At 33.2% G+C, this 108,680-nt stretch carries 88 protein-coding genes, 2 pseudogenes, 1 riboswitch and 1 other annotated feature; of the genes and pseudogenes, 36 read left to right on the top strand and 54 right to left on the bottom strand.

Features of this window, described 5'->3' with window-relative positions:
- The first annotated feature begins 315 nt into the window (after positions 1-315).
- The 6 genes from BM319_RS12535 (at position 316) to opp4A (ending at position 6,948) form a co-directional block, all read left to right on the top strand.
- Entirely contained in the window at positions 316-753 is a 438-nt protein-coding gene (locus BM319_RS12535) for a Dps family protein (RefSeq protein WP_025568566.1), read from the top strand.
- A 558-nt stretch (positions 754-1,311) separates the two neighbouring features.
- A complete protein-coding gene (locus BM319_RS12530) occupies positions 1,312-2,337 on the top strand; it encodes an ABC transporter ATP-binding protein (RefSeq protein ID WP_025568565.1) in 1,026 nt (341 codons plus the stop codon).
- Positions 2,318-3,244 (top strand): ABC transporter ATP-binding protein, encoded by a 927-nt coding sequence (locus BM319_RS12525; RefSeq protein WP_091022929.1) that lies wholly within the window; start codon positions 2,318-2,320, stop codon positions 3,242-3,244. Before BM319_RS12530 ends, BM319_RS12525 begins: the two co-directional genes overlap by 20 nt.
- A 15-nt stretch (positions 3,245-3,259) precedes the next feature.
- Positions 3,260-4,225, top strand: a complete 966-nt coding sequence (gene opp4B / locus BM319_RS12520) for an oligopeptide ABC transporter permease (RefSeq protein ID WP_069032749.1) — start codon at positions 3,260-3,262, stop codon at positions 4,223-4,225.
- 14 nt (positions 4,226-4,239) lie between these two features.
- Entirely contained in the window at positions 4,240-5,145 is a 906-nt protein-coding gene (locus BM319_RS12515) for an ABC transporter permease (protein WP_069032748.1), read from the top strand.
- A 24-nt stretch (positions 5,146-5,169) separates the two neighbouring features.
- Entirely contained in the window at positions 5,170-6,948 is a 1,779-nt protein-coding gene (gene opp4A / locus BM319_RS12510) for an oligopeptide ABC transporter substrate-binding protein (protein WP_069032747.1), read from the top strand.
- 895 nt (positions 6,949-7,843) lie between these two features.
- Here opp4A and BM319_RS12495 read toward each other — a convergent pair.
- The 3 genes from BM319_RS12495 to BM319_RS12485 form a co-directional block, all read right to left on the bottom strand.
- Positions 7,844-9,250 carry an amino acid permease gene (locus BM319_RS12495; RefSeq protein WP_025569072.1) on the bottom strand — a complete coding sequence of 469 codons (1,407 nt, stop codon included), beginning with the start codon at positions 9,248-9,250 and terminating at the stop codon, positions 7,844-7,846.
- Positions 9,251-9,517: 267 nt separating this feature from the next.
- On the bottom strand, positions 9,518-10,804 hold the full coding sequence (locus BM319_RS12490; protein WP_025569073.1) for a Glu/Leu/Phe/Val family dehydrogenase: 1,287 nt from the start codon (positions 10,802-10,804) through the stop codon (positions 9,518-9,520).
- 14 nt (positions 10,805-10,818) lie between these two features.
- Complete coding sequence (locus tag BM319_RS12485; protein WP_025569075.1) at positions 10,819-12,030, bottom strand: ornithine--oxo-acid transaminase; 1,212 nt, start codon at positions 12,028-12,030, stop codon at positions 10,819-10,821.
- Between the two features lie 332 nt (positions 12,031-12,362).
- On the opposite strand from BM319_RS12485, the gene BM319_RS12480 reads away from it, so the two are divergent.
- Together BM319_RS12480 and BM319_RS12475 are read left to right on the top strand one after the other, a co-directional pair.
- Entirely contained in the window at positions 12,363-13,781 is a 1,419-nt protein-coding gene (locus tag BM319_RS12480) for a sigma-54 interaction domain-containing protein (protein WP_091022920.1), read from the top strand.
- Positions 13,782-13,918: 137 nt separating this feature from the next.
- Positions 13,919-14,209 (top strand): hypothetical protein, encoded by a 291-nt coding sequence (locus tag BM319_RS12475; protein ID WP_025569077.1) that lies wholly within the window; start codon positions 13,919-13,921, stop codon positions 14,207-14,209.
- A gap of 49 nt (positions 14,210-14,258) precedes the next feature.
- Here BM319_RS12475 and pheA read toward each other — a convergent pair whose 3' ends face one another.
- The 3 genes from pheA to BM319_RS12460 all read right to left on the bottom strand — a co-directional run bounded on the left by pheA (position 14,259) and on the right by BM319_RS12460 (position 16,892).
- A complete protein-coding gene (gene pheA, locus BM319_RS12470) occupies positions 14,259-15,107 on the bottom strand; it encodes a prephenate dehydratase (protein ID WP_091022918.1) in 849 nt (282 codons plus the stop codon).
- Positions 15,108-15,210: 103 nt separating this feature from the next.
- The gene (locus BM319_RS12465; RefSeq protein WP_069032743.1) at positions 15,211-16,197 is read right to left on the bottom strand and encodes a LacI family DNA-binding transcriptional regulator; all 987 of its coding nucleotides are present in this window, start codon (positions 16,195-16,197) and stop codon (positions 15,211-15,213) included.
- A 257-nt stretch (positions 16,198-16,454) separates the two neighbouring features.
- Complete coding sequence (locus BM319_RS12460; RefSeq protein ID WP_025569141.1) at positions 16,455-16,892, bottom strand: galactokinase; 438 nt, start codon at positions 16,890-16,892, stop codon at positions 16,455-16,457.
- A 655-nt stretch (positions 16,893-17,547) separates the two neighbouring features.
- Here BM319_RS12460 and BM319_RS12455 point away from each other — a divergent pair.
- Together BM319_RS12455 and BM319_RS12450 are read left to right on the top strand one after the other, a co-directional pair.
- Positions 17,548-17,919 carry a DUF2500 domain-containing protein gene (locus tag BM319_RS12455; protein WP_025569142.1) on the top strand — a complete coding sequence of 124 codons (372 nt, stop codon included), beginning with the start codon at positions 17,548-17,550 and terminating at the stop codon, positions 17,917-17,919.
- A gap of 20 nt (positions 17,920-17,939) precedes the next feature.
- Entirely contained in the window at positions 17,940-18,935 is a 996-nt protein-coding gene (locus BM319_RS12450; RefSeq protein WP_091022916.1) for an NAD-dependent epimerase/dehydratase family protein, read from the top strand.
- A gap of 312 nt (positions 18,936-19,247) precedes the next feature.
- On the opposite strand, the gene BM319_RS12445 is transcribed toward BM319_RS12450, so the two are convergent.
- Positions 19,248-19,925 carry a Dph6-related ATP pyrophosphatase gene (locus BM319_RS12445; RefSeq protein WP_025569145.1) on the bottom strand — a complete coding sequence of 226 codons (678 nt, stop codon included), beginning with the start codon at positions 19,923-19,925 and terminating at the stop codon, positions 19,248-19,250.
- 82 nt (positions 19,926-20,007) lie between these two features.
- Positions 20,008-20,328: a hypothetical protein gene (locus BM319_RS12440; RefSeq protein WP_025569146.1), complete on the bottom strand. Its 321-nt coding sequence runs from the start codon at positions 20,326-20,328 to the stop codon at positions 20,008-20,010.
- Positions 20,329-20,470: 142 nt separating this feature from the next.
- Here BM319_RS12440 and BM319_RS12435 point away from each other — a divergent pair, with 142 nt between their 5' ends.
- Positions 20,471-21,247, top strand: a complete 777-nt coding sequence (locus tag BM319_RS12435; RefSeq protein ID WP_091022914.1) for a class I SAM-dependent methyltransferase — start codon at positions 20,471-20,473, stop codon at positions 21,245-21,247.
- A 120-nt stretch (positions 21,248-21,367) separates the two neighbouring features.
- Here the strand turns inward: BM319_RS12435 and BM319_RS12430 are convergent, their stop codons facing one another.
- Entirely contained in the window at positions 21,368-22,621 is a 1,254-nt protein-coding gene (locus BM319_RS12430; protein WP_091022912.1) for an ATP-binding protein, read from the bottom strand.
- 222 nt (positions 22,622-22,843) lie between these two features.
- On the opposite strand from BM319_RS12430, the gene BM319_RS12425 reads away from it, so the two are divergent.
- Together BM319_RS12425 and BM319_RS12420 are read left to right on the top strand one after the other, a co-directional pair.
- Positions 22,844-23,989 carry a metallophosphoesterase gene (locus BM319_RS12425; RefSeq protein ID WP_175495608.1) on the top strand — a complete coding sequence of 382 codons (1,146 nt, stop codon included), beginning with the start codon at positions 22,844-22,846 and terminating at the stop codon, positions 23,987-23,989.
- Positions 23,990-24,121: 132 nt separating this feature from the next.
- Positions 24,122-25,348 (top strand): ATP-binding protein, encoded by a 1,227-nt coding sequence (locus BM319_RS12420; protein ID WP_091022908.1) that lies wholly within the window; start codon positions 24,122-24,124, stop codon positions 25,346-25,348.
- A 173-nt stretch (positions 25,349-25,521) separates the two neighbouring features.
- On the opposite strand, the gene BM319_RS12415 is transcribed toward BM319_RS12420, so the two are convergent.
- A complete protein-coding gene (locus BM319_RS12415) occupies positions 25,522-26,157 on the bottom strand; it encodes an FMN-dependent NADH-azoreductase (RefSeq protein ID WP_069032735.1) in 636 nt (211 codons plus the stop codon).
- A gap of 472 nt (positions 26,158-26,629) precedes the next feature.
- Here BM319_RS12415 and BM319_RS24370 point away from each other — a divergent pair, with 472 nt between their 5' ends.
- The gene (locus BM319_RS24370; RefSeq protein WP_286143751.1) at positions 26,630-26,788 is read left to right on the top strand and encodes a hypothetical protein; all 159 of its coding nucleotides are present in this window, start codon (positions 26,630-26,632) and stop codon (positions 26,786-26,788) included.
- Between the two features lie 73 nt (positions 26,789-26,861).
- Here the strand turns inward: BM319_RS24370 and BM319_RS12410 are convergent, their stop codons facing one another.
- Both BM319_RS12410 and BM319_RS12405 read right to left on the bottom strand, forming a co-directional pair.
- Positions 26,862-27,473: an acetate uptake transporter gene (locus tag BM319_RS12410; protein ID WP_069032734.1), complete on the bottom strand. Its 612-nt coding sequence runs from the start codon at positions 27,471-27,473 to the stop codon at positions 26,862-26,864.
- 133 nt (positions 27,474-27,606) lie between these two features.
- On the bottom strand, positions 27,607-28,488 hold the full coding sequence (locus BM319_RS12405; protein WP_091022907.1) for a radical SAM/SPASM domain-containing protein: 882 nt from the start codon (positions 28,486-28,488) through the stop codon (positions 27,607-27,609).
- 291 nt (positions 28,489-28,779) lie between these two features.
- Between BM319_RS12405 and BM319_RS25325 the strand changes: the two genes are divergently transcribed.
- The 5 genes from BM319_RS25325 to BM319_RS25095 all read left to right on the top strand — a co-directional run bounded on the left by BM319_RS25325 (position 28,780) and on the right by BM319_RS25095 (position 32,202).
- The gene (locus BM319_RS25325) at positions 28,780-28,884 is read left to right on the top strand and encodes a putative holin-like toxin (RefSeq protein WP_483295410.1); all 105 of its coding nucleotides are present in this window, start codon (positions 28,780-28,782) and stop codon (positions 28,882-28,884) included.
- Between the two features lie 638 nt (positions 28,885-29,522).
- Positions 29,523-29,782, top strand: a binding site (T-box leader).
- Positions 29,783-29,847: 65 nt separating this feature from the next.
- Positions 29,848-30,624: an amino acid ABC transporter substrate-binding protein gene (locus BM319_RS12400; protein ID WP_091022904.1), complete on the top strand. Its 777-nt coding sequence runs from the start codon at positions 29,848-29,850 to the stop codon at positions 30,622-30,624.
- 16 nt (positions 30,625-30,640) lie between these two features.
- Positions 30,641-31,282 carry an amino acid ABC transporter permease gene (locus BM319_RS12395; protein WP_069032731.1) on the top strand — a complete coding sequence of 214 codons (642 nt, stop codon included), beginning with the start codon at positions 30,641-30,643 and terminating at the stop codon, positions 31,280-31,282.
- 13 nt (positions 31,283-31,295) lie between these two features.
- Positions 31,296-31,949 carry an amino acid ABC transporter ATP-binding protein gene (locus tag BM319_RS12390; protein WP_025569212.1) on the top strand — a complete coding sequence of 218 codons (654 nt, stop codon included), beginning with the start codon at positions 31,296-31,298 and terminating at the stop codon, positions 31,947-31,949.
- A gap of 121 nt (positions 31,950-32,070) precedes the next feature.
- Complete coding sequence (locus BM319_RS25095; RefSeq protein ID WP_286143748.1) at positions 32,071-32,202, top strand: hypothetical protein; 132 nt, start codon at positions 32,071-32,073, stop codon at positions 32,200-32,202.
- Positions 32,203-32,444: 242 nt separating this feature from the next.
- Here BM319_RS25095 and BM319_RS12385 read toward each other — a convergent pair whose 3' ends face one another.
- From BM319_RS12385 to BM319_RS12365, 5 genes are all read right to left on the bottom strand, one after another.
- Positions 32,445-33,461, bottom strand: a complete 1,017-nt coding sequence (locus BM319_RS12385) for a cytochrome d ubiquinol oxidase subunit II (RefSeq protein WP_025569211.1) — start codon at positions 33,459-33,461, stop codon at positions 32,445-32,447.
- 112 nt (positions 33,462-33,573) lie between these two features.
- Positions 33,574-34,905: a cytochrome ubiquinol oxidase subunit I gene (locus BM319_RS12380; RefSeq protein WP_069032729.1), complete on the bottom strand. Its 1,332-nt coding sequence runs from the start codon at positions 34,903-34,905 to the stop codon at positions 33,574-33,576.
- 400 nt (positions 34,906-35,305) lie between these two features.
- On the bottom strand, positions 35,306-36,634 hold the full coding sequence (locus tag BM319_RS12375) for an MATE family efflux transporter (RefSeq protein WP_084006785.1): 1,329 nt from the start codon (positions 36,632-36,634) through the stop codon (positions 35,306-35,308).
- 59 nt (positions 36,635-36,693) lie between these two features.
- Positions 36,694-37,062, bottom strand: a complete 369-nt coding sequence (locus BM319_RS12370) for a GIY-YIG nuclease family protein (RefSeq protein ID WP_091023218.1) — start codon at positions 37,060-37,062, stop codon at positions 36,694-36,696.
- Between the two features lie 20 nt (positions 37,063-37,082).
- Positions 37,083-37,838, bottom strand: coding sequence for a DUF2087 domain-containing protein (locus tag BM319_RS12365; RefSeq protein ID WP_069032728.1), 756 nt, complete (start codon positions 37,836-37,838; stop codon positions 37,083-37,085).
- A gap of 576 nt (positions 37,839-38,414) precedes the next feature.
- Between BM319_RS12365 and BM319_RS12360 the strand changes: the two genes are divergently transcribed.
- Positions 38,415-39,710, top strand: a complete 1,296-nt coding sequence (locus BM319_RS12360; protein WP_175495607.1) for a polysaccharide deacetylase family protein — start codon at positions 38,415-38,417, stop codon at positions 39,708-39,710.
- An 84-nt stretch (positions 39,711-39,794) separates the two neighbouring features.
- On the opposite strand, the gene BM319_RS12355 is transcribed toward BM319_RS12360, so the two are convergent.
- Positions 39,795-40,361 carry a GNAT family N-acetyltransferase gene (locus tag BM319_RS12355; protein ID WP_025569232.1) on the bottom strand — a complete coding sequence of 189 codons (567 nt, stop codon included), beginning with the start codon at positions 40,359-40,361 and terminating at the stop codon, positions 39,795-39,797.
- 452 nt (positions 40,362-40,813) lie between these two features.
- On the opposite strand from BM319_RS12355, the gene sigV reads away from it, so the two are divergent.
- The 3 genes from sigV to BM319_RS12340 all read left to right on the top strand — a co-directional run bounded on the left by sigV (position 40,814) and on the right by BM319_RS12340 (position 44,483).
- Positions 40,814-41,299 (top strand): RNA polymerase sigma factor SigV, encoded by a 486-nt coding sequence (gene sigV / locus BM319_RS12350; RefSeq protein ID WP_029715399.1) that lies wholly within the window; start codon positions 40,814-40,816, stop codon positions 41,297-41,299.
- A gap of 24 nt (positions 41,300-41,323) precedes the next feature.
- The gene (gene rsiV, locus BM319_RS12345) at positions 41,324-42,196 is read left to right on the top strand and encodes an anti-sigma-V factor RsiV (RefSeq protein WP_025569242.1); all 873 of its coding nucleotides are present in this window, start codon (positions 41,324-41,326) and stop codon (positions 42,194-42,196) included.
- 241 nt (positions 42,197-42,437) lie between these two features.
- Complete coding sequence (locus tag BM319_RS12340) at positions 42,438-44,483, top strand: acyltransferase family protein (RefSeq protein WP_091022900.1); 2,046 nt, start codon at positions 42,438-42,440, stop codon at positions 44,481-44,483.
- 715 nt (positions 44,484-45,198) lie between these two features.
- On the opposite strand, the gene BM319_RS12335 is transcribed toward BM319_RS12340, so the two are convergent.
- Entirely contained in the window at positions 45,199-49,353 is a 4,155-nt protein-coding gene (locus BM319_RS12335; protein ID WP_091022898.1) for a S8 family serine peptidase, read from the bottom strand.
- A 374-nt stretch (positions 49,354-49,727) separates the two neighbouring features.
- Between BM319_RS12335 and BM319_RS12330 the strand changes: the two genes are divergently transcribed.
- A complete protein-coding gene (locus tag BM319_RS12330; RefSeq protein ID WP_091022896.1) occupies positions 49,728-50,948 on the top strand; it encodes a helix-turn-helix domain-containing protein in 1,221 nt (406 codons plus the stop codon).
- 52 nt (positions 50,949-51,000) lie between these two features.
- Here the strand turns inward: BM319_RS12330 and BM319_RS12325 are convergent, their stop codons facing one another.
- From BM319_RS12325 to BM319_RS12300, 6 genes are all read right to left on the bottom strand, one after another.
- Positions 51,001-51,792, bottom strand: a complete 792-nt coding sequence (locus BM319_RS12325; RefSeq protein ID WP_286143744.1) for a M15 family metallopeptidase — start codon at positions 51,790-51,792, stop codon at positions 51,001-51,003.
- A gap of 659 nt (positions 51,793-52,451) precedes the next feature.
- The gene (locus BM319_RS12320; protein WP_091022894.1) at positions 52,452-54,026 is read right to left on the bottom strand and encodes a SagB family peptide dehydrogenase; all 1,575 of its coding nucleotides are present in this window, start codon (positions 54,024-54,026) and stop codon (positions 52,452-52,454) included.
- 23 nt (positions 54,027-54,049) lie between these two features.
- Positions 54,050-55,993: a TOMM precursor leader peptide-binding protein gene (locus BM319_RS12315; RefSeq protein WP_091022892.1), complete on the bottom strand. Its 1,944-nt coding sequence runs from the start codon at positions 55,991-55,993 to the stop codon at positions 54,050-54,052.
- Positions 55,990-57,936 carry a putative thiazole-containing bacteriocin maturation protein gene (locus BM319_RS12310; RefSeq protein ID WP_025568687.1) on the bottom strand — a complete coding sequence of 649 codons (1,947 nt, stop codon included), beginning with the start codon at positions 57,934-57,936 and terminating at the stop codon, positions 55,990-55,992. Before BM319_RS12310 ends, BM319_RS12315 begins: the two co-directional genes overlap by 4 nt.
- 175 nt (positions 57,937-58,111) lie before the next feature.
- Complete coding sequence (locus BM319_RS12305) at positions 58,112-58,339, bottom strand: heterocycloanthracin/sonorensin family bacteriocin (RefSeq protein ID WP_025568686.1); 228 nt, start codon at positions 58,337-58,339, stop codon at positions 58,112-58,114.
- A 280-nt stretch (positions 58,340-58,619) separates the two neighbouring features.
- On the bottom strand, positions 58,620-59,102 hold the full coding sequence (locus BM319_RS12300; RefSeq protein WP_025568685.1) for a hypothetical protein: 483 nt from the start codon (positions 59,100-59,102) through the stop codon (positions 58,620-58,622).
- Positions 59,103-59,488: 386 nt separating this feature from the next.
- Here BM319_RS12300 and BM319_RS12295 point away from each other — a divergent pair, with 386 nt between their 5' ends.
- The 3 genes from BM319_RS12295 to BM319_RS12285 all read left to right on the top strand — a co-directional run bounded on the left by BM319_RS12295 (position 59,489) and on the right by BM319_RS12285 (position 62,388).
- Complete coding sequence (locus BM319_RS12295; protein WP_091022889.1) at positions 59,489-60,922, top strand: BglG family transcription antiterminator; 1,434 nt, start codon at positions 59,489-59,491, stop codon at positions 60,920-60,922.
- A 34-nt stretch (positions 60,923-60,956) separates the two neighbouring features.
- Entirely contained in the window at positions 60,957-61,523 is a 567-nt protein-coding gene (locus tag BM319_RS12290; protein ID WP_025568683.1) for an HD-GYP domain-containing protein, read from the top strand.
- Positions 61,524-61,596: 73 nt separating this feature from the next.
- A riboswitch (purine riboswitch) is annotated at positions 61,597-61,698 on the top strand.
- A 102-nt stretch (positions 61,699-61,800) separates the two neighbouring features.
- Positions 61,801-62,388, top strand: coding sequence for a xanthine phosphoribosyltransferase (locus tag BM319_RS12285; RefSeq protein ID WP_091022887.1), 588 nt, complete (start codon positions 61,801-61,803; stop codon positions 62,386-62,388).
- Between the two features lie 58 nt (positions 62,389-62,446).
- Here the strand turns inward: BM319_RS12285 and BM319_RS12280 are convergent.
- Positions 62,447-62,803, bottom strand: a pseudogene (locus tag BM319_RS12280) (iron chelate uptake ABC transporter family permease subunit); the annotation flags it as partial.
- A pseudogene (locus BM319_RS12275) lies at positions 62,794-63,051 on the bottom strand (ATP-binding cassette domain-containing protein); the annotation flags it as partial. The pseudogenes BM319_RS12280 and BM319_RS12275, both read right to left, overlap by 10 nt.
- A gap of 202 nt (positions 63,052-63,253) precedes the next feature.
- Here BM319_RS12275 and BM319_RS12270 point away from each other — a divergent pair.
- Together BM319_RS12270 and BM319_RS12265 are read left to right on the top strand one after the other, a co-directional pair.
- A complete protein-coding gene (locus BM319_RS12270) occupies positions 63,254-64,303 on the top strand; it encodes an NAD(P)/FAD-dependent oxidoreductase (protein WP_069032720.1) in 1,050 nt (349 codons plus the stop codon).
- Positions 64,304-64,371: 68 nt separating this feature from the next.
- On the top strand, positions 64,372-65,034 hold the full coding sequence (locus tag BM319_RS12265; protein WP_091022885.1) for an HAD family hydrolase: 663 nt from the start codon (positions 64,372-64,374) through the stop codon (positions 65,032-65,034).
- Positions 65,035-65,173: 139 nt separating this feature from the next.
- Here BM319_RS12265 and BM319_RS12260 read toward each other — a convergent pair whose 3' ends face one another.
- From BM319_RS12260 to BM319_RS12250, 3 genes are all read right to left on the bottom strand, one after another.
- Positions 65,174-66,568 carry an amino acid permease gene (locus BM319_RS12260; RefSeq protein ID WP_069032718.1) on the bottom strand — a complete coding sequence of 465 codons (1,395 nt, stop codon included), beginning with the start codon at positions 66,566-66,568 and terminating at the stop codon, positions 65,174-65,176.
- 153 nt (positions 66,569-66,721) lie between these two features.
- Positions 66,722-68,026 carry a 4-aminobutyrate--2-oxoglutarate transaminase gene (gene gabT / locus BM319_RS12255; RefSeq protein ID WP_069032717.1) on the bottom strand — a complete coding sequence of 435 codons (1,305 nt, stop codon included), beginning with the start codon at positions 68,024-68,026 and terminating at the stop codon, positions 66,722-66,724.
- Between the two features lie 225 nt (positions 68,027-68,251).
- Positions 68,252-69,673, bottom strand: a complete 1,422-nt coding sequence (locus BM319_RS12250; protein ID WP_091022884.1) for an aldehyde dehydrogenase family protein — start codon at positions 69,671-69,673, stop codon at positions 68,252-68,254.
- Positions 69,674-70,121: 448 nt separating this feature from the next.
- Here BM319_RS12250 and BM319_RS12245 point away from each other — a divergent pair, with 448 nt between their 5' ends.
- The gene (locus tag BM319_RS12245; protein ID WP_139226532.1) at positions 70,122-71,132 is read left to right on the top strand and encodes a LacI family DNA-binding transcriptional regulator; all 1,011 of its coding nucleotides are present in this window, start codon (positions 70,122-70,124) and stop codon (positions 71,130-71,132) included.
- A gap of 275 nt (positions 71,133-71,407) precedes the next feature.
- Here BM319_RS12245 and BM319_RS12240 read toward each other — a convergent pair whose 3' ends face one another.
- Complete coding sequence (locus BM319_RS12240; protein ID WP_091022880.1) at positions 71,408-71,953, bottom strand: hypothetical protein; 546 nt, start codon at positions 71,951-71,953, stop codon at positions 71,408-71,410.
- A 312-nt stretch (positions 71,954-72,265) separates the two neighbouring features.
- Between BM319_RS12240 and BM319_RS12235 the strand changes: the two genes are divergently transcribed.
- Positions 72,266-72,616 carry a hypothetical protein gene (locus BM319_RS12235; RefSeq protein ID WP_069032713.1) on the top strand — a complete coding sequence of 117 codons (351 nt, stop codon included), beginning with the start codon at positions 72,266-72,268 and terminating at the stop codon, positions 72,614-72,616.
- A 615-nt stretch (positions 72,617-73,231) separates the two neighbouring features.
- Here the strand turns inward: BM319_RS12235 and BM319_RS12230 are convergent.
- From BM319_RS12230 to BM319_RS12205, 6 genes are all read right to left on the bottom strand, one after another.
- Positions 73,232-74,449: an acyl-CoA dehydrogenase family protein gene (locus BM319_RS12230; RefSeq protein WP_091022878.1), complete on the bottom strand. Its 1,218-nt coding sequence runs from the start codon at positions 74,447-74,449 to the stop codon at positions 73,232-73,234.
- A 13-nt stretch (positions 74,450-74,462) separates the two neighbouring features.
- A complete protein-coding gene (locus BM319_RS12225) occupies positions 74,463-75,647 on the bottom strand; it encodes a CaiB/BaiF CoA transferase family protein (RefSeq protein ID WP_069032711.1) in 1,185 nt (394 codons plus the stop codon).
- A 111-nt stretch (positions 75,648-75,758) separates the two neighbouring features.
- Positions 75,759-77,180, bottom strand: coding sequence for an NAD-dependent succinate-semialdehyde dehydrogenase (locus BM319_RS12220; protein ID WP_091023216.1), 1,422 nt, complete (start codon positions 77,178-77,180; stop codon positions 75,759-75,761).
- Between the two features lie 32 nt (positions 77,181-77,212).
- Positions 77,213-78,583 (bottom strand): 4-aminobutyrate--2-oxoglutarate transaminase, encoded by a 1,371-nt coding sequence (gene gabT / locus BM319_RS12215; protein WP_091022876.1) that lies wholly within the window; start codon positions 78,581-78,583, stop codon positions 77,213-77,215.
- Positions 78,584-78,665: 82 nt separating this feature from the next.
- Entirely contained in the window at positions 78,666-80,036 is a 1,371-nt protein-coding gene (locus BM319_RS12210; protein WP_069032708.1) for a putrescine aminotransferase, read from the bottom strand.
- A 71-nt stretch (positions 80,037-80,107) separates the two neighbouring features.
- A complete protein-coding gene (locus tag BM319_RS12205; protein WP_069032707.1) occupies positions 80,108-81,601 on the bottom strand; it encodes an aldehyde dehydrogenase family protein in 1,494 nt (497 codons plus the stop codon).
- Positions 81,602-81,864: 263 nt separating this feature from the next.
- On the opposite strand from BM319_RS12205, the gene BM319_RS25090 reads away from it, so the two are divergent.
- A complete protein-coding gene (locus BM319_RS25090) occupies positions 81,865-81,999 on the top strand; it encodes a hypothetical protein (RefSeq protein ID WP_286143741.1) in 135 nt (44 codons plus the stop codon).
- Positions 82,000-82,022: 23 nt separating this feature from the next.
- Here BM319_RS25090 and BM319_RS12200 read toward each other — a convergent pair whose 3' ends face one another.
- The 5 genes from BM319_RS12200 to BM319_RS12180 form a co-directional block, all read right to left on the bottom strand.
- Positions 82,023-84,155, bottom strand: coding sequence for a sigma 54-interacting transcriptional regulator (locus tag BM319_RS12200; RefSeq protein WP_069032706.1), 2,133 nt, complete (start codon positions 84,153-84,155; stop codon positions 82,023-82,025).
- Positions 84,156-84,389: 234 nt separating this feature from the next.
- Complete coding sequence (locus BM319_RS12195) at positions 84,390-84,638, bottom strand: biotin/lipoyl attachment domain-containing protein (protein WP_069032705.1); 249 nt, start codon at positions 84,636-84,638, stop codon at positions 84,390-84,392.
- Positions 84,639-84,803: 165 nt separating this feature from the next.
- Positions 84,804-85,088, bottom strand: coding sequence for an SAV0927 family protein (locus BM319_RS12190; protein ID WP_069032704.1), 285 nt, complete (start codon positions 85,086-85,088; stop codon positions 84,804-84,806).
- Between the two features lie 20 nt (positions 85,089-85,108).
- A complete protein-coding gene (locus BM319_RS12185) occupies positions 85,109-86,407 on the bottom strand; it encodes a Glu/Leu/Phe/Val family dehydrogenase (RefSeq protein WP_069032703.1) in 1,299 nt (432 codons plus the stop codon).
- Positions 86,408-86,769: 362 nt separating this feature from the next.
- Positions 86,770-88,107 (bottom strand): APC family permease, encoded by a 1,338-nt coding sequence (locus BM319_RS12180; protein ID WP_069032702.1) that lies wholly within the window; start codon positions 88,105-88,107, stop codon positions 86,770-86,772.
- A gap of 528 nt (positions 88,108-88,635) precedes the next feature.
- Here BM319_RS12180 and BM319_RS12175 point away from each other — a divergent pair.
- Positions 88,636-90,069, top strand: coding sequence for an APC family permease (locus tag BM319_RS12175; protein WP_069032701.1), 1,434 nt, complete (start codon positions 88,636-88,638; stop codon positions 90,067-90,069).
- An 88-nt stretch (positions 90,070-90,157) separates the two neighbouring features.
- Here BM319_RS12175 and BM319_RS12170 read toward each other — a convergent pair whose 3' ends face one another.
- The 12 genes from BM319_RS12170 to BM319_RS12115 form a co-directional block, all read right to left on the bottom strand.
- Positions 90,158-91,600 (bottom strand): glycoside hydrolase family 1 protein, encoded by a 1,443-nt coding sequence (locus BM319_RS12170; RefSeq protein WP_091022874.1) that lies wholly within the window; start codon positions 91,598-91,600, stop codon positions 90,158-90,160.
- 77 nt (positions 91,601-91,677) lie between these two features.
- A complete protein-coding gene (locus BM319_RS12165) occupies positions 91,678-93,540 on the bottom strand; it encodes a beta-glucoside-specific PTS transporter subunit IIABC (protein WP_091022872.1) in 1,863 nt (620 codons plus the stop codon).
- Between the two features lie 409 nt (positions 93,541-93,949).
- Entirely contained in the window at positions 93,950-94,783 is an 834-nt protein-coding gene (gene licT, locus BM319_RS12160; RefSeq protein ID WP_069032698.1) for a BglG family transcription antiterminator LicT, read from the bottom strand.
- Between the two features lie 509 nt (positions 94,784-95,292).
- Entirely contained in the window at positions 95,293-96,720 is a 1,428-nt protein-coding gene (locus BM319_RS12155) for an amino acid permease (RefSeq protein ID WP_069032791.1), read from the bottom strand.
- Between the two features lie 184 nt (positions 96,721-96,904).
- Positions 96,905-97,183 carry a YokU family protein gene (locus BM319_RS12150; protein WP_069032790.1) on the bottom strand — a complete coding sequence of 93 codons (279 nt, stop codon included), beginning with the start codon at positions 97,181-97,183 and terminating at the stop codon, positions 96,905-96,907.
- Positions 97,183-98,613, bottom strand: a complete 1,431-nt coding sequence (kamA, locus tag BM319_RS12145) for a lysine 2,3-aminomutase (protein ID WP_069032697.1) — start codon at positions 98,611-98,613, stop codon at positions 97,183-97,185. The genes BM319_RS12150 and kamA overlap by 1 nt, the downstream gene beginning before the upstream one ends.
- 254 nt (positions 98,614-98,867) lie before the next feature.
- Positions 98,868-100,256 carry a sigma-54 interaction domain-containing protein gene (locus BM319_RS12140; RefSeq protein ID WP_069032696.1) on the bottom strand — a complete coding sequence of 463 codons (1,389 nt, stop codon included), beginning with the start codon at positions 100,254-100,256 and terminating at the stop codon, positions 98,868-98,870.
- A gap of 65 nt (positions 100,257-100,321) precedes the next feature.
- Positions 100,322-101,185, bottom strand: coding sequence for a putative beta-lysine N-acetyltransferase (ablB, locus tag BM319_RS12135; RefSeq protein ID WP_069032695.1), 864 nt, complete (start codon positions 101,183-101,185; stop codon positions 100,322-100,324).
- Positions 101,163-102,476: a peptidase gene (locus tag BM319_RS12130; RefSeq protein ID WP_091022870.1), complete on the bottom strand. Its 1,314-nt coding sequence runs from the start codon at positions 102,474-102,476 to the stop codon at positions 101,163-101,165. Before BM319_RS12130 ends, ablB begins: the two co-directional genes overlap by 23 nt.
- A gap of 15 nt (positions 102,477-102,491) precedes the next feature.
- Entirely contained in the window at positions 102,492-103,154 is a 663-nt protein-coding gene (locus BM319_RS12125) for a 3-oxoacid CoA-transferase subunit B (RefSeq protein ID WP_069032693.1), read from the bottom strand.
- Positions 103,139-103,837 (bottom strand): CoA transferase subunit A, encoded by a 699-nt coding sequence (locus BM319_RS12120; protein WP_091022868.1) that lies wholly within the window; start codon positions 103,835-103,837, stop codon positions 103,139-103,141. The genes BM319_RS12125 and BM319_RS12120 overlap by 16 nt, the downstream gene beginning before the upstream one ends.
- Positions 103,834-105,168, bottom strand: a complete 1,335-nt coding sequence (locus BM319_RS12115; protein WP_139226531.1) for an aspartate aminotransferase family protein — start codon at positions 105,166-105,168, stop codon at positions 103,834-103,836. The genes BM319_RS12120 and BM319_RS12115 overlap by 4 nt, the downstream gene beginning before the upstream one ends.
- A gap of 398 nt (positions 105,169-105,566) precedes the next feature.
- On the opposite strand from BM319_RS12115, the gene BM319_RS12110 reads away from it, so the two are divergent.
- The 3 genes from BM319_RS12110 to BM319_RS12100 all read left to right on the top strand — a co-directional run bounded on the left by BM319_RS12110 (position 105,567) and on the right by BM319_RS12100 (position 108,458).
- Positions 105,567-107,408 (top strand): terpene cyclase/mutase family protein, encoded by a 1,842-nt coding sequence (locus BM319_RS12110; RefSeq protein ID WP_091022866.1) that lies wholly within the window; start codon positions 105,567-105,569, stop codon positions 107,406-107,408.
- A gap of 122 nt (positions 107,409-107,530) precedes the next feature.
- Positions 107,531-107,830: a hypothetical protein gene (locus BM319_RS12105; protein WP_069032690.1), complete on the top strand. Its 300-nt coding sequence runs from the start codon at positions 107,531-107,533 to the stop codon at positions 107,828-107,830.
- Positions 107,831-108,191: 361 nt separating this feature from the next.
- Complete coding sequence (locus BM319_RS12100) at positions 108,192-108,458, top strand: zinc ribbon domain-containing protein (RefSeq protein WP_069032788.1); 267 nt, start codon at positions 108,192-108,194, stop codon at positions 108,456-108,458.
- Positions 108,459-108,680 lie beyond the last annotated feature (222 nt).

Here is a 108,680-nt window from a genome sequence, read left to right as displayed (position 1 = left end):
TTTATGAGTAAGTACTTTTCATCATTTTGCTATTTTACTTACTCATGAGCCCTTTATGAGTAAATATTTTTCAACTTCTTACTATTTTAATTATGAATCCTTTATGCTTAAAAATCATTTAAATCCAAGTTACAAGGACGGAGATTTTTATTTCAATATAAAGCTATTTACAATTTAACGTTAATTTTACTAATTGTTGTCTTAGCTATCAAATATTACCATGACTATTTTTACTCAATATCAGTTAAGATGGTTTATATGGTTTTTTAATCTTTTACATCATTTAGAGGAGGGATTTTAATGGATACATCATCCATCTCAAAAACGACTGTTGATGTGCTAAATAAGCAAATAGCAGACTGGAATATCCTATTTGTAAAGTTACATAACTATCATTGGTATGTAAAAGGTCCAAATTTTTTCACTCTACACACTAAATTTGAGGAATTTTACAATGAGGCAAGTTTACATATTGATGAGCTAGCAGAGCGAGTGTTAATAATTGGTGGAAAACCACTAGCTACAATGAGAGAGTATCTTGATACTTCAAGCCTTAAAGAAGCAAATAAGAATATTACTTCTGATGAAATGGTCCAGGAAATTACTAAGGACTATCATTATTTAATTGAAGAATTAAAAGATGGTATGGAAATTGCAGAGTCTGAAAATGATTCAGTTACTCATGATTTACTATTAGCCATTCGAGAGCAACTTGCAAAGCATGTTTGGATGTTAACAGCCTACTTAAATTGAGTTAAAACTTAAGATTAAATTAAGAAAAGCAGTGTAAAATAAAATGGATTATTCATCCTTTTATCTTTATACTGCTTTTTTCTTTCATGATTTATCTAAAATTAAAGTTTAGTAGACATATATTTTTTAATCTATTTCTTATTTTTTAGTGTAAAAACAGGCAATTTGAACTAGGAATTTAAAACTACAAATTGTACATCGAAAATATATTTTCCACTAAATTAATTCAATTTCCGACAAAAACCTCTTTTTTTCTTCTTTATTTTCAAACACATCTTTTTATCTACGCTATTTACCATTTTGTAAACGTTTTCATTCCGTGTTTTCCTTACTCTCCCTTATTTTATTTAATCTATCAACCTTTCTATCGAATCGTAATGACATTTTTTCCCTATTAATTTACTAGTTAATCCGAATTTCGAATTAATTTTAGTCAAAAAGGACTATATATTACAGAAAATGTTTTCATATTGAAACATTCGCGTAATAATATTATACTTATGAAAATTCAAAATATATCAACAATTTTGCTCATGAAATCTCGAAAGGAGACACGAAATGTCAAAACCTCTTTTGGAAATCGAACATTTAACGACATCGTTTCGTATAAACAACCAATACTATCCTGCTGTGGATGATGTATCACTGACTGTCCATGAAAATGAAGTTCTTGCAATTGTGGGTGAATCAGGCTGCGGTAAAAGTGCTCTAGCCCTATCAATCTTAGGACTACATTCAAATAATCGTACAAAAATGAATGGATCGATCTCTTACAAGGGTACAAATTTACTAACGCTAAATGATAGTAAGTTGAATAAAATTCGAGGCAAGGAAATCGGAATGATTTTCCAAGAACCTCTTACCGCTCTAAATCCGTTAATGACGATCGGTAAACAAATTGAAGAAAATTTAGATTTTCATACTGATCTATCACGCTCACAAAAAAAGGAGCGTGCATTAGAGTTACTAGATCAAGTTGGAATTCCAAAGCCAGAGGTTACTTATAAACAGTACCCGCATGAATTATCTGGTGGTATGAGACAACGTGCTATGATTTCAATTGCCATCGCATGTAACCCTTCGTTTATTATTGCAGATGAGCCAACTACTGCTTTAGATGTAACGATACAGGCTCAAATATTAGATTTATTAAAAGAAATACAAAAGAAAACGAAGCTAGGCATCATTTTAATTACGCATGACTTAAGTGTTGTTGCAGAAGTAGCAGACCGTGTTGCAGTTATGTATGCTGGACAAATTATTGAGACTGGTTCAGTAGAAGAAATACTAAATAATCCATTACACCCATATACGCGCTCATTATTAAACTCTATTCCTACTACTCATTCAAAAAATCAACGACTTCATATTATTGAAGGTACAGTTCCACCATTAGACAAACTACCTAGAACAGGCTGCCGATTCAGCCACCGTATTCCTTGGATTCAAAATTATGCACATGAAAATCAACCTATCTTGCACGAAGTTACACCAAATCATTATGTACGTTGTTCTTGTTATAAGCATTTCCATTTCAAGAACGAGAAAGGAGCACCGATCATAAATGTCTCTATTAAAGGTTGATAACTTAAAAGTACATTACCCTATTCGTGGTGGTATTTTTCGAACAATTGTAGATCATGTTCGGGCTGTTGATGGAATTTCATTTGAACTAAACGAAGGCGAAACATATGGCCTTATTGGAGAATCAGGTAGTGGAAAATCTACTGCAGGTAAGGCAATACTTCAATTGACACAGGCTACTAATGGAAGTATTAAGTTTTTAGACAATGACTTAATAACACTAAATAAAAAGCAAATGCGAGCATTTCGCCAAGAGATTCAAATGATATTTCAAGACCCATACTCTTCTTTAAATCCTAAAAAGAGAATTATCGATTTAGTTGCAGAACCGCTAAGAAACTATGAAACGTTAACTGCTGAAGAAGAACGTGAAAGAGTACTTTACTACCTTGATAAAGTTGGATTATCTCCAGAATCACTATATAAGTATCCACATGAATTTTCTGGTGGGCAACGTCAACGAATTGGGATTGCTAGAGCTTTAACTTTACAACCTAAGTTAATAGTTGCAGATGAGCCTGTTTCTGCTTTGGATGTTTCAGTACAAGCACAAGTACTTAATTTCTTACAAGATTTACAAGAAGAGTTCAAACTAACTTATTTATTTATCGGTCATGACTTAGGCGTTATACGCCATTTATGTAATCGAATTGGTGTTATGTATAGAGGGAGACTTGTTGAGGAAGGCACTACTGAAGATATTTTAAATAACCCACAACATATATACACTAAACGCTTAATTGCAGCAATACCAGATATTCGTCCAGAAGTTAGAGAAGAAAAAATTAAAGAAAGACAAGAAGTTAGAAAAGAATATCAACAAAATGCTTCTTCTTACTTTGATGAAAATGGTCGACCATTTGATTTAAAACCAATCTCTGATACTCATCGAGTAGCATTACCTTAGAAAGGAGTAACGAATATGTTAAAATTTGTCATTCGCCGTATACTCATCATGATTCCTCAGCTACTTATCTTGAGTATACTAATCTTTGCACTAGCTAAAGCAATGCCAGGTGATGCACTAACTGGACGTTCGATTAACCCAAAAGCTAATCCACAAGAAATTGAAAAAATTCGTGAAGAAATGGGTTTAAATGATCCAGCTTATGTTCAGTATTATCATTGGATTAAAAATGTTGCAAAAGGAGATTTTGGTGTTTCCTATACACACAAAATCAATGTAGTCGATGTAATCGGCGATCGTATTGGAAATACTGTATTACTTGCTCTCTGCGTGTTTCTTGTAACTTATTTACTGGCAATTCCACTTGGTATTATTAGTGGACGCTATAGCGACACGTGGGCAGATAAGCTGATAACCGGATATAACTATTTAGGATTTGCTACCCCTCTATTTATTTTTGGAATTGTTATGTTGTTTGTTTTTGGATTTTATTTTGATCTTTTCCCTACGGGCGGTAGCGTAGACCCTCAAATTGCTGACGGAACTTTTGCTTATTATGTAAGCAAGTTAGATCATCTTGTTTTACCAACTTTATCAGGTGCACTTATTTCAACTGTTGGAATTTCACAATATTTACGCAGTGAAATTATTGATACAAAAGTAAAAGATTTTGTAAGAACAGCTAGATCAAAAGGTGTTCCTGAATCTAAAGTTTATTCTAGACATATTTTACGTAATTCATTTTTACCAATCGCTGCATTTTTAGGTTATGAGATTACTGGTTTAATTGCTGGTTCTGTATTTTTAGAATCAATTTTTGGCTATCCAGGAATTGGGCAACTGTTCGTCAAATCCGTTATGTTACGTGATTTTACTGTTGTAAATGCGCTTGTTTTAATGACATGTCTTGCAACACTTTTTGGGACATTAATCTCAGATATTATTCTAAGCATCGTAGATCCACGTATACGGATTGAATAGGGTAGGTGAAATTTATGGAATTAAAAATCGAAAATCAAACTCATATTACTGAGCAACGAAAAAGTCCATCAGGATTTAGTGTCATTTGGGCTGAATTTAGACGAGATAAGTTAGCTTTAGGTTCTCTTATCGTGCTTGGTCTAATAATAATAAGTGTGTATGGTACTTCGCTTATTCTAGATCAAGATCAAATTGTTAAAGTAGACTTTCTATCAATCTATCAACCTCCTTCCTCTACTCATTGGTTAGGTACTGACTACGGGGGACGCGATATATTTGGACAACTAATAATTGGGACAAGAAATTCCTTTACTATTGGATTTTTCATCACAATTATTACAAATCTACTAGGCCTAGCATTAGGTTTAATAGCTGGTTATTTTGGTGGTTGGGTAGACAGTGTCGTAATGCGTATTATTGACTTTTTCTTATCCTTACCAACATTAATGTTAATTATTGTATTCGTAACAGTTGTACCTAAATTCTCAATCATAAATTTTGTCCTTATTATGAGTCTTTTTTTATGGACAGGTAAAGCAAGGTTAATTCGTTCAAAAGTATTATCAGAGAGCGAATTAGATTATGTGGCAGCAGCTAAAGCAATTGGCACACCGAATTGGAAAATCATTATCTCACACGTTTTACCAAATGTAAGCTCTTTAATAATCGTTGCATTCACTTTAAACCTAGCAGGAAATATTGGAATTGAATCTGGTCTTACCTTCCTTGGATTTGGTTTACCAGAAAGTACGCCAAGTTTAGGAACACTAGTTAGTTATGCAACAAATCCTGATGTTTTACAAAATAAGTTGTGGATATGGTTACCTGCATCGTGCATGATTTTAGTGCTCATGCTGAGTATAAATTTCATCGGTGAAGCGCTAAAGCGTGCAGCTGATGCTAGACAAAGAAGAGGTTAATTAAAAAATAAGGAGAGTGGAAATATGAAAAATGCAAAAAGCTTTACTAAAGTATTAAGCGCAATGGCAGTATCTATGATGATTCTTTCAGCATGTAAAGGTGGCGACACAAAGACTTCAACTACTACTAAGCAAATCGATCAAGCTGCTTTTCCAATTAAAGTTTCAAATAACAAAAAATCGATTTCAGGTGGCATTTTAAAATATGGTTTAGTTTCAGATACGCCATTTGAAGGTATCTTAAATACAGTTTTCTATGAAGGCGATCCAGATTCTCAAGTTCTTCAATTCTTTGATGAAGCACTTCTTTCAACAGATGAAAACTATATTTATGACCAAGATGGTGCTGCTACATATAAATTAAGCGATGACAAAAAGACAATCACATTAAAAATTCGCGATAATGTAAATTGGACGAATGGCGATCCAGTTACAGCAGAGGATTTAGAATATTCTTATCTTGTAATTGGTAACCCAAAATACACAGGTGTACGTTATGACTCACAAATGTCTATGATTGAAGGTATGGAAGATTACCATAACGGAAAGGCAAAAAACATTTCCGGCGTTAAAGTAATTGATCCTAAAACAATTTCAATTACATTTAAAGAAGCTAACCCATCTGTACTTACTGGATTATGGACTAACCCACTACCTAAAAAATATTTAGGCAATGTGCCTATCGATAAATTAGCATCATCTGACCAAATTCGTAAAGCTCCTATCGGCTTTGGACCATTTAAAATTAAAAAGATCACTCCAGGTGAAGCTGTAGAGTTCGAAGCGAATAAAGATTACTGGAACGGTGCTCCAAAACTTGACGGTGTACTTTTAAAAGTTGTTAATCCAACTATTGCTACATCTTCTCTAGCTAACGGAGATATCGATATCGCTTCTGTTTCAGCTGACCAATATGATCAAGCTAAAAAATTAAAAAATATCTCATTAATCGGTAAAACTGAGTTAGCTTACTCTTACATTGGATTTAAATTAGGTCATTACGATGCGAAAAATGGTGTAAACGTAATGGATAATCCAAAATTCCAAGATAAGCGTGTACGTCAAGCAATGGCTTATGCCCTTGATAACAAATCCGTTGGGGAAAAATTATACAAAGGATTACGAGTGCCTGCAACATCTGTAATTCCACCATCATTCCCTAAATACTTTGATAAAGCATTAAAAGGATATACTCATGATCCTGAAAAAGCTAAAAAATTACTAGACGAAGCTGGTTACAAAGATGTAACTGGAGATGGCTTACGTGAAGATCCGAACGGAAAACCATTTAAAATCAACTTCGCTTCTATGAGTGGTGGCGATATCGCTGAACCATTAGCACAATTCTACTTACAATCTTGGAAAGAAGTTGGCTTAGATGTTCAATTATTAGATGGACGTTTACATGAGTTCAACTCATTCTACGATATGGTAGAAAAAGATAATCCAAAAATCGATATTTTCGCAGCAGCTTGGGGAACAGGTTCTGACCCAGACCCATCTGGAATCTGGGCGAAAAATGCACCATTCAACTACGTTCGTTGGGTAAATAACGACAATGATAAACTATTAAAAGAAGGTATTTCAGCAAAAGCGTTTGATGAAAAATACCGTCAAGAAGTATACGATAAATGGCAAGAGCTTGTAAATGACGAAGTGCCAGTTATCCCTACTCTATTCCGCTTCGGTTTAGATGGAGTTAATAAGCGCGTTAAAGGCTACGACTTAACAGCTGGTCAAGGCTTCCAAGGTCACTTACAAGACATCACTGTAACAAGCAAAGAGTCTGAAAAAAATAAATAAGCTGTAACAAATGTAACTGTCCCTTAAGTCAATGTACTTTTGGGACAGTTCTTTTTTTGTGTATAACTCATAATGAATCCATTGCCATAACAGTAAATATGTGGATAAATAACCACCCTCTTCCCTTCTCTATTGAATTAATAAAAGTTATTAACAAGACCTACCAACATTTGTTGATATTTAATGCAGGATCAGTTAAAAACCGTAACAAGATTATCAAATCAGTGGATAAGTAGCCGCTTTCCTCTTCAAAATCAAAAAAATAGTAATGAAAATATGCACACTGTTGATAAAATTGTGAACTTTGTTAATAAAGTAGTAATTTTTATACAATACGCTAAACCTGTTCAGCCGCCACAAATCAAAAAAAACTCGCTAGTAGTAACTTACTAGCGAGTTTTCAGAGGGAAAACGGACATTAAATTGAACTTATTTATATATAATCATTTTTTGGATGATATATCATTGGTTTTAAATGTTAATATTTTAAAGCAATTTTATGATTCAAATTCAGTTGATTGGTTTAATTAAAGTTCGATATTAGTTGACCTACAAGCTGATTAATACACAACGGTTAGGTTACTCTAAGTAAAGGATTTTGGATTAGGGTTTATTGCAGACTTTTTTTTATGAATAAGTTGATTGGAACGAAAGGGTGCTCGACTCCTATGGGATTAGCGGGAAGGCTGAGACCCCGCAGGCTTGCCGAGGAGGCTAAAGAATCCCGCCCCATGGAAAGCGTGCATACTGTAGTGGAAATCAACATCACTCTACTCCTTTTACGAAAATTTGGTAATTTAATTGACAAGGTTTTTTTTCAACAGCGTAAAAAACTCGCTAGTAGTAATTTACTAGCGAGTTTTCACAAACTATTGAGACAATCTCAAAAAAATTATTAACTTACTTTTTTACTCACTTCTTGCTCATGTTTTTCAATCTTATGCTTAGCAGAGAAATGATAATAGATTAAACATGCAATCATAAATGGAACACCACAGTACAATGCAATACGTTGGTCTGGGATAAATGCAAGGCTAATAATTACAGCCACATTTAAAACAAAAGCAACGATTGGAACGATTGGATAAAGAGGCGTTTTATATTTTAAATCCTCTAATTTCCCACCTTCTTGAATGTATTTCTTTCTACCTAAAAGATTTGATAATGCAATGCTTGCCCAAACGAATAAGCAACCAAATCCTGCAATTGATAGTAGCCATAGATAAACCGTGTCTTCAGCATAAATACCACATAATAGAGATAAACATCCAAAGAACATACTAAAAGTTAAAGCGTTTAATGGTACACCTCTTTTAGATAGTTTTCCTAATTTCGAACTAACCATTCCTTTTTGAGCCATTGAATACATCATACGAGATGTTGCATATAAACCTGAGTTAGCAACTGATAGCACTGCTGTAATAATAACAAAGTTCATAATATCAGCTGCATATGGAATACCGATGTTATCAAATACTACTACGAATGGACTATCTACTAAGCCAGCTTTCTCCCAAGGGAATAAGCCTGCTAAAACAAATATTGATAAAATAAAGAATACTAGAATTCGCCATACAGTGTTATTAATCGCTTTAGGTACAGCTTTTGCTGGATCTTCACTTTCACCAGCTGCAATTCCTACTAATTCACTTCCCTGGAATGAGAAGTTAACTGCAACCATTGTAATCATAATTGCTAAAAAGCCATTCGGGAAAAGTCCACCATGGTCTGTAAAGTTAGAAAGCATTGGAGCCTTTGTCCCTTCCATTGGTACAAAGCCAAACATTACTGCTCCACCTAAAATAATAAAAAGAACAATTGTTACTACTTTAATACTTGCAAACCAAAACTCAACTTCAGCAAAGGATTTCGTTGAAAGTGCATTTACTGCGAATAATAATACCCCAAATACTACACACCAGATCCAAGTCGGTACATCTGGAAACCATCTCTTCATTAACATACTAACTGTAATTAACTCTAAACCGATTGTTACCGACCAGTTTAACCATGCCATCCATCCAACTACATAGCCTGACGCTGGTGAGATATATTTAGTTGCATAAGTTTGATAAGAACCAGCATCTGGTAAATTAACTGCTAATTCTCCTAAACATAGCATTGTTAAATACATTACGAATCCACCTACTAAGTAGGCTAATATTGCTCCACCTGGGCCAGCTTCACTAATTGTATAACCTGATCCCATAAACAATCCTGTCCCAATTACTCCCCCAAGAGCAATCATAAACAAGTGTCTGCTTTTAAGCTCTTTCTTTAACCCCTGTTCTTGTTGTTTCATGAAAGTCCCTCCTCTAGATGTAAATTGTGCGTATAAGTTAAAATATTCTGATATAACAGAATATAAGTTCCCATACTTCCCTTAACGAACACTAAAACGCTCTAAACCAACGTATTTTAAGACTAAATTTTCAGATAATATCTGTAAGCGTATACAAATTTATTGTAACGAAATAATATCTTAATTATAAAAATAGATTTTATTATCTGTCAATACAATATAAGTGCTCCAGATGGAATTTCCACCTGGAGCAAACCTATTAGTCTATTAAACCCATCCACGGAAACGAGATGCTTCCGCCATTTTGCGAATACCAACCATATATGCAGCTAATCTCATATTAACTTTGCGGTTAACTGAAGTTTGGTAAACACTATCAAATGAACGCACCATTTTTTCACGAAGTTTTTGAGCAACTTCTTCATCTGACCAGTAGTAACCTTGGTTATTTTGAACCCACTCAAAATAAGAAACAGAAACTCCACCAGCACTTGCTAGTACGTCTGGAACTAGTAAAATTTCACGCTCTGTTAATATTTTAGTAGCTTCTAGAGTCGTAGGACCATTTGCAGCTTCAACTACGATTGATGCTTTAATATTGTGAGCATTTTCAATTGTAATTTGGTTTGAAATTGCAGCTGGAACTAAAATATCACAAGGTTTTTCAAGTAATTCTTTATTCGAAATTACATCAGTAAATAAATTAGTTACTGTTCCGAAGCTATCTCTTTTTTCTAGTAAGCTATGAATATCTAAACCGTCTGGATCGTATAATGCGCCAAGTGCATCAGAAATACCGACTACCTTTGCACCTGCTTCAACCATGAACTTCGCTAAGAAGCTACCCGCATTTCCAAATCCCTGAACAATGACACTAGCACCCTTTAAATCGATTCCCTTACGTTTAGCAGCCTCTTCGATACAAATCGTAACACCTTGAGCTGTAGCTGTTTCACGTCCTTCTGATCCACCTAATACAAGTGGTTTACCAGTAATAAATCCAGGAGAATCAAATTCTTGAATTCTACTATATTCATCCATCATCCAAGCCATAATTTGTGGGTTAGTGTATACGTCTGGAGCAGGAATATCCTTTGTTGGTCCAACGATTTGACTAATCGCACGAACATATCCTCTACTTAAACGCTCTAACTCATAAATTGACATTTTTCTTGGATCACAAATGATACCGCCTTTTCCCCCACCGTATGGTAAATCAACGATACCGCATTTTAAGCTCATCCACATTGATAAAGCTTTTACTTCGTCCTCATTAACCTCAGGATGGAAACGAATTCCACCCTTTGTAGGACCTACAGCATCATTATGTTGTGAACGATAGCCAGTGAAAATTTTCACTGAGCCATCATCCATTCTTACCGGTATTTGAACTGTTAAAAATCGTAATGGTTCTTTTAATAACTCATAAAGTTCTTTTGAATAACCAAGTTTATGAAGTGCTTCTGAGATTACTTCTTGAGTAGACTCAATTAATTCTCTGCCTTCTTCTTTGATTTTGTTTTGTACTTCATTTTGTGGGATTGTAGTTGTCATTTTTATCGCTCCATTTATACAGTTGCTTTATATTGGCTAAATACTTCGTTAATTTGTTGAATTGACCAGTCTAAATCTTCTTTTGAAATAATTAATGGTGGTGCAAAACGAATTACTGTATCATGTGTTTCTTTACATAATAAACCTTGTTTCTTTAATGCTTCACAATAAACACGTGCTGGTACATGAAGTTCAACACCAATAAATAATCCACGTCCTCTAACTTCTTTAATATGAGGATGATCGATTTCTTTTAATTTTTCCATAAAGTAGTTTCCAAGCTCATTTGAACGCTCAGCTAACTTCTCTTCTTCAAGAACTTCTAAAGCAGCAACAGAAACCGCACAAGCTAAAGGATTGCCACCAAATGTAGATCCGTGAGAACCTGGCTCAAATACGCCTAAAATTGAACGATTTGCAGCAACACATGAAATTGGGAATACTCCGCCACCAAGTGCTTTACCTAAAATGTACATGTCAGGAGTTACTCCATCCCAATCACACGCAAAAGTTTTACCAGTTCTACATAAACCTGTTTGAATTTCATCTGCAATAAATAATACGTTTTCGTTTTTACAAACTTCAGCTACTTCAGGTAAGAACCCTTCTTTAGGGATATTAATTCCAGCTTCACCTTGAATTGGTTCGATTAAGAATGCAGCAGTATTAGGCGTAATTGCAGCTTTTAATGCTTCAATATCGCCATACGGAATTAACTTAATTCCTGGTAAGAATGGTCCAAATCCACGTTGATAATCTTTTTCTGATGATAAAGAAACTGCAGCCATCGTACGTCCGTGGAAGTTTCCAACACAAGCAATAATTTCAGCTTGGTTTTCTTCTACACCCTTAACATCATAAGCCCATCTTCTAGCAGCTTTAATAGCTGTCTCAACAGCTTCAGCACCAGTGTTCATAGGTAAAATCATATCTTTGTTAGTAACTTTTGCTACCTTTTCATACCACTCACCCATGTTTTCACTATAGAATGCACGAGAAGTTAATGTAACTTTGTCAGCTTGATCTTTTAAAGCTTGGATAATTTTTGGATGACGATGCCCTTGGTTTACAGAAGAATATGCACTTAACATATCTAAATATCTGTTACCCTCTGGGTCTGTAACCCAAATACCTTCAGCTTTAGAGATTACTACTGGAAGTGGATGATAGTTATTTGCGCCATATTGATTTGTTTGGTCAATGATCTTTTGAGAATTAGTTGTCATTTGAGTTCCCCCAATATTATTGATTAATTTTTTTAGTTTCTTACTAAAATAATAAGCAATTTCCGTGCCAAACATGTTAAATAAATTAAAATTCACAAAATGTACTTATTCTAAGCGTTATACATCCTTCAGTATGTTACCGTTTTCAATTTACTGCAAAATATTTTTGCATTCAGGCGCAAAATTAATTAAAATATGCATAGAATATTTGCAGCAAAAAAACGATTAACAAAGAAAATTAGCACATTCGGAAAAAAACTGCCTTTTTATCTTACCAAAAATAGTTAGAAGTGCAAATTTTTTCTATTGTTACTATGAAAAGAGAGAATTATATGAAAAATGATAAGCAAAACTTTTTAGCTGTTGATGAATTATTACAATTAATATTAGAAGAAATAGATATCGGTATACATGTAGTTGATCAAGATGCAAATACAATGGTGTATAACCGGAAAATAATGGAAATTGAAATGATGAATGAAGAGGATGTCTTACATAAAAATCTTTTAGATGTCTTCACGTTTCAAAAAAACCAATCGAGCACCTTACTTGATGCCCTCCAAAAAGGTAAAGTACGAAAAAATATTAAACAATCTTATTTTAATAATAAAGGAAAAGAAGTTACGACAATCAATGATACTTACCCAATAATGAAAGAAAATAAAATTATTGGAGCGATCGAAATGGTTCGCGACGTGACGGAATTGAAGCAATCTGTGCAAGAAGGTATACTTCAAAACCGAAATACACGTTATACATTTGAACAATTAATCGGAACATCCGAGTCATTTAAAAACATAATAGAAGATGCAAAAAGATCTGCCAAAACTTCTTCCTCCGTATTAATTGTTGGAGAAACTGGAACAGGTAAAGAACTATTCGCTCAAAGTATTCATAATGCCAGCAAAAGAGCAACAAAGCCATTCATTTCTCAAAATTGTGCCGCACTTCCAGAATCCTTAATTGAAAGTATTCTTTTTGGGACAAAAAAAGGAGCATTTACTGGGGCAATTGATAAGCCTGGATTATTTGAAGAGGCAAATGGTGGAACATTACTATTAGATGAAATTAATTCACTTAGCCCTAACTTACAGGCTAAACTTTTAAGGGTTATTCAAGAACGTAAAGTTAGAAGAATAGGTGATATTAACGAAAAAGAATTAGATGTCCGAATTATCGCTACGATCAACGAAGACCCTATTGAAGCAATCGCGAATAATCATTTACGTAAAGACTTATATTATCGTCTAAGTGTCGTATCATTATTTCTACCGCCACTACGTGAACGCTTCGAAGATATATTGTTGTTAGCAAACTTTTTTATTCAAAAATATAATCGTCTTTTTGGCCATCGGGTAACTAACTTAGATGAAAATGTAACAAACTTTTTCCTTAATCATAACTGGCCAGGTAATATACGCGAACTTGAACATATGATTGAAGGTGCAATGAACTTAGTAGAAAATGAAACAACTATATCTGCAACTCATATACCATCTAGGTTTTTTAATGAAAATAGAAATACAAGTACTACTCCAGTCGTTCAACGACAAAAAGACGTTACATTACACGTAGAATCAATAGATGAAAAATCAAATTTAAAAAATACTTTATTGAACAAAGAAAAACATCATATTATGAATGTTTTAAATGAACATAACGGCAACATTACACAGGCTGCAAAACAATTAGGCATCAGTAGACAAAACTTACAATATCGAATTCGTAAGTTTAATTTATTGAATGATTAAATTTTAATAAATAGAAAAATTTGGATTAAATAACTTTAATTTTCAAATTCAGTATAAAATACATTTTGCCCAAACCTTCCACTTTTGTCCTGCATATTTTGGTTATGTAAGACTCATAAGTAAAGGAGGTTTTTTATATGTCGAATGAACATGAGTATCGTCCGCATGGATTTGGTGGCGGTGGCTTTGGACACGGTGGCTTCGGAGGTTTTCATGGAGGATTTGGCGGATTTGGTAGACCTGGATTTGGATTTGGTAGACCTGGATTCGGATTTGGATTTGGACGTCCATTTTTCCGTCCGTTCTTCCGTCCATTTTTTCCATTTTTCCCATTTTGGGGCTTTGGTGGTTATGGTTATGGCTATGGCTATCCTTACTCTTATTGCCCACCAGGTTACTATTGTCCTCCCCCTTATTACTACTATTAATGTAAAAATAAAAAATATAAAAGAGAAGGTTTTTATACCTTCTCTTTTCTTATAATGAGATTGTTGAGTAACTTCCTAAAACTTCTACACTAAAGCCTAAAGCCTCTAATTCTTGCTTTACTCCAGGTAATAATACGTCATCATAGCCCATCTCAACATCAACAATGAAAAAGTAATTTCCTAATCCAGTTTTCGTCGGGCGGGACTCAATTTTTGAAAGGTCAATCTGTCTCCAAGCAAATGCTGAAAGTACTTGGTGAAGCGCACCAGCACGATTCTCCGGCATATTAATAACTAGAGTTGCCTTAGTATGTTTAGGTTCAAAATAATTCGTTTCCAGTTTCGCATCATGTCTTTGTAAAACAATAAATCTCGTGTGATTATATGAATTTGAATGAATATCTGAAGCAACAATTTCTAACCCATATTTCTTTGCAGCAAATTCGTTAGCGATCGCAGCTATACACTCATTAGATTGCTCACTAACCATTTTAGCCGCAGCACTTGTAGAAGTAACTGGTTCTAATTTTGTATATTTATATTGATTATGCAAAAATGTGTGACACTGAGCTAACGCATGAGAATGAGAATAAATCACCTCAATATCTTTTACTCGATGTGCTTGTCCTTTTGCCATCAATAAATGCTGTCTTATCGGTATAATAATTTCACCAACCATTTTTAATGGCTGTTCATGTACAAGATAATCAATTGTTGTAGTCACAGATCCTTCAACCGAATTCTCTATTGGAACGACCACTAAATCAACTTCCCCTTCAGCTACATTATCCATACAAACAGGAATACTAGAATAAGCAATATGTTCATCATTCTTAAAAACAGACCGAACAGCAACATGTGTAAAAGTCGCCTCAGGACCTAAATACCCAACCTTCACGTTCCCACTCCTTTTAATTTTTAATTATACTAAAAAGAGTTAAGATTAAAAGTAAAAAGTTTAATTTTTAGAAATTATCTTACAAATTTCGCAAACACCTGCATTAAAGGCTACTTTGACGAATCTTTAACGTTGTAGGAACAATCACTTTTTTGGCTACTTTCCTACCTAAAAGTCTTTCCATTAATAAATCCACTGCAGATTCACCCATCAATTCAGTGTATACCTTCAAAGTACTTAAACTAGGAAAAAGATATTTTGAAAACACGAAATCATTCATCCCAATTAGATTTACACGCTCTGGCACTGATATTTTTGCTTCATGAAGTGCTCTTAAACATCCGACAGCCATCGTATCACAACCTATTATAAATGCTGTTGGCAAATCTCCACCTTGTTCTCGTATTGCTTTGTTCATCAAATTAAACCCTGCTTCAGCTGTAAATTCACTTAAGTACAGATTCTCTTTTCGAAAGAGCCCCTTTTCCTCTAAATAACTTTTATATGTTTTTACTCGAGAATTAATTTTTTGACCTTGCTTCTTATCATACTCGCGTCCACCAATATATCCGATTTTTTGATGTCCATGCGATATAAAATGATCTAAAACTTTTATAATAGCATTCTCATAATCTGTAACAACAGAATCGTATTTCTCTTCATCTGGTGAAAAATCAACAAAAACGATATTTTTCGATACTTTTTTCAATGAACTAATTTGCTGATCATCAAACTTACCTAATGCAATCACACCAAGTATTTGCTCATCTAACATCCCCTTTTCATTCCCACGAAAAAAAGTAGAAATGTGCAGGGAATTTTGTTCACACTTATTTTCAATTCCAAAACGAATTAGCATATAAAAGAGATCACTTAATTCTTCATTTCCATTATCACCTTTAACAAGTGCGATTTTTGCAATATTCTTTTTTACTTTCGATTTTTTCTTATATGAAAGCTTTTCTGCTGTTTCAAAAATTCTTTGTTTTGTATCGTCACTTACTGATAGTGCTGGGTCATAATTAAGCACTCTTGACACAGTCGCAATCGATACACCTGCTTTTTCGGCAATTTCTTTAATTGTAGTCATTACAACTCTCCTCGTAACCTTCCAATCTGAATTGTTTTCGAAACTATTACTTTAATTTTAACAGTTCAAGGTTGTACGATTATTCATTAAATATGGAGAATTTTTTACATATTTTATTTTCTTTAAATCAAGATCGTATAATTAAGTTTTATTTAAGCAAATTTGAAATATTATAATTTACAGGAGGAGAATTTAATTTTCCGGAGTAATCTTAGTTGTTTTTTACTTGTTGAAAATATTGATGTGGTTTCTCGTTTCTATTCGTATAAAGTTTTTAACATTGTATCTGTTAAAGCTTCAACTGATTTAGTTGAGGATAGTCCGACTTCATTTGGAAGATTACTGTAAATCAGTATGTCCATCCCCCTATTAATACGATACCCTGCTTGTTTTAAATAACTTATCACTTTCTTTAAGTAGCTAGTCCAGTCATGCTTTATTTCGTCACCTAAATCATTTAAAGAAATTTCAATGATTCCTAAATCTTCAAAGTTTAAGGATACTAATTTAATTAATTGTGTCTCTGTTCTAGATAAAAGCACATAAATGCCTAATGATTGTGAAGCATGGTGACCTTTTCCATCAAAGTCTGTAATTTCTTCGATTTCGTCAGTATGGCCAGATACAAAAAAAACGCGTAAATTAGAATGACTGTAATACTGATTGTAAACTGTTACTAAGTCTTTAACATTCATTTCCTTATCACTCCTATAACTAATTTTCCATATTCCCTACCCGCTTTTCGATCAGATAGAAATAGATTTAAACCAAACATTTAATTACCTAACCCTTTATCTCCACTCTAGCCTTATTCCAATTCTTACTTTTAATAGATAACAATCCTACTAGTACTGTGATCACCATACTAGTTTTAAAAGCTACTACCTTGGCGATGGAACATAATAAAGAGAAAAAAGAGTTCTATTAAAAGTATCCTACTCCCCTGGATATTATTGGTCAATAATTAATCCAATTAAAATTTACTAAAATGGAAGGATTTTTTACTTAGTTTTTTATTCTGTCACAATTAATGTTCATATAAGAAAAATAACGAAATTCCCAATTGGTTTAAAGCTTTTTGGGCAGTAGTCCTATTAGATTATTAATAGTAATTTTTTTACATTTTTTACTAGTCAGATCATTTTTAGAGTTATACCTAAATAATAATAGAAATAAAATTCACTAAAAAACTAGAACGTTTACAATACCGCACCAATTTTATTTACTTGTTGAAAGAAATAAGTTTATTACTTTCAGAAAATTTAATAAACTATATATAGAGAGTTCTATTTGATTTAAAAAGAATTAAGAAGTGTAAGACTTACAATTTATTAAAAGGGGGTCTTAATCATGTCAGGGTTTGATGCAGGTTTTGATATTTTTAAAATTATCGCTTTCGTATTTCCAATCATTTTCGTCTTCGTTTTTGCAGGTATATTTTTTGCACTAATAAAAGGATTAAAGCAATGGAATTATAATAATAAACAACCCAAATTAATTGTCCCAGCAAAAATAGTTACTAAAAGAATAGATTATGTTCAGCGTGCTAATACGAACCAGTTCGCTCATTCCTCTACACATTATTATGTTACACTTGAGGTCGAATCTGGAGACAGAATTGAATTTCAAATTGATGGATTCATTTATGGTCAATTAGTAGAAAATGATACAGGAAAGCTAACTTTCCAAGGAACGAGATTCATAAACTTTGAGCGACAATAATTTCTTTTCGGGGTGGAATAATGAATGTTTTCATAAGTGGTGCCACGGGTTTTTTAGGAAAACATACTACTAAAAAATTAAGTGAAATGGGCTATTCCGTTATAGCCTTTGGAAGAAATGAGGAAGCAGCTAAATTTTTCAATAAGATGGAAAATGTCACCTTTGTTAAAGGAGATTTGAATGACCCTGTCTTATTAGAAGAAAAAATAAAGAATGTAGACTATGTAATCCATTGTGCTGCACTTGCAGCACCTTTTGGACGTTTTTCTGAATTTGAAAAAACAAATGTTGAAGGAACAAAGAATATTGTTAAAGCTTCACTTTCAACAGATTTAAAAAAGTTTATTAATATTTCGACCCCGAGTGTGTACTTTACTAGTGAGAGTCGTAAAGATGTTAAAGAAAGTGATCCGCTACCATCAAAACACTCTAATTTCTACGCTAAAACAAAACATATGGCAGATATAATCATTGAAGATGCAATCGAAAAAGGACTACCCGCAATCTCACTAAGACCTAGACAAATTTTTGGTCCCTTCGATCATACGATTTTCGGAAGATTTATACAGATAAATGAAAATGGCGGAATTCCATTAGTTCATAAAGGACAAGTTCTAATGGATTTTACTTATATCGATAATGTCGTCGATATGATTATCGCTTGTATGAATACAGATGATGCCTTTAATGGTAAATACTACAATATTACAAATGATCAACCTATTTATTTAATTGACGTGCTTAAACAGCTCTTCTTAGCCTTAAATAAAGAGTTGAATACAAAAAACATCTCACCAAAACTACTATCATTTATCGCCTTGAATTCAGAAATAATTGCGAGGATTACGAACAAGCCACCAAAGGTTTCCAAGCATATTGCCAACTTCTTAAGCTACGACTATACACTAAACATTGAAAAAATCAAAAATGACTTAAACTATGAACCTAAAGTTTCAATTAGTGAAGGTATTAAGCGTTATGCTGACTGGTACTTAACGACAAATGATCGAAAGTAAGTAAAAACTAAAAACAAGCTAAAGTCACCTAAATTAATTATATTTTAGTGATTTTAGCTTGTTTTTGATCGGACTTATTTGAATCTAGTAAATTTATATTGATTTGGCCATTGATTAGAAGGTCTAGGCGGTTTATTTGTAGTTTTGTCATTTTTATTTGCAGTTTTAGGATTTTTAATTGCAGTTTCGAGGATTTTATTTGCACTTTTACCACTTTTATTTGCAGTTACAGATTTTTTCTACGCACCCAACTAAAGCAATGTTAATATCAATCTCAAACTATCTTATCTTTATAAAAAACTCGATACAAATCTATTTAATAGACGTTTGTATTTCCTTAATATTTAAAGACCATAATCCACTATTTAGAATTGTATCTGCCTCTACTATATTTAAGCGCTCTTTGAATATTGGTCCATCAATTACAAACGTATGATATTCGCCGCTCTCGCCCATTAAACAGATTTCTTTGCTAATGAACAGTTGTTTTAAATCTTTATTTAAGCTCTTACCTACGATTGTAGAATCGAAAATATTCTCTCTTGCCCTACAAATAATTGCATCGTATCCAGTCGCAAGCCATTGGTCCAGTAAATTAGTAGTTTCACTTTTCTTAATCCACACCGGGAACATCGGTTCAAGTCCCGCCTTAGTTGCAACTAGTTCATTCCATTGTCGATCTTCCTCGACATATAAAGTACCAAATGCAATCGCAGAAAGGTCAAATTGATCTTTTATTGTTTTAAGTCCATTAATCATTGACTCCTCGTATTTACCTGCTGAGTCAATCATGACAAGAGGAATTCCCATTGCATCTGCTTGCATTTGCAAGAAATCAAGTGGAGTCCCGTGCGCATGATTCCTCTCATCCTTTTTCGATACCATTGATACTAGACATGCCACTTCATATTTATTTTTAATTAGTAAATCTAATGCTAAACAACAATCCTTCCCACCACTCCAAGAAACTGCTACTCTACGGTTGTTCACTTATATCATTCTCCCTTAACATTAAAGCGATAGAAATAATTAAATTTCCATCCATAGCTTATCAAAAACAAATTTTTAGTTATTAATTTTTTAGTAAACTTTTAACGTATGTCATACCTTTTATTGCATAATCAAACCACTGTTGATCCCCGTATGGAATTTCAACCCATTCTCTCATAGGTTTCCCACCCATTGGGTCAAAGTTTTTTGCTCCGCTTAATTTTAAAGCTGTTGAAACATCTTCTGGCTTTAACTTTACAACAATATTAGGTTCATTATAGAACACAAAAACTTTACCTTGAATTTTTAATCCTTTATGGCCAAAGATACTTCCTTTTGATGCTTCATAGTGATTGATTAATTCCGTTCTTAGGCTTTCAAATCTTACTATTGTATCTTCCATTTTCACCATTCCTTTTTATCTAACGCTTTTCTTAATAAAAATATCTTATTAATGCCAATAACTTATTGATATTATTCAGTGTAATATCATCGTCTATACTAGTATATAGAAGCACCTGATTCAAATTTGGGGAGGTAATCAAATGGCCATCAACTTCCACGATGCACAAAATAATAAGACTTACACAACTAGAGAGGCTGATCAATCTTGGACTCAGTTAATGAGGGATAACATTGATTTTCATGGAAAAGACGCAGTTGATATAGGCTGCGGTGGAGGGATCTATTCGAAAGCTCTCACTAAGTTAAAAGTAAACCACGTTACGGCGGTAGATTTTTCAGAGGAAATGCTTAAAGGAGCTGCTGAAAACTGTATAGACTACAGTAACATTTCTTTTCGTAAAGGAGATGCATATCATACTAAACTTCCATCTTCAAGTTATGATGTAGTTTTGGAAAGAGCTTTAGTCCATCATTTAGATAATTTAAATACCTGTTTCAATGAGGCAAATCGTTTACTAAAAAAGAACGGAATATTAATCGTACAAGACCGGACGCCAGAAGATTGTTTACTTCCTGGAGATGATAGCCATTTACGAGGTTATTTTTTTGACCTTTATCCAAAATTGAAAACGAAAGAAATATCAAGAAGATATGATTCACAAGAAATGCGCACAGCATTAGAATCATCTGGATTTCATATAGAAAATACAGTAAAACTTTGGGAAACAAGACGCATTTATACTGACCTAGAATCACTTCGGAGTGATTTATTACTTAGAACAGGTCGATCAATTCTTCATGAACTCACTGATGAAGAGCTAAATCAATTAGTAAAATTCATCGTTAATAAGCTTCAGCATCAATCTCGTATTATTGAAAAAGATTGCTGGACAGTTTGGTTTGCTAGAAAGAAATAATATTATGGACACAACTCATATTAATAGAAACGCTTAGTCTACTTCTAAGCGTTTTTACATTTTTGCATTAAAGTTTTACCATTTTAAAAATATAATCAATTATCCATTCACTTTACGTTCTTAAGGCTCAACCTTTGGTAGTTTAATTGTTACTTTTGTTCCTTCATCAACGCTACTCTCGAAAGTGATTGTTCCATTCATTGCTTCAATGATTCGAACAGAAACTGTGGTCCCTACGCCAGTTCCCTTTTCTTTCGTTGAATAGAAAAGTGTACCAATACGTGAAAGCTGTTCTTTAGTCATTCCTTTTCCATTATCTCTAATCGTAATAACTGTTTTATCTTTTTCTTCGTGTAGCTTCGTATGTACATATCCCCCTGAGCTAGTTGCCTCAATTGCATTTTTAATTAGGTTTATTAGTGCTTGTTTAAATTGATTTTTATCTGTATTGATAAATGTTTCGACTTCTGTATCCCCTTTTAATTTAACATTTTGCTTTAATGCTAAAGGAACTAATAAGGTGACTACATCTGAAACACATTGCTTTAAATTAAACGTTTCTACTTTTTCAAATTGTGGTTTTGCAAAGTTTAAATAATCATTAATGATTCCTTCTGCTCTACCTAATTCGCTTAATACTAGTGGCAAATATTCCATAGACTGATTGTCTTTGCTTTCTTGCATTAATTGTAGGAAACCTTTAACAACTGTAAGTGGATTCCTAACTTCATGAGCAATAGAAGCTGCCATTTCACTTAACGTATTAAGTTTCTCAGCTCTTTGTATTTCTTTATGTAGTATTTTATTTTCAATTAGTGTTTCAATCAGTTTTGCTCCTAAAGTAATTGCGATTAACTCTATAACAATAAAAATCAAAACTAACCCAAATAGTCTGTAATCGCTTTTAAAACTAATCTTATTTACGATTAAAAAAGTAAATAAGATTCCTAGTTGAACTAAAGCAGGCCATAAACTAATAAGCGCTGTTGCTAATATTCTCTGTTTAGGTTTAAATGTCCAAAACCATTTGAATAAAATTAAAGACCCTAGTGAGGATAAGGTAATACTGATGATACCAAATATGGTAGCGTCTCCACCTAAAATTAATCTAGCTAATAAGATCGCTAAAAAAGTCACGATCCCCCAGCGATAACCGCAATAAAGAAACGCAATCGTTAGTGGGATATATCTTAAATCCCAAAATAACCCATATGCTGGATATGGAAAGGCCATGCAAAAAAATCCGGCTACAGCCTGAAACATGCCAAAAAGATAAATTTTATCTTTATAGCCATGCCTTTCATAAATAATACTGTATATTAATATTGGACTTAATATGATTAAAACATGTAGCAAAAGTTTTTCGATTAACACGTTTTTATCCTCACTAGATTCGAAATTTTCGAAATATAACTAACATAAATATAATACGACAATAATTCCAAAAATCCTTTATTTTACCCTAATAACACACACTATTTTTCATATTCTGTCGATTAATATTTTTATAATTTATAGATAGTGAAAAAGGTGCGTTTATAAGTTTAAACATTTATACTAGAAGTACCTTACCACTATCGTATGAAAGGGATCACTATGAATAAAAGAATCGTATTAAATATTATTTTGGTTATGATTTTCTTTTTCCTAATTAATTTTTACATAGGTATTAATGGATGGATTTATATTAATGCTTTACTAAGTAAATGGATGAATCCAACAATAAAAGTAATCTATTGGATTGTATTTCTGTTAATAACTTTTGCGTACATTCTTTCAAGAGTTTTAAAAAGTAAGCTTCCTACATCATTCTTTAAACCGATCCATAAAATTGGAGCATACTGGTTAGCCATCTTTTATTATTTAATTTTCTTTGTCATCGTTGCTGATTTAGTTGGACTGATTTTAAGAGAATTTACATCTTTCAAAACAAGTAGTATAACTGTGATACTTGGAACAATTGTCATATTATGTGTCGCAAGCCTTATCGCAAAAGGTAGAAAAAGTGCACTAGACACACAAATTGTACATTATGACATCAATGTTGAAAAAACAAATGAAAAGTATAAAGAACTATCAATTGTACTAGTTTCAGATTTACATTTAAGCACATTAGTCACGAATAAAAGATTAGCGTTTCTTGTTGAAAAGATTAATAAGCTTTCCCCTGATTTAGTCTTAATTGCTGGAGATATAATTGATGAAGATATTACTCCATTTGTTGAGGAAAATATGATTCAAACGTTGAAAAAGTTAAAGCCAAAAATTGGTACATACGCAGTACCTGGTAATCATGATTATTATGGTGGACATTTAGATTTACTTGCCAAGCATTTAAAGGATGCTGGAATTCATATTTTATTAGATGAAAAAGAACTCGTTGAGAACAATTTCTATATCGTTGGACGTAAAGACCTTGCAAGTAAAAAACGCTTAGATTTACATGAACTATTTGAAGGAATCGATCATACTAAACCAATTATCTTACTTGATCATCAACCCTATCATTTAGAAATTCCAACACAATTAGGCGTAGATTTACAAGTGTCTGGCCATACACATCGTGGACAGTTTATGCCAAATCACTTAATTACCCGTCGACTTTATGAAATTGATTGGGGCTATTTACAAAAAGAACGCTCACACTTTGTCGTTTCATCAGGATTTGGAACTTGGGGACCTCCAATTAGAACAGGTAACCCTTCTGAGATTGTAACGATCACTGTTTCATTTTCTAATTAATTTAAATTAAGAGACCAAAAAAACACTTTTTTGGTCTTTTTTTAATTAATTTTGTCATAATTTATCTATAAATAATTTTCTGAAAAGTGTAAAATATTATTGAAAGTTTCTTTTCAGAACGGAGATTGAAGCATGAAAAATACAGAGTACTACAACAAAAGGAGCCGTCGAATTTATATTTTCTTTATGGCTTCAATCACTTCCTTATTATTAGTAGGAATTACACTCTCTCCTTTAACTTTTAAGGATCATCCAATTGAACTTATTATTCAAATTATCTTAATGTTCATTGTTATTTTTGCTTTATTCAATTTTATTAAAAGAGATAATACTTTTTCGAAAGTATTATTTACGACCATTTCATCATTATATGTGTATATTAAATTTTGGACATACCCAGACACATCAACAATGTATAGTTTTGTAGCAATCGTTCCAATTTTCACGATTTTTTTATATAATCGGATAGCATTTTATATCGGTTGGGCATTAAATATAATAATTGGCCCTACTTTTGTATTACTAATCTCATTCACCGATCTAAAAGAAAAATATTCTTATATAGCATTAGACCCTATCGGCAATATATTAGAATTCCTTTCCATACAATTAATACTCTTATTTGTATTTTTGCAAACAGAGACGAAGGTAATAGCTTTAGAAGCCAATTACAAGGAAATACAACAAGCGAAACAATTAAATTCGATTGGTCAACTAGCTGCAACGATTGCACATGAAATTCGTAATCCAATTACCGTCGTAAAAGGTTTTGCACAACTTTTTCAAAAAACAAAAACAATGAACCCAGACGAAAAATACTACGTAGATGCAATGCTAAAAGAATTAGAATACGCTCAAATTATTATTAATGATTATTTATCACTAGCAAAACCTCAAACTGAAACGCTACAAGTTGTAGAAGTAAATAAAGAAATATTGAAGGTAACTGATTTGCTTGCCTCCATGGCAAATATCCAAAGCATCGGTTTCCATTTAAACTTAAACCAAATACTTTATACAAAAATAAATCCAATTGAATTTAAACAAGTTCTCGTTAACTTGATGAAAAACGCAATCGAATCGATGCATGATGCCGGTTTAATAACGATCAATCTCTTACAAGAAAATGAATATGCACTTATTGAAATCATAGACACAGGAATTGGAATGTCCCAAGAAACAGTTGATAAGCTCGGCACTCCCTTCTACTCACTAAAAGAAAGAGGCACAGGGATTGGGCTAACAGTTTGCTTCAATATAATCGAAAAGTTTAAAGGTAAAATTAAAGTAAGTAGTAAAGAAAATGAAGGATCCATATTTCGGATTTATTTACCTATTTGGCAAGGTGAAAATAACTGAAGAAATACCACAAACTTGAACTTTTTTTCAATGGGTCAACATTAAAAAAATAGTTAGATGGTTCATTTATTTGTAATTAACTTTCTCATATCAGGCACAAGAATACCGTTAAATTGATCATTATAAAAGAACAAAAAACTCACAAAAAAGTGAGTTTTTTTGTTGTACTCATATTAAAAATCCTTTGCAGTTTCCTTAGCTTTTTGAATTGCTTGTTCTTTAATTTCTTGTGCTCGGTCTGGGAATTGATTTTGACCTTCTACAAAAATTCCATTAAAGTCTTGAACACCTAAGAAGCCCATTATCACTCCAATATAACGATGTCCCATTTCTAGACCTGCAGCTGGTCCTTCTGAATAAACTCCTCCACGTGCCTGGATATGCAATGCTTTTTTACCACCTAATAATCCTTGAGGACCATTAGAAGTATATTTGAAAGTTTTACCAGCAACGCAAATTGCATCAATATAGTTTTTCATAATTGGAGGGAATAAAAAGTTCCATAAAGGTGTTACAAATACATATTTATCTGCTTCAGCAAATTGAGTAACAATCTCATTTAGTCTGCCTACTTTTGACTGCTCTCCTGAAGAAAGTGTATCAAAAGATCCTCCAGATTGAAGTTTCCCCCAGCCTGCAAACACTTCAGCATCAATATGAGGAATCGTTTCATTATAAAGGTCAATATGTACTACTTGGTCATTAGGATGTGCAGCTTTATAACTCTCGATAAAAGCATCACCAACCGCCATACTGTACGAAGTAGACTTATCGTGAGGATGTGCTGTGATATACAATAGTGTCGTCAAACGTATTTCCACCTTTCATTCTTTACCTTAATTAAAAGCACGATATTATCATCTGTCATTTCTAACTAAACAATACAAATATTTATAAAAAAAACTTTACTCGAATGGTAAAGGTTTTTACATAGTGTTGAAATATAACATGATCAATAGAGTAAACGGACATTAACTGTCATTTGAAATTATCATCTTTTAAGATGAACTATTAAAGGTTTTAAGTGTTAATATGTTTGATCAATTTTATGTTTGCAATAACACTAGAAATCGTTTTTTCAGAAGTTAAAAAATTATGAACTAATTTTTAGAAAAACAATTTCAATTGATTAGTTTGATTAATGTTTGATATCAATTGACCTACTAACACTGATTAATTAACTATTGTTAGGTTACTCTAAGTAAAGGCTATTTGATTAGCATATATTGCAGACTTTTTTCGATGAATAAGTTGATTGGATCGGAGGGGTGCTCGACTCCTATGGGATTAGCGGGAAGGCTGAGACCCCGCAGGCTTGCCGAGGAGGCTAAAGAATCTCGCCCCATGGAAAGCGAGCATCCTGTAGTGGAAATCAACATCACTCTACTCCTTTTACAAAAATTTGGTAATTTTCTTGACAAGGTTGTTTTCAACAGCTAAAAAACCTTTACTCCATTGGTAAAGGTTTTTGTGTATAGACAAAGTCCAAAAAATAAATTTTAGAACTCAATTATTATTTCGCTTTAAAAATCCCAAAAGGTTTCCCTACAGGTAAAAATTCTCTTCCAAAGTGACTATTTAAAACAGCTGCAGCCGATCCATAAAATGACATAATTGCTATTCCTAATTCACTATATGCTGCAAAAGTATGAGTAGCTTCTTCCATAAAGCCTAATGTACTTAATGATAACCCAATAAATAAACAATCAATTAATACAAAAATAATAAATAATACCTTATGAGTTTCCATTGCACCGATTGTCATAAAAATTGAAAAGATTAAATATCCTACAAAAGCAAAACCAAGTTGCTTAACATCAGCCGCTTTCATTAATGCTTCTCCAAAAACACCTAATTGGATTAACCAAGTAGTACCAACAGCTAACCAAAAGAATGCATATGCTCCAAATGCTGTTGCTCCAAATACATTATTATGTTTAAAATCCTGGATACTCGCAAATAATTGTGCAATAGCACCTAAAAATATCGCCCACGGTAATACTAATGAAACACCATCAGTAATTCCTAATTTTTGTGTTGAGGCAACAAGCGTTACCATCGCTAAACCGAATAAACCAATTGCAGATGGATCTGCAGTAGTTATTTTAATTTGTTGTTCTTTCATTGATGTAAATCCTCCTAAAATTTTAAACAGACTAAACTATACTACTATAAAATTTCAGGGATTAATATAGCTTTTTTTCGCTTTTAAATAAGAAAGCACTTTCTTTTAAAAAGAAAGCGGTTTTTTCCAAAAATTACTTTTTATGTCGTTTTGCATAACCGCATCTTTTGCATAATTCTTCCACTGCACATCGTCTTGAGAAGCCATCATAGATTGCTCGTGCACGCTCAGAATTTAAAATATCTTCTAATGATGTCTCATAAATATTCCCTAATGGAATCTTCCCTTCGCTATCTAAACAACATGGTACTACTGTTCCATCAACTAATACACCGATCTGATCTCTTAAACCATAGCAGAATACATTTTCATCGATAATATCATTACCCATGTCTGGCCATTGGAACTTTTCTGCCATATTTAAATAAATTTTATCGCGTAGTTTAATATTATGTGTTTCCTGAAGTCTTTCACTTAAAGAAAAATCTAAATTTAATTTTTCCTCAAGTAAATTTAATATATCAATATTCAGTGAGTTACTTGCTCTTAACTCTTCACTATCCATATTCCAAAGCCTAATTGCACAAATCATATCGCTTTTTTCATTCGCTTCATTAATGAAATTCGTAATATTTTCAACGTAATCGTGCAAATCCTTCGTTAAATCATTCGCCTCAAAACTATGAAGTGAAAAATTGATTTGTCTTAAACCTTTGGATTCAATTAATAAATCCTTTACCTTATTAATTAACGTACCATTCGTTGTTATGTTAACCTTCAAACCATTTTCATGACTAATATCCAAAAATCTACCGAGCTTGGTATTTAAAAAGGGCTCACCCATCAAATGAAAATAAATATGATCCGTATAAGGTTTAACCGAATTTACAACATGAGTAAATGCTTTCTCATCCAAAAACTTCAACGGTCTCTCCAACGTTGGGCTTGGACAAAAATTACACTTCAAATTACATATATTTGTAATCTCTATATAAACTTTCTTAAATTTTCTCATTCTACTCTCCTAATTTAATTTATCTATATCCACATATCTCGTTCTAAAAAAACTCTAATCCTATCATACAATAATTTTTAAGATATTAATATTTCAACACTCTGTTCAATTTTTACCAACCGAACAGAATTGTAATCATTCTAAAACTTCATGATATTGTTTAAATTTTATAATTATAGATTCAGTTTAATCATAATTATTTTATTATAATTAAACTAGGCAATTGAATAGCATAGGGGAATTGGTTTTATCTTCTTTTCTACGCATTTTTGTAGAAAGGAGGTGCTGCCAATGCAAACACTTGAAATACTTACTCTAATCTTCATCGCAATGACTTTTGTCGTTGCATTGATCCAATTAGTAGTTAGTATTATAAACGCAACAAAAAAGAAATAGCCCCTATGCTTTTGCTCGGCATGGGCTACTTCTTAGAACTTACAAGATAAAACCATCTCGGCTTATTAAGTTGCCTAGAACGGGTGTAACAGCACTCGTTCTTTTTTAATATATGTTTATTATATCATACGATTCTTTAGATATACTTTGAGCGCATGAATTTTTTGTTAAATATAAGAAAATTCTTATATCGCTTTTCGTTGCATTGATCCAATTAGTAGTTAGTATTATAAACGCAACAAAAAAGAAATAGCCCCTATACTTTGACTGGGCATGGGCTACTTCTTAGAAAATTTCATAGATAAAACCATCTCGGCTTATTTAATTGCCTAGAACAAGTGTTACAGCACTCGTCCTTAATGATAATTTATCATAGTTTTTAATCGAAATTTATAAAGTATATGTTATTTGTGTGAATTGATAATATTTTACAATTCCAATCAGTTTTATTAGCATTCAATCGACAATTTTCCATATTTCCCGAGAAATTTCCTACCCAAGTTTTGACAAAATCAAAGTTTTTTTAAATAAAATTTGTTGACAGTTGTTTGTAATCTGTAATATTATTTGTTCATCGCAAAACAAACTAGTTTGATTTTATAAAAATTACAGCATTGAACATATTTGAAAATTTAATTTTAAAAGCATTGATGAGAAATAGTAAAAGTATTAAGTTCTTAAACAGAGAGTTCCCGGTTGGTGCGAGGGGCGTAAGACAATATTTTGAACACATCTCTGAGCTGAGCACCGAACCCTTTTTGGTAGTAGACTGTTTCCGGATTCCCTGCACCCGTTATCGTGCTAGAGTATAGCTTAATTGCTGCACTTGAAGAGGTTGGTATCGTGAGGTATCAATAAATAGAGGTGGAACCACGTGAGTAATACTCCCGTCCTCTAGCTATTCATATAGCTAGAGGACGGGAGTTTTTTGTTTTTCAAGAATATTTTAAGGGAGAGAGTAAAATGAATAAAAAATTAATGTCAGCAATTATCATTTGTATGATTTCAATATTAGTAGTGACTGGGTGTGGAAAAGAAAAACGAAATGCAAACGAAGTAGTCATTGGATTAGATGATACTTTTGTACCAATGGGTTTTAAAGATGATAAAGGTAAGGTTGTAGGTTTTGATATTGATTTAGCAAAAGAAGTATTTAAACGTGAAAATATAAAAGTAACTTTCCAACCAATTGATTGGTCAATGAAAGAGACTGAATTAAAATCAGGAAATATTGATGCAATTTGGAACGGCTATTCAATTACAGATGAGCGTAAGAAAAAAGTAAACTTCTCAGATGCATATTTAAAAAATAGACAAGTTATTATCACCCTAGCAAATTCAAAAATAAAATCAAAATCAGATTTAAAAGGTAAAAATGTTGGGATTCAAGAAGGATCAAGTTCTTTAGATGCAGTTAATAAAGAGAAAAACTTAGTAAAATCATTTAACGGTAGTAAACCAGTATTATATGAAAATAACAACCAAGCTTTAATGGACTTAGAATCAAAACGTCTAGATGTGGTTGTAGCGGATGAAACATTAGCTAGATATTACATGAACAAAAGAGGCCAAAACAAATACAAAATTTTAGAAGATAACTTTGGTGAAGAAGAGTATGGAATTGGCGTTAGAAAAGATGATTCTGATTTACTTAAAAAAATTAACAAACAAATTAGTGCTATGAAAAAAGATGGTACTTACGACAAAATTTATAAAAAATGGTTCGGTACATTGAAATAAAAAGGAGCTTACGATCATGGAACAAATTACATCTTTATTACCTTCCATGCTTGATGGATTAAAAGTAACGCTAGAGGTTTTCTTAATTACTCTAGCGTTAGCAATTCCACTTGGAATCATCATTGCACTTGGAAGACTTTCGAATATTACAGCAATCAAATCAATTATTAGTTCTTATATTTTATTAATGCGTGGTACACCTCTACTTTTACAATTAATCTTTATCTTTTTTGGTTTACCATTAGTCGGAATTGTCTTTGACCGTTTTACAACAGTTATTATTGCATTTGTACTGAATTATGCAGCTTATTTTGGTGAAATATTCAGAGCTGGTATTCAATCAGTTGATAAAGGTCAATATGAAGCAGCAGAGGTTTTAGGCTTGAGTCGCAGTCAAACTTTTAAAAGAATTATTTTGCCTCAAATGACAAAGAAAGTATTACCTCCTGTTTCAAACGAAGTAATTACACTTATAAAAGATTCAGCTCTTGTATATGTTGTTGGTCTTGATGATATGCTTCGTGTAGCTAAAATCGCATCTAATACAAGCGCATCACTACTGCCTCTTGTTTTCGTTGGTATTATTTATCTACTGTTAACAGCAATATTAACAAATTTATTTAAACGATTAGAAAATCGATATTCATATTATAAATAAGGAGAGACTAAATATGTTAAAAGTAAATAACTTAACAAAACAGTTTAATAAACAAACCGTATTAAATGAAGTCTCTTTTGAAGTTAATAAAGGAGAAATCGTTACTCTACTAGGACAATCAGGAGCAGGTAAAACGACAATACTTCGTTGTATAAATGGCTTAGAAAACTTCGATGGCGGATCAATTGAAATAGATGGTCAAATGATAAAATCTAAAAAAGATCTTTTAAAAGTAAGAAAAAACGTCGGACTGGTTTTTCAAAACTATAATTTATTCCCACATAAAACAGTAATTGAAAATATTATTGAAGCCCCTACTCTTGTACTAGGTATGAATAAAGAAGAAGCTAAAAAAAGAGCAATAGATTTATTAAAACAAGTTGGTCTTAGTGATAAAGCAAATTCATTACCAAACGAGTTATCCGGTGGCCAGCAGCAACGTGTAGCGATCGCTAGAGCTTGTGCACTAGAGCCAAAAATTCTTTGCTTTGATGAACCTACTTCAGCACTAGATCCTGAACTAACGAACGGAATAGCAGAGATTATGAAAAAATTAGCAAAAGAAGGTATGAGCATTCTAGTCATTACTCATGACATGGAATTCGCAAATAATGTTTCAACTCGTACGCTACTTGTAAAAGAAGGAAAAGTTTTAGAAAGTGCATGAATGTAGCGGGAACAAGGTTATATTTTAAACTATTTGCTTAGATTCACCCTTTTTACTAATAAAACTTTATAATACAAACGTATTACTATGTAAAATCGACTTCATTTTAGGTGAATTTAGCATGTTATTTGCAGATTCACCTTTTTTATTTGCAGTTTTGACATTTTTAATTGCAGTTTCACTTAATTTAACTGTAGTTTTGCCTTTTTTATTTGCAGTACCATCCGTTTATTTGAAGTTTTCCTTTTTTTAATTGCAGTTTCACCTTTTTTATTTGCAACCTTTCCCTTATTAAAGTTTCCAACAGCCTATTTAGCGATATATCAACATAGAAAAAGACGCCTAAATAAAAAATGTTGGCGCCCCCACTCTACTCATTATTCAATGAAAAAATTTACTAATAAAAGATAATCCCATAATAAAAGCTACAATAAAACACAAAAGCACAAGCCGCTTTTCATGTTTATTAGAAGAGTGCATTTCATCTCCCCCACTTTACTTTTTGCCTTGAACATACTCCGCATCAAATAAAAATAGTTTAAATAGGAACAATAGCGATGGAACTAATAGTAGTAACCCTAAGACAAATACAGTTACTAGCATGGTACCGGATGTTTGATTAGTGTATCCATTGTATATCGTAATATATGGATCTAATATATATGGCAAGTGCGCCGCCCCGTAGCCGAAAAAAGCAAAGAAGAATTGGAGCATTACAAATATAAAGGCTGTACCGTAATTTCGTTTTAGTAAAATTAATGAAGATGCTATTAAAAAACAAATTAATGATAATAAAAACATCCACCAATAATGATTAACTATATTTTGATAAAACCTATTATTATTATCTCTTAATCCAACAAAAACAAGAAAACTTGATAGGATTGTAGGAGCGGTCCAATATAAAGCATATTGTCTTAATATTTCCAGTGCACTTTCATCTTTCGCTTTACTTGCGTAATAGGTTAAAAATGTTGCACTAATATATAAGACTGAGATGATTGCAATGATTACTACACTCCAAGAGTATAAACTTGTTAATAAGTTTTTAGCTAAAAATTGAACGACTCCGTTTTTTTCAACTATATACCCTCCTCCAGAAATGGTCAGAACCGTACAAAGTGAAGCGGGAATCAATAGGCCAGTCGCTCCATATAAAAATAAATAAACCTTGTTTTTCTTTGATCCATAGTTAGAAAATGCATAAAATGAACCTCTAATTGCCAATAGGACTAGTGAAATACTCCCTGGGATTAAAAGAGCCGTTCCATAGTAAAATGCAACACTTGGAAAGAAACCTATAATGCCAACAAAGAAAAATACAAAAAATACATTCGTTATCTCCCAAACAGGTGATAAATATCTACTAATCAAATTATTTATTAAGTGATCTTTTTTCGTTACTTTTCCATAATAAGCAAAGAATCCAGCACCGAAGTCAATTGATGCAATAATGATATATCCATATAGAAATATCCATAAAACGATTATTCCTAATAACTCAATATTCAATGTTCACCCTCCAATTCATGGCTTTGTTCAAATTCAAGTAATACTCTTTCAAGCTACAACATTTACTTATTCGTAACTTACCGAGAGTTTTTTGATTGAAATTTATCAGAGCCTATTTTTTTAAACGATATTGAAGTTCATCTTCGGGTGGATTATGGATGAACATTTTTCGAATAACGATTGTACAAAAGACTCCTAAAAAAACATACAATACAAAAAATAACCAAAACATACTACCTAGTCCTTGGGCAGTTGTGGCTCCCTCTGAAACCTTCATATATCCTCTTAATATCCATGGTTGGCGGCCAATTTCAGCAATCATCCATCCAAGTTCGATATTGATCATCGCTAATGGGCCAGTCAGCGCTAGTCCACGTAAAAGCCATTTATTATGCATCCAATTTTTCTTTTTAATAGAAAACACAACAAATATGAAGGTCATCGAAATAATTAAGCCGACAAATGTCATCTTAATATCAAATAAATAATGTATGAACAAAGGTGGCGTCTCATCTTTTGGAAATTCATTTAATCCAGTTACTGGTGCATTAAAATCTGAGAAAGATAAAAAGCTTAACAGTTTAGGAATTCGAATTTCATATTTTACTTCATGTGTTTTATCATCTAGTGTTCCGAATAAGACAAAATCTGCCCCTCTTTCTGTCTCAAAATGCCATTCAATTGCTGCTAGTTTTTCTGGCTGATATTTAGCAAGGAATTTTGCTGAAACATCTCCTGTGACACCTGTTAAAACGGCAAAAATTAATCCTAATGTTGCTGCTAATCGAAGCCCTTTTCGTGTGTATTCCGTATTCTTCCCTCTCAATAATTGAATAGCGGCAATTGACGTTAAAATAAGAGCAGATGCAACATATGCAGTAACAATTACATGTAATGTTTTAGAAGGAGCAGCTGGATTAAACATAGCGGCAATCGGATCGACAGTTTTAATTATTCCATTTTTCAAAGTAAAACCTTGTGGAGTATTCATAAACGCATTTACCGTAGTGATAAAAAATGCCGACAAAGTTGAACCTAATATAACAGGTAAAATGATCAACCAATGGTAAATAGGTTTTTTAAATCGGTCCCAAGTGTATAAATAAATCCCTAGGAATATTGCTTCAAAAAAGAAAGCGAATGTTTCCATAAACAATGGAAAACTAATTGCTTGACCCGCGATTCTCATAAAGCTCGGCCATAATAAGGATAGTTGTAGACCAATACATGTTCCAGTTACTACTCCAACTGCAACGGTAATTGTGTAACCTCTTGCCCATCTTCTTGCCATTAATGTGTAATGTGGATCCTTTTTTAAGATTCCTAACCCTTCTGCAATTGCGATCATTAAGGGTATTCCTACACCAATTGTTGCAAAAATAATGTGAAATACTAGTGTCATACTTGTTAGTAATCTACTGAGTGTGACATTATCCAAGTCCATTACGAATCCCCCCTATAATGTAATATCTTATTGTCTAATGTAATTAATTATTCTAATCAAACGACCGATAATGTTACGATTTTATGAACACAATCAGTAAAATTGCATTTTAATTTGTATCTATAAAAGTATGTTCCTATAACAATAAAGGTATACGGTATTTCTGAAGGGAAAACAAATAACCACAAGGAATCCCCTTGTGGCTTCAGACTGTTGACAAACGCTCGCTTTCTTCGTTACTTCGCCTGTCTGCGGTGCTCATTACCGTTTAGGGTAACTCCGCTCCTCACCAGGCTTCGCGCCTCGAAAGACAAGCGCTTGCAATCAGTCTGAAAATCAAGTTTAAAGTACTTTGTCTACACACTGTAACCACAAGGAATTCCCTTGTGGTTTTTTCAAATTAATTGACTAAACGGACTATACGTTTCTTTCTCCATGAAAATTTATAATATAAAAAGTTTAATCCAAGCCCAACTATAAAAGCTGCCGGGTAACCAAACCAAATTCCTTTCATTCCGAGACTTGTGTAATGAGATAAAAGATAGGCTACAGGTACTTCAATACACCATATTACAAATATACTAATAAGAGTTGGCCACAGTACTGCTCCACTAGCTCGCATTGTAGACGATAAAATAAATGAATGTCCGAGTATTAAATATCCCCATAACGTAATCATTAATAAACTATTCGCAATTTGTACAGTACTATCATTCGTTAGAAATAAACTTAAAATAGGCTTTGAGAAAAAATAAGTGAGTAATACTACTATGCCACCTAGCACATAGTTAAGTAATAATCCTATTTTAATAACTTGGTTTAATCGATTAACCTGATTTGCTCCTATTGACTGAGCAGCAAAAATTGATACTGCGATTCCAATACAAATAGATGGCATTTGAACATAACTTACTAACTGATTTACTACCCCATAGGATGCAGTAGCATCTGAGCCATATTGATTAACAAAAGTAATAACGGCAATCTCAGAAATCGAAAGAAATACCATATTAATACTGGTTGGAATACCTAGTTTTAAAATTAGTTTTAAAAGTTTTGGGTCCATCTTCAAATAGTTTCTTATTGAAGTATCAAGTCGTAGGGGATGATTGGTTTTGTGTAAGTATATGAATAGAACTATACTTGTCAGAACCGTTGAACCTACTGATGCATATGCTGCCCCATATATTCCTAACTTCGGTATACCTACCCAACCAAATACTAATGGCGGTAAAAGTGCAACATTTAAAACTGTACTTAATATAAGAAAATAAAATGGTGTTTTCGAATCTCCAATACCTCTCATTAGAGTTGTATATACCATATAGATAAATAGCACGGGAATCGACCAAAATAAAATAGAAGCATAATGTGTACTTACATGAAGAATATTTTCAGGAGTTCCTATTAAACTCAAAAGTTTTTCAATAAAAATATTGCCGATTATCGCAAGTACTACAGAGAGGATAAGAGTAAAAGTAAGAGTCGTTCCAACAATAGCTTTTACTTTTTCTTCAAGCTTTGCACCATGTGCCTGACCGATTAAAATTGAACTACCAGAGCCAATTCCAATAATAAATGATACTAAAAAGAAAAAGATCGGAAAGAAAGCTGAAATTGCAGCTAAAGCATTTTCCCCTAACCAATTTCCTACTATAATCATGCTAAAAACCTGGCCAATAGACTGCATAATATTACTTAAAAGTAATGGAATTAAAAACATAATCATTGGGCGTAATAAAGTAAATTTTACTTTTTTTTGCTCCTGAGGATTAATCTCTGATGTAATCAAGTTTGATCACCCTTGCTACTATATGTGTTATATCCTCTTTCACCATATGGTTGAAGTTTTTCTAACCATTTTCCCTCTAGTCTTTTTAGATCTCCCTTTATACCTAATGGACTAATATCTTCTTCCTTTAAAATTTCTAATTCCTCAAATATAAATGACTCTTTACCATATTCATTCCATTCTTGTTGCAGAGCTTTATTTGTACAAGACCCTGCCTCTAATTCAAATTTCTTTCCATTAATTGTTTTTAAATTTTTAGTACTTACTATAAATACTTTTTGATTTTTTATATTTTTAATTTGATAAATACCTGCTTGAACTTTCGTTTCTTTATATTGCATTTTTAATTCTTTTTTTCTACTCATTTTTACCAACCTTTCTTTTCCTAAGCTTTTAACCAATAACTACTTCCATCCGACTTTCGATCAATAAAGCCATATTCAATTAAGTATCTTCTTAACACGACATAATCAGGGTAAATAGCTGTCAGAACTTCATTAATCTCTTTTTCTGTATAAGTTTTATTTGGTGAAAATCTTTTAACGATTTCTCTTAGAACAACAAGTTTTTGTTTTTCTTTTAAAGGAAATTTTTTTAATGATCCATCTATGCCTTCTGGAAAGTATTTTTTTAAGGTTTTTTCCATTTCATCTTCCGTAATGTTATAGCGTTCATCGACCATTTTTGCTGTTTTATGAAGTGGTAAAAAACTTGGCGCATGCTGATCCTTTTCTTTTAAAAGCTCCATCATGACAAGAAATAATTTTGCTTGTCTTTCCTTTTCCTTTAAAACAAACCGATGATTCCTAATCGTAGAAGCGCTTCCGATACCAGTTTCTTTTTGAATATCTGTATCACTCTTCCCTTGATAAAAAAGACGTAGAAGATGATTTTGATGCTCAGTTAATCCTGTTAGCTTTTTATCCAGTTGGATTAAATAATCGAAAACAGAGTCATGACTTTGATCTATATGAACTTTCATGTATTTTTCGGCTTCATATAAAATGCCTGAATCTTGATAGATAATTCCTTTTTCAATTCTTTTACTACATAGTAAACATAAATAATGATTTTCCTCTTCGATATATCCTTGTTTTAATTCTTCTATATCGGCATTCCAAAAAACATCTAAATTTTCCACTTAATAAACACAACCCTTTTTTGTTTATTACTTACCAAACATTAATTATAAATGTTTATTTATTTACAAACATAATATGTTATTGTTTGCAAAATGTCAATTTTACTAATCAATAACTTAAGTTGTTTATACTTATATAATTCATAAAATAAAGTATGTCTAAAACGTCCATTTAAAATGTTGGAACAGTTAATTTACAAAAAAAAGCACCTAAAAGGTACTTTTTTCCTAATAAGGTGCCATTTCAATCAATTAAAAATTTTAAATTGATTCTTTCTATCCTTTTCAACCTTATTCTCTTATTCCATAGGGACTAATTTCAAATCTTCAATTGACAATTTATTACAGTACTTTACAATTAAAATGTAAGGTAAATTTAATATTCGACACATTTTAATCGAATTAAAAAAACTGTCCTCAATAGGGATAATCTTTACTAATTATTTTCCTTTTAGATTAATATATTTTAAGAAAAACAGTTGAAATAGGTATGACAAAAGGTATATTTTTACGTCAGTCTTTAACGTTTAAGAATAAACGCAAATGAGTAATTTCTTTATAAGATCGGAGGAAGTTATGTCAATTTACAATGAAAAACTAATTGAGCTTTTATCAATCGAACAAAAATTCGATAAATCCTTTTTGCATATCAAACTATTATTTAATCAAGAAATAGAACTTCATTGGGAAATTGACAACGAAACGGCCAATCTTATGAAATCAAAAATTATTTTTGATGATAACTATAAGTTTAGCCTTTCTTTATGTAGTAATTTGGATGAAGATAAAAATCAGTTTACTAGTTTTGTAACTAAATCAAACAATAATGAGAGTGAAAAAATCTACTTTCCTTGTTCAGAAGAGTTTCATCTTCAACTTCACTCCATAAAAAATATGAAAGATCTTAGGATTTTAATAGATCTACCATATTTATCAATTAGTCGATCCAGTTCAAAAAAAGAAAAGAGTAATTCAAAACGTTATAAACTTTATGGTTGGCTTACTGTTGCTGCTATTAGTATTCTATCGATTAGTTTAATAGCTTATAAGAGTCAAACTTGTAAATCAGAATCTTTATTTTGCGGAAAAAAACCAGCAAAAGCTGAAAGTGTTTCAAAGGCACAAACGATAAAAACTCCAGCGAAACAAATAAAACCAAATCAGGATAAACAAGATCCAAATAAAACTGCTATTAAAAATGTATCTCAACCGAATGTGCACACAAATGAACCAGATGTTAGATATGCAATTAAGCAAGAACCTAATAAACCCGTTCAATCTATTTATCCGACTGTAAAATTAAACAATGTAGTTAGCTATAGTATCCCACAAGGTAGTGTAGCCATTACTTTTGATGACGGCCCCTCAAAGTATTCGAAGGAAATAGTAAATGTTTTAAAAAAATATAAAGTTGGCGCTACTTTTTTCTACATCGGAGATAACGTTGTAAGATATCCTGAAAATGTACAATATGCATATTCTAACGGGTACTCAGTTGGAAGCCACTCCATGCACCACGATGACTTCATAAAACTAACTTATAAAAATCAAGAAGATGATCTGGTTAGAACAAATAACTTAATAAAAAATATTACAAAACAAGAAACAACCCTTTTCAGACCACCATACGGTGCAAAAAACCAAGCAACTATTGAATTAATGCAAAAACATCAATTTAAAATGGTTTTATGGGATAAAGATACTGAAGATTGGAAGAACCGCAATACAAATACAATTATAAATTACGTTAAAAGCCACACTGAATCTGGAAGTATCATTCTACTTCACGAAACGAAACCTTCTTTAGATGCTTTACCACAAATTATTGAATATCTTCAATCAAAAAATTTAAAAATTGTTAGTTTAAATTAGAAAAGTAGTCGCTAATAGCGACTACTTTTTTATTCAAACGTTTGTTTAAACTTTAAACCATTTGCTTCTCTATTTTTCAAGCTATTATTTAGAGTAATACTTTTCATTCGTTAATTCAAAAGTATATGAATGTATATCTTCTTCATTAGTTGTTCCCCTATTTACCAAGCCTTTATTAATAAATTTATTTCTCTCTAAAATTTGGATTGATTTTTGATTTTCTGACTGAACAATTCCTTCAATGACTTGTAAATGAAGTGTATTAAATCCATATGCTAACACTGCTTTTAATGCCTCTTGCATGATTCCTTTTCCTTGAAGCTCTGGTGAAAGTTCATATCCAACTTCCCCTTTCGATTGCTCAACCGAAAAATTCCACAAGCAAATTGTACCGATTAATTGATCACTTTCTTTAAAAGTAATTCCCCAAAGAACCCAATCATTACGTTCAATTCCTTCATTAATCATTTTTATATATTGAAGTGCTTCATCTACTTCTTTTGCGATCGGTCTGTTAATATATTGGGACACTTTTTTATTTGAACGTAATGCAAATATTTCATATTGATCTTCATTATTCATTTGTCTTAAAACTAATCGGTTCGTGTTTATTTTTGGAAATGGGTTAAAACTATAGTGTTCTTTAATCATATATCCTCCAACTAAGTTAGTAAGATTAGTACAGTTTGCAGACTCTTATTTCTATTATCTATAATCTCAATATGTAAATAAATAGCTATTTTACCCACTTGATTCATTTGTACTATCAGCAATTTCAAATAAACCGACTATTAAAGAGCAAAATTTTAAGATTTTTTGCTTTTTTTGTTTTGGTTCTTTTTATGCTTTATAACGCCAGTTGCTTAGAACAGAAGTACTCCTTGGCTCTTTTTTTTGATTAATTGTCTATAGTTTGTTTACGAATAGGTATGCCATCTGTATACTACTAACTTAGGCCAAATTTCCATTAAACGGTTAGGCTAATTTTATAGTAAAAATTTCCTTAAATATTTTTTACTTTTTATAAAACTTTTTCGAATAGGTATACGTCTTTTATAATGTGTACCTTCTTAGATACGTATCTCAAAAAAGGAGCTCTTTAAATGAAGGGGAAGTCTAACTTAGAAAAGGAACTTGTAGATTTTATTATTAATAATAAAGATGATTTTTATCGGTTAGCTTATAGCTACGTTAAAAACTCAGAAGATGCGGTGGATATATTACAAGATTCTATTCATAAAGCCATTTCCTCAAAAGATAAATTAAAAAATGAACAATCTTTAAAAAGTTGGTTTTATAGAATTGTAGTAAATACATCATTAGATTTTTTAAGAAAACAAAAAAAAGTAACTGTAATGGATGAAGAAACGATTGAGTTATATTCTTCAGGACAGGATGATAATTATACAGATATTGATTTAGAAAGATCATTAGAATCTTTACCTACTAAATATCGGGCTGTAATTGTCCTCAGATATTTCGAAGACTTAAAGATTGAAGAAGTTGCTGAAATTTTACAGGAGAGTCCAAATACAATCAAAACTCGTTTATATAAAGCTTTAGAAATACTCCGGATTAAAATGAAATGAATTTATTTTTGGGAGGCCAATTAGTTGGATAAAAAATTAGAAAAATTAAGATCGGACTATAAAAATGTCCCTATCCCTGATAATTTGGACATTATTGTTAAAAAAGCAATTAAACGTTCCATACAAAAAAGATTCCCTCTAAAGTCAATTACAGGTTTTTTTACTGCTGCGCTATTTGTTTTATCAATTAATACTAGTTCGACTTTTGCAAAGACATTATCGAATGTTCCAATACTTGGAAATGTTGTTAATGTACTAACTTTTACTGAATATACTGTAGATGAGCCAACCTATAAGGCAGATTTAAAAGTCCCAGCCGTTAAAAATTTAAAAAATAAAGATTTAGAGCAAAGCTTAAACAAAAAATACTTAGAAGAAAATAAGAAGCTATATGATCAATTTATGAAAGAAACAGAATCTGTAAAAAAAGATTCTGGTGCACACTTAGGAATTGATAGTGGTTATGAAGTTAAAACAGATAATGAGGACATATTGTCGATTGAAAGATATGTTGTTAATACTGCTGCTTCTTCCTCAACAACTATGAAATTTGACACAATTGACAAAAAAAAGGAAATTTTATTGTCATTACCTATTCTTTTTAAAGATAAATCATATGTAAAAATAATTAGTCAAAACATTAAAGAACAAATGAAAGAGCAGATGAAAAAAGATGGAAGTAAGGTATACTGGATACCGGAGGCAAATCTTGACTATTCAATCGATCCTTTCGTAAGCATTAAAGACAATCAAAATTTTTATATAAATAAAGATCATAAGCTTGTTATTTCATTTGATAAATATGAAGTTGCCCCTGGTTATATGGGTGTTGTTGAATTTACAATTCCAACTGACGTTCTTTCAAAAGTTTTAGTTGGGCATCATTATATTAGATAACTTTTAAACAAACGAATAAAAGAGCCACTCTTAATTGATTAGATTTGGCTCTCTTTTAAAAATACTTTAACAAAAAGCCAAATATATAAAGAAGGCTGACATAAATAGTTAAATTAGGGGAAGGGGAAATTAGTAATGAACTTCGCGGTTCAGACGGTTAAGAAATTAAATTTTATAAAAGCTCAACATTTGTTCGAAAAAGAAATCGTTTATGAGGTGTTTAAACGAAGAGGTTCTGCTTATGTCTAATACTAATAAACCGTTTCGTTATATGGCTGGATTAGACGGGCTTAGAGCATTAGCAGTTTTATCGGTCATTGCATATCACTTAAATTTTTCTTGGGCTTCTGGTGGGTTCCTAGGTGTAACAGTATTCTTTGTACTCTCAGGTTATTTGATTACTGATTTATTAATTGCCGAGTGGAGTACAAATCAAAGGATCGACTTAAAAAGTTTTTGGTACCGCCGCGCAAAAAGGCTTTTACCAGGAATGTTCACCTTACTACTAATCGTCATTGCATTTGTTTCATTATTCAAATCATCAATGATCGGAAATTTAAAACAAGATTCTGTAGCTGCAATATTTTATTACAGTAATTGGTGGTATATTTTCCATCATCTTTCGTACTTTGAGTCTTATGCAAATCCATCAATATTAAATCATTTTTGGTCGTTAGCAGTTGAAGAGCAATTTTATATTATTTGGCCAATTCTTACTTTATTAGGCTTAAAATATATTAAAAATAAAGATCGCCTATTTTTATATACAATAGTTGGTGCAATCATTTCTGCATTACTGATGGCTATATTATTCCATCCGGGTAGTGATCCTAGTAGGGTCTATTACGGTACTGATACGAGAGCTTTTTCTTTATTAATAGGAGCATCATTAGCATTAGTATGGCCTAGCCGAAAACTTACAAATAATGTTACAACCTCTGGAAAGATTTTAATTGATCTAGTTGGGATTACGGGTTTACTTATTTTTCTACTTATGGTCGGTAAAACAAATCAATATGATAGTTTCCTTTATCGCGGAGGAATGTTCCTATTGTCTATTTCTGCTGCAATGCTAATCGCAGCACTCGCTCACCCTACAAGTAAGATTGGTAGATTTCTAGCAATGAGACCGTTAAAATGGATCGGATTACGTTCATATGGAATCTATTTATGGCAGTACCCTGTAATTATATTATTATCTCCTAAGGTTAACACTGGCGATATTTCACTTTTTAGAGCAATTTGTCAAATTACATTAATATTTGTTCTTGCAGCACTTTCCTATCACTATATTGAAGATCCAATTAGAAAAGGTAAACTAGGTATACTTTGGAAGAACTTCCTAGCAGGAAATATTAATTTAAAAGAATTCTTTTATAAACATATTGTGATCATAAGCACGTTTATTTTACTATCTGGTATCGCAAGCTTTGGACTATCTGTTCTTCCTGATGCCAAAGATGTAAAAGCAAGCTCAGAAATTGAATCAGTTCAATCCGTATCAAAGCAATCATCTGAAACTGTTAAAAACGATACTAAAAAACCTCCTTCAACAACTATAGTTGATCACGATAAACAGGTAACTAAGCCAATTCAGCAAAATGATGATGAAAAAACAGTAAATAATGAAGTAAAAACAGAAGAAAATAAAGATGTAAAAACAGAAAATAAAGATGAAAAGCCAGTTACTGACAATACAAATAAGCAAAATAATAATGGTCAAACAACTGAAGATTCTAAACCAGGTGTAAATAACAATCAAACTCCAAATACTAATAATAATAAACCTGCTGAAACGAATAAGCCGGTTGTTTCAAACAATAGTGTATTTATTATAGGAGATTCTATCGTTATTAATTCAATTCCTGAACTTAAAAAAACATATCCATCTCTTTCGGTTAATGCTAAAATTGGAAGACAATTTACTGAAGCATCTGCAATTATTCAACAAGCAAAAAGCACAAATTCGCTTGGGAGTACTGTTGTCATAGAGCTAGGTACAAACGGTCCGTTTACCGTAAAACAAATGTCTTCTCTTATAGAGTTAATTGGAAAAGATCGAAAAATTTTATTTGTTAACACGCGAGTACCAAGACCTTGGGAATCGTTTGTTAATAAAACTTTAAGGGAAGGTTCAAGTAAATACCCAAATACTAGAGTTGTAGACTGGTATAGTGCTAGCGCCAATCATAATTCATATTTTTCTCCGGATGGCGTTCATTTAAAACCAGATGGTGCAAAAGTATTTGCGTCATTACTAATAAATGCTATTGAATCTTGGAAGTAACGCCGGTTGAATTAGAAACATGGTAAAAGAACACAGGTCAAACTTGAAGTGCACCCCGAATGTTAGGGGTGCATTTTTTTATGACTAAATTTAAATAATCTAATTAAAACAGAGAAAAGCCACAAGGTAAATTCCTTGTGGCTTTCACGCTGTTGAAAAACAACCTTCAATTAAATTACCAAATTTTCGTAAAGGGGTAGAGTGATGTTGATTTCCACTACAGGATGCTCGCTTTCCATGGGGCGAGATTCTTTAGCCTCCTCGGCAAGCCTGCGGGGTCTCAGCCTTCCCGCTAATCCCATAGGAGTCGAGCATCCCTCCGTTCCAATCAACTTATTCATAAAAAAGTCTGTAATAAATTCTAATCAAGTAGCCTTTACTTAGAGTTATCTAACAGTTGTTTATAAATCAGTTTGTAGGTCGATTTATATCGAATATTAATTAAACTAAACAAATCAATTGAACTTATTTTTCTAAAAATTAGCTCTTAATTTTTTACTTCTGAAAAAATCTTTTTTAGTGTTATTGGAATCATAAAATTAATCAAACATATTAACATTTAAATACATTAAAAGATCATCCAAAAAATGATAACTTCTTCATTAATATATGTTCATTTAATGTCCGTTTTCCCTATTGACAATTTTATATTTCAACATTCTAAAAGCCACAAGGTAAATTCCTTGTGGCTTTTTATCGGAAAAGTTCTTGCACTCTAGTTAAATTTCTTTTTTAATTCTTCTAACGTTAATTTACCTGCTTTTTCAACTGGTTTAATAGATGTTGGGAAAAATGGGTTTGTTGTCATGAAGTTCTTTTCAACATAATTGAAGTCCTGGATATCAACTACTCCATCTTTATTTAGATCTTCCTTCAATTTATCGCCAGTTTCCTGAGCTTTATTTGCAATAAGCTTTGCATCATAAATGTCGATTACATTGTCACCATTAATATCTCCTGCTGCTGCAGTATCAGTATAAGCGAAATAGTCTATACCTTGAACTTTTCCATCTATTACTTTACTTAATTTAATTTTTCTACTATATTGATAGTGTCCTGGAATGTTAACTACGAATGTATAATCATCCTCAGTTGCTGGAATATCAAAGATCGTCATATAGCCATTTTCTGAAATATCCGCTTTATATTGTTTACCGTTTTTATCTACAACATATGCTTTTACACCTAACGTCGAATAGTCTAAATCGTAGTTATAAAAGTTAACTGCTTCACCGTGGAAATACCCTTCTAAAACTGAATGTTGGGCGATGAATTTAAAGCGATTAGCATATGTCGGTAACGTAACCTTATTACCTTCATTTGTTTGATATGTTGACTCTTGATAATAAAAGCCACTTTCCCTCATATAGTTAAGGTCGCTCACAACCTTTAAATTAATATCTAATAAATCAATATTCCCATTAATTTTTACTGGTAAATTCGTCTTTTTATCCTTAATATCAATTGAAAATGTCGTAATACTTGACCAAGTATCCTCTGTTATTTGTGGTTTTCCAATGCGTATACTCCAATTATTTTTCTTCATTAACTCATCTAATTGTTTCGATTGCTTTACACTCATAACTTTGTAATAGTTTGGTATATTTATTGTCGCATTGGCACTTGTTAAGTCCTTTGCATTGTGAATCGTAAATGTACTTGTAAACTCTGAACCTAAAGTAACTTCCTTAGACTCTGTATTAATTGTTGAATATCGCTCACCTTTATTCATAATCGTAAAATCTGGGAAAACCGGATTTCCTGCTGATGCATAATCATAAGTATAAATTGCTACGTTCGTAGGATAATTTGCGTACTCTTCTGGTAATACACCAAATTTAAAGTCACCATTTTTAGTTGGGAAAAATTGTGCTGTCGGCCATGAAGAATCCTGATAAGCATAAACTGAGTTTGCTTCCTGAGTTAAATCATGTCCCCTACTTTTTAGATAATCAATTGTATCGTCGTATACATTCCCGTGGACCCAGTAAGCTTTGTAGTCTTTACCATCCATTGGGTTTGTTTCGGTTGTCAAATCTGCATCGGAAATTTCATTAATGCCTGTCTTTTTATCAAATACTACTTTTGGAGGTGTATTATCAATTACCATATCATTGTCTACTTTATAGGTTTTTCCATCTGCATCTGTACCAATATAAGAAACAATATATTTGCCCTCATCCAATGATTCATACTCTAAAGATAATGGCTTATTTGGGTCACCTGTAAATAATTTTACATCACCTGAAAAGCCGTACATGATTAAGTAGTCTGTATCAACATTTGCACCATCTAAATCGAAAGTACCATACAGACCAATTGGCTTGCCAGATAGATCGCTAACAACGACATCGATTTTTTTCATTTCACTGTTTAATCTTATTGTAACTGGTGTAAAAGGTAGAATATCAGGATGGAAGTTACTTAAGTCACTTGTAATTGCATTTTTAAAGAAATCAACTTTTGCAAAGCCACTTGTCGTATATCTCACGTGGAATGGTATTTGGTACTCTTGTGTTTTTGATTCATTTTCTACATAAATATATCCTTCATATATGCCAAACTCAGCAGATTTTGGTATTGTTACTTTGGCATCTATATTGACACTCTCATTCCCATTAACAGTTACTTTTGAAGGTAAATCAAGTTTTACACTATTTTTACTAGCATCCTTTGAAACGTCATCGATCGTTAAAAATTCTACTCTTGTATGATATGTTTCATTATTATTACTTAAATTTTTAATACTAATTGATGTTGTTCGTTTTTGTTCCTCACTTGTTTGTGTAATACTTCCGAAAGGTAATGAACCTGATACATCATCAATTTGCTTTTTAAACCCATTTTCATCTAATGTGTACGTTTTATTTTGTACTTCTACTAAAGTCGTGTTATGAACTGCCTCATAAGCATCTACTCGTCCAGCTCCAACTTCGTTTACATTATATGTTCTTCCTTTTAATGGATCCGCTGTATTCATAAGTGCTGCTTTTACGTCGGCAACAGTATATTCTGGATGAGATTGTAGTAATAATGCAGCTACACCCGCAACATGCGGTGTAGCCATTGAAGTTCCATCCATACTCGCGTAACTAGTGGAGTAATCCGTTTCTTCCCCAGGATTATTAATATATTCTGGCACCGTTGAGAAAATAGAAACTCCTGGTGCCACAACATCTGGTTTAATATCAAAATTATTACTTACAGGCCCTCTGGAACTAAAATCTGCTAATACGTCACCAGATGTCATATTTGACTGTAAATCTGTCATTTTTAATTTAACTTCCGGATTTTTATTGAGTTCATCAACAATGCTTTTCCCTTCCTCTTGACTCATTTTAAAGGTCGGTACGTATCCAAAGTTTTCACCTAAGAAGAAAGGAATCTCTTCTTCTATATTGTTATAAATTAACACTGCTACTGCCCCTTTTTCATGAGCACGGCGTATTTTTTCATCAAAAGATAAAGTACCACGTGATATTAACGCCACTTTACCACTTACATCTTTATTTACATAATCCTCTTTTGCACCGATTCCTACATCTACTACATTCAATTCTTTATCAAGAATACTTAAATAATCTTTTCCTAAACCGTGAGCCATTAACTCATTTTTAACTGAAACATCCCCTATACTCGTCTGTACAGTTGGTATATCTGTAGGAACATCGCTTGCTCCAACAGTAATAGCTAACGGTGATGAACCAGGAGAACCTAATGAACCTGGCGTAGGACCTGCGTTACCTCCTGCTACAACGGGAACTACTCCTTGCAAAGCTGCATTATTAATCGCTACTGCTGTAGCATCTAAAGAATAATTATTACTATTTCCTAAAGAAAGGTTAATCACATCCATGCCATCTTCTACAGCCTTTTCTATACCAGCAATAATCCAAGAATCATATCCTGAACCATAATGCCCTAAAACGCGATATGCATATAAATCAACATTTGGTGCAACGCCAGTCATCGCATAATCAACATTATTTCGTGGGTTTGATGCAATCGTACCTGCAACATGCGTTCCATGCTCAGTAACAAATGGACGACCATCAATTTCTGCCGGCTCACCAGAAGCAACAAGATCTGCAGGTGTAGACTCCATTGGATCCGAGTCATTATCTACAAAATCATAACCACCTTTATAAACATCCTTTAAATCCGGATGATTGTAATCAATACCCGTATCAAGAACTCCTACTTTAATCCCCTGTCCATTTATATCCTCGTTATGTAAACGATCCACACCCATAAGTGGTAAAGCTGGTGGAACGCTTTTATTTTTAGCAGAAGAATTAACAGAAAGCTCATTGATTGGTACACTAACTTTGTTATCCTTCCATACTCGTTTCACAACACCTGTTTGAAGAAGCAAATTTATTTGATCAGTCGGAATAGTCATTGCCACTCCATTAAATACATTTTCAAATGATTGTTTAATATGAAACTGATTTGTTTTCTCCTTAGCTTGCTGAGTTATTTCTACTTTTTCGTTTTTCTTATTCCATAATTCCGTTAATCGCTTTATAAAGAATGCTTGTTCACCTTTAATTTTTTCTTTCTTACTTTTAGATAACTCTTTTAATTTCCCATTTTGACCATTTTCAATTGGTGAAGTTTTTAGTTCAACAATTATATTTGCAGTTTTATCTTTTAAAGATAATAAACTAGGGTCGATCACAAAACCTTCTTGAGGAGTTAAACGTTTAATCGATTGTCTTTGCTCATCTGTCAGTCCCTTTAAGATTGATTCAACAGAGTTCGAAGTTGCATAAGATTTTTTTTGAGGCATTAAATAAGATGTAAAAAAGCTTGTAGTTAATACACTTGTTACCATTACATTTAGCATTTTCTTATTTCTAATCTTCATTTCGATGCGCTCCTTCTACTAGATTAAGTTAAAAAACTAGCTCTAATTCATTCCTCCAATTAAAAAAATGATGTAAAATTAGAGTTAGAATAATTAGATAAATCTAATAATTTAATTGTAATTTAGCAATTTTTCGTGGTAAATGGGGGTTATTTCAGTCCAAATTTTTATTTATAATCCTATTTCGACATTAATCATTATAACTTTTTAGAATTAAAGTCACATATTTTACTAAATTTATTGAATTATTGATTGTGTTTGAATAGAATGCCATTAAAATTCAATAGAAATTTTTATTATAAACTTGGGGGAATCGATGGTTTTCTACTGCTCAAACTATTAATAAAAAGGTTTACAAAAGGGAGAAATTTGTTATGTATGAGGGGAAAATCATAAAATATTATCGAGAAAAATCTCAGATGACACAGGAACAGTTAGGGAAAGGAATTTGTTCTAGTACGCATATTAGTAAAATAGAAAGATCTCAAACAGAATATGCAAATGAAATTATAGCCCTACTATCGGTTCGACTTGGAATAAAAATCGAAAATGAGATTTTAAAATTAAAAAATATTAAGATGCGTATAAATAGTTGGCAGCAGTCTATTGCAATGCAGCTAATTGACGAAATAGAAGAAATCAACTTAGAACTTGAGCAAGAAGAGTTAATTCAAATTTCAAATTATGTTAATCAATATAAATTACTTCGCATCAGATATTTATTAATGAAGAATTTAATGAATGAAGCAAAAGAACTCATTAATGAAATAAAAAAAATAAAGCACAAATTATCGCCTTATGAAGTAAATCTTTTTAGACATGTTCAAGGTATTTATCACTTAACGAATCATGAACCTTTACTTGCCATTCAAGTTTTAAAGAAAATTAATAATGAAGAATATGCAAATGAGGAATATTATTATCACTTAGCTTCTGCTTACCATTCTAACGATTTACCTGTTATGGCTTACTTTTATGCTGATAAAGCCCGACAGTATTTCAAAAGTATTAATTCTTATCTTCGGGTTATCGACTCCGAAATGCTTATGCTTATACAAATTAAGGATAATGAAGAATTTTCAGAGACGATTAAAAGATTTGAAAACTTAATCCAAAGCTGCGAAATTTGTAGATCATCAGACCGAAAAGCAAGGGTATATCATAATTTAGCCTTTGAATATTATCGAAGAAAAAATTATGAGTTAGCAAAAAAATACTATTTTGAGTCTATGAAATTGAAGGATTCCAATTCTATACCATATTTACTTTCCCTAGAAGGCTATATACGAAGTTCCTATTATGGAGAACTATTACCTAAAGGCGAATTATTACAGTATGTAGGTAAAGGATTTGATATTGCTTCCAAAAAAAATGACAAACTTTTTATCAATTTATTCATCTTATTAGACTTTTTAATCTTAGAAAAAGAACAAGAATACTACCAATTTTTGGCGGAGCATTCATTACCATTTTTTAAAAAACTAGGATTCGCTTATCTAATCAATCATTCGGAAAAAGAATTGTTTAACTATTATTTTAAACGCAAACAAACCCGTAAAGCACTAGGTATGGCAAATACTTTAATCAATCAGTAATAGATAGTAAAAGGCATGTCTCATATTAATGGGACATGCCTTTTTGTTATTATCATTTTTTAGCTGGCATCGCTTCTTCAAGTGCAAGATGATTCGTATATAAATAAGTAGCGTAATCTTTACCAACATATCGAATATGCCATGGTTCATAGTGATATTTTGTTATATCTACTTTATCTTCTGGGTAACGAATAATAAAGCCGTATTCATGTGCATGCTCTGCTAGCCATGTTCCTTCAGGTGTTTTGGCAAAACCTACTTCTAAAGCATTTCCAAATGCCGGTGATGAAACATCTATCGCTAGTCCAGTTTGATGTTCACTCGTTCCTGGGTATGCACTGAATGCCTTAGTCCACGCCTCACCGTGTACAGAAATATAATTATTGTATAAAGCAACTTGTCGATCATACGAACGGTATCCAGAAATTGCTGTTAATGTATAGCCATCCGCAGCTGCACCAGCAAATAACTTCTCTAATGCATGTCCAGCTTCACTTCTCATTCTAGTTTTTTCTTTTACTGCCCCATTTAGTGGTATTGATGGATAGATAAGATCGTTAGGTTCATAACCATCTGGTAACTTTCGATCTTTATTAACTAAAACTAAATTTGAATCAACGTTTAACACTTCTAATAATCCAGATTCGTCTTCTTTTGTAGTTTTATAATAATCTGGAAAATTTAGTACAATGTCATTTTTAACCTTAGCATCCTTTTTAATCACAATCGTTTTAGGTTCTTTGTTTTGTTCATAAAGAGTACCTGCAACTCCAGCTACTAAAACTAAGGAAATTGCGATTCCTATAATTGGTTTTTTTCTACGATTTTTTATAGCTCTGGACAATGGTTTTCTCCTCCTATAATTTCTATACCTTTTATCGTTTTTTTAATTGTTTGTCGTAAGTATTTGATAGATGATTAATAAAGTTATTTTTTATTCTAGTATCGTCACGAATTCTTTTAATCAAACTACTAATAATCAACGTTTAAGATTAAACAAAAGCTAACGAGAAAAATAGTTAAATTTGTTTTACTAAAAATAGACGATTTAATTATACAAAAAGTTTTATAATCTGACATTTTTTTTAATTATATGTTATGTTAATAAATAGTATTTAAAACAATTTTAAAGTTTTTTTAATATAATTTAATAAAGTATAATCTTTAGGAAGAATATTCACTAAAAAGACTGATTCATCTAAGAATTTACACACTGAAGAATAAAATAATAAACCTTCTTTTCGGAAGGTTTTTTTATATTTAAATAACAACAAAATTAATTATACTATATAAATTTAAGTCAAAAGTACTATTCATTCTAATTTCCGAGACTTTTGTATGTCGAATAAATGTCGATTGAGTATTTAACCCATGCCACTATTGGGTTTTGTGGATTCAATTTGCTTAATTACACCGTCAAATAAATATGTTATAAACTGGAACAAAAAAAACAAGAATACCCAGAAAGTATTCTTGTTTTTAATTTAAACTTTTTAAGTTTTATTAACTATGCAAATTTCCTTTTAACCAAGGCCGATTCCGATAATGACCTATTGGAATTTGAATTAAACTTGTTTTTCCTATTTCGTCTAATTGATATAGCTCATCGCATAATTTCACATTATATCCAAGTAGTGGATGCCCCCCTAATCCTAATGCTGATGCAGCTATTATTAAACGTTGAACCATTATGCCAGCTTCCATCTGTTGGATTCGATAGCCTCTATAACTATGAGTCGATTTTATATGCTCCATATTTCCCACTACATGTATACAAATTGGTACTTGGAATAAATTAACGGTATGGGCATTCATTCCATATTGGAGTTGCATACGATGATCGCCTAATTTAGTTTGTACTAGCGTATGGGTATGATCATCATAATAATAAGCACCATTGTTAATGCCTTCAACGTTATACAAACATAAATATAATTTTGGACGGTTATTATTATTTTTAAAGGATCCATCTAAATCATTTATATATGAGAAGGATGCTGTTGCCTCTTTCAGTAGTGTTGCTAGGTTTATTTGACTAATAGGTCGAAAAACAAAGTCAAGTTCAGGTGAAAACCGTTCTTTACATATAGTAGCTAAATCATAAGATAGACGACCCACTTTAGGTAATATTATTCGATTCCTTTCATCTAAACCATCAACAGCTTCATCAACATTTCTAAATGTTTGAGTCGATTCAATCATCGATACTTTATTCAGTTTAATTAGCATTGGGAACTCTTTAATCTTTTTCGATTTTACTAAATATTTATGAGAAACTGTTTCTAGCTCTTTACTTAAATCGATAGAATTGTAATTTTTACTTTTTACATTACCTTTTGAAATTAAGGTAGATTCTTCAATAGAAAGTGGAATGACTCCATATACACTTTCCTCACGTTCGTTTATGCCGATTAAATGGTTGATCGCTTGATCTAGAAACTGGTAATATACTCCCGCTTTAAACCCAAATCGTTTTGCCATCTCTATAATCTGACCAATTAGCACACCGCAATCTAACCCTTGAAGGCGATATGAAAAATTATTGTATTTAAAGAAATTTTTCCAAAACATTGTTGAAATAAAAATAGTACCAAAACACTTTGGAAGATCACATCTATTTCCTAAAGCTCTTGATACATAAGAATCAAAATTTCCTTCTCTTAATAAAACTAAGCAATGTCTTGCAACATCATAATGATAAATCCCTGAAGAGATTTGGTCAGACTTAAGATATAAATACAATTCATTCGGATACAATCCTCCACCAGAAGGGATGAATCTTCGGTTTGAAGTCATCATATTAACCATTTCGTTGGAGCCGGAAGTAATTGCTGTTTGAGCAACCTGTGCTACTCCATATACATACCATAGAAAGTAGCCTATTTCGTCTAAATTCGGCTCAATTAAGTCCCTTTTTTCTTTTAATGATAATGGAACGTTAAGAGAAAGTGGAATAGTAGGTAAATCTTTATAAAGCTTATAAGTTAGTGGGGCATCCTCCCAATCTACTTCCCAATCCGATTGATTTGTCTTTTCAATATCAAAATGAAGATTGTGTAGAAATGTTTGTAAACTCATCCAAAAACCTCCTAGAACACCACTTATGGGAATGGGTGCGGATATGGATTGAGCTGCTCCGGCTTTAGCGGCTTCTTCGTATAGCCCAATTTAACAGGAACTTTTAACACTCGATCAAGTCCATTCAATCGTTTTAGATGATTGCCGAATGTCATAGGCAACATTCCTGGAATTAAGACTTTTACACAAGATAATCCATTTCTTTTGATTTCAGGAGTAGTTTGATCGACTACAATCACATCAAGATTTAATTGTTTAAATACTTGTAGAATATCCTTTAGATCATTCGTCAAATCCAGATGGTTTGTATCCCATTTAAATTCTTCTTCAAAAGTCTTTAATGGACGGTTATCATCTAATAAAAATTTCAGACGTTCCTCTGCTTGACGTAAACCATATAACATTCCATGATCATCCATTTGTTTAACGAGATTATTGTCTAAAAGCATTTTCATATTTTTAGCATAATTTTCTTCAAACTTTTTATCTAATGTTAGCATCATTCCAGCTAATTCATGTACTGCGCTTTTAACTGCCCGAACCGGATCAAGATGAGCACCTGCTGCACAAATAAGATTTAACCCATGTTCTTTACGGTTTTTTGCAATAGCAACAATACTTGGAATTCCATTCTCCATCGTCGAATTAAATAAATGAAGATCGTATCCGCCAACCAAACGCATGCGCTCAATCATTAAATCAAGTTCTTGATCCTTAGCTGATTTTGGATCAAGTCGAGGAAGTGGCAACTGAGCATACCAAGTCATTAAGAATGAATCCCGCTCAACAATTTCCAAAATACCGTAGAATATCGCTTCTTCTAAACTGCCTCCTAATGCACATCCATTGGAAGTTTCATACACAAAACCGTGTCCACATCCTAGACTATAGTATGAAAGCAACTCTGGTACAAGAATCGGCTCTTCCTTCATAAATGAATAGCCCCATACCCAATCAATCTTCCGTTTAGGATTAAACTTCTTAAATGGAAAACGCGGCAGAGCATATTGCTCATTCGAATGAGTACCGACAATTTCAGGATTAATTGCATAATCTTTTACGTTATTATAACTATCATGTACGACCGTTTTTTTCCCTCTTGGAGTGAGGCCGCAATACCTTTCTAATCCTTCCAAAATGGCAGTTAATTCACTAGACTCATATGAAAGTGTACGTCCAGCAGTTCCTTCATCCCCTTGGAGTAACGGTAGGTTTACGACTACATCTGCAAATGGCGTAGTTAGATCAAATGCCTTTCCATTTAAAAATCCAGTCTTTTGACCTAAATAGTCATTAACTAACACTTTTTTTAATTCCTCCATTGAGCGACTACGATAGCTAGTTGGAGAAACTTTCATACTAGGCTCAAGTGAGATAATAGCAGAATCAGAAGTATCGTCTTCTAATTCACCACAAATTGGACATAAAGGATTCGGTAAAAAAAAGTGATTAGAGCTCTTGAGTGTTTTCATATTTAATAAAAAAATTCGTTCCTCTAGACGAGTTTCTTTACCATTCATATATTTTTCTACTTCAGCTGAAATTAAGTAAGCCATTTGTAAAAGTCCCGTTCTTGTACCCCATACATCATCCGATACTCCATCACCTTCTACTAACTGATAATCTATTTCTAGCATTTCTCTGCGCTCTCTACCAGCCATTAAACGTCTAAAATCGGCACACTTTATACATCCTTTTTGACCTGGATGTACTAAAGGTCCGATTACACCCTCCCCAAATGATACACAAGCACGTAGCCATGGAACTGTTCCGATCCTTAACTTTTCATCAGCTTTTTCATAAATCTTAGGGTTCCATGCATCATCCAAAATAAGTATTAAACTAGTATCCTCGGAAACCGGAGACTCTAAATCTTTCTGTTGAACTACTTTATATTTATTTAAAAGAATTTCGGATGTGTACTTACTTAATAATCCTTCTCCAAAAAAGGTAACCGTTGAATTCAAGTTGAGCTCACCTCTCTTAACAAGACACCATAAACTCCCGCTAGTTCATCTACATTAATCGATTCAAGCATAAACTCCAATGTTTGTAATTCCATATTTTTCTGTTTTAAAATATCTATAGCCGCGATTAATAAATCAGTATGTTGAGCACGATTAGATTGAGGAATAATCATTTCGGGTATTTGCTTTTCTTCCACTATAACTAACGAACTTTGAATAGCTGTTGATGCAATTAATTGAATCTTATTTTGTGACTCCTTTAGAACTTGTTTTAGTGCATCTTGTAAGGCCATTGTTATATTTAATCCAACACTTCTATACCAGCCTTTTTCTGTACCAACCCAGACTACTGGAAAGCCACATATCTCTTTTCCTAATGCTATTTTTGGAGATTCATGTATTGTATTTAATGTTTGTAAATAAAATTGAGCACAATTATCTTCAATTTTTATCGCTTTAATTTCTTGAATATGATTTTTATGATCACTCGTTTGTTTATTAAGCTCTTCAGACAAATATTTTTGTAGTGCTCTACAAATACTTTCTGAAAAAGTTTGACCAGTAGCGATTGCGATGTATTCCCCAGGTTCAATACACTCTACAACATCAGACTCAGAATTCTTAATAAGTTGACTCGCTATTTGAGATACATACATTTCAACTCCAGTAAGTCCCGCCTCTCTTCGTGCTTCTTCATGAGTTAATTCAGTACAAATCGTACTCGTTAATAGTTTTACTGGACCTTCTGTCAGAGGATCTACTACTTGTATCCGACATTGAGCTAATGGAAGTTGATTTAATTCGCCCTCATCCCAAACGTGAAATAATCCAGTTTCTTGTGAATTGAACTGCCCTAAGTAGGTTATTAACTTACTTAGATCTCCTCTAGGTTTGTTTTGCTCTAACTTTTCCTCAAAATTATGAACTATTTTAGCTTTCGCTTTTCCAGTCACTAGTGGATGAGGTGAGAATGAGTGCCAACTGCCCTCTAACGTCTCTTGGTTAATAATATAAACCTGATTATTCTTTTCTGTTTCGCGTGACTTTGTAATATCCTTAAATAACTCGAACACCATTATATTTGCCAACATTGCTGATGTCATCAAAGACAATGGTTGGTTGGTTCCTTCTTCACAGAGTATGTTTTGATGCACACTTCTCCATGCCGACTCGAAGCAAGCTTCAGAACTTGATGTCACTAGTGGCCCGGCCATACAAATCTTTTGCGAAGAAATTGCTGGGATAAATCTCTTTTTCTCTCTTTTACAAATCTCATTGAGCATTTTAAGTTCATAAACATGATCATCTTCTGATACATACAAAATCGAATCAAAAGTAGAAACAATCTCTTGTAATGAAAGCTTCTTTCTCTTAATTAATTCAACTTCGACTTCATGATCTGTCCTACGTGCGTTGTCTACAATTTCTTTTATTCGTTTTTTATCTGTATTTTCAGTATTCGTTATTAAAAGATGGAATTTCGCTAACCCCGACTCTAATAATGCTGAAACTAGCGAAGTGACAATTGTTCCAGAACCAATTGCCAATATCTTGGATTGACGATAAGTTTGAAAACGATAGGAACCAGAATCCCCAAAACAATTTAAAAACTCAATTTGACTCGCATACTTATTTAGAATATCTTCAGATAATTGATGTGGATGATCCTTACTTATGTCTCGTGCAAAACCATTTTTATATAAAGTCTCACCAATTTCATAAACTCGATCTCGGTATTGGTCTGGCAAACCATTTGTTAAACTTCCTATTGAGTGTTCACCGTTAAACATAGGAAGTAACTTTTCGATCCACTGATAAACAGAAGCACCTTCCATACGAAATGAACTTAAATTATTCCTAAAATAGACACCTCCATTCGAATCAGGTACAAAAAAAGTATCTCGATTAACCTTTAGCCGTGTAGATGGATTCAATTTTGACATCCTTTTCAACCCCTTCGATCCAGTGAGTTGTACATTGAATAGCATAAATACTTTCTTCATAATCCTATGTATTTTATGTATTCCTTATGTCATAACATAACTAGTAAAACCCCTACATAAATTAAGTAGGGGTTTATTGTCTAAATGGACAAATAGTTTTTATGAAACATTACAATTAACGGTGACAGCGACCGCAGTGACCGCAGCCTCCGCAACGGAAACAGCCTCCACAGCCTCCACATCCAAAGCAACCTCCACATCCAAAGCAACTAAAAAAAGGGAAAATACCAAAGCACATACGTACATCTTGAGTTTGATACTGATTATAATCCCATGGAACTACTTGACTTGATTGAAACTGTCCAACGTTTAATTCTTGAAGCTCTCTTTGAAAATCATACATTTTTATAACCTCCGACATAAAATTTGAAAGCGAATAAAAACATAACGTACTTATAAAAAATAAATACGATTCCCTAATTTGAATCTACTAAAACGCAGACTCTCAACAACAAAATATGTCGAGTGCTTGGGCATTGTTACCGATTCAATTGCCCAATTTATTACTCATTAGTAAAATTTTGAACTGATTGAAAGTGCAAAAAAACCTCACATCAAAAGTGAGGTTCTTTGTACGTCTTTCATTTTTTTCTATACTTTTTCATCATTAAAATCAGTATTCCTTAATCTTCATTAAGTTTAATGTTATTAAGGGGTGAATATGAAAATACATTCTTTTTAATTGCTTTTTTATTTCTCCTGATTTCTTTTCCAAAAATTAATTTCGCTGGCTTTATTTTAAGTACTTTGAATAGTATGAGGTATAGTAATAATAGAAAATCAAAAATGAAAAGTAAGTCTCCTATCATAAAAAACGAGAATATTGTATTGGAGATTTCTTCAGTTTGATCAAGAGTAGAAAATACAAACACAGCATATCTTTCATAAACCGTACAGATTAACAATATAAATCCAACCACTAATGAAGTAAAACTATAACCAATAGATCGTTCTCTTTTATTGAATTCTAAAAAGATTGGAAGTAAATATAGCAAAACAACAATAAAAATACTAAATAATAATCCTAATAAAGTAATTCGGCTATGTAACATAGACTGAACTAGCAAAAGTTTTCCTAGGATAAAAAAAAGTAACACGATCCCCATCAATTCCCTCCTCATCTCCCCATTTAGAGGAACAGCCATGATCACATCCGTTTACAAATTAAACGGATTCCTTTTCAAAATAAATTATAGCCTTGCTTATTAACGTTTCAAATACTCTTTTTTACCGTTTTGATAGGTAAAAACAGATAATATATAAAAATTCATGAGTAGATGTATGCCCTTCGGTAGATATAAGAAGATTGCCGATTAATAAATATTTATTACCGTTTTTAACGGTAAAAATAGTCATATGCATATTCATCATCTAAGTTTAAAATAATTTTGAAAACATTATCTCAACAACACTTTTTGTGATTGTTATCACAAAATTAGTTAGTTTATTTATGTTAGTAAAAATATTAATTTAGATCAAAGTAGGAGATGAGATGGATAAGGCGAGTATAAGAAGATTACACTTAATCGATATTTTAAGTAGTCAAGAAAAATGGTTCAAAACAGAGGAGCTTGCTAAAAATTTAAATTGCACTGAGAAAACAATTCGAACTGATATACAAATTATCAATTCCACATTCCCAGAAGGATGGAATATTGAAACGATAAAAGGAAAAGGTATTTATATAAATAATCCAATTAATTCATCGCTTGATCAAGTTCGTTCACTTTTTGTTAAGAATTCTTTATCGCTTCAGGTAATCATGTTTATTCTAATAAAAGAAATTGAACACATTAGTGATTTAGGAAAAGTCTTATATACGCATCACAATACTGTTTATAAAATTCTCGAACGAGTAGACAACTTATTGAAGTCGTATAATTTAATTTTGAAGCGTGCACCACTTGAAATTGTAGGTAATGAGTTTCAAAAAAGAATCTTATGCTGTGACGTATTGTATGGTCTATATTCCCATACTAATAAATGGCCTTATGATTCTCTATCGTTTTCTATTATAAAAAAAGTAGTGACAAAATCAGCAGAAAAAAATAATTTATATTTATTTCCACCTACTGTAGATAAATATATTTATTATGTTGGTACGATGCTTCAAAGAATTGATCGAGATATACAATTGGATTTAAATCCTTCTAATAATATTAAGGATTCAAAGTTTTTTTCAGTTGCAACTGATATTTGCATACAGCTAGAAAACATTTATAAAGTATCAATTCCATTAAATGAACTAAACGCTCTTTCTATAATGATATCTGCATCCCCTTATTTTTCTAGCGATAATGAACCTCAAGATAAAATTATAAATAGCTACCATAATAAATCAGAAAAACAATATATAGAATTACGCGAGCTCGTTACGATGCTCGAAAAAAAGCTTAGTATAAAATTACATGATCATAATGATTTTATTCTCACTCTTCAAAAACAATTTAAAGCATTTTCCCTAATTCTTTTTTTAAACGGTAGATTTGAACGATCTTCTCTCATTTCCGAATACGTTAAAAAGCGTTATCCAGAGTTATTTTATAAAGTAAAAACTGTATTTCACAATTGGTGCAATTACTTTTCATACCCAGAAGTAAATAATGAAGTAATTGCTAAAATCACATTAAATATTCAAGCAATCATCATTAAATTATCATTAGTGAAAAAAAGGGTACTACTGTTAAGTTCTGAAGGTTATGGTGTAAGACAGTATATAACAACTAAACTCATAAAAGAATTTAGAGATAAAATACAATTTGTTGAACTCCAAAACGGCGAACTGAGTCCTGAAACGATTAGTGAATTACGTTTGGACTTTATCATTGCTGATTTTCAAATTGATATCGAAATTGTTCCAATTGCGGTAATTAGTTCTACTCTTTCACAACGCGATATTAATCATATCGCCCATTTATTAAAATAAATTTTATTTTGAATAAGCATTCAAAGGTGATTTTATGATAAAAGAAAGGTCAACATTCGTCACAAATGAGCTAGTTGAACTATTAAGGCAGCTTGATCATGATACTTTTTTACACGGGATGCGTGTAGGTGAATTATCTTATAAATTCAGTAGATATTTAGATCTCACTTTACGTCAAACCAATCAATTACATTTTATTGGTTATGTACATGATATTGGTAAGCTAAAAATACCAAATTCAATTGTTACAAAAAGAGGTCCTCTTACTGATTTCGAGTGGAATCTAATGAAGAATCACACAATTTATGGGCATGATTTATTAAAAAATTTATCATATCATAATGATATTTTAAATGCTGTACGTTATCATCACGAAAATATTGATGGGACCGGCTATGAAGGCTTATATAGTAACGAAATTGATTTTAATTCGAAAATAATTAGAATAGTTGATAGTTTTGATGCATTAACCCATGATCGTTCTTATAGAAAAAAATGTTCAATTGAAATATCGTTAAAAAAAATTCAAAAACTAAGTGGTACCGTTTATGACCAGGATTTAATAAAGGAATTCACCAAGTTTATTTGTAAACTGTATTAAGTAGTATTCAATAATGCTAATAATTTACACCTATTAATTGCTAGACCAGAATCTATTAACATGTTATAGTTTCATTAAAATTATAAATTTCACTCGTATAATAGTGAGGATATGGCTCACAAGTTTCTACCGGTTAACCGTAAATTTACCGACTATGAGTGGTAACACATCAGACATTTTAGCTCTAGCGAATCAAAGACTCAAAATGTGTTACTTCACTCATTTTTACAGTGAAGTACATGTTTTGAGTTTTTTGTTTAGATTAAGGGGGATCATTATGGAATTATTACTAAAAAAAATTGAACAAGAAGGAATCGTTTTAGCAAATGATGTATTAAAAGTGGATGCTTTCTTAAATCATCAAATGGATCCTGTTTTAATGAAAGAAATTGGAGAAGAATTTGCGCGTTTATTTTCTGAAGAAAAAATAACAAAGGTAGTTACTATAGAATCTTCAGGTATCGGACCTGGGCTAATGACAGCACTTGCTTTAAATGTCCCTCTAGTTTTTGCACGTAAGAAAAAGTCGATCACAATGCAGCAAGATGTTTATACTGCTAAAGTATATTCATTTACAAAAAAAGAAGAAAATGAAATTTCAATTTCTCATAAATGGTTAGAAGAAGGCGATAAAGTTTTAATAATAGACGACTTCTTAGCAAACGGACAGGCAGCTCTTGGATTACTTTCAATCATAGAACAAGCGAAGGCAGAAACAATTGGATTTGGAATCGTAATTGAAAAATCATTCCAAGATGGCGGAAAGATTCTACGTGATCGTGGTTATCGAGTTGAATCTCTTGCTCGTATTCAATCTTTAAAAGACGGACAAATTAAATACTTCAATGAAGAATTAACTGTTTAAACATAAAAAAGACATTGTATGAACGATTTGAGTTGTTCACAATGTCTTTTTCTCTTAATTAAGCCTTTTTTAAAATTAAATATACAAAGTAAGGTCCACCGATTAAGGCTACTATAATCCCTGCTGGTATTCCTTCTGGATCGACTAAGTTTCTTCCGATTATGTCGGCAACTAATAGTAATAATCCACCAATTAATATTGCAATGGGTATATATAATTGATTTCTTGGGCCAACTAAACTCTTAGCAATATGTGGTGCCATTAATCCGATAAACGCAATTCCTCCTGTTACTGAAACAGCAGATGCTGCTAATGCAACTGCTGCTAACATTAAAACAATTCTTTCCTTTTCTAATAAGACCCCTACCCCGATTGCAACAGGCTCATTTAAATTAAGAAGGTTTAAGGTGTTTGAGGAAGAATCGCCATTTTTTTAGCTAGTATTTTAGTATTCTCTGAAGCAATGTTTTTTCCATCTAAAATAATCGTTCCGGATTGATGAGAGATTATTCTTGTAACCGCCTTCAAAAGAGTCGATTTACCGCAACCATTTGAACCGATGATTGTTGTAATTTGTTTATCCGGAATTTTTATATTAAGGTCTTTTACAATCAAACGTTCACCATAACCAATGGTCGATTCATTAGTATATAACCGAACCATAAACGGACCTCCATTCATTTAATATTCAAACTGTTAATGATAATGATAATTATTATCAATTAATGTTACTAGGTTAATATAAGTCCATTTACTAATATTGTCAATATTAATTTTTAGTGAAATCATTGAAAAATTCTCATAAATGGTTTATATTTTACTGAGAATGATAATCAATGACAGAATCTTCTGGAGTGAGAACATAATGAATATGAACGATCTTTATGATGTAACAGTAATCGGAGGAGGTCCTGCTGGACTTTACTCTGCCTTTTATAGTGGTTTACGAGAAATGAAAACAAAAATTATAGAATTTCAATCTGAATTAGGCGGTAAAGTTCATTGTTATCCTGAAAAGGTGATTTGGGATGTTGGAGGACAACCACCAATCCCTGGCGAGAGATTTATCGGACAAATTGTTCAGCAAGGATTAACGTTTGATCCGACTGTTGTGTTAAATGAAAAAGTAGACACAATCACTCGTGACGATAATGGCATTTTTGTTTTACATACAGCTTCAGGCCAAATACATTATTCTAAAACAGTTATTGTTGCAGTTGGAAGCGGTATTTTAAACCCAACAAAACTTCAAATAGATGGTGCAGAAAGATTCGAGGTTTCAAATTTAAACTATACAGTAAAATCACTTAAACATTTCCAAAATAAAACTGTAATCGTTTCTGGTGGTGGTAACTCTGCAATTGATTGGGCTAATGAGTTAGAGCCAATTGCTAAGAAAGTTTATTTAACTTACCGAAAAGATGCACTAAAAGGTCATGAAGCACAAGTCTCCCAATTAATGAATAGTTCAGTTGAATGTCTTTTCAATACATCTATTACGAAACTAATTGCTGGTGAAAACCATGAAGAAATAGAAAAGGTTGAACTGACAAATAATGAAACTGGTGAAGTATCTCATTTGGCAATTGATGAAGTAATCATAAACCACGGTTATGAACAAGATACTTCTTTATTAAATAACAGTGAAATAAAAGTAGAAATGATTCAAGATTTCTATATTAAAGGGAATACAACGAGTGAAACTTCGATTGAAGGGATTTACGCAGCTGGAGATATTCTTATGCATGAAGGAAAGTTGCAATTAATTGCTGGTGCATTTCAAGATGCCGCAAATGCTGTTAATAAAGCGAAGCAATATATTCAACCAGAAGCTAGTGGATCAGCAATGGTTTCATCTCATAATGAGGTATTTAAACAACGAAATCGTGATTTAATTAAACAGATGATGAACTAAAAAACAACATCTCTTTTTTCATGTTAAACTATAGGAAACTTATGTAAATTAGACTGAGAGTGGTTTATATGAATTTAAAGTATAAATGTATCATTTTAGATCATGATGATACTGCCGTAATGAGTACACCTGAAATTCACTATCCATCCTTTGTAGAAGCAATTAAAAAACTTCGTCCAAATGATGAACCTATTTCTTTTGAAGAGTTTGTTGGATATTGCTTTGAACCTGGGTTTCATTCTTTATGTACAGACCTAATGAAATTCAATGAAGCTGAAATGATCGTTCAACAAGAAATTTGGCAAAGCTATACTTCATCCTCAATCCCCGACTTTTACGAGAAATTTCCTGAAACAATAAAGGGTTTTAAAGATCGGGGCGGTATTATAACCGTAGTATCTCATTCTGAGAGAAGCAGAATTGAACGAGATTACTTGCAGCACTGCGGTTTTATCCCAGATGCAGTCTTTGGATGGGAACTGCCTGAGCATCAAAGAAAACCATTTCCTTATCCGATTAAAGAAATATTGAGACGTTTTAACTTAAAAGAATCAGACGCATTGATGTTAGATGACCTTAAGCCAGGTTTGGAAATGGCTAAATCCTGTCACGTAGACTTCGCAGCTGCAGGTTGGTCACATGCCATTCCTGAAATTAAACAACAAATGAAAAATGAATCAAAGTTTTATTTTGAAACGATAGATGAATTTAGCAAATTTTTACTAGGTTAAAACAAAAAACACAACACTCTTAAAAATGACTCATCATTTTTAAGAGTGTTGTGTTAGTTTTAAGGAAATTTTTGAATTTTCTAATGCAATTAATTAGAAGCGCTTTCATAACAATTACAGTTTTTGTTTCTTTTTATCATCAACTAGGTATATTAGTCCGCCTGCTGTTTGTATCAACTTCTTCTTTTTTTCCAATTTTAAAAATAAAGAAGGAAGAAATCACTAAAACTGTAATTAATGAAGTTAAATAGAACTGAGAGCGAAGATCATCCATAAAGTACATCGAAAAATAGATGACGATCATCGCTAGTATAGTAATGTAAGTAACATATGGGAAACCCCACATTTTTAATCGTAACACTTTTCCCGTTTTCTCAGCTTGTCTTCGCTTTATTACATGCGATACTGCAATAACAATATACACTAGAAGCGCAATTGAACCTGATGCATTCAAGAGAAATGAAAAGAGTTTATCAGGTGAAATAAAGTTAAAAATTGCAGCTAAGAAGGCGAAAGCTGAACTTGCCCATACTGCCCAATACGGTGATCCACCTTTATTTACTTTTGTAAAGATTCTCGGAGCACTTCCTTGCTGCGCCAAAGAATAAAGCATTCTAGAATTCGTATAAAGTGCTGAATTCAAACAAGAGAGTACTGAAAAAAGTACAACAACTTTCATGATTGTTCCAGCTCCTGGAATCCCTAAATTGTTAAGCAACGTTACATATGGGCTACTTAATGATTTTGCATCGTCCCAAGGCATTAATAAAACTAAAATAGATACTGACCCAATGTAGAACAATGCTACACGCCAAACAACAGTATTAATGGCAGTAACAACAGATTTTTGAGGATCTTTTGATTCACCAGCAGCAATTGCTGCAATTTCAGACCCAAAGAAAGCAAACATAACTGTCATAAAACCACCTAATATTGCGCTTATACCTTTCGGAAAAAATCCGCCATGCTGTGTTAAATTTGATAATCCCGGAGACTGAATCGTAGGGATTAATTTGAATAAAATTGCAAGACCTAATATCATAAACGCTGAGATCGCCACTACCTTTGTAATGGCAAACCAATATTCAAACTCTCCAAATGTTTTCACTGATAAAATATTGGTAAGTGTAAGTACAAATGTAAGAATTAAAGCCCATCCCCATAATGGGATACTTGGGAACCATGAATTCATTATATTTGCACCTGCAATCGCTTCAATTGCAATTGTAATTAACCAGAAAAACCAATACAACCAACCAATCGTGTATCCTGCCCAAGGGCCAATCGACTCTTTTGCATACGTTGAAAACGAACCACTTACTGGGTTCTCAGCAGCCATTTCTCCTAACATTCTCATAAGGAGTGCAACTAATAATCCCGCTATTACATAAGCAACAATTGCTGATGGACCCGCACTATGAATAACATTCCCACTACCTACGAATAAACCTGCCCCTATAATTCCACCAATTGAAATCATTTGAATATGACGGTGTTTTAGATTTTGTTGTAAACCATTGTGTTGTTTCTCCATATTCACCCTATCCTTTTTTTCGTTAATATAAAAATATTTATAAAAACCTTGCAGTAAAAGACTCGAGCAAGTCCTATTAATCTACACATTTGGACGTTACTTTTAAAAAGTTTGAACAGATGAAAATCTTTAAATGATCAGTTTCAACAAAATTTAGCAGTTAGATAATACGTTTTCTAGAATAGCAAGACCTTCGTTTAACTCATTTTCTGTAATCACTAGTGGACTTAAAAAGCGAATAATATTTCCATCTAAACCTGCAGTAAGTAATAAAAGCCCAGCTTCATTTGCAGCTTTTGCAATTTTTGTAGTAAGATCTTTATTCGGTGTTTTTAATTTTTGATCCGTTACAATCTCTACTGCACACATTGCTCCTAGACGACGGAATTCTCCAATGAAGTTATACTCTAATTGCCACTTTCTCACACGGCTTTCAAGTACCTCTCCAATCCATTCTGCTTTTTCACACAATTTTTCTTCTTCAATGACTTCTAAAACTGCCAATGCGGCTTCACACGCAAGTGGATTTCCACAATAGGTTCCACCTAATTCACCCGGATCAGCTATATCCATTATTTCTGCTTTTCCAATAACAGCACTTAGTGGCATACCACCTGCGATAGATTTAGAAGCTGTCATTAGATCAGCTGCAACTTCGAAATGCTCCATCGCAAATAATTTTCCTGTTCTTGCGAATCCAGTTTGAATTTCATCTGCCACCATTACAATGCCATGTTTTGAACAAAATTCACGAACGTGTTTTACAAATGATTTTGGAGGTATTACAAATCCACCTTCTCCTTGAATCGGCTCCATGACAATACATGCTACAGTCTCGGGTGCTACAGTTGCTATAAAAAATTGATTAAACTGTGCAATAACATCTGCTTCGTATTGCTCATCAGTCATACCGTCTGGCTTACGGTACATATATGGATATGGTGCTTGATAAACTTCAGGTGCAAAAGGACCAAAACCAAGTTTATATGGTTTTACTTTGCTCGTCATTGTCATCGTCATTAAAGTACGTCCGTGAAATCCACGAGTAAATGTGACAACTGCTTGGCGTTTTGTATATTTCCTTGCGATTTTCACGGCATTCTCTACTGCTTCAGCACCACTGTTTAATAAAATAGCTTTTTTTGCAAAATCTCCTGGAGTTGCTTCACACAATCTTTCACAAATTTCAATGTATGACGGATACATAACGACATTGAAGCCAGGATGAATGATTTTTTCTGCTTGTTCTTGTATGGCTGCTACTACTTTTGGGTGTGAATGCCCTACGTTAATGGTTCCTATAGCTGCACCGAAGTCAATAAACTTATTACCTTCTAAATCATATAATGTAGCTCCCTTGCCTTTTACAGCAACTGCTCGATTTCCATTGCTAACGCCTTTTACAACGTATTTATCTCGCTTTTCTTGCCATTCTTTTGTGGATAGTTGCTTAATCATTATTTGATTCCTCCGTTTTTATAAAAATTTTTCTACGATGTTTGTTTTTTCAATCACTGAATTAATTACGAGCTAATCATAGTAATATGTATAACTTCCTATATGCTCATTTCAACTTCCAGTATGAGAAACCTATAAACAGTTAAAAACGTGTACCGTCTAAAAAACCGATAAAGCTAAACGGTACACATAAAAATGAAAACAATTTTAAATGATGTCTAAAATTTATCCTTTGTGCCAAATAACGAGTTTCATTTCCGTCATCTCTTCAATTGCATACTTCAATCCTTCACGTCCCGTACCACTTTCTTTTACGCCTCCATATGGCATTTGATCAACACGGAACGTAGGTACATCATTAATAACTACGCCTCCTACATGCAGATCGTCTGCTGCTTTTAGTGCATTAACAACACTATTAGTGTAAATTCCCGCTTGCAGTCCATATCGGGAATCATTTACAGCATCAATTGCTTCTTCAACCGAAGATACTTTACAAATTGAAACAATTGGAGCAAAAACTTCGTTACATGATACTTTCATGTTATTTGTTACATCTAAAATAACTGTAGGTTCAAGAATATTCCCTACCGTTTTGCCACCTGTTGCAATAGTCGCACCCTGCGCTTTTGCTTCTTCGATCCAGCTTAAAGCACGGTCCAAGTCATTCGATGAAATAAGAGATGAAACATAAGTTTCAGGATCTAAAGGATCACCTAGTTTGAGTTCGCTAGCACTTTTTGCAAACTGCGAAACAAATTCATCATAGATTTTTTCGTGTACATATATACGTTGTAAAGAGATGCAGACTTGCCCTTGGTTTGAAAATGCGCCCATTAAGCAGCGATCAATAGCCTTTGTTACATCGATATCCTCATCAATGATTAATGCTGCATTTGATCCTAGTTCAAGTGTTGTTTTCTTAAGCCCCGCTTTTGCTCGAAGTGCAATTCCAACTGAGGAACTTCCTGTAAAAGTCACCATACTAACTAGATCACTTTCTACAATGGCGTCACCTACAACTCTTCCTGGTCCTGTAACAACATTTAATACGCCATCCGGTAGACCAGCTTTTTTGAACAAATCTGCTATATAAAATGCAGAAAGTGGTGTTTGTGAAGCTGGCTTTAATACCACGGTATTCCCTGCAGCAATAGCTGGTCCCACTTTATGCGCCACTAAATTCATCGGAAAATTAAATGGAGTAATTGCACCAATAACTCCAATTGGATTACGAATGGTGTAGCCTATTTTTCCAACTCCACCAACCGCCGCATCAAAAGGAATTGTTTCTCCATGAATTCGTTTTGCTTCCTCTGATGCAAATTTGTATGTTTCAATCGTTCTTATTACTTCTGCTTTGGCGAAAATCAGTGGTTTAGCCGACTCGAGAGCAATTACCTTTGCAGCTTCTTCTAAATTTTCTTCAAGAAGTTGCGAAACTTTCTCTAAAATTGCTGCTCGTTGATGAGCAGGCATTTTGGCCATTACTTCTTTAGAATCATAAGCAACTTTAATTGCATTCTGAGTTTGTAGTTTATTCGCAATAGCAATATCTGCAATTTTTTCTTGTGAATAAGGAGAAAGCAAATCTGAATAATTTTCTGTTTCCACATCTTGTCCGTTAATCCAAATATTCTTTTTCATGTTTCCCTCCATAACTTATGAATACGTATTAATAATAAGCTTCATTTTTAATAATTGTCAAACAATTTTTATTTTTTAGCATTTTATAAATATTTAATTAACATCTATAAAACTTCTCTATATTCTCTAACGAGTTGTGCTTAATGGTGGTTATATGTTGGATCTAGTAAGTTATTATAAAAATTTATCAGCAAGTATCTAAACTACGTAATTATTACACATTTATTCAAATTTCTATGAATACGTATACAAAAATTTCGTTAATTTGCACAAAACTTCTAATCTAATACGATTTTATTTGTTATAATATAAATAGTCACTTGAAAATTCCAAAAATTATGTTGTTTTGAGAGTAACAAGATTTAGAACATCTGCCGTATTCATTGTTGTTTTAATTATTTAACTATTATTTTTAAATTTTATATTATATGAACTTGGAGTGATTTATTTGGTTTCTTCACACGATGTTGCGAGGCTAGCCGGCGTCTCTCAAGCTACTGTTTCTCGTGTATTAAATGGGTCTAAAAATATTAGACAATCAACGGTAGAAAAAGTAGAGAGAGCCATTAAAGAATTAAACTATCATCCGAATTTGAATGCTAGAAATCTCGTAAAAAAGAAAACCAATATGATTGCGTTAATCACAGGACATACTCATGATCCATTTTACGAAGAATCTACTCGGGGAATTGTATCGATTGCAGCAAAAAAAGGATATAACGTACTCGTATTTTTCAATAAAATAGATAACGATAATATGCTTTATAACCAAGTATTAAGCGCCCCTGTTGATGGAATCATAATGTCTTCTATTTTAATGAATGATTCAATTTTTCCCGTTTTAGAAAGTTTGGAAGGCAAACCATATGTGACCTTCAATCGGAAGCATTCGTGTGGGACAAACTATTTTGAGATTGATAACGTAAAAGCCGGCGAACTAATAACAAATCATATGATCGAATTAGGTCATAAAAATCTAGCGTATATAGGTGGCCCGCTACAAGCATCTACTTTTCACGGTCGTTTAGAAGGGTTTAAAAAAGAGGCTAATAGACAAAAAATAGCAGTTCGTGAGGATTGGATAAAAACGACCGATACAACTATAGAATCCATTGTCCAAGCCTGTAAGGAGTTATTTTCAGGTATTGAATTTCCAACAGCCATAGTCGCTGCGACGGATGCTATTGCATTAATTTGCTTAGATTTCCTACTTAATAAAGGCTTTAAAATACCGGAAGATATCAGCATTGGTGCAATTGATAATATCGAGTTTTCTGCCCATGCATCTATTCAATTAACAACAGTGGGAACTCATTTAAGTCAGTCTCTAGGAAATCTGGCTATGGAACATCTAATTAATTTGATTGAAAATAAAAACAAACAATTAAATTCCGTAACAACTACAATCACACCTCATTTAATTGTTCGACGATCTACTGGAAACCCTAGAATAAAATAGATTTTAAATTTGGAACTATTTTAACAAGTAAATTGAGACGTGTATAACTCACGTCTCCTATTTCCGCTCCATTTATTTATAGCATTATATTGGCTAACAATAATCCCAGCCGAAATTCTACTCTTGAACTCGCATGCCATCATTTGTCATTGCTTAAACTCTTTTTACTATTACGATAAAACAAAAAGGATTGTCCCCTGTCAGTACCAAGTCCAATCCTCTTTAGCAGCATAAAACTATTTCTCTAACTTTTTTGAGTTCACTTTAAATGTGCTTTACTTCCACACTGTCATATATTTTTTTCGATATTTTGGATCCTCTTCTTTTTCTATCAACTCTAGAGCCTTATGTTTAATCTCTTCATTCTTAACCGCATCATACAGATTTCTCATACATTGAATAATATCGTAACGAATCAATGTATAGTTCTTTTCTTCTTTACAATTTAAATAACGATTTTCTAGACGATCAAGGACGATTGCTCTTTGTTCTGGACCAGCTAAGCCTACTCTCCATATTGACTGTAAAGTGTGTCTTGCGGTAACGAATTTTGGATCATATGTAACTTGCCAAATTTCTGGAAAATCATTTAGCATTCTCTTCTCTGGATCGCTGATCGCTAAATTTGAGAGAAATTGTGCAGCTCTTGACCTTTTGTGATTTCCTTTATGCGTTAGATCCGATTTTAATCGATCCCATACTTCATATGACCAATCCACTTTCTCTTTTGTAACGGAAATAATGTAGTTAAAGGCTTCGAATTGCAAATTCTTGTCTGTTGATTCAAGGTTTTCGAAATAAGTTTGTACTTGTTGATCCATATACGTACCTCTTTGAGAATAGTAAATAATTCTTTTATCTAGATGATATCATTCCCTAGCATTTACTTGCTATGAAAAAAAATTATCTTATCGTTTAATTTTTTACGATTTTTACTAATACTAAGCATACCCATTATAAGTCAGTATACTTAAAATCACGATAATTGTTGCATTATCTATTTAATTAAACGTTTGTTTAGTTTTTAAAATAAGTGGTTTGGGTAAAAAGTACAACGATATATTAATAATTAAATTAAACTAAATGAACGATTTTCAATCCCGGATCGTATAAGAATTAAGGAGGGATTTTTTATGAAAACAATATTATTTGAAGAACACAAATTAATTATTACACTTTCTAGTTTCGAAACAATATTAGGGTTAAAACATTCAATAGAAGTTCCGTATAGTGATATCAGTGATGTTTCTCTTGAGGACATACATGAATTTCTTTGGAAAATATACGGTACACACTTAGGCGCATCTAAATATGGACATTTTAAAAAAGACGGAGTGAATTATTTTATTGCTACAAGTACTAATAAGGGAAATTTAGTTTTAACTTTAAATAACCACAAATACGATAAAATCATTTTAGAACTAGATCACGTTGATGATGTTTTACAGCAAATACAAAATACGTTACGTACTTATGTTAAATAACTTAAATAAGACTGTCTTTAAAGGACAGTCTTATTTAAGTGTGTTGAAATATAAAATGATCAATACGGAAAACGGGCATCAAATTGAACTTTATGATGACATTTTCATTTTTCGGATGATTTATTAATGGTTTTTAAATGTTAATATTTTGAGCAATTTCATGATTCCAATAAACACTAGTCATGATTTTTTTCAGAAGTTAAAAATATTATGTGCTAATTTTTAGAAAAACAAATTCAGTTAATTAGTTTAATTAAAGTTCGATATTAGTTGACCTACAACCTTATTAATACACAACATTAGGATACTTTAAGTAAAGGCTATTTGATTAGGATTTATTGCAGACTTTTTTTGATGATTAAGTTGATTGGAGCGGAGGGGTGCTCGACTCCTATGGGATAAGCGGGAAGGCTGAGACCCCGCAGGCCTGCCGAGGAGGCTAAAGAATCTCGCCCCATGGAAAGCGAGCATCCTGTAGTGGAAATCAACATCACTCTACCCCTTTTACGAAATTTTGGTAATTAAATTGACAAGGATGTTTTTCAACAGCATGAAATAAGACTGTCTTTAAAAGACAGTCTTATTACTAGTATATATTTAATCTAAAATTCAATTTTAAGACTTTACCGCTTCAACCGTAACTTCTTCAAATGGCCAAGCTGGAAGCATTTTTCTTAACACTTTATCTTCTCTATATCCAAGGTCATATTCAGCTTGCATAATTGTGTGAATTTCTCTTGTTCCTTCGTAGATAACAGGTGCTTTTGAGTTTCTTAAGTATCGTTCTACCGGGAATTCGTTTGAGAATCCGTATGCACCATGAATTTGAACTGCATCATTTGCTGCTTCGTTTGCAGCATTACAAGAAATCCATTTTGCTAGTGATGTTTCTCTTGTATTTCTCTTTCCATTATTTTTTAACCAACCAGCCTTATAAACTAATAAACGTGAGATTTCAAGGTTTGATGACATTTTCGCGATCATTTGTTGTACTAATTGATGTTTACCAATTTCTTTACCGAATGTTTTTCGCTCATTACAGTATTTTACGCTCGCTTCAAGTGATGCCTGGATTAATCCGCAAGCACCAGCTGCAACGGTGAATCGTCCATTATCAAGCGCAGACATTGCAATTTTAAACCCTTCACCTGCGAAACCTAGTAAGTTTTCAGCTGGGACTCTTACATCATCTAAAAATACTTCACCAGTATTCCCTGCTCTAATTCCCATTTTTCCTTTGATCGCTTTTGTGGAAACGCCTTCAAAAGTACGTTCTACGATAAAACAAGAAATTCCATGGTGCTTTAAGTCATGATTTGTTTTCGCAAAAATTAAGAAATGATCAGCTACATCACATAAAGAAATCCATGTTTTTGATCCGTTTAAGATGTAACTATCTCCATCTTTTACAGCTGTTGTTGCCATTGCTACTACATCTGATCCTGCATTTGGCTCTGTTAATCCAAACGCACCAATTTTCTTTCCTTGTGCTTGAGGAATAAGATACTTTTTCTTTTGTTCTTCAGTTCCCCATTGAAGTAATGTCATGCTATTTAATCCAGTATGTACTGAAACAGCAGTACGGAAAGCAGTATCCCCGCGTTCTAATTCCTCACATACAATCGCTAATGTGTTATAATCCATTCCTACTCCACCATATTGTTCTGGAATACATACACCCATTAGTTGTAAATCTGCAAGTCGTTTTAGAATATTAGCTTCAAAATGTCCTTTTTCATCCCATTCTTTTATAAAAGGGATAATTTCTCTGTCTACAAATGACCTGACAACTTTTCTTACACTAATTTGTTCCTCTGATAATGAAAAATCCATTCCTTTTTCCTCCTTAAATTGTCTTATTTCGTTTCATTTCTTCTATTTCAATTCGGGAATATCCTAGACTACTTACTATTTCTTCTGTATGCTCACCATGTAAAGGTGGGTGTCTTAATACTTCAATTGGTGTTTTTGATAATTTTAACGGTGATCCGACTAATTTTAGATCCTTTATAAAAGGATGGTTTACATCCAACACCATTTCTCTTGATTTAGCTTGTTCAGACTGTAGAGCTTCACTCACATTATTTATTGGGCCATTTGGAATGCCTATTTGATCTAATAATTGTTTCCACTCATTTTTACTTTTCATCATCAACTTATCTTGGATTAATTTCTCTATTTGCTTTCGATGCTGTAAACGACCAGTATTTGTCTTAAATTTTTCATCTAATAAGTCTGGTTCATCAATTAGTAAAGCAAACCTCTTAAATTGTTCATCATTACCTACCGCTACGACTAATTCACCGTCACTAGCAGTAAAGACTTGATATGGAACGATATTTGGGTGTTGATTCCCCATTCGTTCAGGAACAGTTCCACTACATAAATAGTTACTAGCTACATTTACTAAAGCAGCTAGCTGAGAGTCAAACAATGAAATATCGATTTCCTGACCTTCTCCTGTACGATCTCGATTCTGAAGTGATGCAAGAATTCCAATACATGTAAATAGACCAGTTAAAACATCCGAAATGGCTACACCTACTTTTGTTGGCTCTGCCTCTTTCTCACCAGTAATGCTCATTAATCCAGACATCGCTTGGATGATATAATCATATCCTGGTAAACTTGAATTCGGTCCTTCACTACCAAACCCACTAATGGACGCCAGTATTATGTCTTCCTTTACTTTTTTCAAATCCTCATACCCAAAACCTAGTTTTGTCATTGTTCCAGGTTTGAAATTTTGAACAACTACATCAGCCTCTGAAACTAGTTTTTTTAAAATTTCTTTTCCTTGCTCACTTTTTAAGTTTAGTGTTATGCCTTTTTTATTGCGGTTCGCACATAAATAATAAGCGCTTTCACCTTCAACGAAAGGTGGCCCCCATCCCCTTGTTTCATCGCCATTATTTATACTTTCTACTTTTATAATCTCTGCTCCTAAATCCCCAAGGATCATCGTACAAAAGGGTCCGGCTAGTACTCTTGTTAAATCAATGATTTTTATTCCATGTAATGCACCTGGCAATTTTTCCACCTCTATTAATCTAGTTAATAAGCCAGTAAAACGATCAATCACAATAGTTGAATTGAATGTTTAACTGGCTTACAACTGCGCTTTGTATTAACAGTAGATTTATTAGATGTCTAACCCAATTGAAATATATTTAACTTCTAAAAATTCTTCAATTCCAAAATGACCGCCTTCTCTTCCAAGACCGCTCTCTTTATAGCCGCCAAATGGAACTTGTACAGCAGAAGGTGTGCCATCGTTTAGTCCAATAATTCCGTACTCAAGTGCTTCTGTAACGCGGAAAGAACGACTTAAGTTTTCCGTATACACATATGCAGCTAGACCGTAATTTGAATTATTTGCTCTCTCAATTACTTCTTCTTCGGTTTTAAACGTAGTAATTGGTGCAAGCGGACCAAATATTTCTTCCTTCATACACGCCATTTCATCCGTAATACCCGTTAAAATAGTTGGTGCATAATAATATCCATTTTCCTCTGAAGGTTTATTCCCACTATATACGATTTTTCCACCATTATTAGTAGCGTCTTCAACTAGCGTTTTTACCTTTTCTAAAGCTGCATCATCAATTAGTGGACCAACATCAATTCCTTCTTCTAAGCCGTTACCCACTTTTAATTTTTCTAGCTCTTTTGTAAATAACGCTGTAAATTCTTCAGCTACACTTTCCTGTACATAAATACGATTTGTACAAATACAAGTTTGACCTGCATTACGGAATTTTGACTGAACTAAGCCAACCGCTGCTTTTGATAAATTAGCATCATCCATGACAATAAATGGTGCATTTCCACCAAGCTCTAGCGAAACCTTTTTGACATTCTCTGCTGCTCCTACCATTAGCGTTTTGCCAACTTCAGTAGAGCCAGTGAATGTAATCTTTGTTACTCTCGGATCTTTTAGCCATACATCGCCAATTTCAGAAGACTTACCAGTAACGACATTAATTACACCTTTTGGAATTCCTGCTTCATGAGCAAGCTCCGCAAGTTTTAATGCTGTTAAAGGTGTTTGAGTAGCTGGTTTAATAACCGTTGTACAGCCAGCAGCAAGTGCAGGAGCAACTTTTCTTGTAATCATAGCTGCCGGGAAATTCCAAGGAGTAATTGCTGCTACAACTCCTACAGGTTCTTTCCTAACTAGAATTCGTTTATTAGGTTGTGATGCAGGAATTGTTTCTCCATATACACGTTTGCCTTCTTCTGCATACCAAGAAATAAAACCATTTGCATAAACAGTCTCACCTAACGCTTCTTTTAATGGTTTACCTTGCTCAATTGTCATTAATTTAGCAATTTCTTCTTTCTTTTCGTCAATGAGACGATACCAATTCATTAATAAATGATATCTTTCTTCTGCTGTCTTTTTTGACCAAGTTTTAAATGCTGTATGAGCAGCATCAACAGCTAATTTAGCTTCATAAGTTCCACCCGTTGGAATTGCCCCTACAACTGCACCAGTTGCAGGATTTGTAACCTTCGTATAATATTCATGATCGTTCCCAACCCATGCACCATCTATATACATTGGGTAGACTTCATATTTCTCTTTAATTTGGCTCATGAGTTTACCTCCAATTGTAATTCTGGTAGTAATACCGCTTCTATTGACTCCCTTAAAATATCTAGTCCCTCTTCAAGTTGTTCATCTGTAATCGTTAATGGCATTAACAAACGAATAACATTGCCGAAGATACCTGCGCTTAGCAACATTAAACCTCTATTGTTAGCTTCTTTTACAATCTTTCCAACTGTCACTTTATCTGGTGTTTTATCTTTCTTATTTGTTACAATCTCCATCGCACACATTGCGCCAATTCCGCGAATATCACCTATTTGTTCAAACTGTTTAGCCCACCCACGCATTTTCTCATTAACTTTTTCGCCTATTACAACAGCCCGTTCATTTAATTCTTCTTCTTCAATGATATCGAGTACTGCTAATGCTGCACGGCATCCAAGTGGACTACCAGAGTATGTTCCGCCTATTTCTCCCGCATCAGAAGCTTCCATTATTTCTTTTCTACCGATAACGCCACTAATAGGTACTCCTGCACCCATTGATTTTGAAATTGTAATTAAATCAGGCTCAACTCCAAAGTGCTCAATTGCAAAATATTTACCTGTTCTAGCAAAACCAGTTTGAATCTCATCTGCTACAAATAATATTCCATATTGAGTACAGATTTCTCTAACCCTTTTTACAAAATCAAGATCAGGAACAATAAAGCCACCTTCACCTTGGATTGGTTCCATGACGACTGCAGCGATCGTTTCTGGTGCAACCTCTGCAATCAAAAACTGTTCAAATTGTTCAATGATAAATTTACTATATTCTTTTTCATCCATTTGATCTGGACGACGGTAAACATATGGATATGGTGCTTTATATACTTCAGGAGCAAATGGTCCAAATCCATATTTGTATGGCTTAACTTTACTTGTCATCGTCATTGTCATTAATGTTCGACCATGGAATCCTCTAGTAAAAGAAATGATTCCTTGACGCTTTGTATACTTTCTTGCAATTTTCACTGCATTTTCAACAGCTTCTGCTCCACTATTAAAAAATGCAACTTGTTTTTCAAACTCACCAGGAGAAAGATCGGCTAGTCTTTCTGCAAGTTGAATATAAGATTCATACATCATGACATTAAAGCCTGTATGAATATAATCACCGGATTGAGCTTGAAGCGCTCTTACAACTCTAGGATGGGAATGTCCTACATTTAACGTTCCAATTGCACCTGCAAAATCAATAAATGTATTACCATCAATATCCTCAACAAGTGCACCCTTTGCTTTTTTTACAAACGCTTCACTATTATTACTAATCCCTTTTGGAACCACTATATTTCTTCTAGCAAGTAACTCTTGTGATTTTGGTCCTGGAATTGAAGTTTGGATTTTAACGAATTTTCGATCTGCCATAATTGCACCATCCTATCTATAACGATTATTGTCTGTAATGAAAGCATGCCATGAATTTTAAAGTCATGACATGCTAAAAGTATTAAACTTCAATAGTAGATAAAATTTCTTTAAATGCATTTACTACAGTATCAACTTCTTCATAGCTAATTTTTAAAGAAGGCTCGATACGAATTGTTTTTGAGTTAATTAATGTACCAGCAACTAGGATTCCTTTATCAAACATTCCTTTAGAAACTTCATAGCCGATTTCATCTTGATGGAACTCAATTCCAATCATTAAACCTTGACCACGAATTTCTAGAACTTTATCTTCATGTCCTTTTGCTGCTTCTTTTAATTGATCTAAGAAGTAAGCCCCAACTACTTCTGCTCTTTCAGGTAATTTTTCTTCAAGAAGCACACTGATTGTAGCAATAGCAGCTGCACATGCTAATGGATTTCCACCAAATGTTGTTGTATGCATAAATGGATTTGGGAACCAGCTTTTGAATACTTCTTCTTTTGCAACTACTGCTCCAGCCGGCATAACTCCGCCGCCAAATGCTTTAGCAAGACAAATAATGTCCGGAACTACTTCATATAAATCAGCAGCAAACATTTTACCAGTACGTCCCATACCTGTTTGAACTTCGTCAAAAATTAATAGAGCTCCGTACTCATCACATAGTTCACGAACTTCTTTTAAGTAGTTTGGAGGAGGAAGAATAATTCCACCTTCACCTTGAATTGGCTCAAGTATAACTGCTGCAACATCTTCGCCTACTAAAGAGCAAGTTTCAAATGTTTTTCTCATCATATCAATGTCACCAAATGGAACATGACGGAATCCAGGAATTAACGGTAAAAACGGTTTACGGAACATGCCTTTTGCAGTACCAGATAAAGAACCTAAGCTTTTTCCGTGGAATGCACGTGTAGTTGAAATGAATGTACTGCGCTCACTATACATTTTTGCAAGCTTTAATGCTGCTTCTACACTTTCAGTACCACTGTTTGTAAAGAACGAGAATTTTAAATCACCAGGTGTAATCTCTGCTAAAATTTTAGCAAGCATTGCACGTAATGGATCTAATAAATCTTGGCTATGAAGTGCCTGTCTTTTTAACTGATCTGTAACTGCTTTGATAACTTTTGGATGACGGTGCCCAACATTATAAATTCCAAATCCGCCTAAACAATCAATATACTCTTTACCATTTACGTCTTTAAAGCAAGATCCGCTATCAGACCATTCAACAGATGCAAATTGACCGCCTTCTGTAACAGTTTTACGGTAAGCAAGGAAACCTGGGTTTACATGCTCTCTAAAACCATCAACTGTTTCCTTTGTAATCCATGCAGCGTCTTCTTCTGTAACAGTCTCTTTTTCTATTAAACTTAAAACCTTATTAATGTACTCAGTTACGTTTTTTTCTCCACTTTTTAATTCGTTTTTTAAATTGATACTCATTTTGTTCACTCCTATAGTCGTTTTATCTATTTTTTTATTTCCTATATGTCTCTTCTTATAACTGCCTAAAATTAATCTGCAAACCATCCAATTGGTTCAACTTGTAAGTTAATGTTAATTTGCTTAATTTCTTGGAATTCTTCTAGCCCAAATGTACCTAGACTACGTCCAACACCGCTTTGTTTGTAGCCACCCCATGGAGCTTCATTGTATGTTGGGTGGTATGAGTTAATCCAAGTAATGCCTGAACGTAACTTTTTGATCACTCTTAAAGCTTTCGCTCCATCTTTACTAAATACTGCACCTGCTAAACCATAAACAGTTCCATTTCCTAGTTTTATTGCTTCTTCTTCGGTTTTAAACTTTTGAATACATACAACAGGTCCAAAAATTTCTTCTTGAACGATACGCATATTTTGTTCAACATCTACAAAAACAGTCGGTTCAACAAAGTAACCTTTTTCTAAACCATTTTTTTCAATGCGATTTCCACCACAAGCAACTCTTGCGCCTTCTTCTTTACCAATTTGTATATAACTTAAAACTTTTTCTAAATGCTCTTTGCTTACAAGTGGACCCATTTCTGTTTCAGGAGCATCTCCAGGACCTACTTTAATTTTCTCAGCACGCTCTACAAATCGCTCAACAAAGCGATCGTAAATTGATTCTTCAACTAAAATTCTTGATCCAGATGAGCAAACCTGGCCTGAACCTGCATAAATTCCGAATAGAGCATAATCTACAGCCGTTTCAAAATCTGCATCTGCAAAAATGATGTTTGGAGATTTCCCGCCAAGCTCAAGCGATACTTTTTTCATCGTATCGGCAGCTGTTTTCATAATATGTTTACCTGTTTTTGTTCCACCTGTGAATGAAACCATATCTACATCAGGATTTGAAGCGATTTCATTTCCAACTACTGGACCTGCACCCATCACCATGTTTGCTACACCGTGTGGAAGACCAACCTCTTCAAAAATCTCAAATAATTTCTTCGGCGTAACTGGTGTAACTTCTGATGGTTTGTAAACAACTGTATTACCTGCCGCTAATGCTGGAGCAAGCTTCCAAACACTCATTAATAATGGGTAGTTCCACGGAACAATTAATCCACATACACCAATTGGTTCACGAACAACCATCGCTTGCATAGGATCTGCTACATGATAAGTAAACCCATCCGGCTTTGTAATTAACCCCGCATAATAACGGAAGCACGCTGCTGCATCAGCTACATCGTAGCCAGCTTCACGGTTTGGTTTTCCATTATCTAACGTTTCAAGTTTCGTTAATTCTTCTTGGTACTCTTCTATTTTGTCTGCAATTTTAAATAAGTAAGTTGCTCTTTCTTGAGCAGATAAATCAGACCATCTTCCATCATTGAATGCTTTACGAGCAACATCAATTGCCTCTTTCGCATCTTCAACCGTTCCTTCTGGAGCATATGCAATGATTTCTCCATTTGCTGGGTTAATAACAGGGCGTTTTTCATGATTGCTAGAATCTTTCCATTCGCCATTAATAAACATCTTTAAATCAATTGTTTTAAATTGAACATCGACCATTGTATATAAACCCTCCTTAATTACTTTACAATTTATTAGATTGCAAGAACTGTGCCAACTTTATTACACCTATTTATAAGGGTTTCCCTTCAATCTCCTGTAGATTATTATTCAATTTTGCATAACACTATTACACTTTGCATAATCTTTGAAACTCGTTAAAATTCCGCGATCATTAAACGTTTTTAAAACTATTTCTGTAAACCGACATATTAAGAAAATTCATTGCATAGGCTAGAACACCATGAAAGGAGGAAGATATTATGTTGCTTGCAGGAACATGCATTGCAGTTGGACTCATCATCATATTCATGGCTATTAGTCTCTCGAGGGATCAAGTTAGTATGACTGAAGTAATTGATAGTAATGTTGAAAATATAGGGGATTTAGAGAAATAAAAAAACGCACTCTGTGCGTTTTTTTATTTAAATGACATAAAGTCACTATTCATATTTTTTTCATTCATTATTTTCTGATACTTACGACTAACCGAGGACTGACTAATACCTAAAACCTGTGCAGCCTTCGTTGTTGTTTTATATTGCTTCATCGCAAGCATGATAAGTTGCTCCTCAACATAATCAATCGCTTCTTGGAGAGGAATAACTTTATTAATGACTGGTTTAGATTTATTAAAGTCATAGCTATTTGGTAAAAATTGATTAACATCTTCTGCATTAATAATTTGATCTTCAGCAGAGACAACTAATCTTTCTATGATGTTTTGAAGTTCTCTGACATTACCTGGCCATGAATAAAATTCTAATACGTTAATTGCATCTGGTGTAAGATGAAAACTCTTATTATATTTTTCATTTAATTGCTGCAAGAAATGGAAAGCTAATAATGAGATATCTTCATTTCGTTCTCTTAACGGTGGAATATTTAAAGGTATAACATTTAAGCGATAATATAAATCCTCCCTAAATGTACGTTCTTCAACCATTTTTTCTAATCTTTTATTTGTAGCAGCAATAATTTGAACATTCACTTTAACTGGTTTTGTACTTCCAACCGGAATTACCTCTTGCTCTTGAAGGACTCTAAGCAATTTAACTTGTAAATGTAGTGGCATTTCACCAATTTCATCTAAAAATAAAACGCCTTCATCTGCTTGCTTAAAATAGCCGTCCTTATTTTGATCTGCTCCTGTAAACGCTCCTTTAATATAGCCAAAAAGCTCACTTTCCAGAAGATTTTCAGGTATTGCACCACAATTTAGCTTTAGAAATGGTTTTGAAGAACGATTTCCTAACTGATGGATCGCCTGTGCAATGACTTCCTTTCCTACCCCGGACTCTCCATGTAGTAATACAGTGGAAGAAAAGTCTGCAATCTTTTTTGCTTGATTAAGAATTTGCTCCATTTTAGGGCTACAATAAATCAGTCTTTTAACAAAACGATCTTTGCTTTTAATATCTTCAAGTTCTTTTTTATATTGCTCAGAAATCTTTTTCATTTCTTTTAATTCAGTTTTAAGGCGTGAAGTTTCCGTAATATCTCTAGATGCAATAATAATACGTTCAATCTCCATATTCTCGTCAAAAACCGGATTTCCTACAGCAAGTACTTTACGTCCATTTATTGTTTCTTGAACGATCGATACTTTTTTCTTCTTTTCTAAAACTAACTTTGTAACTGATGGTGTAAAAAGTCCCTGGTTTCCAAATTCTAAGATACTCTTCCCAAGTAATTCCTTTAAATCTACATTCCAAAATCCAGGAATTATATTCTCACTGTAACGAATTAGTTCTCCTTTACGGTTTACAACAAGGATTTCATCATAAATACTCGATAAAATAGCATTCAAATCTTTATTTAAATCCTTTACGTATTCAATTTCAGAGGCCATTTCTTCAACCATTGGGAGATCTTGTACAACAATAATTACTCCTTCAACCTCGTTATCAACGAAGATTGGGCTATAATCGACAAGAACGCCTATATCATCATTTATTTGTATTTGATTAAGAATTGTTTTACCTGTATCAAATACAATTTCAACTTGTTCACCGCTAAAAATAGTTTCTGCTTTTGTATTAATTACTTTTTCGGATGTTGATTTAATCATTTTCAACCCAGCATCATTGCAATTTACAATTACTTTATTTTTATCTACTACAAATGTTCCCATTGGTATCGATGTTAAAATGCTCTTTAATAAATCCACACTTTTATTTTCTTGTTTGAAAAGCTCCGCTAATATATCTTCGCGAAGTATGTAACCTATTGGCATGTCTTCATCTTCTTTTACAATTGAGATCGGTTCACCAATAATTTGAAATAGATCCGTTAATGAAATTTGCTCACTTAAGCGATATACACTAGTAATTGATTGAGAAAGGCTAGTAATCTTTGAGATTGCTATATCTTTCTTTTTATTACTACTTTGAGTAATATTATTTAATTGAACATAACCAACAATCTGATTTTGCTTACGTAAGAATAAAAAGGGTTCATTTATATTGGATAAATCAATTTCATCATTTTCTTTAAATTGATCGATATCTATTGTGATGACTGGTCTTATTTGTTTCTCATTTATTGATAACATTACTTTCCCCCCTTATGTCTAAACCATTATACATTCCTATTTTAGCAGAATTTTTATATTTATCATAAAAATCAAAAATTATAATTTGCTAATCTATTTCACAAAAACAAAAAGAAAGGGCAGTCTCTTAAGTCTATTCGACCAGAGACACCCCTTTATTTGTTAGAAAAGAGAACGCGTTAATTGAATCAAAGTTGTTATTTGTAGATCCTAGAAATCTTAATCACACTTTACTCAATCGCTAGCGGTAACAAACAAATCTTCTTTAACATACGCAAGAACCATTCCAGGAACTATTTTGTCTCCTTTTGAGACCTCCAATGAAACAACTTCGCCACTTATTCCTTGATGAATAACTTTTGTAATTCCATCTGTAGTTTTAATAAAGAATAAAGGCTCCCATTCATAAATTCTTGAATCTTTCTGAATAGCAGTCTCTTCAACTGTTCCATGGTAGTCACTGACAATGACTCCATAATACATAAAGCTCACTCCTTTTTTTGCACATTAAGAATGTAATATTTGTAGCGAAGAAAGTGTCTCGACTTAGTTACAAATTTTAGTAATTTAGATTATTTGCAACTTCACCCACGTCTTCGTCTTTAAGCTTGCCAATCAGCGATCCTACTTTAAAAATAATTCCTGATATTATAGCTCACAGATGTGTTTTGATGGTAAAACCATGCTAAAGAAATTTTGGATTTCAGAAATATCCTCTTCAGCTATACCTAATTTAGGAGCCCAATAATGTTCAGAATGAATATCTTCTAAACATAATAATGCCATTTTACTAGATTGAATTGATGTAACCATTGATTTTCCATAAAAGTGGTTTGAAAAGGCAATTGATAAATCATATCGATTGTTCTGCGTTAATAAACAATAATGGTGTACAAGCTGTTTTTCCGTTGATTCAGAAATAATATCAATCATTCTAGATCTCTCCTTTTGTTTTAGTATTTTACCCAACCTCTCAAGCGACAAGCTTCAGCGATTTTACGAATTCCTTCGATATAAGCTGCTATTTTCATGTTTACATTATATTTTTGTGATGTTTTATAAACTTTTAAAAAGCTATCTGTCATTTTTTCTTTTAATCTCTCATCTACAGTACTCTCAGTCCAATAATAACCTTGCATATTTTGACACCATTCAAAATATGAAACAACAACTCCACCTGAGTTAGCTAAAATATCGGGAACGACTAAAATCTCTTTTTGATCAAGAATTTCTAGGGCTTCTTTAGTAGTCGGTCCATTCGCTGCTTCAACAACAATCTTACATTTCAATTTATCCGCATTACGGTTGTTAATAACTCCACTTATTGCTGCTGGAATTAAAACATCACATTCTTTTTCTAATAACTCTTGATTCGATATCGCATTTTTAAATAGGTTAGAAACAACTCCAAATGAATCGCGATTGTCTAATAGATATGGAATGTCTAAGCCTTTTGGATCATAGACTGCTCCGAGTACATCTGAAACCCCAACAACTTTTGCTCCAGCTTCATGCAAGTATTGTGCTAGGTAACTACCAACATTTCCAAATCCTTGAATAATGACCTTCATATTTTTAATCTCGATTTTCTGTATTTCACTAATTAACTCGAGAGCATAAAATACTCCTTTTGAAGTTGCCGTTTCACGACCTACTGAACCTCCTAAAGTTAGAGGTTTACCAGTAATAAAGCTTGGTGAATCAAACTCTCTAATATGGTCATATTCATCTAGCATCCAAGCCATTACTTGTGCGTTTGTATACATATCAGGTGCAGGAATATCTTTAGTAGGTCCCACAATTTGGCTTACAGCTCTTACATAACCTCTACTTAATTTTTCTAACTCATTCATACTTAATAGTCTTGGGTCACAAACAACTCCACCTTTTGCTCCCCCATAAGGTAAATCAGTAATACTACACTTTAAGCTCATCCATCCAGCTAATGCTTTTACTTCCTCTGGCGTTACATCAGGATGAAATCTGATTCCCCCTTTTGTAGGTCCTAATGCATCGTTATGTTGAGCTCGATATCCTTGAAATACCTTTGTCTCACCATTATCCATTTGAACGGGAATACTAAATTCTAAAAATCGCATTGGTGTTTTAAGGAATTCAAATACTTGACTCGGATAGTTCATTATTCCGATTGCTTCATTTAATGTTTCTCTAAACTCCTGAAGGGAATCATCTATTTCTAACTGTTCACTACTCTTTTCATTTTGTTCTACTTTAGCTAAATTTGAGCTCATTTTACACACCTCATTAGTTATTTTAAAAATTTAATAGCAATTCCTGTGCCAACTTGAATTCAAATCATTATTTTGTGAAGTGATAAAATAGACAAAAGCTTATTAGAGAGGCAATTACAAGACCTTCGTATATTTTTTTGAACGAAACTTTTTAGTGTTTTTCCTTCAATGACCTATTCAATCATTTAGTGAAAATATGATTGAATGCATGAATTATTCAATTTTGCATTAATCATTATTCAAAATTGAATTACTTAAAATGCATGATCAAAGAAAAGGGAAATACGAACAAAATATTCCAGAGTAGACAAAAAAGTCACAAGGAGTAAATTTCCTTGTGACTTTTCTTCATTGTGAGTCTACTATACAGCAGCCTCTTCTTCATATTTAGGAGGTGCAATTTGGAATGCCTTAGTTAAGTAAATTAAATACAATAATCCAACGACGAACCAAATTGTTCCCATTATTAGCGAGCTTTTTTCAATATTAAACCATAGTATTGCTACAGAACCGGCTCCAATTAAAGGCAAAAGCAAGTAAGAAAAGAAGCCTTTGAATGATCTATGTTTTCCTCTAATGTAAAAATGGTTAATGACTGATAAATTTACAAAAGTAAATGCCATTAATGCTCCAAAGTTAATTAATGAAGTGGCTGTTACTAAGTTGAAAAAGATTGCTGATAATGAAATCACACCGACAAAAATTACGTTAAACGCTGGTGTTTTCCATTTCGGATGAACAAATCCGAACCATTTATCTGGGAAAACTTTGTCACGCCCCATTACAAATAACAAACGTGAGACACTCGCATGTGAAGCCAATGCAGAAGCAAGTGTGTTAATAAAAGTAATGCATAAGAAAATTGATTGAAATAATTTACCACCTACATAGAGTGCAATCTCTGGTGATGCAGCATCTGGATGTTTAAATCTAGATATGTCCGGATAGTATAATTGAATGAAAAATGATGTAACTGTGAAGATTACGCCTCCCCAAAGAGCTGTATAAAGAATTGCTTTAGGAATTGTTTTTGCAGGGTTTATTGCTTCTTCTGATAAAGTAGAAACTGCATCAAATCCTAAAAATGAGAAGCAAAGGATTGTTGCACCAGTTACTAATGTACCAAAATGCATTCCGGCATTAAAAAGTGGTTTAATACTGAATCCGCCGTATCCTTCTCCGTGATGTAATCCTTGAATAACTAGAATGATAAAGACTACCATAATCACAAGTTGAACTAATACGAAAAGAGTATTAAAATTCGCCAGCATATTGATACTTCTTAAGTTTAAGAAAGTAACTAGCCCTACAAACCCAACTACCCATATCCAAGTTGGAACATTTGGAAAAAGTGCGTTTAAGTAAATTTTAGTTAATAAAGCATTTACCATAGGAAGGAACAAGTAATCTAGTAAAGATGACCATCCAACAAGGAAGCCTAAGTGACCACTAATTGCCTTCTGGGTGTACGTATATGCAGACCCAGCTTCAGGAAATACTCTTACTAACTTGCCGTAGCTAACAGCTGTAAATAACATTCCTATTAGAGCTACTATATATGCACTTGGTACGTGACCATTAGTTACATCAGAGACAATTCCAAATGTGTCGAAAACAACCATAGGGGTCATATAGGCTAACCCCATCATAACTACTTGCCATAACTTTAAGGATCTTTTTAATTGTGTTTTATTTTCCACCTATCATATCCCCTTCGTTTTTTAGATTAAGCGCTTACACCATTATTACTACTTCCTTATAATTCTTACTTTTCCGACAGAAACCTCCTTTTTTTGAATATTTAAATAAGTCTTTTTCTAGAACTGCAAGTTTTATGCCAAATTATTATTTTTTTGTAAACGTTATAAAGAACAGCTACTATTGCTTTGAAATTAATAAGTATTAATAGAAAAAACGAAATTCCTTTTACTTATATCTACTTTTATGATTGGTCTAGTTGTTATTCAGTACTGCATACATTATTCAAGAACTCATAAGATTTTCTTCTCTTTTTATATGAATCTCTAAAATTACTCACATCTATTAGACTGGCACGGAAGTTGCATTATTAACGGTAAACTATCACTCTGCCCAATTTTAGGTACAAGAAAATATTTAGATTTTTTACCCGATCGATAATAAAACTTTTAGTTAATCTAATCGGACTAACTATGGGTTTAATTATAAGAAAATTCTGTAAATAAAATCGAATTTGGAGGAGATGATTTATGAGTAAACAAGGTATTGATTCAGATGCTTTACAATCGTTTAACTACAAACAGGAATTACAGCGTTCATTAAAATTTTTTAGTTCATTTGCAGTTGCATTCTCATTTATCTCAATAACAACTGGTATTTTTAGCTCTTATAGTCTTGCTTTAGGAGCAGCCGGACCTGCTGGTATTTGGACTTGGCCATTTGTTATGGTGGGACATTTACTTGTAGCCTTAATATTTGCAGATCTATCAAGCAAAATTCCTTTAAGTGGCTATGTATACCAATGGGTTAGCCGTTTAACGAATCGGGGATTTGGTTGGTTTACAGGTTGGGCAGCTTTATGTTACTTAATTATTGTTGTACCTACTGTTGATTATGGTGTAGCACCGATTTTTCTTGATTTAATTGGTATTAAGAGTACTACTACAGTTCTTACAACAGTCGTATTAATTACAATCGTTATACAAGCATTATTAAATATTTACGGAGTAAGGATTGCTACAATTATTAATAATTCAGCTGTTTATACAGAGGTAATTGGATTTATTGGCATTATTATTATTTTAAGTTTTGTCTTATTTTTCAAAGGAGCAGATTTTTCATTATTAACTTACACTGCTCACAAAGTTGGCTCAAATGGAAGCTATTTAACAGCATTTGTACTATCAGTTGTAATGGGCTCTTATACTTTAGTAGGCTTTGAAGCTGCGGCAAATCTAGCAGAAGAAACAGTTGATGCTAATAAAACCGTACCTAAAGCCATCGTTTACTCAATGTTACTTGCAGGTGTAATTGGATTTGTTTTCTTAATCATTGTTACTTCGGGGATTAAAGATATTAATAGTATCATGGCTTCTGCTTCCCCTATTTCTGATATTTTACAATCACGTTTGGGCACTGCAGTTGCTGACTTCTTCCTTGCATTAGTGATTGTTTCAATTTTTGCTTGTGGATTAATCATTATGGCTTCTGCATCTCGACTTATTTATGCCCTTTCAAGAGACAATGTGTTTTTTGCTTCAAATGTGTTTAAAAAGGTAGATAAAAAACATAATGTACCGTACAATGCGATAATTTTAGTTTCTGTATTAGGCATTATTGCTGTTTTCTATTTTGGGAAACTATCATTATTAATAGGTACTTCTGCGGCACTTCCGGCCATAATTTACTTAATTACTGTAATCGCATACGCTACTAAAATTAAAACTTTACCGGATACAGATGGTTTTAAGCTAGGAAAATGGCGACTACCTGTTACGATTCTTGCGATTATTTGGCTAGTATTTGAAGTTGGTATTTTAACACTCCCAAAAGATTTCCTACCAACAACTAAAGTAATCCTTTATTTATTTCTTGCTGGGATTGTTATTTACTGGGCTCTATTCAGATCTAGAATACAGGAAGGGAAAATTGGTATTAATTTAGAGAAGGATTTGGATGTGTAAAGTATGAAGTTATAAAATAATAGATTAATAGAAAAAACGTACATATTTATTTCAAAATATGTACGTTTCTTCTATTTTTCTTTCATAATTAATCAAGTTGTTCCCCATTAGTTTGAATAACATTTTGGTACCAATAAAATGATTTTTTCTTTTTGCGCTCTAAAGTTCCGCTTCCATCATCTTGTTTATCTACGTAAATAAAGCCGTAACGTTTAGTCATTTCACCTGTAGACGCACTTACTAAGTCAATGCATCCCCATGGAGTGTAACCCATTAGTTCAACTCCATCCTCGATTGCCTCACCAATAGCCTCAATATGACTACGTAGGTAATCAATACGGTAATCATCGTTAATCGAACCATCTTCTTCAATTTGATCATATGCTCCAAGACCATTTTCTACGATGAATAATGGTTTTTGGTAGTGGTCATATAATTGATTTAATCCAATGCGAAGACCAGTTGGATCGATTTCCCATCCCCAATCACTTTCTTTTAAAAATGGATTTTTAACACCACCAACTAAATTACCTTGGCTACTTTCTTCGTTCGTTTTATGTTTTTTCTCAGTGCGAGACATATAGTAGCTTAACGATATGAAATCAACTGTTCCTTCTTTAATAATTTCTAAGTCACCGTCTTGAATAGCTAAGTTGATATCATTTTCTTTCCAGAAGCGTTTTGCAAATGCTGGATATGCACCTCTAACTTGAACATCTCCACAGTAGTTATTCCAAAGGCGAGACTCTTGTAGAGCATACATTACATTTTCAGGGTTTGAGTCGTAATTGTAAGTCGGGACATATACAAGCATACAACCAATTTGGCTACCCGGAATGATCTCATGACCTGCCTTTACAGCTAATGCACTTGCTACAAATTGGTGATGAAGTCCTTGGAAGCTATCCTGCAATTGTGTTTCTTTACTTTCAGGAGAAAATCCAAGACCTAATAGTGGTAAATGCGTTGCACCATTAATTTCGTTAAAAGTTAACCAGTATTTTACTTTGTTTTTATAGTATTCGAATAATGTTGTTGCATATCGATTAAAGAATTCGATTACTTTACGGTTACGCCAGCCACCATATTCTGTAATTAAGTGTAATGGAATTTCGTAGTGAGAAATTGTTACAACTGGTTCAATATTATATTTTTTTAGTTCATCAAACACACGATCATAGAAAGCTAAACCTGCTTCGTTTGGCTCTAATTCATCGCCTTTTGGAAAGATACGACTCCATGCAATACTCATACGATATGTTTTAAATCCCATTTCTGCAAAAAGTGCAATATCTTCTTTATAACGGTGATAGAAGTCAATTCCATCATGATTCGGATAGACATATTTTTCTTTATTTATTCTAAAATCAAATCCCGGTTCTTGAATAACTTTTAATCTTACTTTTCCTCCAGGCATAACATCTGCTAAATTTAACCCTTTTCCACCTTCTTGGTAAGCACCTTCTAATTGATTGGCAGCAGTTGCTCCGCCCCATAAAAATCCTTTAGGAAATGAATAGTTTTTTGTCATAATGTTCCCCTCCACAATTTTTATTAAAATATTCTGACTGCTGACTTTAAAGACGGCAGTCAGAATCGTTTTCTAAATTAACCACAAATCGTTAAAAGTGTTTCATTTTCTTTAACGTTTTCTTTATTTACTGCATTAATTTCTAGATAATTAGTACTATTTGTAATAACGATAGGAGTTGTAACCTCGTAGCCTGCTTCTTTAATTTTTACTAAATCAAATTCAACTAGTAAGTCCCCAGCTTTCACAACGTCACCTTGGCTAATGTGTGCTGTGAAAAATTCACCATCTAATTTAACTGTGTCCATTCCAACGTGAATTAGAATTTCAATTCCATTTTCTGATGTAATGCCAATCGCGTGCTTCGTTCTAAATAAAGTTGTAACAACACCATCTACAGGAGAAACAACTTTTCCCTCTTGAGGTTCGATGGCAATACCTTTACCTAAAGCTTCACTTGAGAATGTAGCATCCTTAACGTCAGTTAAAGGTACAACTTTTCCTTTTATAGGACTTACTACTTCTTGAATACGGTTTTGATCAACGTTTTTTACTTCATTTACTATTTTTTCTTCCTTTTTGTCTTCTTTTACTTCTACATCCTCGAAGCCAATAAAGTATGCAGCAACTGTACCTGCGATAAACGCAATCGGTAAACCGATCAACGCATAAACAAATGTTTCACCAATAAAGAAAGGAATTCCTGGTAGACCAGCGTTACTTGGAATAACGTATAGTTTTACGGCCATCAATGCATAGTAAGCTCCACCGATTGCTCCACCTACTAAAGCCCCAATGAATGGCTTTTTAAGTCTCATATTTACACCATACATCGCTGGTTCTGTTACACCCATTAAAGCTGTCATACTAACTGAAAGTGCTAATGATTTAAATGATTTATTTTTTGATTTTAAGAATACTGCAAAAGCCGCTCCAGCTTGCCCCATATTAGCCATGAACATTGCTGGAAGGATTGTATCGTATCCTTTTGTGCTTAAGTTTCCAACTACAATTGGAAGAAACGCGTAGTGCATACCAGTCATAACGATTAAAGAGAATGTACCTCCAAGCAGAAGCCCTGCAAAAATACCTGTATGAGCATATAGGAAAGTAACACCTTTAGAAAGACCTGTACCAATGAATACACCTAATGGACCAACCGCGATTAATGTGATCGGAACCATTACCAATAGAGTAATAGTCGGTACAATTATTAGTTTAACCATGCTCGGAGTTACACGATCAGTCCATTTTTCTACATAAGATGCAATCCAAATTGCCAATAAGATTGGAATAACGGACGAAGCATATGTTACAGCCGTTACAGGAAGTCCGATAAAATGAACTGGTTTGCCACTACTTAATAAAGCTGTAATGGACGGATGCATAATCGCACCAGCGATTGAAACTGCAACAAATTGATTGGAACCGAATTTTTTCGCTGCACTAAAAGCAACTAAGAACGGTATGAAATAGAATGCACCGTCGCCAATCGCATTCATAATGATATATGCTTGACTTTTGTCTGAAATCCAGTGGAATGTCAAAAGAATTGCAAGAATTGCTTTGATCATACCCGCTCCAGTGATTGCAGGTAATATTGGTGCAAATGTTCCAGATATTACATCAAAAATACTTCCTATCCCTTTACCTTTAGCTTTTTTATTACCATCTGAATTACTAGAATTAATATTGGCAATTTTATTTATTTCATCAAATACTTTTACAACATCGTTTCCAATGATTACTTGAAATTGAGTACCACTTCTGTTTACTCCCATAACACCATCAATTGCTTCGATTTTAGCTTTGTTTTTATCTGCTATGCTATCATCGTTCAAATTAAATCGAAGCCTAGTAATACAATGAATTAAATTGGTTATATTTTTTTCCCCACCGACTAAATCAATAATCTCACTAGCAGTTCGTTTATAATCCATAAATACCCCTCCTTAAATTATGGAAAATTCCAAAAATAATTAAAATATCTTCCTAGTTATTATTTTAGTAAAAAAAAAAAAAACCTAAACTACAGAAGCATGAAAAATCATCATACACTCTTGTAATTTAGGTTTTGCCTGCATGACCAGTAACAATCCTGAATTTTGTTATTTAATTTTAATTAAATACAGCGATATGTAAACTGGCCTATCTTGACTTCCTTCGTCCGGATCAAAAGTGTCCCAAGAAAACAAAAAACCTAAACTGCACACCTCTTAAAAAACATAAGAGACGACAATTTAGGTTTTGCCTGCACGACCAGTAACAATCCTATAAAATCGGATGTATTTAATTGATAACTTGATATTATCACTGTAAATTAACATTGTCAACGCTTTCATCAAAAAATTAATTTCTATTAACAACGCGAGCAATATGAATTGTTAGATAAAGTTTTTCTTCTGTACTTAATTCATATTCATATTTTTTTAGAACAAAATCTTTGATTTTTTCTGTACATATTGAGGCATCTTTATATTTCTCTTTTATTGTATTGAACAGAAAATCTTCCTCATTATTTAAATATGTCTTACTAAAAATCCTTTGAGCAAAAAATTTAAGATGTGTGACAAATCGATAATAGTTTAAAGATTCCTCATCAAACTCAATTTTAAAATGATATTTTACAATAGTTAATATTTCTTGAATGAACTTTGTAATATTTACAATATTCGTCATTTCCTCATTCAATTCCGCGTTTACTACATGCAAAGCAATAAAACCTGCTTCATCCTCAGGTAAACGGATCCCTGTTTTTTGCTCAATAATATTTAAAGCATGTTTACCAACCGAAAATTCTTCCTTATACAGTCGTTTTACTTCCCAAAGTAACGGGTTCTTGATTTCGAGTCCATTTTTCTGTCTATATAAGGCAAAATGAATATGATCTGTCAGAGACACATAAATACTTTCACTTAATTTTTTTCCCAATGTCTCTTTTGCAAAGCGGATAATTTCATCTGACAGTTCCATATATTGTAAAGGAATTTCTTCAAGCAGCTTCTTAAAATGCTCCGATAAATCCTTGTTATCCAACTTGAAAACCTTTTCAATCAGTTGCTCATCAACAGGATCACCTGGTTTTTTCTTAAAGGCTAGCCCTCTCCCCATAACAACCATTTCTTTATTTTGCTCATTCAAAACGCTTACTACATTGTTATTAATCACTTTATGGATGATCATCTATTTCACCTCTCTTGCGAAGGATTATTTGCGATACCATTTATTCTTTCTATACTAAAGCTTCTTTTTTTACAGGTCAATTTTACTACATCTATAGGTAAAAAAAACCTAAATAACCAATGTCTAACATTAAGACATTAATCATCTAGGTTTTGCCTGCATTGCAGTAACAATCCTTTTACTTATAAGATACAGATAATTATAAAAAATATCATATTTATTAACAAGATATTTTTATTTTTTGATTCTGTAAGAGTATAGGATTGCTATACATACATAAAGACCAGTGTACTTTTTACTATTTTGCTCTGCTAGTTTATTCCATTCAGTTGGATGAACGACTGAGTACTCTCTGGTGTCTGCTAAAAAATCTATATCAGCAATTTAAATTATAAAATATAATGAATTTTCAGATAAAAAAAGAGATGCTAATTCTCATACGAATTACATCTCCAAACAATTACGATTCAATTAAAAGTTAGATCTTTTTATCAATTAAAATATGTCATTCACGCTTCATTCTCCAAATCACACTCATTAAGCTGAACAATTTTTGTTCTTTTTATTAGTTTATATCCAATCCATAAAATAAGGAATAATGGCAGCCCTATATATGAAACAAGTACACCGTTCCAGTCAATTGCTTTGCCCATAAATGCTGAATAGTTTTGTCCAAGAATAACGACCCCACATAGTACAAAAGCAAATATTGGTCCGAACGGGAACCATTTCGCTTTATACGGTAGGTCATTTAAATCCTTTCCTTGTGCTACGTATGCTTTACGGAATCGGTAATGACAAATTGCTATTCCAAGCCAAGCAATAAAACCAGACATACCTGAAGCATTAAGTAACCAAACGTAAACAACTCCGTCGCCAAATAGAGAAGCTAAAAATGCTAATGTACCGACTGCCGCTGTAATGATTAATGCATTAACAGGTACACCCCTTTTATTTAACCTACCTAATGCTTTTGGAGCTTTCCCTTGGCGAGCCATATCCCACAGCATTCGAGCTGAAGCATACATTCCAGAGTTTCCAGCTGATAAAACTGCCGTTAAGATTACTGCATTCATTACAGACGCTGCAAATGCAATGCCAGCTTTATCAAAAACTAGCGTAAATGGACTAACAGCTACATCTCCACTTGCTAGATTATGATTTGTATATGGTATTAACAGACCTATTACAAATATGGATAATACGTAAAATAATAAAATACGCCAAAAGATTTGGCGAGCCGCACGAGGAATATTTCGCTCTGGTTCCTCACTCTCCCCAGCAGCTACCCCTAATAACTCAGTACCTTGGAAAGAAAATCCAGCTGCCATAAAAATGCCAAGTGTCGCCATGAATCCTCCATGAAACGGAGCATCACCAACTGTAAAGTTTTTAAACCCTACTGCATCTCCACCAATAATTCCAAAAATCATTAAAAATCCCGAAATTAAAAAAATGATTACTGTAACAACTTTTATAATAGAAAACCAGTATTCAGATTCCCCAAACCCTTTAACAGACAGATAGTTTAACAGAAAGATAATAGCTAAAAATAATGAACTCCATAAGAGTGAGGATGTATGTGGCAACCAGAATTTCATAACCATTGTAACTGCGGCTAATTCAGCTGCTATCGTAATTGCCCAGTTATACCAGTAATTCCAGCCAAGTGCAAAACCAAGTGCAGGGTCAACGAATTTTGTTGCGTATGTACTAAAAGATCCTGCAACTGGCATATATGTAGCCATCTCAGCAAGGCTTGTCATTAAAAAGTACACCATTATTCCAATAGCTATGTAAGCTGCTAGAACACCACCTGGCCCTGCATTATGGATTGCTCCTCCACTTGCCAAAAATAGACCTGTTCCAATTGTTCCTCCTAGTGAAATCATTGTAATATGGCGAGGTTTTAATCCACGCTTCAACTCTTGAGGCATGGAAGGAATATGACTCTCAGAATCAATGACTGTTATTGTGTTTACCGTATTTTTCATTAAAATACTCCTTTTCAGTCGTTTTTTGGATTCGATAATTTTCTGCTTTTTTTAAACGTCCTTTGGCGGGTTTAGGAAAAGTTTGAACATTAGAGAAAATGAGAAGCGAATGGTCGCTTCTCATTTCTTATTTGGAAAAGTCGAAATAATTCCTCTTTAATAATCTTTGTTGCTCGATCAACCCATTATATGAAGTCGATTTACCAAGCAGCTTCGTGTCAATTAAATATAATTGCTCCTCAATTGCACTAACAGTATCATCTGTTTGATATGTTATTTTACAATCTAAGCAAATGATACATGGTGTTTCTTTAATCTCAATTGCCTTCGTACCATCAGGAAGTTCCCAGTAGACTGTATTTGTTGATTCAACTATGTTAGCTGATTCGCACCACTGACATTTCATCATTCAGTGTCTCCTTGTGCACTTCCTACTAGCTTTTCACTAACTTGGATTTTTGTAAGCTGTGCTTGGAATTTCTTTTCTTTTAATTCGTCGCGTTTATCGCGCTTATCTTTTAAAGAAGCATGCTCTGGATTTGTTGCATATGTTTTACGAACTTCCATACGTTGTAAACCTTCTGGTACAAGATTGAATTTTGTTTCATTCATTAATCCAGCGATTCCTGCATTGGAACGTTTTTCATCCATATTAGGATAAATTTCTTTAAAGTATGCTTCTGCTCTTCCTGGTACGTAATTTTGTGGTTCCGGATAAGTAGTAATTACACCTTCAAAATTACGAAGTACAACTTTATCAGCACTTTGCGAAATTAAGTAATTTGGTTGAAGAGAAATTTTTCCTCCACCACCCGGTGCGTCTACTACAAATGTTGGTACTGCATATCCAGAAGTATGGCCGCGTAATCCTTCCATAATTTCTAAACCTTTTGAAACAGGCGCACGGAAGTGACCAATTCCTTCTGATAAATCACATTGATAAATATAATATGGACGAACACGAATTTTAACTAAATCATGCATTAGCTTTTTCATAATTGGTACACTGTCGTTAATTCCAGCTAAGATTACGGCTTGGTTCCCTAATGGTACACCAGCATTTGCAAGCATTTCGCAAGCTCGTTTCGATTCCTCTGTAATTTCAATTGAAGTATTAAAGTGAGTATTTAACCAAACCGGATGATATTTTTTTAAGATATTACAAAGATTTTCAGTAATACGTTGCGGGAATACTACAGGTGCCCTTGTACCAATACGGATAATTTCCACATGTGGAATATCACGTAAATTTTTTAAAATATACTCTAAAATATTATCGTTAATTAAAAGACCGTCTCCACCTGAAATAAGTACATCTCGTACTTGAGGATTTTTGCTAATGTAATTAATAGCAGCATCAAGCTGTTTCTTTGGCACTCCCATTCCAATTTGTCCTGAGAAACGACGTCTAGTACAGTAACGACAGTACATTGAGCATTGATTTGTTACTAAGAATAGTACACGATCTGGATAACGATGTGTTAAACCTGGTACAGGAGAATCTTCATCCTCATGAAGTGGGTCCTCTAAATCATACTTAGTTTTATGAATCTCCGCAGAGATTGGTACTGATTGCATACGAACTGGACAACGTGGGTCATCCGGATTCATTAACGATGCATAATATGGGGTAATGTTTAGTGGAATTGTTTTTGTCGCAATTCGTACCCCATCTTCTTCGTCTGGCGTGAGATTAATTACTTGCTTTAACTCATCCAATGATTTGATGGTGTTTGTAAGTTGCCAAACCCAATCATTCCATTGTTCATCTGTTACATCTTTCCATAATTCAACTTCTTTCCAATGTCTTTTTGGAGCATAGACTGCATTTACCATACTTACATCCCCTTTCAAACTGTTTGTTTTAATATATAGCAAGAGCCGTGCCAAAAATTTACAATTATTTAATAAAAACGCCACAAATATAGAAAATTCAAACTATTTAGCCTGTTTTTTTATTTTTTAAAGCTAAAATTTTAAGTTGGTATCTTCCTAAGAGGAATTAAAAATAACAAAACCGCCTAAAATTAGGCGGCTTGGCTATTGAATGAAGTGCTAAAACTAAATTTTTTAGAAGATTAAATTGTTGTTTATACTAAGATATTTAACTTTTGAATCTTATATTGAAGAGTTTGCCTAGGTATTTCAAGTAGTGCTGAAGCTTGTTGAATATTAGAATTCGTTTGTAGTAAAGCTTGTTTAATGAGTGAAATTTCCATTTCCTGCATTGCCGAACGTAAAGGCTGAACTCCTTTTGTTTCAGTACTTTTCTTAATTTGTTGTAGTTGAATCGGTAGATGTTTGACTGTAAGAGTATGCCCTTCTACCATAATCATAGCATGCTCAATCGTATGCTTTAGTTCCCGAACATTACCAGGCCAATTATACTGATGGAATAACTCAAATACAGTATGTTCTACATTTCGGATATTCTTTGAAAAACGTTCATTGAATTGCTCAACAAAATGAGACGTGAGCAGCTCGATATCATAATTCCTTTCTCTTAACGGAGGTATGAACAAAGAAAACACATTCAAACGATAATACAAATCCGGTCGCATAATACCGTTTTGAACGCAATCTAAAGGTGATTCATTAATTGCAGCGATTACTCTTACATTAACTTTACGAGTCTTTTGATCACCTATTCGGCGAACAACTCCATCCTCTAGTACTCTTAGTAGCTTGGCTTGAAGCTCTAATGGCATCGAATTTAGTTCATCTAAAAACAAGCTTCCACCATCGGCAAGTTCAAATAAACCTGCTCGATCAATCGCTCCCGTATAACTACCTTTTGTCGTACCAAATAGTATACTTTCCAGTAATGATTCTGGTAAAGCAGCACAGTTTTGAGCAATAAAAGGGCTTTCACTTCTATTTGAACTATGGTGAATTGACTGGACAAAAAGTTCTTTTCCAGTTCCAGTTTCACCAACTACCAGTACTGCAGAGTCTGCATTTGCTACCTTTTCAACTTGATTTTTTACGGCCATTAAAGCAGGGTCATTTGTTAATATATCTGTGATCGTATATGAGTGAACTTGTTTAGCTTTTCCTTTTTTTACTTGCGTTTTAATCCTCGCTTGTAAGTCTAATACCTTCTCACCAAGCGATTTAATTGTAGAATAATCCTTTGCAATTTCAACCGCACCGATCAATTGATCATCCAAAATGATCGGAATTGTCGTGTTAACAGTATCAATAAATTGGCCTTTAATATTTTCATAGCGTTGAGGCTGTTGAATAATCGCTTGTTTTGTTTCTAGTACTTTCAATAAGGTACTTGTTTCTTTCGTTAAAGAAGGGAAAGCTTCTAGTACATGCTTTCCCAGAACCTCCTCAACTGAAACACCGTCATGGTCAGCCGCAACTTGATTATAAAATATAGTCATTCCATTTTTGTCGACTGCGTGAATTGATTCATCGATACTATTTAATATGGCACTAATCATTTCATTAGTTGGAATTGTTGCGTTCATTTCATAACCATCCTTTCACTGCCGAAAACTTGGCGATTTGACGCTCAATTTTCGGCAGTTTGACATTAAAAGACTATTTTTGAAAGATCTTTCACCCATACGTTCATATCTTCTAATTTATCAAAGATATAGCAGTTGTTTGTCATTCTTCCAGTGTACTTATACCCTAATTGATGAAAGGCTGCATTCATTCCATATGATAATGCTCGCGCGATCGTATAAGAGCAATAAACTGATTGGCTTACTAAATCCTGTTCCAACTTCTTCATTAGCTCCTTCATCAATCCATGCTTACGATGTTCTTCAAGTGTTGCACAATTTGTTAGCTCGGCATTTCTTTGACTGAAGTCCACTTCAGCAGATGCTGCGCTTACAATATTTCCATCTTTCTCATAAACCCAATAAATAGTCCCTTCATCCATCGTCTTTTCAACATAGGCGGATTCATTTAAAGGTGTAGGATATACCTTAAAAACTTGACCATATAATTTAGCAAGTTTAGTTGAGTCATTTTTTTCAGCTCTTCGTAAAACATAATCGTTCGGAATTACCTTTTCTTTTGATCGATCACTCTTTAAAACAGCATCTAAAATGTCATCTCCAGCGTCCCAATAAAGACTATTTCTTCTATCCTGGCTAGCATATTTCGTAACGAAAAAGCCATCACTACCTTGAAAATAGCCTTTCAGTGCAGATTCAATCATATATCCTGATTGTAAGAAGGAATATAAATGTTCACTTCTTGCTTTAATAATTAGCTTAGTAAATTTGTTTTCTTTTGCTAATTTTTCTATTCTCTCAATTAGTAGTGATACATTCCCTAAGTAAAAATCAACTCGAATTCGCTCATTAAAATAATCTAAAGCACCTTCGAAATAATAGTTTTCCTGTTGAACTTTAATTGTTTCATAATACTTTTTCGTTTTCATATGCTCCCTCACCTTCATGTTGTTGGCCCTCAACTCCACACCAGTCAATTAATGTACAGGCAATGATTTCTGCAGCTAAAAACATTTGATCTAAATCAATAAATTCATCTGGGTAGTGAGCTACTTTTGTCTCTCCTGGTCCAAAAACAATCATGGGAATATTTAAAATTTGTGTAAATAATCCTCCATCAGTTCCCCATGGTGCAGCTTCAACTACTGGGTTTTGTTTCATTGTTTCAAGATAGTTTCGTTGTAAAGTTTGCACTAACTCACTATCAGCTTCAACAGTACCAGGAACCCATCTTGCTCCAAACCACTCTACTTCTACAGGATTTTCTACGAACCAATCATCAAGATTTTTAATATTATCTATCCAATTCTCAAATTCTATTTTCGCATCTTCTAATCTTTCATTTGGCGCTACTCCGAATCTTCCTTCTAAAGTCACTAAATCAGATACAGAAGATGGCCATGTTCCACCGTGAATTGTTCCAATATTAATTGGAATTGGAATCGGTACTCCATCATATAACGGATCAGCTATTCGTTCATTTCGTAATTGCTCAAGTTTTTGGATTTGTTGAATAATAAGTACACTTTTTTCAATAGCGCTTACACCTTCGTAACGAGTACCTCCATGTGCTACCTTACCTTTTACTTTGAGACGGAACCACATTGATCCTTGCTGCTTAATGAAAAATTTCATATTTGTTGGTTCAGGTATAATAACACCATCAGCTGAGTATCCTCGCAATATAGTAGCAAGTGTACCAGCACCACCACTCTCTTCCTCGATTACACTTTGAAAATAAACATTTCCTTTTAGTGTAATACCACTTCGTTTTATTGCTTCTATTGCTAAAATTAGCGCAACATTTCCGCCCTTCATATCAGTTGCTCCACGCCCATAAAGCTTGTTATCTACAACTGTTGCACTGTAAGGAGCGTATGTCCATTGCTGAATATTTCCTTCTGGAACAACATCTATATGTCCATTTAGGATCATAGACTTTCCTCCGCTCGTTCCTTTAAGCGTAGCGACAATATTAGGACTACCAGTAAAACTGTCTCTTGTTGAAATAAAATAAGGATGCTCTTTCATTTCTTTTAGATCTGGTTCCCATACGTCTAAATCCAAATCAATTTCTCTTAGTTTTTCAAGGACAATTGCTTGTGCCTTACTCTCATTACCAGACACACTATTTTCCATTACTAGCTGTTTAAGAAGATCAACTGTTTTATCTTTATGATTGCTTATATAATCTTGAATAACTTTTTTGTAATGTCTCATCCTCTTCACCCTTTTCTATATAAACATTTTTAAATCCGTACTAATTTCTAGTTTCGCACCAGTCTTTTCAATTACATCCTCTACAGTATATGGACTCATTAGTTCTTTAAGCACTAAAGTATCATCGACTACTTCAATGACAGCCATTTCCGTTATGATTAAATCAACACAAGACTTAGAAGTTAATGGCAAACTACATTCTTTCACAATTTTTGGATTCCCAGCTTTGTCGGTATGATTCATAACGACTATTACTCTCTTAGCCTTTTGAGCTAAATCCATTGCACCACCTATTCCTGGTACACGCTTTCCAGGTACAATCCAGTTTGCTAAATCTCCTTTTTCACTAACTTGTAATGCCCCTAGAACCGTTAAATCTAGTAAACCTCTTCGTATAATGCCAAAAGCAGTAGCACTATCAAAATAGCTAGAACCTTTTAAAACAGTGATTGGGAAACCACCTGCATTACATAAATTTTCATCCTCTTTCCCTTTTTCGGGACTCGGTCCAATTCCCATAACACCATTTTCCGCATGGAACATAACATGTACATCTTCTGGTAAGTAATCGGGAACAATGGATGGAATTCCAATTCCTAAATTTACGATCATTCCGTTTTTTATTTCCTTAGCAGCTCGCATCGCAATTTTTTGACGAAAGTCTATTCCCATGCCCATTTCCAGTTCACTCCTTCTGATGAAATTATGTAATCAACAAACACACCTGGAGTTACGATTTCCTCAGGATTCAACGAGCCAAGTGGAACGATTTCTTCCGCTTCTACAATCGTAATATCTCCTGCCATAGCCATATGAGGATTCATATTCCTTGCACTCTTGTCAAAAACCAAGTTTCCAAATGGATCAGCTTTCTTTGCAAAAATAATACTAACTTCTGCTTTAAGAGCTTCTTCAACTAGAAATTGTTTACCTTTTACAAACACTTTCTCTTTACCGTCTTCTGCCATACTATCAAGACCTACATCTACTAAAACTCCTCCAAGTCCCATTCCTCCAGCACGGATACGCTCTGCTAAAGTACCCTGCGGAGAAAATTCTACTTTGAGCTTTCCTTCCGTCATTAATTTTCCGGCAAACGGATTCGATCCTATATGAGATGTCACAATTGATTTGATTCTTTCATTCCTTACCATCCTTCCGATACCAATATCCGGAAATCCAGTATCATTGCTAATTAAGTGAAGATCCTTAACTCCACTATCAAATAATGCTTGAAGTAAAGTTGGTGGTGAACCGACTCCTCCAAATCCTCCAACCATAAGTGTCATGTCATCATGAAAAAATTGAAGAATTTGTTCTATAGTTGCTATTTTTTTATAAGTATTTTCAACTAAATTCATACTGTTTCCCCCTTAGCTGTAAAAGTTAGATGGGATTGTTCCATTTCTAATTCTTTTAAACTATCTGTAAGAATTTGAAGCAATTCATCCATTTCTCCATATGTAATCGTTAAAGGTGGCGCAATCATGAAAGCTGAATCTTCTTTTCCGTTTTTTCCAGCAACAGAAGGGTATAACAGTAAACCCTTACTCATTACTTTTTGAATAAAGGAACTTGATTTAATACCTTGAATAAATTCAATGCCGATTAACAAACCTTTTCCTCTAACATCTCCAATGAATGGAAATTTCTCTTTTAATCCTTGGAGCTTATTCAACAGATAATTACCTTTTTCTTCTGCGGCTTGTACTAAATTATGTTTCTCAACATACTCAATTACGGCTAATGAAACAGCAGCTGATAGTGGGTTAGCACTAAAAGTATGTCCACTCATAACAAGTTTTGAACCTTGCATAATTGGTTCGATAACTCGATCGCTAGCAATCATTGCAGCCATTGGTGTATAGCCAGATGTTAATCCTTTTCCAAGCGTAACGATATCAGGCTGAACACCCCAATGCTCCATTGCAAACATTTTCCCAGTACGTCCAAGACCAGTCATAACCTCGTCTGCAATTAGTAAAATATCGTACTTTTCACAAATAGCTTTAATTCTTTGGTAATAACCTTTAGATGGTACAATCGCACCGCCTGCAGCACCGATAATTGGTTCAGCAATAAATGCAGCAATATGTTCAGGGCCAATTCGATCAATGGCTGTTTCTAATTCAGATGCACACGCTAAATCACAAGATGGATGTTCTAAGTTGAAAGGACATCGATAGCAATATGGTGGTGAAACTGAAGGGTAATCCTCCAGAATTGGTACAAATCTTTGACGTCTTAAAGGGTGACCAGACATAGATAAAGCTCCAATTGTTATGCCATGGTAACTCATCCAACGTGAGAGGATTTTATTCTTCCCCTTCATTCCCTTTTCTTGGTAATGCTGTATCGCTAGTTTCATAGCAGTTTCTGTTGCTTCAGTACCACTATTAACAAAGAACGTCCAATTTAAATCACCTTGAGTGATATCACTCAGCTTCTTTGCTAGCTTCTCAGCAGGTTCACTCGTAAACTGTGAACGATAAACAAAAGAAACTTGTTTTGCTTGTTCAGTCATAACATCAATGATTTCTTCAACCCCATGACCAATTCCCACAGTAATTGCTCCGGATGAACCATCAATGTACCTATTACCATCTTGATCATATAGGTACACACCCTTTCCATGAGAAATCATAGGATAATGCTGGCCAAGTAATGGTTTAATTAAATAATCTCTTTCCACTTTTTATCCCCATCCTTCCTGATGTAAAACGCAAAAAGCCACACTACTAAATATTGGAAATTTAAATAGAGGGTATTTTTTAGTATTCTTGCTTTCTGAGATACTTCCTTTTTATTTTTTTCACTTAATCTCTGTAACTAAAAATTAATTAGCTGTTTTTACTTCTTAACTAAAGATTTGTACAGATAGTTGCCCGCCCCAATTGATGGCCATATACATATCTATATAAAAGAAAACTCGTCGACTGATGATCCTTTTTGGTTAAGTCAGAGGCGTAGTTGCACTTATACTTAACTCCTAAAATTGGCAACCACGTCGAGTAAGATTCCCTGCTGCCAATTTATAATTTTTAACGAGAAAAAATATGTATCACAATCAGTTGGCGGTGAAGATCAAAAATGGATTTATCGGAGAAAGTTAGAGCTGAGATAGATAGTCTAATAGATAAAATTAAATTGGATCAGAGTGATGATGGATCATGGAGATATTGCTTCGAGAGCGGTCCTATGACAGATGCCTATATGATTATTATTTTAAGAACGATTGAATGCCATGATGAAGAACTAATTAAGAAGCTGGTAAATCGTTTATTAATAAAGCAAGACGACAGTGGGGCGTGGAAACTTTTTGATGATGACTCAGGAAATTTATCGGTAACTGTAGAAGCTTACACTGCATTGCTTTTCTCGGGTTATATAGAAACTACTGATGAAAAAATGAAGAAAGCAGAAACGTTCATTCGTCAAAATGGGGGATTAGAGAGTGTACACGTCTCCACTAAATTTATGCTTGCCTTACATGAATTGTATCCATGGCCTAGATTTTTTCCAGTCCCTCTCCTTTTGATAAATTTGCCAAAGTTTTTTCCTTTGTCCTTCTTTAAATTTAGTTCTTATGTTCGATTCCACTTTGCTCCACTTTTAATATTAGGACATAAAAAATTTACGATTAAAAATAAATGGACACCTACTATACAACATTTATTTACAAACAATAAATTTAAAGCGATGAACAAAAAGCGGAAATTCCCATATTTTAAAATACCTTTCACAAAAGCTTTATCCAAAATGGCTATTATGAAGGCCGAGCAATATATTCTTCAAAATATTGAAGGAGATGGAACATTATCTAGTTATGCCAGCGCTACTTTTATTGGAATTTATGCACTTCTTTCATTAGGTTATCAAGCTACTTCTCCCGTCATTCAAAATGCTATTTTAGGTATAAAATCTTTCCTATTTGAATTGGAAGATTCCCTTCATATCCAAAATTCCCCTTCGACAATATGGGATACAGCACTTACTAGTTATGCATTGCAGGAAGCAGGTGTGCCAATAACTGATAAAGTGATTGAGTCCGCTTCTAACTACTTAGTCTCCCTCCAACATACGGTAGTCGAGAAAGATCATAGGATTTGTTTAGGAGGATGGGGTTTTACGGAAAGTAATACTCAAAATCCGGATGTAGATGATACACAAGCAGTCTTAAGAGCAACAACTGATTTCTCTTTAATAGATGATGGTTATCGAAAGTCTTGGAACGCTGGGGTGAAATGGTTATTGGATATGCAAAATAAGGACGGCGGATGGGCCTCATTTGAAAAAAACAGTAGCAAGTACTTAAAACTCATCTTTCCTATCCAAAATTTTGTTGATACTGCTGTTGATCCATCTACAGCAGATTTGACCGGTCGAACAATCGAATTTCTAGGATCCAAATTAAAATTAAATAAAGTTCATCCAAGAATTGATGATGGAGTTAATTGGTTAATCCATCATCAACACGAAGATGGTTCATGGTACGGTCGTTGGGGGATTTCATATATTTATGGAACATGGGCCGCTATTACTGGTATGAAATCGGTCGGTATCCCCTCAAATCACCCTAGCATTCAAAAAGCTAATAACTGGTTACTCAATATAAAAAACGAAGATGGTGGCTGGGGTGAGTCTTGTAAAAGCGATATAGAAAGAAAGTATATCCCTCTTTCTTATTCGACAATTGTTCATACATCATGGGTTGTGGATACGCTCATTTCAATCAACGATTATCCTACTAGTGAAATTGACGATGGAATATCAAACATTTTAAACTGGTTAAATATCCATGATAAGCGATTGACCTATCCGACAGGTGGAGGATTACCAGGTCATTTTTATATAAATTACCATAGCTACCGTTATATTTGGCCCTTATTGACATTAAGTCATTATCTAAAAAAGTATAAGACAAGTGACTAATTTATGATTTCTAGTTAAACGCCTCGTCCCTATTTTCTTTAACGGCATATAATACATTGTTGAAAAAATATTTGTGTGCATGTCATTTTAGTTAATGGTTTAAACAATAAAGGAGTGGCTTTATGGGAAATCTTGACCCAAGCTTAATGAGAGAATTTTGTGGTAAAATTTGTGATCCTCGCAAGTTTCCACGCATTTATAGTATTCTTCGATCATACCGTAAAAATGATTTAAAAAGCCGAGAAGGTGCATGCCATATGATTGATAGACTATCGGATTGCTGTAGTGTATCAATCACTCCGGAACAACGCGAAAACGCAGCTCAATGGCTAATGAATTGTGACGTAAACCCACAAGATCCTGATCACCAAAGAGAAATGTGGAATATGATAAAAAGCAGTAGAAGACGTTCTTGGTTTTAATTAATTGCATACTGTAATTTTTAATATTTTTTATATAAAAGGCCTATAAGCTTCCTCTTTTGAATTAATAAGGGGAATTTTATAGGCCTCTTTGTGTGGATGATTTTATACAAAAATATGAATATACGATAGTTTCTTTATTCAACAAATGGCAATTTAGTTGAATAAGCGGTATTAGCTTTCTCAGTAATTGGACCATATTTTGGAATAAAGCTATTGCTCAATTAAGGGAATTTTGAAATCTAAATTTTAAATTATATTACCTCTTTCATTTTTAAATCTATTCAAAGTATAATTTTCCAAAAGGAGTAGAGACTTTTGAAAAAGGAACAAGCTAGCATACGTGAAAGGAAAAGTTAAAATGAAAAAATATAAGAATTGTCAAAGCTGCGGAATGCCATTAGCAAAAGATGAGCTTGGCAGTGGGACAGAAAGAAATGGAACGAAAAGTGAAAAATATTGTAGTCATTGCTACATGAACGGTGAATTCACTTTACCTAATCTTACCGTTGATGAAATGAAAGCTAGAGTGAAACAAAAAATCGTGGAATTTGGTATGCCTAAGTTTATCGCAACGCTTTTTACTAGAAATATTCATAAGCTTGAACGATGGGATAGAGTAAAATAGTAAATAATTGGGTGACTAATATTTCGTTTCTTAAATGAGTTTGTTAAAAATTGTTATTCAACTAAAGCAATGCGTTAGTTGTACAAGATAAACAAAAATCCATCCATAAAGGAAGGATTTTTTGAGTTTTTCACGCTGTTGAAAAACAACCTTGTCAATTAAATTACCAAATTTCCGTAAAAGGCGTAGAATGATGTTGATTTCCATTACAGGATGCTCGCT

Source organism: Bacillus sp. UNCCL81 (genome assembly GCF_900112535.1).
GTDB classification, from domain to species: Bacteria; Bacillota; Bacilli; order Bacillales; family Bacillaceae_G; genus Gottfriedia; species Gottfriedia luciferensis_B.
The sequence above is the reverse complement of the archived record's forward strand: the minus strand, read 5'-3'. Positions and strand labels throughout refer to the sequence as shown.

Bases quoted from the DNA above. Each gene is read 5' to 3' on its own strand.
- BM319_RS12530 (WP_025568565.1), top strand. From the start codon at position 1,312: ATGTCAAAACCTCTTTTGGAAATCGAACATTTAACGACATCGTTTCGT.
- BM319_RS12525 (WP_091022929.1), top strand. From the start codon at position 2,318: ATGTCTCTATTAAAGGTTGATAACTTAAAAGTACATTACCCTATTCGT.
- opp4B (WP_069032749.1), top strand. From the start codon at position 3,260: ATGTTAAAATTTGTCATTCGCCGTATACTCATCATGATTCCTCAGCTA.
- BM319_RS12515 (WP_069032748.1), top strand. From the start codon at position 4,240: ATGGAATTAAAAATCGAAAATCAAACTCATATTACTGAGCAACGAAAA.
- opp4A (WP_069032747.1), top strand. From the start codon at position 5,170: ATGAAAAATGCAAAAAGCTTTACTAAAGTATTAAGCGCAATGGCAGTA.
- BM319_RS12495 (WP_025569072.1), bottom strand. From the start codon at position 9,250: ATGAAACAACAAGAACAGGGGTTAAAGAAAGAGCTTAAAAGCAGACAC.
- BM319_RS12490 (WP_025569073.1), bottom strand. From the start codon at position 10,804: ATGACAACTACAATCCCACAAAATGAAGTACAAAACAAAATCAAAGAA.
- BM319_RS12485 (WP_025569075.1), bottom strand. From the start codon at position 12,030: ATGACAACTAATTCTCAAAAGATCATTGACCAAACAAATCAATATGGC.
- BM319_RS12480 (WP_091022920.1), top strand. From the start codon at position 12,363: ATGAAAAATGATAAGCAAAACTTTTTAGCTGTTGATGAATTATTACAA.
- BM319_RS12475 (WP_025569077.1), top strand. From the start codon at position 13,919: ATGTCGAATGAACATGAGTATCGTCCGCATGGATTTGGTGGCGGTGGC.
- BM319_RS12465 (WP_069032743.1), bottom strand. From the start codon at position 16,197: ATGACTACAATTAAAGAAATTGCCGAAAAAGCAGGTGTATCGATTGCG.
- BM319_RS12460 (WP_025569141.1), bottom strand. From the start codon at position 16,892: ATGAATGTTAAAGACTTAGTAACAGTTTACAATCAGTATTACAGTCAT.
- BM319_RS12455 (WP_025569142.1), top strand. From the start codon at position 17,548: ATGTCAGGGTTTGATGCAGGTTTTGATATTTTTAAAATTATCGCTTTC.
- BM319_RS12450 (WP_091022916.1), top strand. From the start codon at position 17,940: ATGAATGTTTTCATAAGTGGTGCCACGGGTTTTTTAGGAAAACATACT.
- BM319_RS12440 (WP_025569146.1), bottom strand. From the start codon at position 20,328: ATGGAAGATACAATAGTAAGATTTGAAAGCCTAAGAACGGAATTAATC.
- BM319_RS12435 (WP_091022914.1), top strand. From the start codon at position 20,471: ATGGCCATCAACTTCCACGATGCACAAAATAATAAGACTTACACAACT.
- BM319_RS12425 (WP_175495608.1), top strand. From the start codon at position 22,844: ATGAATAAAAGAATCGTATTAAATATTATTTTGGTTATGATTTTCTTT.
- BM319_RS12420 (WP_091022908.1), top strand. From the start codon at position 24,122: ATGAAAAATACAGAGTACTACAACAAAAGGAGCCGTCGAATTTATATT.
- BM319_RS24370 (WP_286143751.1), top strand. From the start codon at position 26,630: ATGGGATTAGCGGGAAGGCTGAGACCCCGCAGGCTTGCCGAGGAGGCT.
- BM319_RS12410 (WP_069032734.1), bottom strand. From the start codon at position 27,473: ATGAAAGAACAACAAATTAAAATAACTACTGCAGATCCATCTGCAATT.
- BM319_RS12405 (WP_091022907.1), bottom strand. From the start codon at position 28,488: ATGAGAAAATTTAAGAAAGTTTATATAGAGATTACAAATATATGTAAT.
- BM319_RS25325 (WP_483295410.1), top strand. From the start codon at position 28,780: ATGCAAACACTTGAAATACTTACTCTAATCTTCATCGCAATGACTTTT.
- BM319_RS12400 (WP_091022904.1), top strand. From the start codon at position 29,848: ATGAATAAAAAATTAATGTCAGCAATTATCATTTGTATGATTTCAATA.
- BM319_RS12395 (WP_069032731.1), top strand. From the start codon at position 30,641: ATGGAACAAATTACATCTTTATTACCTTCCATGCTTGATGGATTAAAA.
- BM319_RS12390 (WP_025569212.1), top strand. From the start codon at position 31,296: ATGTTAAAAGTAAATAACTTAACAAAACAGTTTAATAAACAAACCGTA.
- BM319_RS25095 (WP_286143748.1), top strand. From the start codon at position 32,071: ATGTTATTTGCAGATTCACCTTTTTTATTTGCAGTTTTGACATTTTTA.
- BM319_RS12380 (WP_069032729.1), bottom strand. From the start codon at position 34,905: ATGGACTTGGATAATGTCACACTCAGTAGATTACTAACAAGTATGACA.
- BM319_RS12375 (WP_084006785.1), bottom strand. From the start codon at position 36,634: ATGATTATGTTTTTAATTCCATTACTTTTAAGTAATATTATGCAGTCT.
- BM319_RS12370 (WP_091023218.1), bottom strand. From the start codon at position 37,062: ATGAGTAGAAAAAAAGAATTAAAAATGCAATATAAAGAAACGAAAGTT.
- BM319_RS12360 (WP_175495607.1), top strand. From the start codon at position 38,415: ATGTCAATTTACAATGAAAAACTAATTGAGCTTTTATCAATCGAACAA.
- BM319_RS12355 (WP_025569232.1), bottom strand. From the start codon at position 40,361: ATGATTAAAGAACACTATAGTTTTAACCCATTTCCAAAAATAAACACG.
- sigV (WP_029715399.1), top strand. From the start codon at position 40,814: ATGAAGGGGAAGTCTAACTTAGAAAAGGAACTTGTAGATTTTATTATT.
- BM319_RS12340 (WP_091022900.1), top strand. From the start codon at position 42,438: ATGTCTAATACTAATAAACCGTTTCGTTATATGGCTGGATTAGACGGG.
- BM319_RS12335 (WP_091022898.1), bottom strand. From the start codon at position 49,353: ATGAAGATTAGAAATAAGAAAATGCTAAATGTAATGGTAACAAGTGTA.
- BM319_RS12330 (WP_091022896.1), top strand. From the start codon at position 49,728: ATGTATGAGGGGAAAATCATAAAATATTATCGAGAAAAATCTCAGATG.
- BM319_RS12320 (WP_091022894.1), bottom strand. From the start codon at position 54,026: ATGAGTTTACAAACATTTCTACACAATCTTCATTTTGATATTGAAAAG.
- BM319_RS12310 (WP_025568687.1), bottom strand. From the start codon at position 57,936: ATGTCAAAATTGAATCCATCTACACGGCTAAAGGTTAATCGAGATACT.
- BM319_RS12305 (WP_025568686.1), bottom strand. From the start codon at position 58,339: ATGTATGATTTTCAAAGAGAGCTTCAAGAATTAAACGTTGGACAGTTT.
- BM319_RS12300 (WP_025568685.1), bottom strand. From the start codon at position 59,102: ATGGGGATCGTGTTACTTTTTTTTATCCTAGGAAAACTTTTGCTAGTT.
- BM319_RS12295 (WP_091022889.1), top strand. From the start codon at position 59,489: ATGGATAAGGCGAGTATAAGAAGATTACACTTAATCGATATTTTAAGT.
- BM319_RS12290 (WP_025568683.1), top strand. From the start codon at position 60,957: ATGATAAAAGAAAGGTCAACATTCGTCACAAATGAGCTAGTTGAACTA.
- BM319_RS12285 (WP_091022887.1), top strand. From the start codon at position 61,801: ATGGAATTATTACTAAAAAAAATTGAACAAGAAGGAATCGTTTTAGCA.
- BM319_RS12270 (WP_069032720.1), top strand. From the start codon at position 63,254: ATGAATATGAACGATCTTTATGATGTAACAGTAATCGGAGGAGGTCCT.
- BM319_RS12265 (WP_091022885.1), top strand. From the start codon at position 64,372: ATGAATTTAAAGTATAAATGTATCATTTTAGATCATGATGATACTGCC.
- BM319_RS12260 (WP_069032718.1), bottom strand. From the start codon at position 66,568: ATGGAGAAACAACACAATGGTTTACAACAAAATCTAAAACACCGTCAT.
- gabT (WP_069032717.1), bottom strand. From the start codon at position 68,026: ATGATTAAGCAACTATCCACAAAAGAATGGCAAGAAAAGCGAGATAAA.
- BM319_RS12250 (WP_091022884.1), bottom strand. From the start codon at position 69,673: ATGAAAAAGAATATTTGGATTAACGGACAAGATGTGGAAACAGAAAAT.
- BM319_RS12240 (WP_091022880.1), bottom strand. From the start codon at position 71,953: ATGGATCAACAAGTACAAACTTATTTCGAAAACCTTGAATCAACAGAC.
- BM319_RS12235 (WP_069032713.1), top strand. From the start codon at position 72,266: ATGAAAACAATATTATTTGAAGAACACAAATTAATTATTACACTTTCT.
- BM319_RS12230 (WP_091022878.1), bottom strand. From the start codon at position 74,449: ATGGATTTTTCATTATCAGAGGAACAAATTAGTGTAAGAAAAGTTGTC.
- BM319_RS12220 (WP_091023216.1), bottom strand. From the start codon at position 77,180: ATGTATATAGATGGTGCATGGGTTGGGAACGATCATGAATATTATACG.
- gabT (WP_091022876.1), bottom strand. From the start codon at position 78,583: ATGGCAGATCGAAAATTCGTTAAAATCCAAACTTCAATTCCAGGACCA.
- BM319_RS12210 (WP_069032708.1), bottom strand. From the start codon at position 80,036: ATGAGTATCAATTTAAAAAACGAATTAAAAAGTGGAGAAAAAAACGTA.
- BM319_RS12205 (WP_069032707.1), bottom strand. From the start codon at position 81,601: ATGGTCGATGTTCAATTTAAAACAATTGATTTAAAGATGTTTATTAAT.
- BM319_RS25090 (WP_286143741.1), top strand. From the start codon at position 81,865: ATGTTGCTTGCAGGAACATGCATTGCAGTTGGACTCATCATCATATTC.
- BM319_RS12200 (WP_069032706.1), bottom strand. From the start codon at position 84,155: ATGTTATCAATAAATGAGAAACAAATAAGACCAGTCATCACAATAGAT.
- BM319_RS12195 (WP_069032705.1), bottom strand. From the start codon at position 84,638: ATGTATTATGGAGTCATTGTCAGTGACTACCATGGAACAGTTGAAGAG.
- BM319_RS12190 (WP_069032704.1), bottom strand. From the start codon at position 85,088: ATGATTGATATTATTTCTGAATCAACGGAAAAACAGCTTGTACACCAT.
- BM319_RS12185 (WP_069032703.1), bottom strand. From the start codon at position 86,407: ATGAGCTCAAATTTAGCTAAAGTAGAACAAAATGAAAAGAGTAGTGAA.
- BM319_RS12175 (WP_069032701.1), top strand. From the start codon at position 88,636: ATGAGTAAACAAGGTATTGATTCAGATGCTTTACAATCGTTTAACTAC.
- BM319_RS12170 (WP_091022874.1), bottom strand. From the start codon at position 91,600: ATGACAAAAAACTATTCATTTCCTAAAGGATTTTTATGGGGCGGAGCA.
- BM319_RS12165 (WP_091022872.1), bottom strand. From the start codon at position 93,540: ATGGATTATAAACGAACTGCTAGTGAGATTATTGATTTAGTCGGTGGG.
- licT (WP_069032698.1), bottom strand. From the start codon at position 94,783: ATGATCATCCATAAAGTGATTAATAACAATGTAGTAAGCGTTTTGAAT.
- BM319_RS12155 (WP_069032791.1), bottom strand. From the start codon at position 96,720: ATGCCTCAAGAGTTGAAGCGTGGATTAAAACCTCGCCATATTACAATG.
- BM319_RS12150 (WP_069032790.1), bottom strand. From the start codon at position 97,183: ATGAAATGTCAGTGGTGCGAATCAGCTAACATAGTTGAATCAACAAAT.
- kamA (WP_069032697.1), bottom strand. From the start codon at position 98,613: ATGGTAAATGCAGTCTATGCTCCAAAAAGACATTGGAAAGAAGTTGAA.
- BM319_RS12140 (WP_069032696.1), bottom strand. From the start codon at position 100,256: ATGAACGCAACAATTCCAACTAATGAAATGATTAGTGCCATATTAAAT.
- ablB (WP_069032695.1), bottom strand. From the start codon at position 101,185: ATGAAAACGAAAAAGTATTATGAAACAATTAAAGTTCAACAGGAAAAC.
- BM319_RS12130 (WP_091022870.1), bottom strand. From the start codon at position 102,476: ATGAGACATTACAAAAAAGTTATTCAAGATTATATAAGCAATCATAAA.
- BM319_RS12125 (WP_069032693.1), bottom strand. From the start codon at position 103,154: ATGGGCATGGGAATAGACTTTCGTCAAAAAATTGCGATGCGAGCTGCT.
- BM319_RS12120 (WP_091022868.1), bottom strand. From the start codon at position 103,837: ATGAATTTAGTTGAAAATACTTATAAAAAAATAGCAACTATAGAACAA.
- BM319_RS12110 (WP_091022866.1), top strand. From the start codon at position 105,567: ATGGATTTATCGGAGAAAGTTAGAGCTGAGATAGATAGTCTAATAGAT.
- BM319_RS12105 (WP_069032690.1), top strand. From the start codon at position 107,531: ATGGGAAATCTTGACCCAAGCTTAATGAGAGAATTTTGTGGTAAAATT.
- BM319_RS12100 (WP_069032788.1), top strand. From the start codon at position 108,192: ATGAAAAAATATAAGAATTGTCAAAGCTGCGGAATGCCATTAGCAAAA.